Origin of the sequence: Bradyrhizobium agreste, assembly GCF_016031625.1 — a bacterium.
Classification (GTDB): Bacteria; Pseudomonadota; Alphaproteobacteria; order Rhizobiales; family Xanthobacteraceae; genus Bradyrhizobium; species Bradyrhizobium agreste.
Window position 1 is genome coordinate 1 of record NZ_JACCHP010000014.1, and the last position, 112,147, is coordinate 112,147.

Sequence of the window (112,147 nt, forward strand, 5' to 3'; positions counted from 1 at the left end):
ACCCGTGCATGAAAGATCAGGGTACCGGGCCGCGTGCCCGACCGGATACAAGGTGATGCGGTCCTGCCGCATTGTCGTTCACGGCCCAGGCCTCGCATCACGTCCCGCCTGCCAGCGCCGATGCGCATGTTGCGAACGCTCCATTGTGGCGCCGAGCTCGTCGCGGTCAAGGCCGCTAACGCGCCGCCTCCGGCGGTGGCCTGCGGCCAGTCTTGACCGTGCCTCGCCTCGGCGCCCAAGACCGCCGCCAACAAACAATGCTCTCTTGACAACTCACTCCCCATACAAGGATGAGGCTCATCAGCGTCATTGCCCGTTGAAACTGCGCCGCGCATTCCGCCCTCATCCTGGGGAGCCCGCCTCAAGCGGGCGTCTCGAAGGATGGCCGCAGGGAAGAACTCAAAAATGCGATAGCCCTGCCCCGCGGGGAAGGCGTGGCCCGGCACCGACGCCGCCCATAGACCTTCGCAGGCGCAAGTGCTACTCCGCGAATTGACATGAACGATCTCTCGCTGACCATCCTTCCCGAAGCCGCCGGCGACGCCCAGGCGATCGAGCGGCTGCACGAACGCACCTTCGGCCCTGGCCGCTTCGTGCTCAGCGCCTACCGGATCCGCGAGCACGTCGACCATCTGCTCGAACTGTCCTTTACGGCCCGCATCGGCACGCTCCTGGTCGGCTCGGTCAGGCAATTGCCGATCCTGATCGGCGACACGCCGGCGCTGCTGCTCGGGCCGCTCACCGTCGAGCCGCCATTCCGCGGCCGCGGTGTCGGTCGTCTGTTGATGGAGCGCGCGCTGAAGGACGCCAGGGCGAAAGGTCACCGCCTGGTGTTGCTGGTCGGCGACGAGCCCTATTACGGCCGCATCGGCTTCAAGCCGGTCGCCAAGGGCCGCGTCACCATGCCGGGTCCCGTCGATACCGCGCGCATCCTGGTGTTCGAGCTCGTCGACGGCGCCTTCGAGGGCGTGTCGGGTGCGGTCGGCCCCGACTGGAGCAAGGCGCGGAAGTAGAGCTGCGATCCTGTCAATGAGGCCCCCGGCAGCAGCCTCTTACTCCGTCATTGCGAGCCACCGGGTCCGCGCGAAGCGCGGCCCCATGACAGGCTCCGCGAAGCAATCCAGAATCGCTCTGCGCAGGCGGTCTGGATTTGCTTCGTCGCAAGGGCTCCTCGCAATGACGGCGTGTGCCGCCGACTGACCTGAGCCTAGAACTTGAAGTTCGCGAACGCCCGCACGCCGATGCCGGGCATCAAGACCTCGTCCTTGGTGTATGAAACCGAGTTGCGGATCTTCTCATTGAGAAGATTGTTGCCGACCAGGCCGGCATACATCTCCCGCGCGCCGAGCCAGTTTGGGCCGAGCTTGGTCTTGTAGGTGACCTCCGCCTTGAGGAGATTATAGCCGGGCGTGGGCGTCTCGGCGATCTCCGCAACGTTGCTTTGCGGGAAGGCATGCAGCAGATTGATGCGTGCCAGCCAGTTGGAGTCGCGCCAGAACAGGCCGGCACCGATGCGCGCGGGCGGAATCCGGGGAACGTTGGTGCCGTCGGTGAACGTGGCGCGGACGATGTCGAACTGGTTCTCAAAACCCCAGATGCCGCCGTAAAGCGGCCCGACGTCGATCTGGCTCTGGAATTCACCGCCGCGGAAGATCGCGTTTTTCTGCGAGTAGACGGCCTGGTTGAGTTCGGCGTCGGGCGCGCCGCAGGATGCGAAATCTTCATCGCACATGACGCCGGTCAGCCGCCGATAGATGAAGTTGTCGAAGCGGGTGTAGTAAGCGGTGGCCTCGAACCGGAGCGGCCCCGTGGCGCGGCGCAGGCCGACCTCGACCGTCTTGGCGGTCTCGATCGTCAGGTTCGGGTTGCCGATGTCGAAGGTGGCGGTCGCATCGTGCGGGCCGCGGGAGAACAACTCGGCCGGCTTCGGTGCACGCTCGACATATTGCGCGGTGAGGCTGCCGACGAGGTTGTACGGCAGGATCTGGATCAGGCCGACGCTGCCGCTCTTCGGCGTGAAATGCAGATTGCGGGCGATGCTGGTCTGAGGATCGCCATTCGGCAGGAAATCAGCGGGAAAATCGGGCGTCGATCCGCTCAGGTCGACGTGCTCGATGCGGCCGGCAATTTGGGCCTTGGTCGTGTCGGTGAATTTCAGCTCATTGAACACGTAACCCGCTTCGCGCATGTTGCGATTCGGATTCCACAGGCCGTTGAAGAGCGCGCCGGGATCGTCGGGGCTCGGCGCGGTCAGCTCCTGATGTGCGGCCTGAAAACCGAATGCGGTCGTGATCTCGGCGAACCGCGCATTGAATGGCATCAGCTGCGTTTCGACGCGGATCTCCTCTTCCCTGTTGGTGAAGGTCTGCCGCACGCCCAGGGTCGTCAGGTCGGCAGGATCGGCGAGGCCGATTTCGTTGTGGCGGTAGTTGGTGGCACCTGCCCAGAAACGAACAGCGTCGATCGCCGCCGCGTCGGGCCGATACTCGCCCTTCATGGTGATCTTGGTCTGATGCGCATCGATACGGGTCTGGTGATCGGCGCCGTCGATGCCGGGAATATGGTACAGCGAGTCGTTCTGCGTGATCGCAGCGCCGATGAAGCCACCATAGAAGAAGTACGAGCCGCCGATCGAGGCGCCGTCCGATCGCGTTGCCGAGTTCGGTTGACGACTGCCGACCGGCCGCGTGTCGTCGAAGCGGTAGGGGTAACCCGGGATGTAGTAGTCGGAAGTATTGCGGCCATACGCATCGGCGTGGACGGCGAAGTTGTTGCCGCCGCCGTCGAGCAGAACGCCACCTTCGACGCCGCGGTTGACCGAATCGAAAGAGGTGCGTGTTTCGGCCGTCACGCATGGCGACGACCCCGCCGTTGCCAGCGGTGCCTTGGCCGGCAAGCCGTAGCTCTGGAACGGTGAGGCGCCGCACGAAGGCAGCGCATCGGGAATGCGGTTGTTGGTGGCGGCGACGACGCCGCCGATCGAGGTCGAGCCGTAGCGGAGCGCGGCGGGACCGCGGATCACCTCGACCTGATTGGTCGCAAGCGGATCGATCGGCACGAAATGATCCTCGCCGAGATCGGAGGCGCCGCCGGCATTGGTGCCGTTCTCGAGGATGCCGACGCGGTTGACGTCGAGACCTCTGATGATCGGCCGGCTGGACGCGCCGGGCGCAAAGCTCGAACCCGTAATGCCGGGCTTGGAGAACAGGAGATCGCCGAGCTGGGCGCCGCCCTCCCTGCGGATCTCCTCGTTCGGCACCACCGTCACGGTCGCGAACTGGTCGGTCACGATGGGCAGAACGCCTTGCTCGGGTGCGGCGGGCGCCGGAGCTGCAGGCGTGGTTTCAGCCGTCTGTTGGCGGCTGCGCGACGGTGCGCCGCGCGTCACACGGACCGGGCTGCGGGTCGGCACGACGGCCCTGCGCACAATGGGGCTCGGGGCCGTCACGGTGACGGCAGGGATCTCCGTCGACGATGTGTCTTGCGCGAAGGCGGGCGTGGCGGCGGCGCCGAGCAGGAGCAGGCTTGTTCCGCTAAGGCGCTGCGCGCGTCGCAAGCTAAATGACATGGTGCTGATTCCAGTCAGGCCGTCCGCACGATTGTCTGCTGATCGGAGGCGGCCTGCCGTCGCAGTGCGACGGAATTTCGACTTCAATTGCTCCCGAGCGTTTGCCGAGATACGGCGAGCCCAGGCGTGATCAAGCGATTTTGGAAGTCAGGCCTTGGGAGGGGCACGGGGCTGGAACGCCGTGCCCGCTGATTTCAGATGGATGAATTCGGCATCCGTGATGCGGTAGAGCAGCTCGATGGCCCGTGGCAGCAGCAGCACGGGCGGCGTCGCGAACACGATTGTGCTCGCCATCGCGGCGACGGCGCAGATCGCGCAATTGTCGTCGCCCGGATGCTCGCGATGGGGGCTTGAGGGAGATTGCTTCTGGACCGCGGCGCGGTCGATCGCAGCAACGGCGTTGGTACCCTCGGCCTGCTGAAGCGAGGATTGGGCGAGGGGCGCGGCCTGCGCGGACCAGTGGCTGTGGCCGAACGTCAGCGCGAACTGCACCAGCATCGCGAACAACGCGAGCCGGGCACCGTGCCTTATGTTTGACCGATACCACATCATGCGATGAAACACCCACGCGTGGGCGGTATTGCTCTGCCGTCCCCGAAGTTACAGTCGCAGGGGGTCTCGGCCGATGTCAACCATCGCAAGGCCGCCAAGGTTGTTCGACGAAACAATGTGGTATTCCTGCAACTTGGTATGTCGCGCGTCACGCCACTTGCCTGTTCCAACTGGGAAATGGATCAGGGAGATGGCGCCAGGCGTCTGGCATGAAGGCATCAACCAGGCACTCAGCGGCGTCGAGTTCGGCGCGCTCGGCAAGGCGCCGCACCGCTTCGAGGAGATCGTCGCGGAGCGTGCAGCAGATGGAGCCGTTCGACATCTCCACCAGCTTCTCGTCAGTGCGAGAGAGCCCACCATCATACTTCAGGAGCTCGGCATCGATGTTCACCTCGCTCATGTCGTTGACGATGACGGCGATCCCGTCCCGGTTGTTGAGAATGTGATTGAGCAGCGTGGTCTTTCCCGCGAAATCCCGACAGGACGGTGACGGGAGACGGCGGTATCCCCCGTTTTGGGGCTTGGTCATGAACGCTCCGGGACAATGTGGCCAATCGAGGTGTGCTTTGCGCGCGCTTCGGCATCAATTCCCGGTGCAACTGCCTTAGATCTCGGTGTAGTCCCGGATCGTGTGCTCCCCCGACCAGACCTTGTCTGCGTCGTAAATCCGCTCACGACAGTTGGACCTGAAGTCGATGCCGAAGATGACGACGCCCGTGGTCAAAGCCTCGCAAAGGGTAGTTTTGCGGCCGACGGGCAGGTTGGGGGCTTCCGCGATCTGAGCTTTGGTCATGGACCGTCCAGACTTGTAATGTTATAACATTACATTCAGCTACCTGCTACGGACGACGTCGTCAAGCTGGATGTCGATGCGTTGCGACCCAAGCCCATGGACAAAGCTGTAAGCTCATGAGCCGCTCATGGGTCGCCTGGTCGCCGGGGCTTTAACGAGGAGCGCGAGCAATGAGCGCACTTCGAGTTCGTGAAGCGGGTCGCTCTCGCCAGCGGCCGAAAGCAGTCGCTGGCGTGGGATATCGAGCAGCGGCCGCGATAGCCGCCATCCTTTTCGCGAGCGCACCGGCATGGAGCTTCGGTCACGGCTCGTCGACATCTCCGGATTACCTTGCGATGCTTCCGGCGAACGTCCGGAAAACGGTCGTGGCGCGGTGCGGCGGAGCCGCTCATCCCCACCAATACTTTGCGACATATTTCCGCAGTTCGGCGGAAATGCATCTGCATTACGATAGACTTTCCTGCGATGGGCTGCCGAACCCGTACTGCACGGCAAGCGGTTGTCTGCACGAAGTGTACGTGCTGCAGGGAGGCAGGTACCTGCTCTCGCGGAGCTACCTTGACTCGGCGAATGGGAGTTCGCGTTGGTCGGACGTAGCTGCGCCTCGATAAGTCCCGCGGCCGAATCTAGCGTCCCTCGCGCGCCCAGGTCGCGGCGAAGGCGCCGAGCAGCAGCAGAAGACCGATCAGGCCGGAGAAGATCGGCAGCACGCCGACGCCCTTGACCACGCTGGCGTCGCGCATCCGCACGCCCATCCAGCCGTCGCCGTGGAACATGCCGACCGAGCGCACCGGCAGGATGCGCGGCAGCTCGACGCTCGAGCTAGTAGCCACGCGCACGGCATCGCCGCCGGTCGCCTGTGTCAGCGGCTTCAACGTGTCGACCGTGGAGGTCACTTCCGAAAATTCCTTCGGATTGGTCGGGCCGACATTGATCAGCGCCTTCAGCGTGCCGTCGGTGGCCTGCCACAGGCCGAGCTCGTTCGCCGGCAGGCTGGCGCGCCACTCGCCGGGATCGCCGGGCGAGAGCGTCAGATCCTGCGACACGCCCGAGGGCGAGGTCACGCTGACGGGCTGGACGCTGTCCGCCATGGTCTGACGCACCACGATGAGGTTCTTGCCCTGCACCTGGAGGCGCAGCGCCTCTTCGTCGAGATCGGGCTGCTTCATCAGCCAGTGCGACATCCGCCGGAGCAGGTCGAGATGCGGACCGCCGCCCTCATAGCCGCGCGCCCACAGCCAGATGTGGTCGGACAGCAGGAGCGCGACTCGGCCCTCGCCGAAGCGCGACAGGAACAGCAGCGGCTTGCCGTCGACGCCGGTCATCACGGGCGGGTTGACCGCATTGCGGGTATCGACGGTGCGGAAAAACCGGCTCCAGCGCGGCGGCTCGCTGGCGGAGCCTTCCAGCCCGCGCGTGACGGGATGGCGTTTGCCGATGTCGGACAGATGCGCATAGAACGGCTTCTCGGTGACGCCGACGGGTTCGGCCGGCAGCACCGAATCGAGCGGCGTGCGCCAGATGCTGCTGTTCGAGGCATAGTCGGGACCGGCCGAGACCAGTACGGCGCCGCCTGCGCGCACATAACGCGCCATGTTTTCGAAATAAGGAATCGGCAGCACGCCCTGGCGGGCATAGCGATCGAAGATGATCAGCTGGAATTCGTTGATCTTCTGCTGGAACAGCTCGCGGGTCGGAAACGCGATCAGCGACAATTCGTTGATCGGCGTGCCGTCCTGCTTCTCCGGCGGGCGCAGAATGGTGAAATGCACGAGGTCGACGCTGGCGTCGGACTTGAGCAGATTGCGCCAGGTGCGCTCGCCGGAATGCGGCTCGCCCGAGACCAGCAGCACACGCAGCTTGTCGCGCACGCCGTCGATGGCGACGACGGCGCGGTTGTTCACCGGCGTCAATTCGCGCTCGAGCGGCGAGGCCTCGATCTCGACGATGTTCGGCCCGGCATGCTTGATGTCGACGTCGACGCTGGCGGCCTGACCGCTCGACAGCGTGCGCTCGTTGATGACCTCGCCGTCGCGGCGGACCGTGACCTTGGCGCGCTCGCCGGAGACGCCCTGGTCGTCGAGGCGGTAGGAGATGGTCTGGGTCTGTCCGACGATGCCGAAGCGCGGTGCGGCGGTAATCGCGATGCGGCGGTCGCGCTCGTCCTTCTGGCCGGTGACCAGCGCGTGCACCGGCGCCTGGAAGCCGAGCGCGGCGGTGTTCGCGGGAATGTCGTGGACGCGGCCGTCGGTGATCAGGAATGCGCCGGCGACGCGGTCGACCGGGACGTCCGCCAAGGCCGAGGCCAGCGCCCCGAACAATTTGGTGCCGTCGGTCTCGCCGTCGGCCTGTCCGGCCTCGACGACGCGGACCTCGAGGCCCTTGATCTTCTTCAGGCTGTCGACCAGCGCCTCCTGCGCTTGCGCAGCTTCGCGGTTGCGGTTGCCGAAATTCTGGCTCGGGCTCTTGTCGACGACGATTGCGGCGACCGAGGTGAGGGGATCGCGGTCCTCGCGTGTGAAGGAGGGATTGGCGAGCGCCAGCAGGAACAGCGCCAGCGCGGCCACGCGCACCGCGGCGCCGCGCGCACGCGCCAGCAGCAGCAGAAGCGCGATGACGACGATCGCGGCGAGCGCGAGCCACAGCACGATCGCAGGAACAAGCGGTGTGAACGCGATGCCGTAGTTCATGTTCTCGCTCTCTCGGCATCGTCATGGCCGGGCTTGTCCCGGGCATCCACGTTCTTCGTGCCGCGTGGCAAGGCGTGGATGGCCGGGACAAGCCCGGCCATGACGGCTCTCTTTTGGAGAGTATTGAGTTTCAATTCCCGCATCATTGCCCCAGCCGTTCGATCAGCGCCGGAGCGTGCACCTGGTCGGCCTTGTAGTTGCCGGTCAGCGTGTACATCACGATGTTGGCGCCGGCGCGGTAGGCGAATTCGCGCTGGCGGGGGTCGCCGCCGGTCACCGGCAGCATGGCCTGTCCGTCGGGCCGCACCGCCCAGGCGCCGGCGAGATCGTTCGAGGTGATGATGATCGGCGAGACGCCGTCGCCGCCGCGCGCCGGCCGCTGTGCGCTCTCATCATCGTCTTCGCGCGGCAAGGTCTCGACCCAGGTCTGGCCGGCGGTGAAGCGGCCGGGGAAGTCGCGCAGCAGGTAGAAGGTCTTGGTCAGCACGTGCTCGCGCGGCACCGGCTCGAGCTCGGGCACGTCGAGCGAGGACAGGATCTCGCGCAGCGTCTGCATGGCCGGCGTCTGCGCCGCGCCGTTCGCGCCGGGCGGCGCCTCGATCGCGTCGCGGGTGTCGAATAGCACGGTGCCGCCCTGCTTCATGTAGGCGTCGATCTTGTTGATGGCGTCCTGCGGCGGCTTCGGCGCGCCCGGCACGATCGGCCAGTAGATCAGCGGGAAGAAGGCGAGCTCGTCGCGCGCGGGATCGACGCCGACGGGATCGCCGGCCTCGAGCGCCGTGCGCTGGGCCAGGAACAGCGTCAGCCCGTTCATTCCCGCCTTGACGATGGAATCGACATCCGCATTGCCCGTGACGACATAGGCGAGACGGGTCTGCGACACCGACTTCATCGCGAACTCGTCCGTGACGCCGTCGGCGCGCGACGGCGCCGGCGCGAGCGCCGCGAACCCCGCGAGCAGGGCGAGCGCGATCATCGCGGGCGCGGCGCGGCGGCGCAGCAGCGCGGCAATGCCGCCGCCGAGCACCGCAACGATGATGGCGTCGATCAGGAACAGCGCGAGCGCCGTCGACAGCAGCCAGCCGCGCAAATCGCGCGGCTCGGCATTGGTGTAGGTGGCGTGCCGGGCGCGCAGGCTCGCGGTGCTCAGCGCGGCGATGCGGTCGGCGCTGGCAAGCGTGTTCACGGCGAGCGGTCCTTCTGCCGGACCGTAGAAGCCGGGCGGATGATCCGATGTGGCGCGGTCGCGGTAATCCGCAGGCAGCGGCTTTGCAGTCGCCGGCGGCGGACCGAACGCGCCAAATCCGTCGAGGATGTGCAGCGGCGCCACCGTCTCAGCGGTCGCTTCGCCGGCAACGCCGGCGCCGGGCTTGGAGGTGTAGCCGGACATGTCGACCACCCGCCGCAGCATTTCGACGAAGGTGCCCGACATCGGCAGATCCGACCAGCGCATGTCGGCGCTGACGTGGAACAGGCTGACGAGGCCCTTGCCGCGATGCTCGCCGGTGACGAGCGGCGTGCCGTCTTCCAGCGAGGCCCAGCTCTTGGTGGCGAGCACGGCGTCGGGCTCGGCCAGCACCTGCCGGCTCACGGTGACGTCCTTCGGCACCGCGACGCCGGTGAACGGACCATCGGCGGCGAAGGAGGCCAGATGCTGCGGCTTCTCCCAGGTCAGGCTGCCGCCGAGCGTGCGGCCGCCCTTGCGCAGCTTGACCGGCACGAGGTCGTCATCCGCCTGTGCCAGCCGGGGCCCAGCGAACCGCACCAGCACGCCGCCCTGGTCGACCCAGGCATTGAGGCGTTCGCGCAGCTCGGGCGCGATGGTGCCGACGTCGGCAAGGATGATCATCGGCAGCTTCTGGTCCAGGAACTGCGTGATGCCCTGCTGCGGCGAGCCCTTGTCGGCGAGCCTGACGTCGGCGAACGGCCCCAGCGCGCGGGTGAGATAGAAGGTCGGCGCCAGCAGCGGCTGCGCGGTCTCGCTGGTCGCGCCCGAGACGATGCCGATGGCGCGGCGGCGCCAGCGCTTGTCGAGCAGCTGCACCGCGCCGGCGGAGCGCTCGCCGGAGATTTCCAGTCGCGTGATGTCGTTGCGCAGCTCGACCGGCAGCTCGAACGCCGCTTCGGTTTCCTTGTCCTGCGGACCGAACGTATAGCGCGCTTCCCCGATCGGGGACGCCTTCTGGTCCAGCGCGCGCACGGTGCCGACCGCGATTCCGCTGTCGGTGCGCAGCACCTTGACCGTCATCTTCGCTGCGGCGTTCTCGGCGGCGACCAGGGCCAGCGGCGAGGCGGTGCCGCCGTCGAACACGGTCAGGCTGCGATCGCCGATGGTCTTGCCGAGGCCGGCCACGAAGTCCTCGCCGCGGCCGGTGTCGACGCCGTCCGAGAGCCAGGCGATCTCGCAGTCGCCGGTGACTTTGAGGAACCGTTCGACCGCGGCCAGGGTCTCGACGCGGTCGATCGAATAGGGCTTCGGCGCGAGCTGCCGCAGCGCGACGCGCGCCGCACCCGCCGGCATCAGGGTGATGTCGCGGTTCGGCTCGGACAGCGGCACCAGCGCGATGCCGCGGCCATCATTGTCGGCATTGGCGATCAGCTCGTCCGCGGTCCTGATCCTGACGTCCCAGTGCGATGCGGCGCTCCAGCCGTCGTCGAACATGATCATCAGCGGCGCCTTGCTGCCCGCGAGGCCCGTCTGCGGATTCCAGATCGGGCCGGCGGCGGCGAAGATCACCAGCGCGGCGGCGAGCAGGCGGAGCGCGGTCAGCCACCACGGCGTCCGCGAGGGCGTCTCTTCGCGCGGCGTGATGTCGAACAACAGCCGCGTCGGCGGAAACTCGATGCGGCGCGGCCGCGGCGGCATCACGCGCAAGAGCCACCACAGCACGGGCAGGCTGACGAGGCCGATCAGGAGCAGCGGTTGCGTGAAGGCGAGCGGCAATCCCATCATGCGGCCGGCCCCGCCTTGATCGTCGTGGTGCGCGCGCCCGACTTGCTCACCTGCATGCCCGCATGCAGGAACAGCAAGAGCTCGGCGGCGGAGCGGTCGGTCGCGTGCGTCGTGAACAGCCAGTCGAGCTTGTTCGTCTCGGCGCGGATCTGGTCGCGGTGCAACGCGAGCCGCGCGGTGTAATCCTGCACCCAGCTCTCGGCCCGGCCGGCGGTGATCACGCCGAAGCCCTCGGGCTCGACGAACTCGACGCGGCCGGAATAGGGGAACGATTCTTCGGCGGGATCGACGATCTGCACCAGCGTGCCGTGCGCGCCGGAGCTGGAGAGCCCGGCGAGCATCGTCCTGATCTCGGAGATCGGCGACCAGAAATCCGACAGCACGATGATCTCGGCCAGCGCGGCCGGAACGAAGGACGGCGGCAGGCTGAGGCGGTCGGCATCGTCATGCAGCATGGCCTGCGCCATCCTGTCGATGACGCTGCGGCTTGCGGTTGGCGCCATCAGCCCGGGAATGCCGACACGCTCGCCGCCGGCGACGAGCAGCTCGGCCAGTGCGAAGGCGACGATCAGCGTCCGCTCGAGCTTGGACTCGCGCGCGGACTTCGAGGCAAACGCCATCGAGGGCGAGCGGTCCGGCCAGATCCAGACCGTGTGCGCGGCTTCCCATTCGAGCTCACGCACATAGAGATGGTCGTCGCGCGCCGAGCGGCGCCAGTCGACGTTCTGCGACGGTTCGCCCGAGACGAAGCGGCGGTACTGCCAGAAATTTTCGCCCGAGCCGGCGCGGCGCCGTCCATGCAGACCGTGGATGACGTTGGCGGCGATGCGGCGGGCCTCGAGCACCAGGCGTGGCAGCGAAGCGGCGAGCGTGCGGCTTTCGCCATCGGCACGTCGGATCGCCAATATCTCCTTCGCTGCCCGCCCGTTCTCCGCTGCCATCAACCGATCCGTGTCTTCAATTGCCGGATCACGTCCGGAATCGTGCGGCCTTCGGCGCGCGCCTGGAACGTCAGCGCCATGCGGTGCTTCAGCACGGGCTCGGCAAGGTCGAGCACGTCGTCGATCGAGGGCGCCAGGCGCCCGTCGATCAGCGCACGCGCGCGCACCGCCAGCATCAGGGATTGGCTGGCGCGCGGGCCGGGGCCCCAGGCGATGAACTTGCCGGCTTCGCCGGCGTCGGGACCCGGGCGGGCCGAGCGCACCAGCGACAGGATCGCCTCCACCACGGAATCGCCGACCGGCAGGCGCCGGATCAGGCGCTGTGCGGTGATCAGGGCATCGGGCGTCATCGCGCCCTTGGCCAGCGTCTCCTCCGCGCCCGTGGTCTCGAACAGGATGCGGCGCTCGGCGTCGCGGTCGGGATAGTCGACGTCGATCTCCATCAGGAAGCGGTCGAGCTGCGCTTCCGGCAGCGGATAGGTGCCTTCCTGCTCCAGCGGGTTTTGCGTCGCGAGCACGTGGAAGGGTTTCGGCAGATCGTGACGCGCGCCGGCGACGGTGATGTGCTGCTCCTGCATCGCCTGCAACAGCGCCGATTGCGTGCGCGGTGAGGCGCGGTTGATCTCGTCGGCCATCAATAGCTGCGCGAACACGGGACCGGCAATGAAGCGGAAGGCGCGCTTGCCCGCGGTGCTCTCGTCCAGCACTTCGGCACCGAGAATGTCGGAGGGCATCAAATCGGGCGTGAACTGGATGCGCTTGGCGTCGAGGCCGAGCGTGACGCCGAGCGTCTCCACCAGCTTGGTCTTGGCAAGGCCTGGCACGCCGATCAGGAGCGCATGGCCGCCGGAGAGGATGGTGACCAGCGTGTTCTCGATCACGCGATCCTGGCCGAAGATGACGGAGGCGATCGCGTCCTTGGCCGCGCGAACCTGGCTCGACACCTGCTCGGCCGAACGGACGATGCCGTCCTCCAGTTTCTCGACACTCTCCGCCATTCGCTTGCTCCTTCAGCCTGCCACGCGGCTCGCTTGCATCGTGAGCCTGTCACGTCAGGTCATCACGCCAGATGTCATCACGCCAGATCATGGGCCCCATGCTAGACTTGCAGGAAGGCCATGTATTCGTTGAATTAACCTATCCCCACCTTATCGGCTTCGGGTTATGTACGGCATCACGAAGTGGCGACCTCCACACCGGACTTTTCCGGATGGAACCGCGCACCCAAGTACAACGTAGACCTGCACCAATCGTGCCAATGACAAAGTCAGGGCAAACCATGGCGAACCAAGGGCAGAGCGCCGATCGCGGTCTTGAGGGGCTGACTGCCGCCGCCAAAAGCGCTGCCAGTGCCGAAGGCGCAAAAAAGGGCCTGCCGCCGGTGCATCTGTGGAATCCGCCGTTTTGCGGCGATCTCGACATCCGAATCGCCTCCGATGGTACTTGGTTCTACATGGGGACGCCAATCGGGCGTCCCGCCCTGGTCCGGCTGTTTTCGACCATCCTCAAGCGCGAGGGCGACAAGCATTTCCTGGTCACGCCGGTGGAGAAGGTCGGCATCCGCGTCGACGATGCGCCGTTCATGGCGGTCGAGATGCAGACGGACGGCGAGGGCAGCAATCGCGTGCTGCACTTCCGCACCAATGTCGACGATTGGGTCACCTGCGACGCGGCACACCGGCTGCGTTTCGAGCAGGCGGAGGATGGCGGGCTGACGCCCTACTTGCACGTCCGCGCCGATCTCTGGGCCAAGGTCACGCGCGCGCTCTATTACGATCTGGTTGACATGGGCGAGGAGCGGATGGTCGATGGCCTGCCGATGTTCGGTGTCGAGTCGGCCGGCGAATTCTTCGCCATGGCCGATGCGGAGCAGGTGAGGGCCGCGCTTTGAACTTGAACAAGCCTATCCTGAAGAACGGTCCCGTTGTGATCGGCGCGGCGGATTTCTTCGCCCGCTCCAGGGCGCGGCTCGGCTTCGACGTGCCGCCCGGCCTCTACGATCCCAACATCATCCCCGCCTCGGGCGATCCCGGCACCGACAAGATGCTGGAGATCATCGCGCGCGAGCAGCCGGTGCGCCCGGCGGCGGTCCTGATCGCGGTGGTCGATCATCCCGAGCCCACCATCCTCCTGACGCAGCGCTCGGCGCATCTCAACGACCATGCCGGCCAGATCGCCTTTCCCGGCGGCAAGATCGACGCGACCGATGCCTCGCCGCTCGATGCGGCGCTGCGCGAGGCCGAAGAGGAGGTCGGGTTGTCACGCGACTTCGTCGAGCCGCTCGGCTATCTCGATCTCTACGGCACCGCCTTCGGCTTCCGCATCCTGCCGACGGTCGCGAAGGTGAGGCCGGGCTTTTCCCTCAGCATCAACCATTCCGAGGTTGATGATGCGTTCGAGGTGCCGCTATCCTTCCTGATGAATCCGGTGAACCACCAGGTGCACAGCAAGGAATTCCGCGGCACGCCGCGATCCTATTACGCGATGCCGTTCGCGGAACGCTACATCTGGGGTGCGACGGCCGGAATGCTGCGTGTGCTGTATGAGCGGATCTATTCATCATGATCCGGACGGTTCTGACCGAGATCGGAATCTTCCTCATCCCGTTTGCCGTCTATGCGCTGTTCCTGGCCGCCACGCGCTCCGGTCTGTTCGTGCAAACGTCATGGCCGGTCGCGATCGTCGCGCGCCTTGCGCTGGCGGCGATCGTGCTGGTCATCGCCGGGCTGATCGGCCTTGCGCATTTCTCCGGCGCGCCGCCGGATTCGACCTACGTCCCCGCCCATATCGAGCACGGCAAGCTCGTGCCGGGCGTGGAAAAATAGGGGCGGGCCGATGAGCGCGGAGCCTTTACTCGCCGATGCGCCTTGGCTGACCGCAGGCGGGACCGCGCGTGTCCTCGCGCTGCTCGGCACCGATGGCGAGGAGGCGCGGGTGGTCGGCGGCGCCGTGCGCAACGCGCTGCTCGGCCTTGCGCCGGGCGACATCGACATCGCGACCACGGCGCTGCCGGACGAGGTGATGCGGCGTGCCAAGGCTGCCGGCATCAAGAGCGTGCCGACCGGCATCGACCACGGCACCGTCACGCTGGTGATCGACGCCCATCCCTATGAAGTCACGACGCTGCGCGAGGACACCGAGACCTTCGGCCGCAAGGCCAAGGTCGCGTTCGGCCGCGACTGGGTGAAGGATGCCGAGCGGCGCGACTTCACCATGAACGGCCTGTCCGTCGATGCGCGCGGCGTCGTCTACGATTATGTCGGCGGCATCGCCGACGCCAGAGCGCGGCGCGTGCGCTTCATCGGCGATCCCGACCAGCGCATTGCCGAGGATTATCTGCGCATCCTGCGCTTCTTCCGCATTCACGCCGCCTTCGGCGCCGGCGAGCCCGACCGCGACGGCTATCTCGCCTGCATCCGCGGACGTGCGGGCCTGGCGAACCTGTCGGCCGAGCGGGTGCGCATGGAGATGCTCAAGCTGCTGGTCGCCGCGGGTGCAGGCCCGGCTGTGCGGGCGATGGCCGAGGGCGGATTGCTGCAAGCGCTGATCGGCGGCGTCGTCTATACGGGTCCCCTGGACACGATGATCGCGATCGAGCGCGAGCTCGGCCTCAGCCCCAGCAGCACGCGGCGCCTGGCCGCGCTCTCGGTCGCCGTCACCGAAGACGCCAAGCGCGTCGCTGCGCGCTTGCGGCTCTCCAATGCCGAGGCCAAGGCGCTGGATTCGATGGGGCACCGCTGGTGGCGCTTTGCCACCAAGGACGAAGCCAAGGCACGGCGCTTGCTGTACCGGCTCGGGCCTGAGCGCTATCACGATCGCGTGTTGCTGGGCTGGGCACGGAGCGGCGGCGACGTCACCTCGATGGGCTGGCGTGCGCTCGCCGAGCTGCCGCAGCGCTGGAGCGCGCCGAAGTTTCCGCTGAAGGCCGCCGACTTCATCGCCCGCGGTGTCGCCGAAGGACCTGCGCTCGGCCACGTGTTGACGCTCGCCGAGGACGCTTGGCTCGCGGTGGATTTCCCACTAGAGCAAGCCGCACTCGCCGCCATCGCCGATCAAGCCGTCGCCCGCATCAAGCGCGACCAGAAGGATTGACCATCGTCTCAGGCTTCGCCGATATCTCGCTTGTCCAGCTTCTGCTGGTCGCAGCGATGGCGTTGTTTGCTTCGATCATCGGCGGTCTCGCCGGCTACGGCACCGGCGCGCTGATGCCCCTGGTGCTGGTGCCGCTGGTCGGCGCCGAGCCCGTGGTGCCGATCATCGCGATCTCCGCGATGCTGACCAATGCGAGCCGTGCGCTTGCCTATGTCCGTTATGCCGACCGCCGCCGCGCAGCTATCGTGCTGGCCTGCGCCGCGCTGACCACCGCACTCGGCGCCTATGGCTATACCCGCCTCACCAACGCCGGCGCCGCGCTCGTGATCGGCACCATGCTGATCCTGAGCGTGCCGCTGCGCCGCGTGCTCCGCCGCCGCGCAGTGAAGATCGGCGACACCGGCCTTGCCGCCGGCTCGGTCGGCTACGGCGTCCTGGTCGGCGGCACCTCGGGCTCCGGCGTGATCCTGCTCTCGCTGTTGATGGCCGCAGGGCTCGAAGGCGCCGCCGTGATCGCGACCGATGCGATGATCTCGCTCGGCACCGGCCTCATCAAGATCTCGGTATTCGGCCTCGCCGGCGCCGTCACCGCGCAGGTGCTCGCCCTGGCGCTTTTGATCGGCGGCATGGCCGTGCCCGGCGCGTTCCTGGCCAAGGCTTTCGTCGAACGGATGCCGGTGCAGATTCACACGGCGATCCTCGATGCCGCTGTGATCACCGGCGGGCTGCTGATGATCTCGGCGGCGGCGAGGCAGCTGGTCGCGTAGAACCACATTCCGCCCGCGTCGCAGGGTCGTGTTCCCAAACCAGGTCGTGTTATCTCTTCCAGGAGGGGCGTCCATGACCATATGCGGGCTGGAGGTCTTCACCTCAAGGAAACGCAATGAAAGCACCCGCAAATCTCGCCGAGAAGCTTGCAACGTTTACCGATCGCTTCTCCCCGCGCACCGTCGCGACCTATAACGACAACGACATCATGGTGGCCAAGCTCGAGGGGCCATTTCATTGGCACAAGCACGAGGACACGGACGACTTCTTTCTCGTGCTCAGCGGGACGCTCGACATCGAGCTGCGGGATCGCACGGTCACCCTCAACCCCGGCGAGATTTTTGTCGTGCCGAAGGGCGTTGAGCACCGGCCGGTGGCGCATGGGGAAGTGCACATCCTCCTGATCGAGCCGACGGGGACGCCGAATTCGGGAGACAAAGCTACGGCGGCGCCTCGTATCCTCGTCTGATCAACCGCGCCCGTCATCAGGGGAAGCGCTCGGCTCTCGCGAGAATGCACTCCGAGAAGGCCTACTCCTCGTCATCATCTTCGTCTTCGTCGTCCTCGTCATCTTCCTCCACCTGCACGAGCACGGCGAGCGGCAGCGTCTCGCGGAACAGGTCGCCTTCCATGCCCATCCACAGGCACAGCACCTCGTTGTCCTTCACCTCCGCGACGGTCAGCGGCTGACCGCCGGATTTCAGCATCACGACATCGCCGGCCTTCAGATCCATGGATTGTCCTTTCGGATTTGATCGATACGGCCATGACGCTAACAGGCCGTCATGACAGGCCGATCACGCCGGCTGCCGCTGCCGGAAAGTCTCCGCCGGTGTCTTCCGCGGTACGCTTCAGCTGCGCTCGCTCGTGACCGGCTGGTTCGGCAGGCACTGGTTGCTGAAATAGCCGATGGCATCGCGCGCGAACGGAACATGGCAGAAGAAGCCGGTGGGACGGTACCGCACCCTGATGCGGTCCAGCTGCGCCATGGTCAGCGTCATGAACGCGTCCAGCCGGCGGGCCTGATGCTGCAGCCTTTGCTCGTTGCTGTCGCGCGGCTTCTCGAGCTTGCGATCATAGGGGCCGTCGTTGCCGGAGGCCGGAGCCTGCAGCGCATTCGGCCCGCCGCGGAGCACCTCGAAGCAATGGTGCATCACCAGGACGTGGTGCTTGGCGCTCCACCAGTTGATCACCACGACCTTCTGCAACGCATCGATCTCGCCATCCGCCCGCCTGGCACAGAGGTTGACGTAGGATTTGAGCCCATTGGCCGTCGGGTCGTTGCACAATTCGTCGCTGGGTCGTCCCGGATCGGCGCCATTGTAGATCGCGCCTCTGAACTGGGGAAGATTGGCCTCGGAATCGCAATCGAAATTGTACTTGGTGAGCAGCGTAGCCGTCAGGGGATCCTGGTCCAGCGTGTGCTCCGCGGCCGGATCGCGCCCGAGGTCGCTGGGCCAGTCGATGTAGATCTCCGCCTTGCGCGCGAAGATGGCGCCGTTCCGCCGCAGCGACGCGCGCGCCTTCCAATAGTCCGAGAGCGAGTCGAATGTCTTGGAGTCCACCGGGATGAAAGCGGGGCTTGCCTGCGCCTTCAGCGAGCCGAACTGCTCGCGCAGCATGGTCTCCTGCTGGATCTGCACGTCGGCGAAGGCGTCCGAGATCTCGAGGAAGGTGTCGGTCGCCTTCTGCATGTCCGCCTTGGCCTGCTCGCCGACCTTCTGCTCATAGGAATTCAGGTACTGGAAATAACCGCCCAGGAAGCCGGTCAGCAGGGTCACCGCCGTCAGTCCCTTGGTGACCGAGAGGCGGCGGTCCCAGGATTGGATTCTCTGCCAAAAGCCCGGCGCCTCGGTTGCGGACTGCGTGCGCGTTGCCTGGTCCGGAAGGTCCTGCTTCATCGTCGCCTCCAACTCACCACGCCCCGTGGCACCGAGGCTACCGCAATCCCGGATTGCGGCTTGTGAAGCATTTCACTTCAAGTGAGGCAGGCGGGCTGCCGGATGTCGGGCGGCGGCAAGCGCGAGGGGGAGCTTGTCGGGATCATCTCCGATGCGATGCGTTGATCCTTGCGAAACTCATCGCTCGCGCCATTCGGCATTGCCGTCCAGCAGGGAGCGTCAGCCGCGGCGCGAACCGCACTGCTCAGCTCCACAGCCGCGAGCGTCAGAGGACGACGTCGCGGTTGACATTCTTGTAGAGCAGATAGACCGCGTGATTGAGCCCGGTGGGATAGAATTGCTGGGGACAGAACGATCCCATCCAAATGAAATCATCAACCCAGATTTCGTGCCAGCTACCGGCAAGATAGTAGAGGCCTTGCCCCTCCAGCATGAACAATCCGTGCTCCATGATGTGCGTTTCGACCGCCGGGAAGCAGACGCCGGGCTGGAAAAACATCAGGTTCATCTCGAAGTCGAACCTCAGGTCGCCCATTGGCAGCAGGTGCTTGAATCCGCGACCCTGCAAACCGGTATGGTTCGTCATCGGCATGGATTGTTGCTGGCCGATGATTGCCGTTGGCGCGGCAATGCCCTCGGCCTCCTCATAGCGCTTCTTGATGCCGATGACGCGCGCCGGTGCGGTGGGATGACACGACATTGAGAACGACAAACCCGGCGGCACGTAGATAAACGCGCCAGCCGTGAGCTCCACCGCGGGAGCGGCGTCAATCGACACGTCGACATCGCCGGCGACAACATAAAAGAAGTGCTGCAGGTCCAGGCAGATCGGCCGGGCCGTGCCGCCAGCGGGTTCGATTTCCAGCAGATACTGCGCAAACCCCGCACCAAGGGACGGAGCCGCGAGAAAGCGCACACTTGTCGATGTCCACGCCGGAAGCCGGCTCTTCAACACGCCTTCCGGCGGGATGAACGCGAAGTTGCGGCCGACGACGCCGCGATTGTGGCCGATCGCTCCAGGAGGCACAACGCCGGGTTGGCCCGGCAAGTCGGTGGGATGCATCTGATGTCCTCGTTCAATACGCGCGAGCCCGATTCAAAGGAAAGGTCCTAGCGAGAGGCACCGCCTGGCTTCGGAAACATATGGCGGACGCTGGAGCCGGCTTCGCGTTGCAGCCAGTTTCGGACGGTCAGCATCACCGCATCCTTGCGGCGAACCCGCGAATGCAGAAAATACCAGCCTGTCCCTCGCATCAGCGGCGGAAAAGACAGCGGAGCAATCAGCCGGCCGAGGTCGAGCTCCGATGTCACCAGGCTGGGATCGATGAGTGCAAATCCGAGACCGTTCATGGCGGCATGGGCGGGCAATACGCTGCTGGCGAAATGCAGCATGCGCTGCGGTTGTTCGCCGTGCAGTCCGACCATCGCAAACCAGGCGGCCCAATCCTGCGCCGTGTCGTCCGTGGAGATCAGGGTCTCGGTGAGCAAATGGGCCGGTTCGATCAGTCTTCGTTGTGCCGCGAGGTAGGCCGGGCTGCACATCGGTATCAACCGGTCGGCGAACAAGAAGTGGGCATTCAGTCGCGGCCATTCGCCTCGGCCGTGGGCAATCGCAGCGTCGGGAGCGCCTTCGCGCAAAAGGTCCGGCAGATCGGGTTGGGTGAGCAACTTGATGGTCAATTCCGGCTGCTCACGATGGAAGCGGGCGAAGCGGGGCAGCAGCCAGCCGGTGGCGAAGGCCGTTGGCGCGTTCAACGCGAATGTCGCGCGTGGGCGCTCCGACAGCAGCCGGGCCGTTCCGCTTTCGAGCGTATCAAAGGCCTCGGACACGACGGGCAGCCAGGTCCGGCCAAACTCGGTCAGTTCGAGCGATTGCGGGTAGCGATCGAACAACTTGCGGCCGATCTGGGCCTCCAGCGCCTTGACGTGTCGGCTGACTGCTCCCGGCGTCACCGCCAGCTCATCTGCGGCAAGCGCAAAGTTGACGTGACGCGCAGCTGCCTCGAAAGCGCGCACCGCGTTGAGCGGCGGCAGACGGCGGCGGGCCGGAGGCTCGCGTTTCGACGGACGTGACACCGACTGACCTGCCTTTCGCCCGCTTCGGTGCCATTTCGAAGCGGTGTCCATGAGGCTTAGTTTTTATCATGCTCAGCCGCAAAACAAGTGGTTTGCCGAAAAAACGACGGGGACGATAGGCTCATCGGGTCGATGACGCGGCTCATGGAGCTCGCATCATGGCCAACGATGCAAGCCGGGCGGGAGGCAACCGAACACTGATCAGTCTGGTGATCGATGATGCTTCGCTCCAAAGCTGCGGCGAAGTATCTGGCAACAAAAGAGGTCCTCCGTGGGATTGCGTCATTTTGTGCTGTCCGCCGCCCTTTCACTTGTCTGCGCTTCCGCGCCCGCGCATGCCGAGGAGCGCGTGCTGAAGGTCTCGCTGCAGACCGAACTTCAGGTTCTCGATCCGATCATCACGACAATCAATGCGACGCGCGTGTTCGCGTACCTCGTCTTTGACCAGCTCGTGGCGATCGACAGCGAAGGCCACTATAGGCCGCAGATGCTGTCCGGTTGGGAGGTCAGCTCCGACCGCCTGACCTACACCTTCCATCTCCGTGACGGGCTGAAGTTCAGTGACGGTGCGCCCGTGACGTCGGAGGACTGTGTCGCCTCGATCGAACGTTGGGCCAAGCGTGAAGGCTTCGGCGCCCAGCTGATGAATGCCGCGGATCGATTCACGGTGGTCGATTCCAAGACGTTCGAGTTGAAGCTGAAGCGGCCGTTCGCGTTCGTCATCGAGGCACTCGGCAAGCCCGGCCATCAGATACCCGTCATGATGCCGGCACGCTTGGCCCGCCTGGACGCGAACACAGCGGTGCCGGAAGTTGTCGGCTCAGGGCCGTTCATTTTCCTGAAAGATGAATGGCGACCCGGCGTCAAGGCGGTCTTCGCCCGCAACCCGGACTACATTCCGCGTTCCGAGCCGGCAGATGGCCTTGCCGGCGGAAAAGTCGTGAACTTTGACCGCATCGAGCTCTTGAGCATCCCTGATCAGTCGACCCGCGCCGCGGCCCTGCAAAAGGGAGAGGTCGACCTTCTTGAGGTCGTGCCATACGACTACATCGACGTGCTGCGCAAAAATCCCAAGGTGACGATCGGCAAGCAGCCGGCGATCGCCCAGAACATGATCGCAATCAATGTCGAACACACCCACCCGCCCTTCGACAATCCCCTTGTTCGCCGGGCGCTGCAGGCTGTGGTCGAACAGAAGGACGTCATGGCTGGTCTTGGACTGCCGGCCGACATGTACCGCACCTGCTATTCGATCTACATGTGCGGCAACGACGGAAGTTCGGATGCCGGCACGGAGTATTCCCGTGACATCGGGCCGGAGGCCGCCAAGAAGCTCCTGAAAGGGGCCGGCTACAAAGGCGAGCCTGTGGTGTTCCTGCATGCGGGCACATCCGCGATACTCAATCCGGTCGGCTCGGTGCTGGCCGACCAGCTGAAGCAGGCGGGCTTCAACGTCGATTTGCGAACGTCTGATTACGCGACGGTGGCGGCGCGACGCCTAAAGAAGGCGCCTGTGGCGGATGGCGGTTGGAGCGTGACCCCGCTGGTCATGGCTGGCATCGATCTGGTCAATCCGCTCGCGCAGCAGATGGTGTCGCTGAACTGCCTAGAGAACAATCCCGGTTGGTATTGCGATCCCGCGATGAACGAGCTGTTGAAGGCGTATTCCCAAGCGTCGAGTCCTGCCGAGAGCAAGAAATATCGCGACCAGATCCAGGCCGCCTTCCACAACAACGTCAACTACGTTCTGGCCGGACAATTTGCGACGCCGCCGGCCTATCGTTCGGATCTCAAGGGCATGATCCCGTTCAGCTTCCCGGTGTTCTGGAATGTTCGCCGCGAGTAGGGGAAGGCGCGACGGAAGCTGAGGTCCGTCATCCCTGCGGTTTGCTCCGGGAGTAACGGTGAATTGAGACATAGAATTCTCTATCAGCTGACCAGTCCCATGCACCGTATCCTCGGTGCCGAGGAGATCGAGCGGCGCCGCGCCTATTTGTCGGCGGCCGCCGCATCCGATGTCATCATTGACGTCTGGCCGCTCGACGATGGGCCGCCGGCGGTCGAATCCAATGCCGATGCGGCCCAGGTTGTACCCGAGCTTCTCCGTGCTGTTCCGAAATGGATCGCGGAGAGCTACGAGGCCGTCATCATCGGCTGCTTCAGCGATCCCGGCATTGCCGCCGTTCGCGACCTCACCGAGATTCCCGTGATCGGGCCGGGCCGCAGCGCGATGCACCTGGCGGCTCAATTCGGCGAACGCTTCTCGGTCTTGTCGTCGGATCCCACGCCCAAGGGCCTGATCGCGCGCCTTCGTTCTCTTGGGCTCGCCGAGCTCTTCGTCTCCGAACGCATGGTCGGCTGTTCAGTGTTCGACCTCGTCCGAAGGCCGGATGAAGCCTTCAATGGAATCTTGGCAGCGGCGCGCGGCTGTGTCGATGATGGCGCCGACATTCTGGTCATGGGCTGCATGGGAATGGGATTCATGCCGCAGCTGACGGAACGTCTGCAGGATCGCATCGGCGTGCCCGTCGTCAATTCGGTCCTTGCCGGTCTCAAGATCGCTGAAGCCGCCGTCGGTCTGCGTCTTCGCCCTGCCAAGATCTCCGGGGGCAACCGATGACAAGTGCTGCGCTTACCAATGAAGTCGAACAGTTGAAGGCCGTAGCGCTTGCCTATGAGGCGCGGCATCTTCCGATCCCGGACTTTGCGCTTCCGCCCGGTATGCGAATGGCGGTGAACTTCACCCTGGACTTCGACGCCATGCTGGCCCGGCGGCTTGCGAATGAACCGCCGATGCAGCTCACCAAAGGGGAGTTCGGCGGCCGCATCGGGATCTGGCGCCTCCTCGAAATGTATGAAGCGCACGACATCAAGGTCACGATCTTCACGCCGGGCCGCATTTGCGAGCTCTATCCCCAAGCCCTGCGCCGCGCCGCCCGAGCTGGGCACGAAATCGCCGATCATATGTGGGAGCATCACGTTCCCAAGGACAAGGCGCTCGAGGAGGACCATCTGCTCAAGACCATCGCCGCGCTCGAACGCGTCGCGGGTCGCCGTCCCGTCGGAACCCGCAGCGAGCACAGCCCTGAGCTGCTCCGGCGGGAGGGGTTCATCTACAATTCCTCGACCTCCTGCACCTACACGCCGCTCTATCAGGACGACGCGAATGGAATGAACAGGCTGGTGCAGCTGCCGGTGCACTTTGCCATCGATGACGCGATGTATTTCAGCGCGAATTGGGCCGGCAGCAAGACCGCCGCGCAGCGGCTGCTCGATCCGGATGAAGTTTTCGAGATGTGGTGGAGTGCCTTCTGGCACCAGTACAGGCTGGGCGGCTACCTCAATTTTATGCTGCACCCCTTCGTGTCGGGCCGTGCCTCCAGGGTCGACATGCTGGAGCGCCTGATCGTCGAGATGAAGAAGCTTCCAGGCGTGTGGTTCCCGACCTGCGAGGATCTGGCGCGGCACGTGCTCGCCCGGCATCCCGCCTGAAAAATCGACGACAGCCCCGTCAGGACCAGCTCAATGCCGTGGAAGCAGAACTATACGATCTCCGACGAAATCGGGATGAAGGATTCGGACATTCGCTGGCCGGATGGCAAGTGCTGTTGCTTCAGCGTGGTCGTCGATCTCAGTCCTGCCTCGACACCATCGGGGATCACCGCTGCGGACCTCACGCATCCCACTTCGCTGTTCGGCATCACGGTCGGGCTGCAGAACATCATGCGGCTGCTGCGGCGATATGGTCTGCGCGCGACCTTCGTCGTCCCTGCCGTGATGGCGGAGATTTACCCTGACCGCATCAAGTCCATCCGCGACGACGGGCATGAGATCGCCGCGGGAGGTTGGAAACACGAGGATGTCAGCGGGTTGGGTCCGGAACAGGAAAGGGAGCGGATCGCGCGCACGACATCGACGCTCGAACGGATCGTCGGAAGCCGGCCGAAGGGATGGTTTTCCCTGCCCCGGCAGCAGGATGCGTTCGCCGTCGGCAGCGTCAGCGACGCGACAATAGGTCTCCTGATCGATGCCGGCTACGACTACATGGGCAACGGGCTCGCGGACGATGCTCCACACTACTGGGTCGCGGATTTCGTGCAGGCAAAGGCACTGCTGACGCTTCCATACCACTACAGCTGCGACGATCAGTTCTTTCTGATGTTTCCGACGGAGGGCACTGGTCTTGATCGGGTCAATGCGCTCAAGCGAAACTGGCTTCGCGAGTTCGAGGCTCAATATCGACGCGGTCGGTACTTCTCGCTGACGGTTCATCCGAAGGGAAGCGGCTGGGGACATCATGCCGAGGCGCTCGAAGAGGTGCTGGCCTACATCACGAATTTTCCCGGTCTGTGGAATGCCACGGGAGCGGAATGCGCGGATTATTGGTCCGCGACCTATCCCGCGAAAACTCATCTTCGCCTGTCCGCATCGATCTGGCAGGACTACGAGGGCAGCTTGAGCTGACTGCTCAGGACATCGACTACGGGCGTTGCAAGCATTCAACGGGAGCATGATGTCGGACCAAATACAGTCAACCGAGGCAGAATCGATTCTCGACGGCCTGCGTCGCTGGGTCGAGATCGAAACCCCGACCGGTGACATCGACAACATGGCGCGACTGCTCGACGTCGTTGCCAGCGACTTTGCGCAAGTCGGGGCCGGACTGGAGCGAATTCCGGGGACAGACGGGATGGGCGATCATCTGCTGGTTCGGCTGCCCTGGGGGCGCGGGCCAGGCATTCTCTCCGTTGCGCATCTCGACACGGTATGTCCACCGGGGTCAGTCGTCATGCGCCGCGACGGCGACCGCTTTCACGGTCCGGGCATCGCAGACATGAAGGCGGGCGGCTTTCTGGCATTCAAGGCCGCTCAACATATCGCCGGTTTGCTCCACCAGCCCAGCATTCCGCTGACGCTGCTCTATACGTCGGACGAGGAGATCGGTTCTCCGACCTCGCGCCACATCATCGAGCGGCTGGCGCGGGAATCCCGCTACGCCCTGATCGCCGAGCCAGCGCGCAGGGACGAGGTCATCACCTTCCGCAAAGGTCGCGCGAAATACCGTCTCGATGTCGAGGGGCGGGAAGCGCATGCCGGCTCGGCTCACGCGAGCGGTCGCAGCGCCATTTCGGAGCTGGCCCGCCAGGTGGTGGAGCTCGACAAATTAACCGACTATTCGACGGGCACGACGGTCAATGTCGGAGAAGTCGGCGGTGGCACGGCGCCGAATGTCGTCGCGGGCCGCGCCTTCTGCACCGTCGATGTTCGCTTCTCCACCACTGAGGCGGGCCGAACGATCGATGAGACGATCTTGTCCATCGGGCCGATCGGCAGTGACGTCACGGTCACGCCCAGCGGGGAAATCGAAAAGCCGTGCCTCGAACGGACTGCAGGTGGATTGGAGCTGTTCTCGCTCGCGAAATCCATTGCCCGCGAGCAAGATATCGACCTCATCGAAACCTCGAGCGGCGGTGGCAGCGACGGCAATTTCACCTCGGCCGTTGGCACCCCGACCTTGGATGGTCTCGGCGCGATCGGCAATGAGTGGCACTCGCCGAACGAATACGTCGTGGTGTCCGCCCTTCCGCGACGCGCCGAGCTGCTGCGGCGACTGATCACGGAGCTTGGGTCATAGATGATCGCGCCTCTGAACCAGGGGAGGTTGGCTTTGAAATCGCAATCGAAATTGTCGTTGTTGAGCAGCGGATGCCAGGCGGCGGCAGTGTTTCGCGTGGCAGCTGCGACGATGACATAATACCCCTGTTTTGCCCGACGGATCAAACCGGTTTCGTAAAATCCGTAAGCCTTTGATTTTGCACCAGTCGGCTACTGTGCATGGGGTTGTTTTCGCATTCTTTGTTTTGGGGGCTCGATCATGGCCGGTTGGGCAGCAGCTCGCCGAGCGAGCGGATGATGCGGTCGGGCTTGACCGTCGAGCCTTCGGGCAGGCCCTCGCCATGCACGTCCATCCAGATCGCATAGATGCCGAGGCGCTGCGGCGTCACGACTTCCCATTCCAGATTGTCGCCGATCATCCAGGTATCGTTGGCGGTGACGCCGAGCGCCTGCATCGCGTGCAGATAGGCGCGCTCCTCGGGCTTGCCGAAGCCGTGCTCGCCTTCGATCTGGATGTGATCGAAGCGATGCGCCAGCTCGAACCGTTCGACCTTGGCGCGCTGCATGTCGGCGGCGCCGTTGGTGACCAGCGCGAGCTTGATGCCGAGCGCCTTGAACTGGTCGATCGCCTCATGCGCGCCCGGAAAAACGAACATCTCCTCCTCGCGGTAGGCGGTGAAGCGGTCGGCGAGGCGAATGGCGAGGTCGTCGGGCAGGGCGCGGTGGCCTGCGGCCGCGAGCGCGGCGAAGCCGCCCTTCACCGTCAGGTGCCGCGCCTCGGCGAGCTTCATCCGCCACGCGGGTTCCGCATTGGCCCAGAAGTTTCGCGCGAAGGCCAGCACCGCGGTTGCGACCATCGGCGGCGGCAGCGGGGCGAGCTCGTCGGCGAATTCGGCCGTGATTGTGTTCCAGGCGATCTCTGGCCGGCCATAGGCCGACAGGATGGTGTCGTCCATGTCGATCAGCATGGCGCGCGGCAGCAGCGGCAGCACGGCGTTCATGGCCACTTCACCTCCGGCGGCAGCGACGACAGGATCGAGTCCACATTGCCGCCGGTCTTCAGTCCGAAGATGGTGCCGCGGTCGTAGAGCAGGTTGAACTCGACGTAGCGGCCGCGGCGGATCAATTGCTCCTCGCGGTCCGCAGCCGTCCAGGCGCTCGCGAAGTTGCGCCGCACGATCTCGGGATAGACCTTCAGGAAGGCGCGGCCGACGTCCTGGGTGAAGGCGAGGTCGGCGTCCCAGTCGCCGCTGTCGTGCCAGTCGTAGAAGATGCCGCCGATGCCGCGCGCCTCTTTCCGGTGCGGCAGGTAGAAATATTCATCGCACCACTTCTTGTACCTGTCGTAATCGGCAACGCCGCCGGACTGCGCGCAGGCCTCTCTCATCGCGGCGTGGAAGGCGATGCTGTCGGGATCGTCCTGCGTCCGCCTTCGCTCCAGCACCGGCGTCAGGTCGGCGCCGCCGCCGAACCAGGCCTTCGTGGTGACGACGAAGCGCGTGTTCATGTGCACGGCAGGAACGTTCGGATTGCGCATGTGCGCGATCAGCGAGATGCCGGAGGCCCAGAATTTTGGATCTTCCGCCGCGCCGGGGATCTGGGCCCGGAATTCGGGTGCGAACTCGCCGTGCACCGTCGAGCAATGCACGCCGACCTTCTCGAACAGCCGGCCATGCATCATCGACATCACGCCGCCGCCGCCGGCCGCGCCGGAATGGTCGGTGCGCTGCCACGGCGTCCGCTTGAAGCGGCCGGCGTCGCCCGGATAAAGGTTTTGCGGCGCGTCGTCCTCGAGCCGCTCGAAGCTTGCGCAGATGTCGTCGCGCAAGCGCTCGAACCAGGCGCGGGCGCGGGCCTTGCGGGCTTCGATCGTCGTGTCGTCCATCTGCATTCGCGCGTCGCGTCCTATCTGATGCCGAGCGACTTGTGCGTCTGCACGCTGAGCCGCCATTGCGGATGGCGCAGGCAATAGTCGATCGCGCGCGCGGTGTTCTCGATGATGTCGGGCCCGTCCATCGGCTGCAGCGAGAAGCGTTCGAAGGCGAGATCCTCAAATGCTTCAGGCATCGCCAACGCCTGGGGATAGACCAGCTTCAGCTCGTGGCCGCGCCGCAGCACCAGCTCGCTGCCGCCCTTGGGGCTGACACAGATCCAGTCGAGCCCCTCGGGGGCTGCGATCGTGCCGTTGGTCTCGACGCCGATCTCGAAGCCTCGCGCGTGCAGCGCGTCGATCAGCGCGGCGTCGACCTGGAGCAGCGGCTCCCCGCCCGTCAGTACCACGTAGCGATTGGCGGCCGCCGCCGTCCATTGCGCGGCGATGGTGTCGGCGAGTTCCGCAGCCGAGCCGTAGCGCCCGCCGAACGTGCCATCGGTGCCGACGAAATCGGTGTCGCAGAACTTGCAGGTCGCATCCCCGCGGTCGGCCTCGCGGCCGCTCCAGAGGTTGCAGCCGGCAAAGCGGCAGAACACCGACGCGCGCCCGGCATGGGCGCCTTCGCCTTGCAGGGTCAGGAAGATTTCCTTGACCGCGTAACTCAAGCCTCTCTCCTCAATCTGTCACACCTGCGGGTTCCGGACCTGCCGCAGCGCCTCGCCGGCGGCCATGGCCACGCTCATCGCCACATTGAGCGACCGCAGCCCCGCCTTGATCGGGATCACCAGGCGCGCATCGGCGGCCTCGACCACCGCGTCGGTGACGCCGGCGCTCTCGCGCCCGAATAGCAGGATGTCCGAGCTCTGGTAATGAAAATCGCGGTAGTCGGTGGCGGCCTTGGTGGTGAACAGCAGCAGCCGGTGGCCCTGGCCTGCGCGCCAGTCCTCGAATGCCGCCCAGGAGACGTGGCGGGTCAGCCTGACATGGTCGAGGTAATCCATTCCCGCCCGGCGGAACAGGCGGTCGGAGACGGGGAAGCCCGCCGGTTCGATGATATGGGCATCCATACCCAGGCAGGCGCAGAGGCGAAGAATCGTGCCGGTGTTCTGGGGGATGTCAGGCTGGAAAAGCGCGATCTGCATGGGCGGCGGCGAGCTGGCTTGCGGGCGCAAAATGTCTCAATAAAAACATCGCCCGCCCGGGAATTCGTCTATGGCACGCCCCCACGCCGTTAGCGGGCTTGCGCTCGCCCGGCAAGGGTGCCAATAGAACGATTCTGGACTGCTGTTTCACCCGTTTAGAGGTGGACAAGCCAAGTTCTGCCGCCGCGGGGGGCCGCGGGCGCCGGCAGCCTTTCCGGGGACCTCTTGGGCGCCCCTCGGAGCGGTTCCACCGGTAGCGCAAGAAGAAAGGGTTGGAATCGTGACGACAGCGTCTTCGGCGGACCATCCGACACGCCGTGATTTCCTATTCGTTGCAACGGGGGCATTCGCAGCAGTAGGGGGCGCGGCTGCGCTTTGGCCCTTCGTCTCCCAAATGAATCCGGATGCCTCGACCATCGCCGCCGGTGCGCCGATCGAGGTCGATCTCAGCCCGATCGCGGAAGGCCAGGACATCAAGGTGTTCTGGCGCGGCAAGCCGATCTACATCAGCCACCGCACCAAGAAGCAGATCGACGAGGCGCGCGCCGTCAACGTGGCGAGCCTGCCGGATCCGCAGAGCGATGAGGCGAGGGTCAAGTCCGGCCACGAGCAGTGGCTGGTCGTGATCGGCATCTGCACCCATCTCGGCTGTATCCCGATCGCTCATGAAGGCAGCTACGACGGCTTCTTCTGCCCCTGCCATGGTTCGCAGTACGATTCGTCCGGCCGCATCCGCCAGGGGCCCGCGCCCGCGAACCTGCCGGTCCCGCCGTACCAGTTCGTTTCCGACACCAAAATCCAGATCGGCTGAGCCTCGGACCTTCGTCCGAAGCTTCGCGCCGTCGCGTCGTACTATTTCCTCAGGATCGCATCATGAGCGGACCATCCGACTACCAGCCGAGCAATCCGGCCCTGCAATGGATCGAGCGGCGCCTGCCGATCTTTGGTCTCATCCACTCCTCCTTCGTCGCCTATCCCACCCCGCGCAACCTGAACTATTGGTGGACCTTCGGCGCCATCCTCTCCTTCATGCTGGGGGTGCAGATCCTGACCGGCGTGATTCTGGCGATGCACTACACGCCGAATGCCGATCTCGCCTTCAAGTCGGTCGAGCTGATCGTCCGTGACGTGAACTACGGCTGGCTGCTGCGCAACATGCACGCGGTCGGCGCCTCGATGTTCTTCGTCGCCGTCTACGTCCATATGTTCCGCGGCCTTTATTACGGGTCGTACAAGGAGCCGCGCGAGGTGTTGTGGATCCTCGGCGTCATCATCTACCTCCTGATGATGGCGACCGGCTTCATGGGCTACGTGCTGCCGTGGGGCCAGATGAGCTTCTGGGGCGCGACCGTCATCACCAATTTGTTCTCCGCCATTCCCTATGTCGGCGAGAGCATCGTCACGCTGCTGTGGGGTGGTTACTCGGTCGGCAACCCGACGCTGAACCGCTTCTTCTCGCTGCACTACCTCTTGCCGTTCGTCATCGCGGGCGTCGTCGTGCTCCACGTCTGGGCCCTGCACGTCGCCGGTCAGAACAATCCTGACGGCGTCGAGCCGAAGACGGAAAAGGACACGGTGCCGTTCACGCCGCATGCGACCATCAAGGACATGTTCGGCGTCGCCTGCTTCATGCTGCTGTACGCCTGGTTCATCTTCTACATGCCGAATTATCTCGGCGACGCCGACAACTACATTCCGGCGAACCCGGGCGTGACGCCGCCGCACATCGTGCCGGAATGGTATTACCTGCCGTTCTACGCGATCCTGCGCTCGATCCCGAACAAGCTCGCGGGGGTCATCGCGATGTTCGGGGCGATCATCATCCTTGCCTTCCTGCCCTGGCTCGACAGCGCCAGGACCAAATCGTCGAAGTACCGTCCGCTCGCCAAGCAGTTCTTCTGGATCTTCGTCGTGGTCTGCATCCTGCTCGGCTATCTCGGCGCGCAGCCGCCGGAAGGCATTTACGTCATTGCCGGCCGGGTCCTGACGGTCTGCTACTTCGCCTACTTCCTGATCGTGCTGCCGCTGCTCGCGCGCATCGAGAAGCCGCGGCCGGTGCCGAACTCGATCTCGGATGCGGTGCTGGCCAAGACCGGCAGCCGGTCGACGCCGATGGTCTCGACCGCGATCGCGCTGGCGCTCGCCGGTTCGTTGTTCGCGGGCTCGATCGACAGCGCGAAGGCATCGGAAGGCAGCGACACGCCGCCGGCCAACAAATGGTCGTTCTCGGGGCCTTTCGGTAAGTTCGATCGCGGCGCGCTGCAGCGCGGCCTGAAGGTCTACAAGGAGGTCTGCGCCAACTGCCATGGCTTGTCCTACGTCGCCTTCCGCAACCTCGCCGAGGCCGGCGGGCCCGGCTATTCGGTGGCGCAAGCCGCTGCGTTTGCGTCGGAGTACAAGGTCAAGGACGGTCCGAACGATGCCGGAGACATGTTCGAGCGGCCGGGCCGGCCGGCGGATTATTTCCCCTCGCCGTTCCCGAACGAGCAGGCCGCGCGTGCCGCGAACGGCGGTGCGGCGCCGCCCGACCTGTCCCTGATCACCAAGGCGCGCTCCTATAAGCGCGGCTTCCCCTGGTTCGTCTTCGACTTCTTCACCCAGTACCAGGAGCAGGGGCCGGACTACGTCGCTGCGGTGCTTCAGGGCTATGAAGAGAAGGCGCCGGAGGGCGTCACCATCCCGGAGGGCTCGTACTACAACAAGTACTTCCCGGGCCACGCTATCAAGATGCCGAAGCCGCTCAGCGACGGCCAGGTGACCTTTGACGACGGCGCGCCGGCCACGGTGGCGCAGTACGCCAAGGACGTCACCACCTTCCTGATGTGGACCGCCGAACCGCACATGGAAGCGCGCAAGCGCCTCGGCTTCCAGGTGTTCGTGTTCCTGATCATCTTCGCGGGCCTGATGTACTTCACCAAGAAGAAGGTCTGGGCCGACTCGCACTGAACGGCGAAAGACGGCAAATGAAAAAGCCCCCGCAAGGGGGCTTTTTTGTTGCTCTCGTGTCCCGGACGCGCGAAGCGCGAGCCGGGACCCAGAATGCTCCTGGCTGAGCCCCGGATCAGCAGCGCATCACGCCGCAAGTGGCGGCGCGCTGCGCAGCATCCGGGGCACGAGAGCGTGTTGCTTGGGGCGATTGCCTATCGCGCTCCCACCCGCCAGAATACCGTCAACCGCTCCCCCAAGAACGCATCGGAGGACCACCATGGGAACCAGCATCACCTTCAAGCGTCCGGACGGCAAGGACGCCTCGGGCTATCTTGCCAATGCCGCGCGCGGCAACGCGCCGGGCGTCGTCGTGATCCAGGAATGGTGGGGCCTGTCGGACCAGATCAAGGGCCTATGCGACCGCTTCGCGCTGGCCGGCTTCGACGCGCTGGCGCCCGATCTCTACAAGGGCAAGGTGGTGCCGTATCACGACACGGACAGCGCCAACAAGGAGATGAACTCACTCGACTTCATGGACGCCACCACGCAGACCGTACGCGGCGCCGCGCAATATCTGTCGCGCAACGGCGCCAAGGTCGGGCTCACCGGCTTCTGCCTCGGTGGCGCCGTGACCATCATCGGCGCGACCAAGATCCCGGAGCTCGCCGCCGGCGTCGTGTTCTACGGCATCCCGCCCGAGCAGGCGGCCAAGCCCGCCGACGTCAAGATCCCGCTCCAGGCCCATTTCGCCAACAAGGACGATTGGTGCACGCCGGAGTTGGTGGGCGGCTTCGAGAAGGCGATGAAGGCCGCCGGCAAGTCGCTGGAGCTGTTCCGCTATGACGCCGAGCACGCCTTCGTCAACGAGCAGCGCCAAGCCGTGCACGACCGCGAAGCCGCCGAGCTTGCTTGGGGCCGGGCAACGGAGTTTTTCAGGAAGCATCTGGGGTAGGAGCCATCGGCGGAATCCGTGAGAGCGGCTTTTCGCCAGGGTGCAGACCACCTATACTGCTTGCGTTCCGCTATTGTGCCCTGTGGAACGGAGCTGGAGCCATCATGGCCGAGTCAGACCCGCAAGAAGATGTCGCCAAGGTCGCAAGCCATACCTTGGCGCATCTGCGTTCGCTGGACAGGAAAATGGACCTGGTGCTGGAAACCCAGGGGCGCCATCCCGAGCGTTTGGGGCGTCTGGAGCGCGACGTCGCCGAGGTGCGCAGGGATCTGACCGAAATCAAGGGTGATATCGCACTCTTGGAAAACAAGACTCTGACCGCACAGACAGAAATTCTGTCTCTCTTGCATCGTATCGAGCAGTCAACGGTCCCGGCGATAGATCAGTTCGAGGATATGCCGCCCAGCCAGTAGGACGGCCGCCACCCTTGACGCCGTCCCCCGGCCATGGTGAGTATCCGCCCATGAGCACCGCCGTCCGCCCAGCCCGTCTTTGGTGGCGCACCTCCTAAAGAGGTGGCCGGTGCGATTTCATTTCCCAAAATCGTCGAAGGTCGCCACGCAGTGCGGCGGCCTGATCGTTTGTCCTGTGTGGCGTTCCCTCGACAAGTTTCGTAAGAGGACGACATGAACAGGACAGTCTTTGCCCTTCCGGCCAGAAGTGCGTACGCCACCCGCGCGGGTCTGGCGATCACGCGCGTGGCCGAGCAATTCACCGGCGGCGCCAACCGGCTCGACGATCTCGTGAGCCTGCTTGACCGCCGCCGCGGCGTGGTGCTGTCCTCCGGCACGACCGTGCCCGGCCGCTACGAGAGCTTCGACCTCGGCTTTTCCGATCCGCCGCTCAAGCTCGAGACCGCGGGCGTCAATTTCAAGCTGGAAGCGCTGAACGCACGCGGAGAGGTGCTGATCGCCTTCCTCGGTGACGTCCTGCGCGAACCCTGCGTCGTCATCTCCGAGAAGACCGCAACGCGCCTTGCCGGCCACATCATCCGCGGCGATGCCCCGGTCGAGGAGGACCAGCGCACCCGGCGCGCCAGCGTGATGTCGCTGGTGCGGGAAATCGTTGGCGCCTTCTCCGCCGGCGACGACGGCCTGCTCGGCCTGTTCGGCGCCTTTGCCTATGATCTCGTCTTCCAGATCGAGGATCTCGTGCAGAAGCGCCCGCGCGAGGCCGACCAGCGCGACATCGTGCTCTACGTGCCCGACCGTCTGCTCGCCTACGACCGCGCCACCGGGCGCGGCGTGGTGCTCTCCTACGACTTCGCCTGGAAGGGCAAATCGACCGAAGGCCTGCCGCGCGAGACCGCCGACAGCCCCTATCTGAAGACGCCGCGTCAGGGCTTTGCCGATCACGCGCCGGGCGAATATCAGGCCACGGTCGAGACAGCGCGCGCCGCGTTTGCCCGCGGCGATCTGTTCGAGGCCGTGCCCGGCCAGCTTTTCGCCGAGCCCTGCGACCGCTCGCCGGCCGAAGTGTTTCAGCGCCTCTGCGTCATCAACCCGTCGCCCTATGGTGCGCTGATGAACCTCGGCGAGGGCGAATTCCTGGTTTCGGCTTCGCCCGAAATGTTCGTGCGCTCGGACGGCCGCCGCGTCGAGACTTGCCCGATCTCGGGCACGATTGCGCGCGGCCTTGATGCGATCGGCGATGCCGAGCAGATCCGCCAGCTCCTGAACTCGGAGAAGGACGAGTTCGAGCTCAACATGTGCACCGACGTCGACCGCAACGACAAGGCGCGCGTCTGCGTGCCCGGTACCATCAAGGTGCTGGCGCGCCGCCAGATCGAGACGTACTCAAAGCTGTTCCACACCGTCGATCACGTCGAGGGCATGTTGCGCCCCGGCTTTGACGCGCTCGACGCCTTCCTCACCCATGCCTGGGCGGTCACCGTCACCGGTGCGCCAAAGCTGTGGGCGATGCAGTTCGTCGAGGACCACGAGCGCTCGCCGCGGCGCTGGTATGCCGGTGCGATCGGCGCGGTGAATTTCGACGGCAGCATCAATACCGGCCTCACCATCCGCACTATCCGCATGAAGGATGGCCTCGCCGAAGTCCGCGTCGGCGCCACCTGCCTGTTCGATTCAGACCCCGCCGCAGAAGACCGCGAGTGTCAGGTCAAGGCCGCCGCGCTGTTCCAGGCGCTGCGCGGCGACCCGCCGAAGCCGCTCTCGACCTTCGCGCCCGATGCCACCGGCTCGGGCAAGCAGGTGCTGCTGATCGACCATGACGACAGCTTCGTGCACATGCTGGCCGACTATTTCCGTCAGGTCGGCGCCAGCGTCACCGTGGTCCGCTATGTGCATGCGCTCGACATGCTCAAGCAGAAGAGGTGGGACTTGCTGGTGCTGTCGCCGGGCCCCGGGCGCCCTGAGGATTTCGGGATCAGGAAGACGATTGATGCGGCACTGGAGAATAAGCTCCCGGTGTTCGGCGTCTGCCTCGGCGTGCAGGCGATCGGCGAATATTTCGGCGGCGAGCTCGGCCAGCTCACCCATCCCGCGCACGGCCGGCCCTCGCGGGTCCAGGTGCGCGGCGGCCGCCTGATGCGCAACCTGCCGAACGAGATCGTCATCGGACGCTATCACTCGCTCTTCGTCGAGCGCGACAGCATGCCGGAGGTGCTCAGCGTCACCGCCAGCACCGAGGACGGCGTCGCCATGGCGCTGGAGCATAAGACCCTGCCGGTCGCCGGCGTGCAATTCCACCCGGAATCGCTGATGTCGCTGGGCGGCGAGGTGGGGCTACGTATTGTCGAAAATGCGTTCCGGCTGGATGCGGGGACGATTTGAGTGCATGTTTTATGATCGTCATTCCGGGGCGATGCGCAGCATCGAACCCGGAATCTCGAGATTCCGGATTCGGCTCTTCGAGCCGCTCCGGAATGACAGCTAACATGGGATACAAATGACCTTTGACCACGACATCAAGGCGAGCGTCCGCACCATCCCGGACTATCCGAAGCCCGGGATCATGTTCCGCGACATCACGACCTTGCTCGCGGACGCGCGCGCCTTCCGCCGCGCGGTGGACGAGCTCGTCAATCCCTGGGCCGGCAACAAGATCGACAAGGTCGCCGGCATGGAGGCGCGCGGGTTCATCATCGGCGGCGCGGTGGCGCATCAGCTCTCGGCCGGCTTCGTGCCGATCCGCAAGAAGGGCAAGCTGCCGCACACGACGGTGCGCATCGCCTACTCGCTCGAATACGGCATCGACGAGATGGAGATGCATGTCGACGCGATCCAGCCCGGCGAGCGCGTGATCCTGGTCGACGACCTCATCGCCACCGGCGGCACCGCGGAAGGCGCGGTGAAGCTCTTGCGCCAGATCGGCGCCAACGTGGTCGCCGCCTGCTTCATCATCGACCTGCCCGAGCTCGGCGGCGCCGCCAAGCTGCGCGCCATGGACGTGCCGGTGCGCACGCTGATGTCGTTCGAGGGGCACTGAGCGTCCTGGTCGTTTCGCCTACGACCGTTGCAGGATCAGGCTGAGCTCCAGCTCCCGGAACGCGATGTAATTGCGCCGTGTCCATTGGTGCAGCTCGGTCGAGGAATCCTTCTCCTGGCGCAGATAGCCGGTGAAGGAGAAGTTGAGCCGGTCGATATAGGTCTTCAGGAAACCGGGCAGCGCGGGCAGGCGGAACAGCCGGCCGCCTCCCATCGCAGGCGGCAGCTCGCCGCGGACGACATATTCGTTGTCCACCGTGACCAGGTTCATCCGCGGGATCTGCCCGCGCAGCATCTCGTGGGCGCGCGCCGAGACGCGGTCGATGTCGGCGACGAACAGGATCATGGGCGCCACGTGCCGACGCGCCGCCTCCTTCAACAGGCCGATCTCGTCGGTCATCTTGAAGAACTCGTCGAAAGCGTGGAAGCCGAGGTCGATCACCTTGGCAAGCCCGTCATCGACGATGACGCGGTCCATCAGCTGCATCTTGCCGTAGGTGTCGATCACGTCGGCGGTCTCGGTCACCCTCGGCAGGTAATCGAGCAGCGACGGCTCCTTCAGGTTGACGTCGAAGGCCGCGACGTTGCCGTTCTTGAGCAGCAGGAATTCGGCGAGCAGCCGCGCCAGCAGGGTCTTGCCGACCTGCGGGCGGGGCGAGCAGATGATGTAGACGGGCGTTGCGGGCATCACGAACTATTATCTGAGCGAACTCGCCGCCCAATCCAGCCGTATCAACCCTGCTTGCGCAACTATTTTTCGCTGCTGCGGGCCGCGGACTTCGAGCCGACGATATCGGTCAGCCGGATCCGGTCGAACTCGCTCCAGACGTTCGCGAGCCAGTGCCGGACATAACCGCGCAGCACGAATGAATAATTCGCGGCATCGTCGTTGATGCCCTTGTTGGCGACGAACTTCAGGAACGGGACGGATGAGACCTCGACCTGCTCATAGGCCATTTCGTTGAGCTTGGGGATGGTCAGCTCGGTGGCGTCCTTGATGCGATGGAAATACGAATTGTAGGTCGACTGGTCCCACTGGAAGAACTGGGTGTCGTTGATGAAGTTCTTCACCAGGAAATATTTCGCGCCATTCATGAAGCCCGCAGTCTCGGCGATCTCCTCCAGCGAGGCGATCGAGGGTCCGAGGATGTGGAACACGGCAAAGGTGATCTGGCCGGCCTTGGCGGCATCGAGGAAGCCGATGTCGCGGAGCGACGCCAGCGCCGGCGAGAGCAGGCCGGCGCGGACGTCGATCACGGTCACCGACGGGCTCACGGCATTGAGCGTGTCGAAGATCTTCATCTGGTCGGCCGTGGTCGTCATGTCGACGATCTCGGTGATGTCGGGGTGGAAGCGCTTCAGGGTTCCGCGCGGCGATTCCGTATCGAACGCACGCGTCGGCACGTTGTTGGCGGAAAAATAATCGAGCAAGGTACGCGACACCGTGGTCTTGCCGACCCCGCCCTTGTCCGCGCCCACTACAACCACTGCCGGCTTTGCCATTGCTGTCCCCTAACGCGCGCCCCCGATCGCGAGGTCGCAATCGGCCGGGCCCCAAATCGATGTCCCAAGAAGGTCCCAAGTCTGCTGTTGGGCGCGAACATGGCAGAAACAAGGGAGAATTCAATTCCTCGGCATGTCGTTACGGCAATTTCCGAGGTTTTTCCCAATTGCGGCGAAACCTGCCGCGCAGGGCGGGAAGTAGGGGCTTAATGCCGGCCCCAGGGACCCATCGAATTCCCCATGGGATTGCCCGCGGGGTTGCTGCCTGTTCCGGAGGGGCTGGCCGTGGGCACGGGCGGCGGGTTGGCCGATCCGTCGGCGTCATCCCGCGGGCCATGGCGCAGCGGCGGCGAGGCGTCCGGCCGGTCGGCTTGGGCCCCGGGCTCGTCCGTCTCCTCCGTGGGCGTCGGCAGGGGACCGGGGTCGTGACCGCCGGCAAACTTGATCAGCGCGTCGACCCGGGACTGCACCGAGGGGTGGGTTGCGAACAAATCGGCAAAGCCCTCGCGCGGATTATCGACACAGAGCTCCATCACGGCCGAGGTCGCGCCCGGCAGCTCGCCGCGGCCCTCGATCTTGCGCAGCGCCGAGATCATGGCGTCGGGGTCTTTCGTCAGCTCGACCGAGCCGGCGTCGGCGAGGTATTCGCGTGACCGCGACAGCGCGAGCTTGACCACCTGCGACAGCAGCCAGGCCAGCACGATCAGAACGATCGCGATGATGATCACGATGACTGCGCCGCCGCCGGAGCTCTTGCTGTCGCTCGATGACGAGGACGATCGCGACGACGAGGAGGAGCCTGAGCTGGGGCTCCAGTCAAAGCTCGTGAACAGGCGGAAGAACAACTCGCCGAAGAAGCCGACCACGCCGGCGATGATGACGGCGACCACCATGAGCTGCACGTCGCCGTTCTTGATGTGGGTCAGCTCGTGCCCCAGCACCGCCTCGATCTCCTTGTCATCAAGCGCATCGAGGAGGCCGGTGGTCACGGTGATGGAATATTGCCGCGGATTGAGGCCGGTCGCGAACGCATTCAGCGCCGGGCTCTCCATGATCTTCAGCTTCGGCATGGTGATGCCGCGCGAGATGCAGAGGTTTTCGAGCAGATTGTAGAGCCGCGGCTCCTCCTGCCGGGTGACGCCGTGGCCACCGGTGACGGCATCGATCATCGACTGGTGGAAGAAATAGGCGATCACGATCCAGACCGCCGCCACAACGGTTGCGAAGGGCGCGGCCTTGAGCAGGTCAGCGAAGGCGCGGCTCAGATAATAGGCGACCGTGCCATTGTCGTCGATGAAGACTTCGGCGACCAGTGCGCCGGCAAAGACCAGCACGTAGACCAGCATGAACAGGCCGGCGAGCAGCAGCATCGAACGAAACTTGTTCGAGGCAATATGCGTGTAGAGACCATACGCGGCCATGGCTGCTTCCTAACCACCGTCATTCCGGGCCAAGCCGGAGGCCTGAACCCGGAATCCAGAGATTGGTGATCTGGATGAGTTTCCGGGTTCGATGCTGCGCATCGCCCCGGAATGACGGCATCTGTTGCGCACACTCAAATCAGAACTTCACCTGCGGCGTCGCTTCGACCTCGGTGCGGCTGGTGCCGAGATCGAAGAAGTCCTTCCTGGTGAAGCCGAACATGCCGGCGAACAGAGCGGCGGGCATCTGCTGGATGCCGGTGTTGTATTCCTGGACCGCGTTGTTGAAGAAGCGGCGGCTGGCGGCGATTTTGTTCTCGAGATCCGACAGCTCGCTCGCGAGCTGCTGGAAATTGGCATTGGCCTTGAGGTCGGGATAGGCTTCCGACAGCGCGATCAGCCGGCCGAGCGCGCCGGAGAGCTGGGTCTCGGCCGCGGACACCTGCGCCGGGCCCTGCGCCGACATCGCCGAATTGCGCGCCTTGATCACGTCGTCGAGCGTACCGCGCTCATGCGAGGCATAGCCCTTCACGGTCTCGACCAGGTTCGGGACCAGGTCGTGGCGCTGCTTGAGCTGCACGTCGATGTCGGCAAAGGCCTGGCCGACGCGCTGGCTCAGCGCCACCAGACGGTTGTAGGCACTGAACGCCAGGAACACGAGAACGACGATGACGCCGAGAACGATCCAGCCGGTCGACATGGAGGACTCCTGAAGGGGGAAGAAGACGGGCTCTAGGGTAGACCAAATTGGCGCGAAGCGAGAGCCCGGCGCGCAAGGGAGGTAAGACTTGGTCGAGTGCGGAGACGCCTGAGTTCAAGGCTGGCAGAGCCAGCAAGATTAACTTTCGGACATGACGGCATCGCCCCAGCGCCAGCGCCGCGCGCTGGCATAGGCCGCCTTGTCCCGGCGCGGGACTTTTGCCGGCGTGACCCCAGCCTCGGTGCAAAGCTTGACCGTGATCTCGGCCTTGCCGACGTCCGGCGGCGCCAGCACGCGCGCGGCGCGGCTCGCCGGCGGGGTACGGATCATGGCCACGTAGATGAAGCGCTCGTCCTCGAACGGCACCTCGGCGCCCTTGATCTGCCGGTGCGCCTGCGAGCGGGGCAGGCGCTGGCTGAAGTGGCACCAGTCGGGCGCGATGAGTGGGCACGGCCTTTCGTGCGGGCAAGGCGCAGCGACGAAGGCGCCAGCTGCGATCAGTTGCTGCCGCACGGCGAGGATGCGGGCATAGCCGGCGGGCGTGCCGGGCTCGATCACCACCAGCGCGTGGCGCGCCTTGCCCCACATCGCTTCGGTCAGCTTGCGCTGATCATGCTCGCCGAGCTCGCCGATGACGTAGCTCGCAACGACGAGATCGGCTGGCGAGACTTCAGTGAGGTTGCCGCTGGCATCGCCGGGCAGATAGCGGCACTCCGCGAGACGCGTACTGTCGCGTGCCAGTTCGAGCGCGAGCCGGCTGAGCGTGGAATTGGAATCGAGCAGGGTAAAATCCCGCAGCGAGGGAAACGCCTCAGCGGCAGCCCAGCTTGCAGTGCCCGGGCCGGCGCCGACGTCGAGCACCGTGTCAGGCGTGAGGCCAGGTGCGATTTCCATCAGCGCATTGAGACTGGCCGCCACCGCCGCGTAGGTCGCGGGCATGCGCGCCAGCGCATAAGCGAGCGCATCGGCTTCCGACTTGATCGTGCCGGAGCCGCCGCCGGCGCGATAGGTGGTCGAGATCTTCTGGGAGCGCTGGGCCGCGTCGGTGCGGGAGAAGCCCTGCAGCTTGCCGTCGAGAGCGGCTTTCAGCTCGGCGGGGAGGATGGGGGAGATCATGTTTGCCCACCGTCATTCCGGGGCGCGCGTAGCGAGAACCCGGAAGTTCGAGATTGTAGCGCGAGATTCCGGGTTCTCGCTACGCGAGCCCCGGAATGACACGCAAGCGATCTCACGCCACGTTCTGGTCGAGAATGTCCACTGCCTCTTGCAGGCTCACCGACACCAGCTGCGAGACACCGCGCTCGGCCATGGTGACGCCGAACAGCCGGTTCATCCGCGCCATGGTGATCGGATTGTGCGTGATGATGATGAAGCGCGTGTCGGTCGAGCCGGTCATCTCGTGCAGGAGGTTGCAGTAGCGTTCGACGTTGTGGTCGTCGAGCGGCGCGTCGACTTCGTCCAGCACGCAGATCGGCGAGGGGTTGGTCAAGAACACCGCGAAGATCAGCGCCATCGCGGTCAGCGCCTGCTCGCCGCCCGAGAGCAGCGACAGCGTCTGCGGCTTCTTGCCCGGCGGCTTGGCGATGATTTCGAGGCCGGCCTCCAGCGGGTCGTCGCTCTCGATCAGGTGCAGCGCGGCCTCGCCGCCGCCGAACAGCTCGACGAACAGGCGCTTGAAGTGATTGTTGACGACTTCGAACGAGGTCAGCAGCCGTTCGCGGGCTTCCTTGTTGAGGCTCTGGATGCCCTGGCGCAGCCGCTTGATGGCTTCGACCAGGTCGTCGCGCTCGGTGACGAGGCCGGTGTGCTGGGTCTCGACCTCGCGCAGCTCTTCCTCGGCGCGCAGATTGACTGCGCCGAGGCGCTCGCGGTCGCGGCGCATCTTTTCGAGATCTTCCTCGATCTCGTGCAGCGGCGGCAGCTCGGCGCCGGGCTCGATCTCGGCAAGGCCGGCGACCGCCTGCGGCTCGACCTCGAGCATGTCGCGGATCTCGCGCTCGATGTCCTCGAGCCGGCGGCGGGCGCCTTCCATGCGCTCCTCGGCGCGGGCGGTGGCCTCGCGGGCACTCGACAAGGCTTCGAGCGTCAGCTTGGCGACACGGTCGGTCTCGGCCATCGCGGTTTCTGCGGTGGCGAGCGCGTCGGCGGCCATGCGGCGGTCGTTCTCGGCGTATTCGATCTCGGTGATCAGCGCGCTGCGCTTCTCGGCGAACACGGCCGGGGCATTTTCGAGCTCGCTGCGCTCGATCGTGAGCTCGGCGATACGGGCCTGGATTGTGTCGATGTGGGAGGCCGCGCTCTCCTTGCGGTTCTGCCACTCGGTGCGCTCGGCGAGGATCGCCTGCACGCGGCGGTCGGCGAGCTCGGCTTCGCGTGCCAGCGCCTGCGCCTCGGCGCGGACCTGGGCAGCCATGCGGCGGTGGCCCTCGATGTCGCTGCGGACGGCGGCGAGCTGGGTTTCGGTGTCCTCGCTCGACGGCAGCTCGCCGATGCCGGCCTGAGCGTATTCGTAAGCGGCCTCGGCCTCGGCGCGGTCGGCGGCGAGCCGGCTGTGCGCTTCCGATAGCGTCGCCTTGCGTGCGGCGTGGCGGCTGATCTCGCGCTCGGCATTGGCATGGCGCTCGCGCGCGACGTTCAGCTCGCGCTGGGCGGCGCGCCAGGCTTCGCGGCTGGCGCCTTCGGTGCTCGCCGCCATCTGTAGCTCGGACTCGGCGTTCTCCAGCGCCTGGCGCTTGATCTGCGCGTCGATGCGGGCCTGCTCCAGCTCGTTCTCGATGTCGACGAGGCGGGCGCGCTCGGCGAGGCGCCGCGCCGCACCGGTCGGGGCATGCGCCGCGGCAACAAAACCGTCCCAGCGCCAGACGTCGCCTTCGGGGGAGACCAGGCGCTGGCCGGTCTTGAGCTGCGAGACCAGCTCGGCGCCGCGCTCGCGCGGCACCACGCCGATCTGGGCGAGGCGGCGCGCCAGCTCGGCCGGCGCCTGCACATGGCTCGCGAGCGGAACGGCGCCCTCGGGCAGCTCCGGATCGCCCTCGGTATGGCCGACATTGGTCCAGCGCATTGGCGCCGACGGGTCGATCGGCGCATCGAGATCGTCGCCGAGCGCCGCGCCGATCGCCTTCTCAAAGCCCTTGTCGACGGTGATGCCGTCGATGATCGGCGGCCACAGGTTCTTGGTCTCGCCGTTGACGATCTTGGAGATCGTGCGCGCCTCGGTCTCGAGCCGCTGCACCCGCTTGTCGGCCTCGACCAGCGGCGCGCGCGAGGATTCCAAGGTCTGGCGTGCCGCGATATGCGCCGCTTCGCTCGCCTGGGCCGCAGCTTCGGACGCCGCCAGCGTCTGCTCCGCGGTCTCGACCAGCGCGGTCAGCTCGTCGAGATCGCCGAAGCCGCCGGTCTCGGCGGCAAGCTTCTGCTCTTCCGCCGCGACGTTCGCGATCTCCTGGTCGAGCCGGGCGAGCTTGTCGCGATGGGTGCGGACGTTGGCCTCGAGCTGGTTGCGCTTGGCGGTGAGGTCGGCGAGCGCGGTGGTGAGCTCGGCGAAGCGCTGCTCGGTTTCGGTCAGCACCGCCTCGACCTCAGCGACGCGCTCGTCGACGCCGGAGCGCTTCTCAACGCGCGACTTGATCTCTTCCTTCAGCTCGGCATCTTCCGCATCGAGCCGCTGCAGCGCGACGTCAGCGTCCATGGTCTGCTGCTGGGCGCGTGAGATGTCGCCCTCGAACTGGGCGAGGCGGCGCTCGAGCTCGGCGAAGCGCTCCTTGGCGCGCTCTTCCTCGCGGTCGAGCTGCTCGCGGGCATTGGTCAGTCGCTGCAGGCCGGCCGCGGCGCGCGCTTCGGCATCGCGCAGCGCCGGCATCTCGGCGGCGCGGATCGCCTGGATGCGGGCGGCCTCGGCCTGGTGCTGGGTGCGGTCGGCCATCTCGCGCACGGCGAGGTCATGGGTCTGGCCGGATTCATTGACGTCGGCATGGGCGCCGATCCAGCGCAGATGGAACAGCGTGGCTTCGGCCTTGCGGACCTTGGCCGCGACCTCGCGGTAGCGCACGGCCTGGCGGGCCTGCTTCTTCAGGCCTTCCATCTGGCCGGAGAGCTGGCCGATCACGTCCTCGACGCGGGTGAGGTTGGTTTCGGCCGCCTTCAGCCGCAGCTCTGCCTCGTGGCGGCGGGCATGCAGGCCGGCAACGCCCGCGGCATCTTCCAGCACGCGGCGGCGCTGCTCGGGCTTGGCCTGGATGATCTCGCCGATCTTGCCCTGGTGGACGAGGGCCGGCGAGCGCGCGCCGGTGGCGGCGTCCGCGAACAGGATCTGCACGTCGCGCGCGCGCACGTCGCGGCCGTTGATGCGGTAGACCGAGCCCGCTTCGCGCTCGATGCGCCGGGAGATTTCGAGGATCTGGCTGTCGTTCATCGCCGCCGGCGCGGTGCGATCGGCATTGTCGATCGTCATCGTCACTTCGGCGTGGTTGCGCGCGGGACGGTTGCCGGAGCCGGCGAAGATCACCGCATCCATGTCGGCGGCGCGCAAGCTCTTGTAGGAGGTCTCGCCCATCGCCCAGCGCAGCGCCTCGACGAGATTGGACTTGCCGCAGCCGTTGGGGCCGACCACGCCGGTCAGGCCGGGCTCGATGACGAAGTCCGTGGGCTCAACGAAGGACTTGAAGCCGTGAAGTCGCAGGCGGGTGATTTTCATAAGCACGCATCTCTGTTGGCAGGCGCCGAATCCCCCTGCCGGGACAATACCATGGAAGGCAATGTCGCTGTCTGGGTGAGTCGCGCGAGGCGGCTCATGCGGCTGGACAATGGCCGTGGTGCGCCGCAAGGGCAACCGGCGAAAGCCGCTTTTCCCAAGGGATTTATGCCGGGAAAGATACGGCTTTCGAGATGCGAATCAGGATCTTGACGAGCGAATCAGCTCTTCAGGAGCGGGTTGATCTTCTTGGCGAACTCCTCGAACGAGGCTTCGCCCTTGATCTTCTCGCCATTGATGAAGAAGGTCGGCGTCGAATCCACCTTGAGCACGTCGCTGGCATATTTCTGGTCGGCGGCGATCTTGTCGAGCAGCGCCTGGTCCTTCAGGCAGGCCTCGACCTGCTGCTGGGTGAGGCCAGCCTGTTTGCCGATCCGCGTCAGCGTCTCGGTGGTGTTCTTCATCACCCAATCGTTCTGCTGGCGGAACAGCATGTCGGTGACCGCGAAGTATTTCGGCGCGTCGTCCTTGGCGATGCAGCGCGACAGCATCGAACCGGCGGCGGCTTTGATGTCGAGCGGGAATTCGCGGAAGATGTAACGCACCTTGCCGGTGTCGATGTATTCCTTCTTGATCTTGGGGAACACCTGCTCGTTGAAGGCGGCGCAGTGCGGGCAGGTCATCGAGGCGTATTCGGTGATGGTGACGGCGGCATCGTTGGGGCCGAGCGCCATGTCGGGCAGCGACACAGGCTTCGCCACATCGGCGGCCGACTGGGCCTTTGCTTCAGGGATCATGGCCTCCGAGATGAACCGCAGCGGCGAGAGCCCGGCGAACGCGGCAAGCCCGGTCAGCGACAGCATCGTGGTGAAGGCGCGGCGGGTGATGATCAAGGTCGGCTCCCGGGATTGGCAAGGTTCGCCCGAGGTTCCCCTTCGGACGGCCTGTCGCTAGCTTGAAACGTCGTTTGAGGCAATGGCGGCGCTACGGACAAGTCCAGTTTGGCCGCGGAATAAGGCTCAATTTCGCTTGATGGCGGCCCCGAGGCGCGCCAGCGCCGTCTTCAGTTCTTCATCGTCGATGTCGGTCAGGTTCTCCGCCACCTTGGCGACGGCCTTGGGGTCGGGTGGGCCGGGCCGCTTCCGGGCCTGCGGCCGGGACAGCGGTGCCTGGCGGAAGGCGAGCTTGCCGACCGCGCTCCAGCCGAAGAAGCGGTTGACCCGTTCCAGGATCACGTCGGCCGAGTGCTGGATCTCCAGTGCCATCGGCCCCTCGACTCGCAGCACCAGCGTTGCCGGCTCCTGCGGCTGCCCCTCGACCGGCCGCGGCCATTGCATCTTGAGCGGCTCGGCATGGGCCGCGATCTCCGGCCCCGCGATCTGCGCCCACCGCGTCACCAGCTCGCGCGCCGCAAAGCCCTGCTTGGCATAGGCCTCGGCAAAGACGTCGTCGAGCAGGATCCCGAGCGGTTTGGCGCTGACGGGGCCGGGCTTGAAGATGGGTCCGGATTTGGACATGGGCCGCCCGTTATGCCGCGGCGCGAGGCCGGATGGCCTTGAGGTCGCGATCGATCTCGCGTCGCCGCTGCATCAGATCATAGTCCATCTGCAGACCCAGAAAAAAGCCCTCCGACAGACCGAAATAGCGGGCGAGCCGCAGGTCAGTGTCGGCGGTGATGTCGCGCTTGCCGAGGACGATCTCGTTGATCCGCCGCGGCGGGACGTGAACGGCGCGCGCCAGCGCGTTCTGGCTGAGCTCCATCGGCTTCAAGAACTCTTCGAGCAGGATTTCGCCGGGATGGGGATTGCGGAGGAACCCGTTCCTAGTGGTAGTCGACGATTTCGACATCTCTCGGTCCTCCTTCATCCCACACAAAACAGATGCGCCACTGATCGTTGATCCGGATCGAGTGCTGACCTTCGCGGTCGGCTCTCAGGGCTTCCAGCCGGTTGCCCGGAGGGACCCTGAGATCGGCCAATATCCGTGCCTGATTCAACAAGCGCAGCTTTCGCAAAGCCACATTCTGAATGTCAGGCGGCAGTTTTCGACTTCGCCGGCCGGACCAGATCAACTCGGTCTCGAGGTCGGCGAAGCTCTGGATCATGCCTGTTTATAACGCAATGCGTTATAGCACGCAACGGCTCCTCGCGCTGGCCACAGGCGGAATCCTCCTCTAGTAAAGGCGCATGCCCTCCACGACTGCGCGCAAGAAGGAGCAGAGCACGTCGTCTGACCGTCCGCTCGCGCTCCTGCAATGGTACGACCGCCACCGCCGCCGGCTGCCCTGGCGCGCGGCGCCCGGCGAGGCGTCCGATCCTTATCGCGTGTGGCTCTCCGAGATCATGCTCCAGCAGACCACGGTGAAAGCGGTCGGCCCCTATTTCGAAAAATTCGTCGCGCGCTGGCCGGATGTCACTGCGCTGGGGCGGGCTTCGCTGGATGCCGTGCTGCGGATGTGGGCGGGGCTCGGCTATTATTCGCGCGCACGCAACCTCCATGCCTGCGCGGTCGCGGTGATGCGCGAGCATGGCGGCGTGTTTCCGGATACCGAGGAGGGGCTGCGCGCGCTGCCGGGGATCGGGCCCTACACGGCGGCGGCGATTGCGGCAATCGCGTTCGACCGCCGCACCATGCCGGTCGACGGCAATATCGAGCGCGTGGTGTCGCGGCTGTTTGCGGTCGAGGAGGAGCTGCCGCAAGCCAAGCCGCTGATCCAGCAACTCGCCGCGACGCTGCTGGCGGATTCCCGCGCCGGCGACAGTGCGCAGGCGCTGATGGATCTCGGCGCCTCGATCTGCACCCCGAAGAAGCCGGCCTGCTCGCTGTGTCCGCTGAACGAGGATTGCACGGCGGGCGCACAAGGGACCCAGGAGACGTTCCCGCGCAAGGCGCCGAAGAAGAGCGGGACGCTCAGACGCGGCGCCGCCTTCGTGGTCACGCGTGGCGACGAGCTGCTCGTCCAATCGAGGCCCGAAAAGGGGCTGCTCGGCGGCATGACGGAGGTGCCGGGCTCGGACTGGCTCGCCGGCCAGGACGATGCAACGGCGAAGCAGCAGGCGCCGCAGCTGAAGGGGTTGTCGCGCTGGCAGCGCAAGGTGGGCGTCGTCACCCACGTCTTCACGCATTTCCCGCTCGAGCTGGTGGTCTACACCGCGAAGGTGAAGGTGCGCACCCGCGCCCCCGAGGGCATGCGCTGGGTGCCGATCGCAACCCTGGCCGACGAAGCGCTGCCGAACGTCATGCGCAAGGTCATCGCGCACGGATTGGGCCTTTAGGATCCACCCTGCTGACAACAGGCTGTCAGCAGACCTGCGCTAATAGGGCGCAAAGGAGATCTCGCATGGTCAAGACCGCGCTCGATAACTTCCGCCGGCCGCCCTGCGCCGAGCTATTGGGCTGGCGTTTGCTCGATGCCCGCCCGCAGGAGGGCTGGATCAAGCTCGGCTTCGACGGCAAGCCGGAATTCTGCAACCCCGCAGGCTTCATCCAGGGCGGCATGCTCTCGGCCATGCTCGACGACACCATGGGTCCCGCGGTGCTGGTGATGAGCGAGGGCCGGCTCTACACCACCACGATCAGCATGACTGTGAATTTTCTCAGCCCTGCAAAACCGGGACCGATCACCGGTGAAGCCAAGGTGACACAGCTCGGCAAGACCATCGCCTTCGTCGAAGCCAAGCTGATGGCGGAGGACGGCACGGTGCTGGCGACGGCAAGCGCGAGCGAGCGGCTGCTGGAGGCGGCGAGGGTGGTGAAGTGAAGCGGGTCCGCCCGAGCCGCGCACTCCTTCTTCCTTCTCCCCTTGCGGGAGAAGGTGGCATAGGGCAGCTCGCTTCGAAGCCTCACGCCGTCGCGCGCGCGTCCTTGCTCACGATCGGCGGCTTCGCATTCAGCGCCTCGACCTGGAATCCCGCGACACGCTTGTAGTTGGCGGCGATGTCCTCCAGCTCCTGCTGCGACAGCACGTCGGTGACGACCTTGTATCCGTTCGGCGCGCGCTCCTCGACCAGCTGCATCACCTGCTCGGGGCCGTTCTTGCGGTTGAGCAGGACGAGATCGGTGGTCGCGGGCCGCCGCTCGGCCTCATAGGCGAGCAGCGCCGCGGTCGTCGGACCGTGCGCGAGAATCTCGCGGGTGATGACGCGAGCATCGAGGATCGCCTGCGAGGCGCCGTTCGAGCCGATCGGGTACATCGGATGCGCGGCATCGCCCATCAGCGTGACCTTGCCGAAGGTCCATTGCAATACCGGATCGCGGTCCACCAGCGGATATTCGTAGGCGTGCGGGCAGTTCCTGATCAGGGCGGGCACGTCGAGCCAGTCGAACCTCCAGCTTTCGAACCAGGGCAGGAACTCTTCCAGCCGCGCGGTGCGGTTATAGTCCTCGCGCCGCCACTGATAGGTCGGCGGCATGTGGCGCTCCGCGACGATGAGATGGTTGCCGTTTGCGTCCGGTTGTTTCGAGATCGGATAGCAGACGAATTTCAGGATCTCGTGACCGGCCATGATCATGGTGCGGCCGGTGAGGAAGGCTTTTGCCGGCGTGACGCCGCGCCAGAGGATGCGGCCGTTCCAGATCGGCGGGCCTTCGTTCGGATAGAGCTTCTCTCGCGCGGCGGAATGGATGCCGTCGGCGGCGATCAGGATCGCACCCTCGTATGTGCCGGCGGCCTTGCCGGTCGCCCTGTCGACGAAGTCGGCGCGCACGCCGCCCGCCGTCTCGGTCCAGCCGGTCAGATGATGGCTGGTGAGGATGTTGTCGTGACCGAGCCGTTCGAGCGCGGTGTCGAGCAGGATCTGCTGCAGGGTGCCGCGATGGATCGAGAATTGCGGCCATTTGTAACCGGCCTCCAGGCCGCGCGGCTCGCTCCAGATCGGCTTGCCGTGCTTGGAGAAATAGGCGAGCTCGCGCGTCCGCACGCCGCTGGCGTCCAGCTTGTCCAGCAGGCCGAGCTCGATCAGCTCGCGCACCGCATGCGGCAGCACGTTGATGCCGACGCCGAGCGGCTTCAGTTCCGCCACGCTCTCGAACACTTTCACGGGAACGCCGATTCCGTGCAGGCTGAGCGCAAGCGTGAGCCCGCCGATGCCGCCTCCGGCGATGAGTACCGTCATGAGAAAACCCCTCCGATGGGAGGCGTCTTGGCACAGCCGGGCGGATGTGGGCAACTGCGAAGAGGATGTCGTGCTATGGACGGCGGGGCCGACAGCCGTTAACTTTCAGCTTTCCCATGAGGTCCGACATGCTCAAGCTCTACTACGCCACCGGCACCTGCGCGCTCGCCACCTACATCACCCTGGAAGAAGCCGGCGCCGACTACACGGCCGAACGGCTGAGCTTCAAGGACAACCAGCAGAACAGCCCGGACTATCTCGCCATCAACCCGAAGGGCCGGGTGCCGGCGCTGGTCACCGACCGCGGCGTCCTGACCGAGACGCCGGCGATGCTGGCTTACCTCGCGCAAACCTTCCCCAAGACGAAGCTGGCGCCGCTCGACGATCCCTTCGACTTCGCCCAGGTGCAGTCGTTCAACTCCTATCTCTGCTCGACCGTGCACATCAACCACGCCCACAAGATGCGCGGCGCGCGCTGGGCGACGGAGGAGAGCTCGTTCGCCGACATGAAGGCGATGGTGCCGAAGACCATGGCCGCCTGCTTCAAGCTGATCGAGCAGAAGATGTTCAGGGGACCGTGGGTGATGGGCGATCAGTACACGATCTGCGATCCCTATCTCTACACGCTCTCGACCTGGCTCGAAGGCGACAGCGTCGACATCAATGCGACGCCGAAGATTGCCGATCACTTCAAGCGCATGTCCGATCGCCCCGCGGTGAGCAAGGTGATGGCGGCGCAGAAGGCGTAAGCGCGCCGGCCACATATTCCACTGTCGTCCCGGGCAAGCGTCAGCGCAGACCCGGGACCCATAACCACAGGGACAAGTTGTGGCGCGAGCCGATAACCACGAGTCTTCGCCAAATCACCTCCCGTGGTTATGGGTCCTGGATCGGCGCGCGCTTGGGGCGCGCTTGTCCGGGACGACATCGAATTTGTTGAAGCTGCGTCCTAACCGGCCTTCCACCTCTCCAATTCTCGCCCCGTCTCCAGCATCAGCCGCCGCAGCCAGATCGAGCCGGGGTCCATCTGCGCGCGGGTCGGATGGAACATGAACTGCTCGTCGATCCCTGGATCAAGCGGCGGCGTCACCGCGACGAGGCCGAGCTGCTCCGACAGCGCGGCGATCAGCCGGCGCGGCACGAAGGCGACCAGATCGGTGCGCGCGGCGACGTGCAAGGCTTCGAGATAGCCCGGCACGACCAGCGAGATATGTCGCTCGATGCCTTTGCTGCGTAGCCAGGTGTCGATGAGATCCTCGGCGTTACCGCGGATGATCACGCCGACATGGCGGGCGGCCAGGAAGGTCTCGCGCCGCTTCAGCTTCGCTGCAAGGGGATGGCCGCGCCGCACCGCCAGCGCGTCGCTGTCGGTATAGAGCAGCTGGCGGTGAAAGCCCTTGAAGGCATTGCCGATCGAGATCACGAGGTCGATGGTGCGGGCGAACTCGGCGTGGAAGATCGCAGGCCCCCGCCACGGCACCACGTCGATGCGGACATTGGGGGCAAGCCGCGTCACCTTCGCCATCAACGTCGGCATCAACAGCTCGACCGCGAGATCCGGCATCATCAGGCGGAATTGCCGCTCGCTGCGCGCGGCATCGAAGTCGTCAGGCACGAACAGCCCGCGCACCTGGTCGAGCGCTTGCGCCAGCGGCGTGCGCAGGGCCTGGGCCCGCGGCGTCAGCTCCATCCGTGCGCCGGTGCGCACCAGCAGCGGGTCACTGAAGATGTCGCGCAAGCGTTGCAACGCGTGGCTCGTTGCCGGCTGTGACAGGCCGATCCTCATGGCCGCGCGGCTGACATTGGCCTCGCGCAGCAGCGCATCGAGTGCGGTCAACAGGTTGAGGTCGAGCGAATTCAAATTCATGAGGTGAATAGATATCATATTTCATATCGATTTGAAGAATGCTGTCGGCCGGGCGATGATCTCCGCGTTGTCACCACAAGGAGATGCCGCCATGAACGCGAGCGCCAACAAGAAACTGCTGCAGGATATCTTTGCCGCGGCCGCCAATCCCGATCCGGCCGCGCGCGACCGCGCCCTGTTCACGGCGAGTCTCGCCGACGACGCCAAATGGGTCGTCACCGGGCAATATTCCTGGTCGCGCACCTTCTCGGGCAAGGAGGCGATCCTCGGCGAACTGCACGGCTATGTGCGCACGCGCCTGCGCGACCGCACGCGTACCATCGCCCATCGCTTCATTGCCGATGGCGACATCGTCGTTGTGGAAGCCAAGGGCGACAACGTCACGCTCGAGGGCGCACGCTACGACAACGATTATTGCCTGGTGTTTCGGCTCGCCGACGGGAAGATCAAGGAGATCAGGGAATATTGCGACTCCGTCCTGACGGAGAAGGCGCTCGGCCCGTTTCCGCAGGCTCCCGCGAGGGCGGCGGGCTAACGGCTTTGAGCACGATCTGGTCTGCCGGCTGGCGCCCTTCGCTTCGATCTGCGAGGGGCGCATCGGTCTGGCGCAAGCTGGCGGAGATCATTCGGCTGCGGCGAGAGCACGCGCGGATCCATTGCCAGCTCGCCGCCATGAGCGAGCGGGAGCTTCTGGACTTCGGAATGACGCGGGCGGAAATTGAGCATGAGCTGAAGAAGCCTCTCCGATGGAAGTAGAGCAATGAAGTAGAGCAATAAGGGATGCAGCCTCGGACCACCGGCGTCGGCGCCATGCATCGGTCTGCATGGTCCGGCGGATTCGCATGCGGCTTTGCATAGCTGCCGACAAAATCAGCAGATTTGGTGCGGGCCGAGACCGGGCGCGCGAGGAATTTGAAGGTTCAATTAAGAAGTGTCCCCCATTGTGTCGCGGTGCAGCGTAGGCCGCCAGGGCGCGGCGTGCGGCTGCCGGAGTGGCCGTGACGATCGCCGGAGTTGTTCGGTCCCTCGAATTCACATGCATCTGGGTGGACAGTGGGAATGTCGAAATTTCGTTTGCGGATCAGGGGACGCCTGTACGCAGGCTTCATGGCCCTGGTGGCGGTCGGTCTCGTGATGGCGGTGGTTGCCGTCTGGAATTTGCGGGACGTGCAGGATCAGGTCGCAAGACAATCCGCCCTCTCGGACAGCACGGCGCGGGTGCTGGAAATATCGGCCCATCTGCAGGCGATTCAGCGGGCCAATTTGCGCTACGTCTACGACGCCAACGAGTCCGCCATGAAGGAGGCGCAGGAGCGGGAGACCGCGGCGACCGAGCTGCTCCGGGTCGGCGCGCAGGGGACGTTGTCCGAGGAGCGGCGCGCGCTCTACAACGGCCTGATCGACGACATCGCCAAAATGCGACGCCTGCGTGACAATCTCGGCGACGCCGTCAACGAGACGAGAACGGGCAAGGCGACGCTGCTGCCGAGCGGCGAGGAGCTGGCCACCAAGACGGGCAAGCTCGTCGACGTGGCGCGCGCCGCCGTCGATGAAGATACCGCATCCCTCGTCGCCGATCTCGAATCCCGCATTCTGCTCGTGCGAATCGCAAACTGGCGTTTTCTGGCGCTGCGCGATACGCAGGGACCTGCGACCTTCAGGGCGAGCGTCGACCGGGCCGCACAACGGCTCGCCGCGCTCGAAAAGAGCCCGCAGGCGACGGAGCTGCGAGCGGCACTCGCGCCGGTGAAGACTTCGCTCGCCCTCTACAAGTCGGCGTTCGAGGCGACGTCGGCCGCGATGCTTCAGGCCGACGAGATCTACCACAAGAACCTCGCGCCCCTCATCGTCGACAGCATCGGCAAGCTCAAGACCGCGGAAACGACCCTGAAGAAGGACTACCGGGACTCGCGGAACAATGCCGAAGCCGTGCTTGCGGGAACGACGACCGTTCAGGAGATCGCGGGCATCCTCGCCGTCCTGTTCGGCGGCATCGTTGCGTTCCTGATCGCGCGCAGCATCGTCGGTCCGCTGACCTCGATGACGCAGGCGATGGGGCGGCTTGCCGGCGGCAATCTCGAGATCGAGATTCCCGGCCGCCGCAGAGCCGACGAGATCGGCGACATGGCCAAGGCGATCCAGGTGTTCAAGGACAACATGATCGAAGCCGAGCGCATGCGCGCCGAGCAGGCCGCGCTCGAGGCGCGGCAGGCCGAGAACCGCAAGGAAGATATGGCGAGGCTCGCCGATCAATTCGAGCAGGCGGTCGGCGAGATCGTCAACACGGTGTCATCGGCATCGAGCGAGCTCGAAGCCTCCGCAGGCACGTTGACCACGACGGCCGCGCGCGCCCAGGATCTGTCGACGGAAGTCGCCAGCGCCTCGCAGGAGGCCTCGGCCAATGTGCAGGCGGTCGCCTCGGCGACGGAGGAGCTCTCCTCGTCGGTCTCCGAGATCGCCCGCCAAGTGCAGGAATCCGCCCGCATCGCCAGCGAGGCCGTCGGTCAGGCGAGCCGGACCAACGAGCGCGTCGGCGCGCTCTCCAAGGCCGCCGCGCGGATCGGTGACGTGGTCGAGCTGATCAGCACCATTGCCGGCCAGACCAATCTGTTGGCGCTGAACGCCACGATCGAGGCGGCGCGTGCGGGCGAAGCCGGCCGCGGCTTTGCGGTGGTCGCAACCGAGGTGAAGGCGCTTGCCGAGCAGACGGCCAGGGCCACCGGCGAGATCGCCCAGCAGGTCTCCGGCATCCAGGCCGCGACCGAGGAGTCGGTCGGCTCTATCCGGGAGATCAGCGGCACCATCGAGCGGCTGTCGGAGATCTCGTCGACGGTCGCCGCGGCCGTGGAGCAGCAGGGCGCGGCGACGCAGGAAATTTCCCGCAACGTTCAGCAGGCGGCCCAGGGCACGCAGCTCGTCTCGTCCAACATCGGCGACGTGCAGCGCGGCGCCTCCGAGACCGGCTCGGCCTCCTCGCAGGTGTTGTCGGCAGCGCGCTCGCTCTCGGCCGACAGCAACCGGTTGAAGCAGGAAGTCGCCAAGTTCCTGAGCTCGGTCCACGCCGCCTGAAGTCTCAAACGCAAGAGGCCACGCGCATGCGCGTGGCCTCGGCGCGGCGCGATCAGGCCACCTTGGTCGTCATGTGCCCGAACATGTGGCGGCGCGCTTCGTCGTCCATCTCGGCCTTGAATGTGAACTTGTCCTTCAGGGCGAGGGCGCGTGCTGCCGCCGGGCGTGCCGAGATCTCGTCGACCAGCCGTTTCACGTTCGGGTATCGCGCAAAGGCGTCGTCGCCGAGCTTGAACGGCACCATCCGCGCCCAGCCCCACAGCGCCATGTCGACGATCGAATAGCTGTCGCCGACCATGTAGCGGCGGTCCTTCAGGTGAGCGTCGAGAACCTTGTAGTGGCGGTCGGTCTCGTACTGATAGCGGTTGTGGGCGTAGTCGTGATTCTGGTCCTTCGGTGCGAAATGCTTGAAGTGCACGGCCTGGCCCGAAAATGGCCCGAGGCCGCTCGCGACGAACATCAGCCACGACAGCAATTCGCCGCGGTTGGAGGGGAGGAATTTGCCGGTCTTCTCGGCGAGATAGAGCAGGATGGCGTTCGAATCGAACACGATGGTGCCGCCATCGTCGATCGCCGGCACTTTGCCGTTCGGATTGATCTTGAGGAATTCCGGCGTGAACTGCTCGCCCGTGCGGGTGTCGATCTTCACCGGCTCGAAAGGCAGGCCGGATTCTTCGAGATAGAGCGCGACCTTGGTCGGGTTCGGTGATCCATTGAAATAGAACTTGAGCATCAAGCATCTCCCAGTGTTGATGGCCGCGCGCGGACGCGGCGTCGTTGGGCGGGCCTTGTCTTGCCTGAACCTCGTGAGAGAGCAACCGGCGAGTTTGCGGGGCGGTATCTGCGCTCTGCGCAGATCAGCCGGCGTAACAAAGGCCGATCGCCGCCGTAAGGACCATCGCCGCGCCGACCACTTCCAGCCGCAGGCCGAGCCGCGCTGCGAGATGCATGTCGGAGGCGCGCGCCGCGCGCTCCGAACCGCGCGCATAGCCGTGAACGATGACGTCGTGGTTGAAGTTGTCGTGCGCCTCGTTGCTGCTGGCGAGCCCGACGCAGATCACGAGCACGCCGAACAGCGCCAGGCCGAAGAATCCGAGCAGCGCGATCAGGAACATCGGAAACATGCCGACCAGGAAGATCGGCAGCAGCGGCACCAGCAGCAATGTCTCGGACTGTCGTCGCATGGGAGCCGGCCCGTCAGGACGGAGGCTGATCGCATGAGTCTAGTCCCGGCTGGCGAGGCTTTCAACTCACGCCCCTGTCATTCCGGGGCGCGCCTCTTGGCGCGAGCCCGGAATTCATTGGCGGCATGGGACGTGGCTCGATGGATCCCGGGTTCTCGCGGAGCCTGTCATCGGGCCGCGCTGCGCGCGGACCCGGTGGCGAACCCCGGAATGACGGAGGAGGACGCCTACTCCGCCGCCATGCCGGCGCGGATCTCGGCGCGCAGCTCGTCGATCAGCTTGAGCCCCTTCTTGGTCTCGACGTGCCAGAAGGTCCAGCCGTTGCAGGCCTGCGCGCCTTGCGCCACCGCGCCGATGCGGTGGATCGAGCCGACCTTGTCGCCGAGCATGATGGCGCCGTCGGCGCGCACCAGCGCCCCTAACTTCTTCTTGGCGTCGAACAGCTTGGTGCCGGGCATGATCATGCCGCGCTCGATCAGTTCGGAGAACGCGACGCGCGGTGCCTCGCGCGCGGTCATGAACGGGGCAAGGCTCTCTTCCGGCAACGGCTCGACCTCGGCGATGCGCGCCTCGGCGGCCTTGGCGTAGGTCTTGTCGCGTTCGAAGCCGATATAGGAGCGGCCGAGGCGCTTGGCGACCGCGCCGGTCGTGCCGGTGCCGTTGAACGGGTCGATCACGAGATCGCCGGGCTTGGATGACGACAGCAGCACGCGCGCCAGCAGGCCTTCCGGCTTCTGCGTCGGATGCACTTTCTTGCCGTCGGCGCCCTTGAGGCGCTCCTCGCCCGTGCAGAGCGGGATCAGCCAGTCGGACCGCGCCTGCACGTCCTCGTTGGCCGCCTTCAGGGCCTCGTAGTTGAAGGTGTAGCCCTTGGCTTTTTCGTCGCGCGCGGCCCAGATCATCGTTTCGTGCGCGTTGGTGAAGCGGCGGCCGCGGAAATTCGGCATCGGATTGGTCTTGCGCCAGACGATGTCGTTCAGCAGCCAGAAGCCGAGGTCCTGCATGATGGCGCCGACGCGGAAGATGTTGTGATAGGAGCCGATCACCCAGATCGTCGCCGACGGCTTCATGGCGCGGCGCGCGGCGAGCAGCCAGGCACGGGTGAAATCGTCGTAGGCGGCAAACGAATCGAACTTGTCCCAGTCGTCGTTGACGGCATCGACATGGGATTCGTCGGGACGCTTGAGATCGCCCTTGAGCTGCAGATTGTAGGGCGGGTCGGCGAACACCAGGTCGACACTGCCTGCCTGGAGCTTCGACATCTCGGCGACGCAATCGCCGACGATGATGCGATGCGACGGGGACTCAAAATTTGTGCGGGGCGCCCTTGCAGACGCCCCGCGACGCGACTCTACCATGACTCAAGAACTCTGACTCAGGCGACGCTGTCGGCGACGCGGGACCAAACAACCGACTGGTCGTTACATTGAAGGGGCAAAGTAAAAATCGACTTAACCCGCCGCTTTCGTGAGCACGCCTCGCATCATAGTTCGCGCACAAATTGTTGCGCGCATTCGCCTTGTTTTGCAGTGTATTTCGCGCTTGCGCCGCTCGCAGGATCGATCGTGGCGGGAAAAAGGCTGTAAATTTCTCTCGGAAAAAACTGCTCGGCCCTCGGAAAAATTTGCTGGCATCGACAGGCTGTCGCACTAGGCAATTTTTGCCGGCCACGATATTGATAAAAGCAACGGAAATTTTACGTATGTGGCGCGTTGAGCTTTCGCGTTTCTGTGCGCCGTCGAAACTTGAATCAGGGACCCCAGAGGAAAGGCCGCCATGCGCTACGATGACTTCCGCCGCAGCGACGACATCGAGGATCGTCGCGATGAAGGTGGTGGCTTTGGCGGTGGGGGAGGCGGGTTCGGCCTGCCGATGGGCGGCGGCGGCCTCGGCATCGGCACCATCATCATCCTCGGCCTGGTCGGCTACGCCTTCGGCATCGATCCCCGCATCCTGATCGGCGGCGCCGAGATCCTCACCGGCGGCGGCCATGCGCCGAGCTACCAGACCGATCGCCAGGCGTCCTCCGGCAAGCGCGGCGCGCCGACCGACGAGATGGGCAGCATGATCTCCGGCATCCTCGGCGAGATCGACGATCGCTGGAGCGAGATCTTCCAGGCCAACGGCCAGACCTATACCGGCCCGAAGATCGTGCTGTTCCGCAACGCCACCAATGGCGGTCGCTGCGGCATGGCGCAGTCGGCCATGGGGCCGTTCTATTGTCCGCCCGACCGGACCATCTTCCTCGACACCGCCTTCTTCCGCGAAGTCGAGACTCGCTTCCGCGGCTGTTCCGGCAAGTCGGCGTGCAATTTCACCACGGCCTACATCATCGCGCACGAGGCCGGCCATCACATCCAGAACCTGCTCGGCATCATTCCGCGCGTGACGCGGCTGCAGCAGCAGGTCGGCTCGAAGGCCGAGGCCAATGCGCTCCAGGTGAAGGTGGAGTTGCAGGCCGACTGTTTCTCCGGCGTCTGGGTCAACCGGGAGGCGAAGAAGCGTCCGAACTTCCTCGAGCCCGGCGACATCGATGCCGCGCTGACCACGGCGAGCGCGATCGGCGACGACACGCTGCAGCGCCAGGCCACGGGCCGCGTCGTGCCTGACTCTTTCACCCACGGCTCGGCGGCGCAACGCAAGCAATGGTTCATGACCGGCTACCAGCAGGGCACGGTCCAGGCCTGCAACACGTTCGGCGCGGGGGCGTTGTAGTTATCCGTCATCCTGAGGTGCTCGCCTCTTGGCGAGCCTCGAAGGATGACGAGTGGCCCATCCTTCGAGGCTCGCCCTGCGGTGCGCTTGCACCGCACGGCGCGCACCTCAGGATGACGGCGGTGATTGAGGAAGCAGGAGTGAAGTTGTGGCCTCCATCGACGAATCCAAACAATTCATCCCGCTCAACATCGCGGTGCTCACGGTGTCCGACACGCGCGCGCTCGCCGACGACAAGTCCGGCCAGACTCTCGCCGATCGTCTCCTAGCTGCGGGCCATCATCTCGCCGCGCGCGAGATCGTCACCGACGATGTCGAGGCGATCCGCGCCGTGATCCGCCGCTGGATCGCCGACAGCGGCGTCGACGTCGTCATCACCACGGGCGGCACCGGCTTCACCGGACGCGACGTCACGCCGGAGGCGATCGAGCCGCTGTTCGAGAAGCGCATGGACGGCTTCTCGATCGCATTCCATATGCTGAGCCACGCCAAGATCGGGACGTCGACGATCCAGAGCCGCGCCACCGCGGGCGTGGCTGGTGCGACCTACATCTTCTGCCTGCCCGGCTCGCCTGGCGCCTGCCGCGACGGCTGGGACGGCATCCTCGCGGCCCAGCTCGACTACCGCACGCGCCCCTGCAACTTCGTCGAGATCATGCCGCGGCTGGACGAGCATCTGCGCAGGCCAAAGGCGCAGGGCGCGACAGTGTAGCGCGCTGCGGATGATGCTTAGCTGAGCGAGGCACGGATTACCCTCCCCTGGAGGGCCCTCCAGGGGAGGGTAAGGTCACGGCGCGCGTTGTTGAATTAAGACAGTCAGAGATCCAGTTCCCACGTCTCGCCGACCAGGTCGGCACCGAAGCTGTGATGCTTCTCTTCCTTCACCAGCTTGAATCCCGCACTCTTGTAGATCCCGCGTGCGGCGACCAGGATGCTCTGCGTCCACAGCGTCATCTTGCTGTAGCCGCGCTCGCGGGCGCCCTGGATGCATTGCTGCACGAGTGCGCGGCCGACGCCGAGGCCGCGTGCTTTCTTCTCCACCTGCAACAGGCGGAGTTTTGCGATCTCGTCCGTGGCCTTGACGAGGAACACGGAGCCGACCGGCTCGCCACCGACCTCCGCGATCCAGCAGTGCTCGCGCGCGGCGTCGTAGTTCCTGATGAACTGCGCGCAGATCTCGGCGACCAGCGCCTCGTAGCCGATGTCCCAACCGTAGTCGGCGGCATAAGCGGCAGCCTGCCGGGAGACGACCCAGCCCATGTCGCCGACGCGATGGCTGCGCAGGATGAAAGCCGCGGGCGGGCCTTTGCGTTGCTCCAGCACGGCCTCGATGGTCGCCATGGCCTGCGTGAGCCGGGTCGCATCGCCGGGCGAAAGCTGAGCCAGCATCGCGGCGACCTCGTTTTGCGAGCTCTGGTTCAGCTTGGCGAAAGCCTGCCGGCCCTTGGCGGTCAGGCTGAGCAGGTATTGCCTGCGGTCCGCGGGCAGCGGCTTTCGCGTGATCAGCCCCTTCTCGTCGAAGCTCTGGACGATGCGGCTGAGATAGCCGGGATCAAGACCAAGCTCGTTTCCGATCTCTTTTGCCGCAAGGTCGTCGCGATGGGCGAGCTCGTAGAGCACCCGCGCCTCGCTGAGCGAGAACGGGCTCTTGCCAAGGTGCTGGTCGAGCACACCGAGCTTGCGGGTGTAGAAGCGGTTGAAGGCACGGACCGCTGCGACATGGTCGTCGGCGGCCTGTTCGGCCATTGGGCCTGATGGCGAAGCTTTCGGTAGCATGGGGCACCTCGATATTTGCCATTGTCAATTAATTGATTGACGTTGGCAAGTATCTCGGCGCTTCAGCCCACCATCACGATCCGGCTGCGCAGCATGGTCCGGGACGACCGCCCGAGCCGCCGGAGCAGCCGCGCCTCGGAATGCCGGGCGTGGGGCGGGTAGCCGCCGATCCGGTCGTAATGATCGCGCGCGATCAGCAGCCCTTGATCGCCGAGCGGACCGACGAGCTTGCGCGCCACCGCCCAGAGGACGTCCCGCACTGCGGTATTTGCGTAAGGCGAGCGGGCATAGCGGAACACCGCCGCACGATCGCGGCCGCTGGTGGCGACGGCCTGGATGAACTGGGTGGTTTCCTCGATCCAGCCGGTTTCCAGCACCGCGCCCGCAGGCAGGAACATCAGCCATGGCGATCGGGCCTGGCGCGCTCCGGCAGCGAGCGCAGCGCCTTGCGAATGCCCCTCAAAGCCGATGAAACGGCAGCCTGCGACGTCGGCAACACGCTCGATAACGCCGTTGCGCGTGCCGTCGACCAGCAGCACTTCCCGGATCACGCCGGCGGCGGCGCCGGGCACCAGCGCGGCGAGGGTTGCGACCGCCGTCTGCTCGACACCATCGGTCGGAATGATGACGCTCAGCATGATTGAGGCTTCAGGGTCCGCACTTCGGGAGAAGCGTAGCGTTGCATGATGTTGTCATAGACCTGTCGCGCTGCCGAGTGCAACTTTCGGACGGCGCTTCGGCGTGCGATGGTAAACTGCGGCCAGTTCATCGCAGCCAAATGTGTCCGGCGCGGGCTGGTCATATTGCCGAATGTTTCGGCACAAGCTGATCCTGACCGTATTAACCCGGATGCGTGATCTCGCTGCAGGGAGAGACCTTGTATGAACGCCGATCAACTCGCCGTTGGCACGGCGCCAAAATCGCCGAAGCAGGAGGCCGCGCCGACCTTGCGAATCCGGGCGCTGATGCTGGGCGAGCGCATCAATGCGTCTGGCCTCGAGATCGGCACGCTGGTGTCCTCGACGCCGGCCGCCTTCCGCGTTCATGCCGGCCTTGCCGTGATCTTTCGCTACGGCGTCGTCGTGCTGATCGGGCTGTTGCCGTCCGAGGAGAAGGTCCTCGTCGACAACCTGAAGTCACGCGTGACCGGGGAGCTCAGCCCATACGAGGAGGAGATCGCGCAGGCGCAGCTCTGCAACGAAGAAGCTGCCGAGACGATCCAGCCGGGCGGGCCGATCTGCCTCGCCAGATTCTCCGACGACCGGCTGCTGCTGGTCGCCGATGCGCTCGCCAAGAGCACATCGCTGGCGCGCGACGAGCGCCGCGTCGCCGCGGTGTTCGACGTCATCGAGCCGTTTGCACGTGAGCTCGCCGAGCACGGCCGCACGCCGCGCCGGCGCAAGGGCATTCTGCAATTGATCGGCAACGCACTGCTGGTGCAGCAGCGCGTCGCCGGCCGCGTCGCGGTCGCGGAGAAGCCGGACGTGCTCTGGGAGAAGCCCGAGCTCGACCGGCTCTATTCCCGTCTCGAGGACGAGTACGAGCTGAAGGAGCGCCTCGACACGCTCGAGCGCAAGCTCGCCGCGGTGTCGGAGACCGCCAACGCGCTGACCGACATCATCGACACCGAGCGCTCGCTGCGCCTGGAGATTGCGGTCGTGGTGCTGATCGTGATCGAGGTCGCGATCGGGTGTTTTCAGATCCTGAGCGGCACTCACTGAGATGCGGCGGCGCGTCTGCCCTGTCGGCTGGATTGGGCCCGCCACGCCGCGATCTCGGCAAGCTCGGCTTCGGGCCGTGTCCGGATCGTCTCGCAGCGTCCGAGATAGAGCTCTCCCGCGTCGCCCTCGATGGTGATCCACTCGCCTTCGGCAAGCGCGAGATTGCCGAGCTGGGCCTGCTTTGCGGCAGGATCGATCTTCAAGTCACGGCAGCCGACCACGCAGGGCTTGCCCATCTGCCGCGCCACCAGGGCCGCATGCGAGGTGCGCGCGCCGACCGACGTGACGATGCCGGCGGCGAGCGCGAAGCCCGCGACGTCGGCGGTGCTGGTATCGGGACGCAGCAGGATGACCGGCTCGCCCGCCGCCGAAAGGCGCTGGGCGCTTTCGGACGAGAACGCCGCCCGTCCGATGCCGATGCCGCCGCAAGCGCCAATGCCTATCGTCGCGGCCTTGCCGGCGGACACCAGTCTGGTTTCGGCGAGCGAGGCGAGATCGATCTCTGCCAGCCGCTTCAATGCCTCGTCTTTCGAGATCAGGCCTTCATGCACGAGGTCGATCGCGATTCTGACGGCGGCCCGCGGCGTGCGCTTGGCGGTGCGGGTCTGGAGGATCCAGAGCCTGCCGTTCTCGACCGTGAACTCGACGTCCTGGACATCGGCGAATGCGTGCTCGAGCCGCTTCAGGGCATCGCCAAGCTCCGATTCGAGCTTCGGCAGCTCGCGGGCGATCGCTTCAGTCGTGTCCGGCGCGCGTCGTCCGGAAACGACGTCTTCGCCCTGCGCATCGAGCACGAGGTCGATCATGGGGCGCGGCGCGCCGGTCGAAGGATCGCACGAGAAGGCCACGCCGGCGCCGGAGGCAAGTCCGCCATTGCCGAACACCATCGCCTGCACGGTGACGGCGGTGCCCTCGAGCGCTTCGAGGTGCTGGAGGCTTCGATAGGTCATCGCACGCTCGCTCATCCAGGAGCGATAGACCGCCTGGGCTGCCGCCTCCAACTGCGCGAAGGCGTCCTCCAGCAGGCCATCGGCGCCATCCTCGATCAGCGCCTGCTCGCGGCTGGCGAGCCGCTCGAGCGCTTCGCTGTCGAGCTCGCGGTCGCTGCCGGCGTGTTCCGTTGCGACGAGCTCCGCGATGCACGCCGCAAAGGCGGCTTGGTCGAGCTCGAGCACGGTCTCGCCGAAGCTTTCCAGGAAACGGCGCCGGCAATCCCAGGCGAGCCGCGGCCGGCCGGTCGCACGGATCAGGCCGTGCACGGCATCTTGGGTGCAGCCGACATCGAGAACGGTGTCGAGCATGCCCGGCATCGATCGCGCCGCGCCCGAGCGCACCGAGACCAGCAGCGGCTGGCGCCGGTCCCCGAAGCGCTTTCCGGTGGCGCTCTCCAGGAACGAGATCCCTTCTTTCAAGCCATCGCGCAGGTGTCGCGTGGCATGCGCATGGCCGGCGATGATTTCGGCGCAGAGCTGGACCGGCAGCACGAAGGCAGGCGGCACCGGCAAGCCCAGCGCCGCCATGCGGGCGAGATTGGCGGCCTTGGCGCCGATCTCTTCGGCGGGCCGCAATTCGTCGGCGTCAGTGCCGATACGCACGATATGCATGGCGATGTCCTCAAGCTGCGAGATCGATCATGATGTGACGGCGGAGCAGATGTCCGAACGCGGCGAAGCGGTCGGTGGCGCGTTCGACGGCGCGGGCGAGCTCGATCACCGACAGGGAGGTCGCGACGTCGAAGCCGCCGCAGAAGACCAGTGCGGTGGTCGCGCGTTCGCGGCTGTCGGCGGCGTGTTCGGCGTCAATCAAGCGGGTCACGGCAGAGAGTGCGTCTTCTGAATCGGCGCGCCGTCCTTCCGGCACGTCGATCGCGGCGGCGACGCCGCTCGCGGCCACTTCGGTCGCGGTCTCGGCCACGGCGCAAAGCTCGGCCAGCGCTGCCAGCAAGGAGGGATCGGTCATGTCCGGCATCAGCGAGGCGATGAAGGCGGCCTGCTCCAGCTCGTCGATCGCTTCCTCGGCGCGGTCGATCAATTGGCCGATCAGCGGGCGGGCATTGAGGCGGTCGACCTCGTTGCGGCTCTCGATTGCGATCTTGTCCGCCTTCTGCTCGATCACGCCGCAGCGTTGTGTCAGCAGCTTGCCGTCGGCGGGCTGACCCGCCCGCAACGCGGCGATATGGCGCGAGATGGAAGCGACGAGATCGTGGGCAAGACCGATCTGACGCAGCACGGCTGCGAGCAGTGCCCCGTCGACACGGTCGAGGTGCCGCATCAGGTCGGCTTCGATCTGGTCGCGCACCGTCCTCACCGAGCGGCCCGCAAGCAGTGCCTCGGTGGAGGCGCGCAGGGATGCCTTCAGGAAGTCGATGGCGGCGTTGCGGCCGAGCGCCTGGTCGAGGCGCTCGCCGAAGCCGATCCGCGTCGGAGCGGCATTCCGGACGGCAGAGCCCAGCAGATCATTGCCGCCGAGCTCGAGGAAGCCGCGATGGCCGATCCGCTGACGCGCCGCCCATTCCAGGATGTGGGCCGCGTCGTCCTTGGCGACCCAGGTCCTGAGCAGCTTGCGCGCCTTGTTCCAGTCGATCAGAAACACCAGTGCGGCCCCGAGTGCCGCGAGGAATTCGTTGCGATCGGCGGCGTGGTCGCCCTGATATTGCCCGGTGACGAGATAGAAGGAATTGTCCTCGCCGAGGCCGGCTGCGGTGTGACGATCGAGCCCGCTCCAGGTCGCCTCGAAGGCGTCGAACAGCGAGATGAAGAACTTCGCCCGCGCCAGATGCACATCGGTGTAGGTGACGGTGACCGCGTTCTTCTTCACCGCGATCACAACGACATGGGCATCGGTGGTGCCGATATCGTTCTGGATCAGCAGCCGGCCGCCGGCGCGTGTGGCCATGGTGTCGAGGCCGGGATGATTGAACTTCAGGCCCCGCGTCGCGTTCAGGCCCTTCATGAAGGCCGCGACGGCTGGCCGGTCCTCGCTGTGCAGGCCGAAGACATGGGCGCCATCGAGCGCTTCTTCCGAGCAGCTCGCAGCAAGCCTGTTCAGCTGCTTGTGCAGATCCATGACGAGGCGATGCAGGCTGTCGCCGCCTGCGTCGGCGACGCCGGTCAGGCGCGCGATGCGGGACAGCTCGATCTCGCCGGCGGCATCGAGCAGGCCGGCGGCGCGGATGGCGTCGAGCCGCGCCTGCGCCCGCTCGCCTTCGTTTCCCGCACCGGCGCCGACGGCCCGCACCATGGTCGCTGCATCGTCGGCAATCTCCTGCATCAGCTTCGCAAGATCGGGCGCCGCGAGCCGGCCCTGTCCGATCGGATGCGCGCCGCCGATCAGCGCCGCGATTCCGGCGGGAGCGATGCCTGCAGTCTGGCTTTCGACGCCGAGGTCATTGGCGGGCCGGCTGGGCTCCTGCGCGTGCTGGGCGGCCGCCTGCAACGCGCTCATCCGCACCTTGATGCGGTCGTTGGCGGCGAGCCCTTCCGCCACCAGCGCGGGCAGCAGGATACTGCCTTGTCCGAGCTCTTCGATGATCTGAGTTTTCATGATCTGTCCGCAACCGGGATTGATGCCGTTCTCTATGCCGCGAAGACGCGGCGGCAGCATTGCGGCAGATCATTCATAAAAATGTCACGTGATGTGGCGTCCGCGGATCAGAGCAGCGCAATGGCGCGCGATCATGATTTCTTCGTTGGTGGGAATGACGAACACCGCGATGATGCTGTCGTCGCTGTTGATACGCTCGCGTGCGGCATCGTTGCTTGCGGCATCGATGCGCACGCCCATCCAGGCGAGCCGCTCGCCGATCGCGCCGCGGATCTCGCTCGCATGTTCGCCGATGCCGCCGGTGAAGATCAGGCAGTCCAGGCCGCCGAGCGTGGTCGCCATCATCGCGACCTGCTGCGCCGCACGGAAGGTGAAGAGGTCGACCGCCTCACGCGCCGCGGCCTCGCGGCTTGCGAGCAGCGTGCGCATGTCCGCAGAGATGCCGGAGACGCCGAAGAGACCTGACTCGTGATAGAGCAGGTGCTGGACCTCCTCGACCGACATGTTCTCGTGCTGTTGCAGATAGAGCAGCACGCCCGGGTCGATCGCGCCGCAACGCGTGCCCATCACGAGGCCGTCGAGCGGCGTCAGCCCCATCGTGGTGTCGATGCTGCGACCATCGCGCAAGGCGCAGAGGCTGGCGCCATTGCCGAGATGCGCGATGATGGTGCGCTTGGCGACGAGCTGCGGCGCGATCTCGGCCAGGCGTCCCGCGACATATTCGAACGAGAGGCCGTGAAAGCCGTAGCGCCTGATCCCTCGCGCCTCGAAGCGCCCAGGAAGCGCGAAGCGGCTCGCCGGCGGCGCGAGGCCGTGGTGGAAGGCGGTGTCGAAACACGCGATCTGCGTCAGCCCGGGCCGGATCGCCGCCAGCGTGCGCACCGGCGCGAGGCAGCGCGGTTGGTGCAGCGGTGCGAGCGGCGTCAACGCCTCCAGCTTCGCAATGATGTCGTCGGTCAGGACCACCGGGCCTGAATGATCCGACCCGCCGTGGACGATGCGGTGGCCGGCGGCCCGCAGGCTGCGTCCACCGAACCGGTCCTCGATGAAGGCGAGCACGTCGGCGAACAGATGGCCGCCGGCTGCCTCCGGCGCCTGCTTGCTTGTCTCGAACAGGTCTTCGCCCGCGGGGGCCTTCACCACCAGCCGGGGCTTGGCCTCGTGCTCGTCCAGCAGGCCCTTGCAGAGCAGGACAGGTTCGGCCGCCGCGACATCGAACAGGCCGAACTTGATGCTCGACGATCCCGAGTTGAGGACGAGGACCGTGTCCGACATCGCTAGTCGCCGGCCTCAGCCGGCGTGTTGCCGCCGGCGCTGTTCTGCCAGACCCAGTCACGAATCTCAGGCATGTCCTCACCATGCTCGCGGACATAACGGGAGTGTTCGATCAGTCTGTCGCGGAATTGCTGCTTCACCTGCGCGGCCCTGGTCGCGAGGCCCGGCACGCGTTCGATCGCCTCGATCGCGAGATGGTAACGGTCGAGCTCGTTGAGCACGACCATGTCGAACGGCGTCGTCGTGGTGCCCTCCTCGGCAAAGCCGCGCACATGCATGCCGTCATGGTTGGTGCGGTTATAGGTCAGCCGGTGAATGAGATAGGGATAGCCGTGATAGGCGAAGATGACAGGCTTGTCGCGCGTGAACAGGCTGTCGAAGTCGCGATCGGACAGGCCGTGCGGATGCTGCTCCCTCGGCTGCAGCGTCATGAGGTCGACCACGTTGACGACGCGGATCTTCAAGTCCGGCAGCGCCTTGCGCAGGAGGTCGACGGCGGCGAGCGTCTCCAGCGTCGGCACGTCGCCGGCGCAGGCCATGACGACGTCGGGCTCGCCCTTTCCATCCTCCGTTCCCGCCCAGGTCCAGATGCCGATGCCGGCATCGCAATGCGTCGCGGCCTCCTGCATCGACAGCCATTGCGGCGCGGGCTGCTTGCCGGCCACGATCACGTTGATGCGGTTGTAGGTGCGCAAGGCATGATCGGCGATCCACAGCAGGGTGTTGGCATCCGGGGGGAAGTAGATGCGGACGATGTCGGCCTTCTTGTTGGCAACGAGATCGACGAAACCGGGGTCCTGATGGCTGAAGCCGTTATGGTCCTGGCGCCAGACATGCGAGGTCAGGAGATAATTGAGCGAGGCGATCGGGCGCCGCCACGATAGCTCCCGCGTCACCTTCAGCCATTTCGCATGCTGGTTGAACATGGAATCCACGATGTGGATGAAGGCCTCGTAGCAGGAGAAGAATCCGTGCCTGCCGGTGAGCAGATAGCCCTCCAGCCAGCCCTGGCAGAGATGCTCGCTCAGCACCTCCATGACGCGGCCGTCCTGGGCGAGGTGCACGTCGTAAGGCTCGGTCGGCTCCATCCAGACGCGTTCGGTGGCTTCGAACACGGCGTCGAGCCGGTTCGATGCCGTCTCGTCCGGACCCATGATGCGGAAATTGCGCGCTTCCGCGTTCAGGCGAACGACGTCGCGCAGGAATTTGCCGAGCTCGCGCGTCGCTTCCGCCACGACCTCGCCGGGCCGCGGCACCTCGATCGCGAAGCTGCGGTAGTCCGGCAGCTTCAGCTCCTTCTTCAACAGGCCGCCATTGGCATGTGGATTGGCGCCCATGCGCCTGACGCCTTCGGGCGCGAGCGCCTGAAGCTCGGCAATCAGCGCGCCGTTGCCGTCGAACAGCTTTTCCGGCTCGTAGCTGCGCATCCAGTCTTCGAGCACCTTGAGATGCGCCGGGTTCTCGCGGCAGCCTGCGACCGGCACCTGATGGGCCCGCCAAAAGCCCTCGACCTTCTTGCCGTCGACCTCCTTCGGGCCGGTCCAGCCCTTCGGGCTGCGCAGCACGATCATCGGCCAGCGCGGCCGCTCGACGCTTGTGCGGCCACCGCGGGCATGTTGCTGGATCGAGCGGATGCTGGCGAATGCAACGTCGAGCGCATCCGCCATGGCCTGGTGCATCAATTTGGGATCGTCGCCCGTGACGAACAGCGGCTCGTGACCGAACCCGCGGAAGAGGTCGCGGATCTCCGCGTCCTGCATCCGCCCGAGCACGGTGGGGCCCGCGATCTTGTAGCCGTTGAGATGCAGGATCGGCAGCACCGCGCCGTCATGGGCGGGGTTCAGGAACTTGTTGGAGTGCCAGGACGCAGCGAGCGGCCCGGTCTCGGCCTCGCCGTCCCCGACCACGCAGGCGACGACCAAACGCGGATTGTCGAATGCGGCGCCATAGGCGTGCACCAGCGCATAGCCGAGCTCGCCGCCCTCGTGGATCGAGCCCGGCGTTTCCGGCGCGGCGTGGCTGGGGATGCCGCCGGGGAAGGAGAACTGCCGAAACAGCTTGCGCAATCCGTCCGCATCGCGCGCGATATCGGGATAGATCTCGCTGTAGCTGCCTTCGAGATACGTGTTGGCGACCATGCCCGGGCCGCCATGGCCGGGACCGCAGACATAGATCACGCTGACATCGAGCGCGCGGATGACGCGGTTGAGATGGGCATAGATGAAGTTCAGGCCCGGCGTCGTGCCCCAATGACCCAGCAGACGCGGCTTGATGTGCTCGGGCCGCAGCGGCTCGCGCAGCAGCGGATTGTCGAGCAGGTAGATTTGCCCGACCGAGAGGTAGTTGGCGGCGCGCCAATAGCGATCGAGCAGATCGAGGTCGCTGCCCGCTTTGGCCGTTTTTTGTTGGATTGTCATGTTCCTGCCGACCTTCACTTCGCGATTCGTCACCAACCCGGTTCCGGGGCGATCGATCCGTCGGGCATGAAACGGAATGGTCGTGACGGCCGTGTTGCGTGAGGTCAAAGGCGAGCGCGCGCAGTTTGGGCAGCTCTACTGTGCATGGGGTTGTTTTCACGTTTTTCGTTTGTGTTCTTGATTTGTTCCTGTGCCGTGTTATCTTGGCTGCATGAGTCCAGCATCCTCTCATGCTCTCAAGCACCCGCCGGTCACGGCGCCCTCCGAGCCGGCGGGTGCGCCTTCAGATTTCCCCGAGCTTGGCGTCGCCATCGACCGCGCGCGCAGGCGAGGGCGGGGCGCACAATCCAATGCCAGCGGCCGCTACGAGGCCGAGGCGCGCGTCGCTTTCGATGACGGCTGGCAGAGCCTGGACGAGCTGCCGCCGTTCAAGACGAGTGTCGCCGTCGACACCTCGCGCAAGGTGATCACCCGCAACGATTCCCCCGACATCGGCTTCGACCGCTCGATCAATCCGTATCGCGGCTGCGAGCACGGCTGCGTCTATTGCTTCGCGCGCCCGACCCACGCCTATCTCGGCCTGTCGCCGGGGCTCGACTTCGAAGCGAAGCTGTTCGCCAAGCCGGACGCGCCTTTGCTGCTCGAGAAGGAGCTTGCGGCCCCCGGCTACGAGCCGCGGATGATCGCGATCGGCACCAACACCGATCCCTACCAGCCGATCGAGCGCGAGCGCAAAATCATGCGCGGCATTTTGGAAGTGCTGGAGCGCACCTCGCATCCCGTCGGCATCGTCACCAAGTCGGCGCTGGTCGTGCGCGACATCGACATTCTCCAGCGGATGGCCAAGCGCAACCTCGCCAAGGTCGCGATCTCGGTCACCTCGCTCGATCCGAAGCTGGCGCGCACCATGGAGCCGCGGGCCTCGACGCCGCCGAAGCGGCTCGAGGCGCTGAAGCGGCTCTCGGAGGCCGGCATTCCCACCACTGTGATGGTCGCGCCCGTGATCCCCGCGCTGAACGATTCCGAGATCGAGCGCATCCTGGATGCCGCCGCCCATGCCGGCGTCAAGGAAGCCGCCTATGTGCTGCTGCGGCTGCCGCTGGAGGTTCGCGATCTCTTCCGCGAATGGCTGATGGCGAATTATCCGGACCGCTATCGCCACGTCTTTACCCTGATCCGCGACATGCGGGGTGGGCGCGATTACGACGCCAAATGGGGCGAGCGGATGAAGGGCACCGGACCGATGGCCTGGACCATCGGCCGCCGCTTCGAGATCGCCTGTGACAGGCTCGGTCTCAACAAGCGGCGGTCCAAGCTGACGACAGACCACTTTGTCCGGCCCAAGCGGAACGGCGATCAGCTCAGCCTGTTCTGATTGGCGGCGGGCAGGGGCGGCCTGAATAACGGGAATATCCTGGGTTCCCGGTTGCGCTGGCGGAGCCCCCTGGCGCACGATCCCGGTCATGATTCGGGACAAGTCCGCCAAGACCTCAGCCAAAGACGCGCCCAAAAAACAGGCCGCGAACAAGGCTGCGCCTGACAAAGCGGCCAATGCGCCCGTGGGAAAGACGTCTGCAGCCAAGACGTCTGCAACCAAGACGTCCGAGGTCACGGCGGCGAAGGTTGCTGCAGGCAAGAAAGACATCATCGCCGTTGCTCCCCCCAGCTTCCGCCGCGAGCGCGCGCTGATCAAGCGCGGCGTCTGGCCGGTCGCAGGCTGCGACGAGGCCGGCCGCGGTCCGCTGGCAGGTCCCGTGGTGGCCGCCGCGGTGATTCTCGATCCCGACCGCATTCCGCGCGGCATCGACGATTCCAAGCGCCTGACCGCCGAGGAGCGCGAAAAGCTGTTCGACAAGATCTGCGCCACTGCGCAGGTCTCGGTCGCCGTCGCCTCGCCGGCGCGAATCGACCGCGACAACATCCTGCGCGCCTCGCTGTGGGCGTTGAAGCGGGCCGTGGTGGCCCTGCCCGAGGCGCCCAGGCACGTCTTCGTCGACGGCCGCGACCGGCTCGACACCGCATGCGATTGCGAGGCGGTGATCGGCGGCGACGGTATCGTGCTGTCGATCGCTGCGGCCTCCATCGTCGCCAAGGTCACCCGCGACCGGCTGATGTGCGCGCTGGCGCAGGACTGCCCCGGCTACGGCTTCGAGCAGCACAAGGGCTACGCAGTCCCTGAGCATCTCGACGCGCTCGATCGCCTCGGGCCCTCCATCCACCACCGCAGCTTCTTCGCCCCCGTCGCCGCCGCCCGCGCCAAGCACATGCCCTGGACCGTCGAGCCGGTGCAGGACTTGTTCTCGGTGACCGAGGTCGAGGTGCAGGTGGAGGAGGCCATCGGAATCGATGCCTCCGCGAATCTCTAGCCGATCCCTCTCCAGCCTTCGCATCCGTCATGGCCGGGCTTGACCCGGCCATCCACGTCTCACCCGCGACACGAAGAACGTGGATGCCCGGGGCCTTCGCCTCGCCGAAGCGGCTTCGGCCGCGCAGGCGGGACAAGCCCGGGCATGACGAGCAAACCGTCGTTGCCACGACGTGCAGTGCCCTTTATCAAAACAGACGTGAGCGAATAGGGCCGGCTGGACGAGTTGGCTGCACCTTCGGACGTTGCATGCGGTTTACCTCCCTGGTCATCGAGCTCATTCGCGCCCGGCCGCGGCTGATCGTGTGGATTGCGGTGTTGCTCCAGGCCGCGATGTGGCTGTTCGTGGCGCTGGCGTTCTACCGCAGCCCGCCCGGCAATCTCGCGACCCTTCTGGCCTTCGGCAGGGAATACCAGGTCGGTACCGATCTCGGCCCGCCGCTCGCGGTCTGGCTCGCCGACATCGCCTATCGCGCCGCCGGCGGCCACATGCTCGGCGTCTATGTGCTCGCCGAGCTCTGCGAGATCGCGACCTTCATCGCGCTGTATCATCTCTCGCGTGCCGTCGTCGGCTCGCAGCAGGCGGTGCTCGCCGTCCTCCTGAGCATGACGGTGCTGGCCTTCTCCTCCTCGGCGCTGGACTTCGGCCCGCTGATCCTGGCGCGGCCGCTCTGGGCGCTCTTGCTGCTGCACTCCTGGCAGATCATCGGCCAGCGCCGCGGCAATGCCTGGTTCGGCTGGTCGATCGAAGCCGGCCTCCTGCTGCTGACAACGCCCGCCGCGATCTTCCTGCTGCTGCTGATCGTCGTCTTCGCGGTCTCGACCGCCGGCGGCCGCCGGACGTTGCGCGGGCTCGATCCGTTGTTCGCGCTGATCGTCGTCGCGGTGCTGGCGCTGCCCTATGCGGTCTGGCTGGAGCGTGCCGAGACGTTGACGTTGCCGGCCTTGCCGCAGACCGCCGAGCTCAGCGCCCGCGCGCTGCATGCGGCCTGGCTGCTCGGTGGGCTCGTGCTCGGGGCGGCTGCGATCCCGGCGCTGACCTTTCTCAACACCGGAATGTTCGCCGGCAAGGGCGAGGAGCCGCCGATCATCTACCGGCCGCCGGTCGAGCCGCTCGCGCGCAACTTCGTCTATTTCTTCGCATTCGCCCTGCCGCTCGGCGCGGTGCTGATCTCCGGCCTGCTCGGGCTCGATTCGGTCGTCGGCGGCCCCGGTGCCGTGCTGATCATGTCGGGGCTTGCCGTGGTCGTCGCGGCCGGCGATCTCATTGCGATGCGCCGCGCGCGCATGCTGCGCATGGTCTGGGCCGCCGCCGTTGCCGCGCCGGCCGCCGGCGTGGTGCTCGCCGTCCTGTTCCTGCCCTGGACGGGCGCCAACGAGATTGCGACCTCGATGCCGGCGCGCGCGATCTCGGACTTCTTCGACGAGAGCTTCGCCCGCCGCACCAACCATCGCCTGCGGGCCGTCGCCGGCGAGACCCAGCTCGCCAGCCTGATCGCGCTGCATTCCGGTCGGCCGCATCTGTTCATCGATGCCGAGCCTGCGCGTACGCCATGGATGAACCAGACCAAGTTCAGCGAGACCGGCGGCGTCGTGGTCTGGCGCGCCTCCGACACTGCCGGCACGCCGCCGCCGGAGATCCTCAAGCGCTTCCCCGGCATCGTGCCGGAAGTCCCGCGCGCCTTCGAATGGCTGGTGACCGGCCGCCAGCAGCTCTTGCGCATCGGCTGGGCCATCGTGCGGCCGAAGGGGGCGTAGGTCAGTGTCATTCCGGGGCGCGGCGAAGCCGCGAGCCCGGAATCCATTCATCTGGTAACTCTGCCGCTCGATGGATTCCGGGCTCTCGCTTCGCGAGCCCCGGAATGACGGCGTGAGTGTGGTTACACGACGCCTTGCGCCAGCACCTTCGCGATCGCCCGCAGATCCTGCCAAGCCAGCCGCTTGTAGGCCGGTGAGCGCAACAGATAGGCCGGGTGAAACGTCGGCAGCGCGCGGATCACCCGCTGGCCGGTGTCGTAGTCGAACCAGCGCCCGCGCGTGCGCATGATGCCTTCGCGCGTTCCCAGCAGCGTCTGTGTCGAGGGATTGCCGAGCGTCACCAGCACGTCCGGGTTCACCAGCTCGATCTGGCGCTGGATGAAGGGCAGGCAGATTTGCGTCTCCTGCGGCGTGGGCGTGCGGTTGCCGGGCGGCCGCCAGGGAATGACGTTGGCGATGTAGGCGGTGGTGCGGTTGAGGCCGATGGCCCCTAACATCAGATCGAGCAGCTTGCCGCTGCGCCCGACGAAGGGCAGTCCCTCGATGTCCTCGTCGCGGCCGGGTGCCTCGCCGACGAACATGATGCGCGCCTGCGGGTTGCCGTCGGCGAACACCAGCCGCGTCGCGGTGTGCTTCAACGCGCAGCCCTCGAAATTCTGCATCAGCTCGCGCAGCCCCTCCAGGGTCGGCGCGGTGCGCGCGGCCTCGCGCGCCGAGGCGATGGCGACATCCGGTGCAGGCGCCGCTTCGCCGCGCATGACCGCGGGCGCGGCGACGGGGCGCGGCGCCTCCGCGGGCGGAGCCCCGCGCGGGCTAGGTGGCGGCGCATCGATTTCCGCCAGGCGGTCTATCGGCTCCTCCGCAAGCGCGCAGTCGACACCGGCCTCCAGGTAGAAGGCGAGCAGCTCTCGGACGGTGGGTGCGGGTTCGGGGATCATGGGAAAGTCTGACTTTTATATCTATATCACCTAAGGAGGCCTTGCATCCGGGCGGAACGCGATTCCGAGGTTGTCCTACCCGGAAAAATCGGAAACAAGGGGGCGCAATCGACCAAGGACCGTCTCAAGGGCTGAGATCAGATGAGCACCGAAGAACTTCCCCCGCGCGAATCCATGGAATTCGACGTCGTCATCGTCGGCGCCGGCCCCTCGGGTCTGTCGGCCGCGATCCGGCTGAAGCAGCTCAACGCCGATCTCAACGTCGTCGTGGTGGAGAAAGGCTCCGAGGTCGGCGCGCACATCCTCTCCGGCGCCGTGATCGATCCCGCGGGCCTCGACAAGCTGATCCCGGATTGGCGCGAGGATGCCGATTGTCCCCTGAAGACGCAGGTGAAGGACGACCGCTTCTACTGGATGACGGCTGGCGGTGCGATCAAGCTGCCGAACTTCATGATGCCGCCGCTGATGGACAATCATCATTGCTACATCGGCTCGCTCGGCAATGTCTGCCGTTGGCTGGCGCGCAAGGCCGAGGCTCTCGGGGTCGAGATCTATCCGGGCTTCGCCGCGGCCGAGGTGCTTTATGACGAGGAAGGCAGGGTCAAGGGCATCGCCACCGGCGACATGGGCATCGGCCGTGACGGCAAGCCGAAGGATTCATTCACCCGCGGGATGGAATTGCTGGGCAAGTATACGTTGTTCGCCGAAGGTGCCCGCGGCAGCCTGACCAAGCAACTCATCAACAAGTTCGCACTTGATGCCAAGGCCGAGCCGCCCAAGTTCGGTATCGGCCTCAAGGAAGTCTGGCAGATCGATCCCGCCAAGCACCAGAAGGGCCTGATCCAGCATTCGTTCGGCTGGCCGCTCGACACGAAGACCGGCGGCGGCTCGTTCCTCTATCATTATGACGACAATCTCGTCGCCGTCGGCTTCGTCGTGCATCTGAACTACGACGATCCCTATCTATCCCCGTTCGACGAATTCCAGCGCTTCAAGACCCATCCCTCGATCCGCGCCACCTTCGAAGGCGCCAAGCGGCTCGCTTACGGCGCACGCGCGATCACCGAGGGCGGCTATCAGTCGGTGCCGAAGCTGAGCTTCCCCGGGGGCGCGCTGATCGGCTGCGCGGCCGGCTTCGTCAACGTGCCGCGCATCAAGGGCGTGCACAATGCGATGGGCACCGGCATGCTCGCCGCCGAGCACGTCGCAGCCGCGATTGCCGCCGATCGCGCCAATGACGAACTCGTCGAATACGAGAATGCCTGGCGCACGTCGTCGGTCGGCAAGGATTTGTTCCTGGTCCGCAACGTCAAGCCGCTGTGGTCCAAGTTCGGCACCGTGCTCGGCGTCGCGCTGGGCGGCTTCGACATGTGGTGCAACACGCTGTTCGGCGCTTCGCTGTTCGGCACCCAGTCGCATCTCAAGCATGATCGCGCCACGCTCGACCCGGCCAAGAGCCACGCGCCCAGAAGCTACCCGAAGCCGGACGGCAAGATCACGTTCGACAAGCTGTCCTCGGTGTTTTTGTCGAACACCAATCACGAGGAGGACCAGCCGATCCATCTGAAGGTCACCGACATGAACCTCCAGAAGACGTCCGAGCACGACGTCTATGCCGGCCCCTCGAACCGCTATTGCCCGGCCGGTGTCTACGAATGGATCGAGGAGAGCTCCGGTCCGCGCTTCCAGATCAACGCCCAGAACTGCGTCCACTGCAAGACCTGCGACGTGAAGGATCCCAACGGCAACATCACCTGGGTTCCTCCGGAGGGTGGCGGCGGCCCGAACTACGAGGCGATGTGAGGGCGCATCGCAGGGGTGAAAAGGCGCACGTTCCCGTGAGGACCAGGCTGCGGCGACCCGCCGCGGCCACGATAAGGCCATAGTAGCGGCGTCTTGGGCTCTCTTGGCGGATTCATTCGGCCGGTTTGGGCGGCGGAGGGGGATCTTCCCGGTCCGAATCCTTGCGGCGAAGCGCCAAAAGCGGCATTGTCGGCCCGACGGTTCCGGGTCCGGATGTCACCGGCTGCGTTCGCGCGCGACCCGGCCTTTTGCTGCAAACCCAGGCACCACCCAACTCAAGGCGAGCCCTGATGTTTTCAAATCGTTTCAACCGCTGGACTGCTGCCGCCATCGCCCTCATGGGCACCGCGATTGCGACGGTCCCCGGCACGGTCCTGGCGCAGACGCCGGATCATCCGGAGAACACGGCGGCGCAGTTTCCGACGCGAAACGATCTGAAGTCGCTCACCGGCGCCGGCAGCTATCTCGCCGCCCGCCACGCCAGCGTCGAGCGCGACGCGGCCTCGGCCGCCGCATTCTACCGTTCGGCGCTCCGCACCGATCCCAAGAACAACGAGCTGCTCGACCGTGCCTTCATCTCGTCGGTAGCCGACGGCGACATCGACGAGGCAGTCAAGCTCGCCGAGCGCATCCTCACTATCGACAAGACCAATCGCGTCGCGCGTCTCGTGGTCGGCGTGCACGATCTCAAGCTGAAGAAGTACGCGGCCGCGCAGACCAACATCAACCAGTCGATCCGCGGTCCGATCACCGATCTCGTCGCCACGCTGCTGTCGGGCTGGGCCGCCTATGGTGCGGGCGATGCCAAGGGCGGTGTCGCCGCCATCGACAAGCTGGCGGGTCCGGAATGGTATCCGCTGTTCAAGGACCTCCACACCGGCATGATCCTGGAGCTCTCCGGCAAGGAGAAGGACGCCGGCACCCGCTTCGAGCGCGCCTACAAGCTCGACGATTCCATGCTGCGCGTGACCGAGGCCTATGCGCGCTGGCTGTCGCGCAACAAGGATTCCGCCGCGGCCACCAATGTCTACCAGGCCTTCGACAAGAAGCTCGCACGCCATCCACTGATCCAGGAAGGCCTGCGCGAGACCAAGGCCGGCAAGAAGATGCCGCCGCTGGTCGATTCCGCGCAAGGAGGCGCCGCCGAGGCGCTCTACGGCATCGGCGCGACGCTGACCCGCCGCGGCGGCGAGGATCTGGCCCTGGTCTATCTCCAGCTCTCGCTCTACTTGCAGCCGAGCCATCCCCTGGCGCTGCTCTCGCTCGCCGATCTCTATGAATCGGTGAAGCGTCCGCAGATGGCGATCAAGGTCTATGAGCGCGTGCCCGCGGCCTCGCCGCTCAAGCGCAACGCGCAGATTCAGCTCGCGATCGACCTTGATTCCGCCGACCGCACCGACGAGGCGATCAAGATCCTCAAGGGCGTTACCTCGGAGGATGCCAAGGACCTCGAAGCCATCATGGCGCTTGGCAATATCGAGCGCGGCCGCAAGCGGTTCGGCGATTGTGGCGCGACCTATTCGAAAGGCATCGACGTGCTGCCGCCCGGCAACGACAAGGCCAACAGCGTCTGGTACTATTATCGCGGCATCTGCGAGGAGCGCTCCAAGCAATGGGCCAAGGCCGAGGCCGACATGAAGAAGGCGCTGGAGCTGCAGCCCGACCAGCCGCACGTCCTCAACTATCTCGGCTATTCCTGGATCGACCAGGGCGTCAATCTCGACGAAGGCATGAAGATGATCAAGCGAGCCGTCGAGCAGCGTCCCGACGACGGCTACATCGTCGATTCCCTCGGCTGGGCCTATTACCGCATCGGCAATTACGAGGAGGCGGTGAAGAACCTCGAGCGCGCGATCGACCTCAAGCCCGAGGATCCCACCATCAACGATCACCTCGGCGACGCCTATTGGCGCGTCGGCCGCACGCTGGAGGCAAAATTCCAGTGGTCGCATGCGCGCGATCTCAAGCCCGAGCCGGAGGAGCTGCCGAAGATCGAGGCCAAGATCGCTGGCGGTCTCACCGAGGACAATTCGAATTCTTCTGCGGCGCAGGCCGAGAAGAAGAAGGACGACGGCAAGGGCGGCTAAGCTAGGCGCATGATCCGGAAAAGTGTGTAGCGGCTTTCCGATCAGATCATGCGCAAACAAGTGAGTCTTTTGGGGGCTGATCGCCAATGTCGGCGTTGATTGAAGAGGGGCGGGCGAAGGTCAATTTGAGCCTTCGCGTCGTCGGCCGTCGCGCCGACGGCTATCATGATCTCGAAAGCGTGGTCGCGTTTGCCGATTGTGCCGACCGGCTCACGCTGGAGCCGGGCGGCGAGCTGAAGCTGACCACGACCGGGCCGCTGGCTGCCGCCTGCGGCGATACTGCCGACAATCTCGTGCTCAAGGCCGCCAGGCTACTTGCCGAGGCTGTCCCTGGCCTGAAGCTGGGCGCCTTCGCACTCGACAAGGTGCTCCCCGTTGCCGCCGGCATCGGTGGCGGCTCGGCGGATGCCGCGGCCGCGTTGCGGCTCCTGGCGCGTCTCAACGACCTGTCGCTTGATGATCCCCGCATTCAGAAGGTCGCGCTCGCGACCGGCGCCGACGTGCCGGTGTGCCTCCTCTCGCGCGCCTGCGACATGACCGGCGTCGGCGAGCAGCTGCTGCCGCTCGCGCTGCCGAGCATGCCTTGCGTCATGGTCAATCCGCGCGTGCCGGTCGCGACCAAGGACGTGTTCCAGGCGCTGGGCCTGCGCAACGGCGAGCTCCTGGTCGGCGTCACCGACGTCATCCGCGCTCCGGCCTGGCCGGAGGAGGGCGCCTCCATTTCCGATTGGGTCGAGGTGCTCGAAACAGTTGCCAACGACCTCGAGGCGCCCGCGCTGCGGATCGAGCCTGTGATCGGCGAGGTGCTGGACGCCTTGCGCGATTCGGTCGGCGTCAAGCTCGCCCGCATGTCCGGCTCGGGCGCGACGTGCTTTGCGATCTACGGCGCGCCTGCTGAGGCACATGCCGCGGCCGAGAAGATCCGCCACGATCACCCCGGCTGGTGGGTGCATGCGGGCACGTTGAGTTAGCCGCTTCTGCTCTCATCAAGCCCCAGAAACCGCCGGATCTCACCCAACACCTCCTGCGGCTTGTCGTGCTGCAGCCAGTGTCCCGCCCCGGCGATGGTCTCGACGCGCGCATTCTGGAAGTACCGCTCCAGGCCCGCGGCCCTGGCGCCCGCCAGAAAGCTTTCGCCGGCATTGAGCAGCAGCGTCGGACACGTGATGCGCGACCACAGCTCGATGTGATCGTCGGGCCAGAGCCGGTGCGGCGCAGCGGCGCGCTGGTACGGATCGAACTTCCAGCTATAGCTGCCGTCCTCGTTCCGCCGCGCGCCATGCGTGGCGAGATGCAGTGCGAGGTCGCGGGCGAGACGTTTGTTGTGAAGCATCATCTGCGCGGCCGCGTCTTCGATCGTCGCATAGCGACGCGGGGTGCGGTCGTGCAGTCTGTCGAGCTGATGGACCCATTTGCCGATGCGCTCATGCGCTGGCGGCTTCGGTGTATCGGGCAACATGGTCACGCCGTCGAGGACGACGAGCCTCGTGACCTGTTCGGGGAATGCGCCCGAAAAGATCAGACTCACCATGCCGCCCATGGAATGGCCGATCAGAGTGACCTGAGGCGTGGCGATGGTGCGAACCAGCTGCGCGAGATCGTAGACATATTCGGTGAGTGCGTAGCTGCCGCCTTTGGTCCAGTCGGAATCGCCGTGACCCCGCAGGTCGGGCGCGACGACGCGAAAATGCGATTGCAACGAGCGAGCGATCTGATCCCAGCTGCGGCAATGATCGCGACCGCCATGCACCAGGATGGCGACGGGTGCACCCTCGTTGCCCCAGTCGGCGTAGTGCAGCCGCAGGCCGTGCGATTCATAGAAGCGGCTTTGCGGGGCGCTAGCCATTTGCCGGACGCTGCGCCAAAGCGAGTGAGAGGCCGAGGCCCGCGATGAAAACGCCGGAACCCTGCGTGAGGCGACGCATCAGAAGCGGCCGTCCGGTCAGCTGCGCGCGCGTCGCCGAGGCCATCAGCACCACCACGACATCGGCGAGCGTGTTCAGGGCCACCGAGATCGCACCCAGCAGGATGAATTGCAGCGTCGGGCTCGAACCCGTGGGATCGAGAAACTGCGGAATGAAGGCGAGAAAGAACGCCGCGGTCTTCGGATTGAGAGCCTCGACCAGCACGCCGTCCCGGAACGCGCGCTTGTCGCCGATGGGCTCGCTCCCGAGCGACAGGTCACTGCCGGCGCTGCGAAAGGTCTTGATGCCGAGCCAGACCAGATAGAGCGCGCCGACAAACTTGACCGCAGCGAACAGTTCGGCGCTCGCAAGGATGATGGCGGAGATGCCGAGGCTGCCGGCGACGACATGAACCAGCCCGCCCAGCGCCGTGCCCGCGGTCGAGGCAAAGCCGCTGCCACGCCCCTCCGACAAAGTTCGTGCCGTGACATAGAAAATGCCGGGGCCGGGAATGGCGGCAATGAGGAGAGCTGCGGCCAGGAACAGCCCAAAATTCGTTGCGATCATCCCGTTTTCGTAGCGGAGCGAGCGGCGATTGCAAGGCCTCTCGTTCAGTCCATCCGACGGAAGATCACGCTGGCATTCACCCCGCCGAAGCCGAAGCCGTTGGAGATCGCATGCTGCATAGGCATCGGCCGCGCGGTGCCCGCGACGATGTCGATACCATCAGCGCCCGCATCGGGGTTTTCGAGATTGAGCGTGGGCGGCGCGATCTGGTCGCGCAGAGCGAGCACGGTGAAGATCGCCTCCAGCCCGCCGGCGGCGCCGAGCAGGTGGCCCGTGGCCGATTTGGTCGCACTCACGGCAATGCCGCGGTTGCGGCCGAACAGCGCGGCGATCGCGCCAAGCTCGCTTTCGTCGCCGGCTGGTGTCGACGTTGCATGCGCGTTCAGGTGCTGCAAATCCACCGGCGTCAGCTTGGCCTGCCGAAGCGCGATCTCCATCGCGCGGCGGGCACCGTCGCCATCGGGCGGGCCCGACGTCATGTGATAGGCGTCCGCGGTCGTGCCGTAGCCGATGATCTCGGCGATCGGCGTTGCACCGCGGGCCTGCGCATGCTCCAGTGCCTCGATCACCAGGATGCCGGCGCCTTCGCCCATGACGAAACCGTCGCGGTTGCGATCGAACGGACGCGAGGCGCGCGCGGGCTCGTCGTTGAAGCCGCTCGACAGGGCACGCGCCGCCGCAAAGCCACCCAGGCTGACGATGTCGATGCAGGCTTCCGCGCCGCCGCAGATCGCAACATCTGCTTCGCCCGCGCGGATCATGCGCGTGGCATCGCCGATCGCCTGCACGCCGGCGGCGCAGGCCGTGACCGGCGTGCCAAGTGCGCCCTTGTAGCCGTATTTGATCGAGACGTGACCGGCGGCGAGATTGGCGAGGAACGAGGGGATCGTGAACGGCGACAGCCGGCGCGCGCCGCGTTGCGCGGTGATGCGCACCGCCTCCGCCATGGCCGGAAAGCCGCCGACCCCGGAAGCGATGATCGTCGCTGTGCGCTCGAGCGCGCTCGCCTCCTGCGGTGTCCATTTGGCCTGCGCGACAGCCTCTGCCGTGGCAAGCAGTGCGAACAGGATGAAGCGGTCCATCTTGCGTTGATCCTTCGGCGCGGCAGCCTGCGCCGGGTCGAAGCCGCCTTCGGCATCATCGGCCTTGTCGGGCACGAGACCTGCGATGCGCGCCGGCAGCGCCTCTGCCCATTCCGGCAACGGGCGCAGTCCGCTTTGCCCGGCCAGCAGCCGCCGCCACGTCAGTTCGACGCCGCAGCCAAGCGGCGACACCGCGCCCATTCCCGTCACGACGATACGACGCATGTCAGTCTCCAGCCGGCGCGACGGCCGGGTTCATGGCCTTGAGCGAAGCGAGCCGTGCGCGCATGCCGCGGCTGGCGCGGGGACCTGCGACGACGACCGCATTGGCGAGCGTGATCGGTCGCTTGTCGGCGGCATCGACCACGATCGGATCGAGCGGGCGGACGTCGCCCCGGTTCGCCAGCAGGATGGATTCGCCCTTCGGCGCGAGATGCTTGTTGCCCCAGGCGAGCAGCGTGGCGATCACGGGGAAGAAATCCCGAGCCTTGTCCGTCAGCACATATTCGTAGCGCGGCGGGCGCTCCTGATAGCGGCGGCGCACGAACATGCCGCTCTCGGTGAGATGCGCAAGCCGCCGCGACAGGATGTTCGGCGCAATGCCGAGGCTTTGCGAGAACTCGTCGAACTTCGTCGCACCCTGAAACGCATCGCGGAGGATCAGGATGCTCCACCATTCGCCGACCGTCTCCACGGCGCGACCGACCGGGCATTCCAGGATGGAAGGGGACTTGGGCTGCATGGCGGGGAAGGTAGATTAGTAACTTGCAAAATGCAAGTGACTGGGAGGTGTCCCGGACGCAGCGCAGCGCTTCTTCAGCGGTGCGCTGCAGAGCCGGGGCCCATGTTTCCGAGAGTCGTGCGCCGCGTGGGTCCCGGCTCTGCGCCGAAACGCTAAGGGGCGTTGCAGCGCGTCCGGGACACGAGAGTGAGTACGCTGCACCAGACTGCGTCATTGCGCGCGCCCATCCATCTCCGTCACCCTGAGGCGCTCGCCTCTTCGGCGAGCCTCGAAGGGCGACGGTCCCGCTGCAGCTCGGCCGCGCATCCTTCGAGGCTCCCCATGGGACGCGTTGCGTCCCATGTCTCGCGCCTCAGGATGTCGGAGTTGATAGTAGAAGCGGAAAGAGCGTCAGGCGTCTAATGCGACCTTGCCAAGCAAAACGCCACGACCTGCTCCAGTGCGCTCTTCATCGGCGAGGGCGGGAACAAAGCCAGCGCATCCACGGCCATAGCGCCGTAGTGCTGGGCGCGGCTCAGCGTGTCCTCCAGCGCGCGGTGCTTGTTCATCAGGCCGATGGCGTGATCGAGATCGGAATCGCCGATCTCGCCGCGCTCGAGCGCGCGGATCCAGAAGGCGCGCTCGGTGTCGTTGCCGCGGCGGAAGGCGAGCACGACGGGCAGCGTGATCTTGCCTTCGCGGAAATCGTCGCCGGTGTTCTTGCCGAGCTTGGCGCTCTTGCCGCCGTAGTCGAGCACGTCGTCGACGAGCTGGAAGGCGATGCCGAGATTCATGCCGACCGAGCGGCAGGCGGTCTGCTCCGCCTTCGGGCGGTTGGCGATCACGGGGCCGACCTCGCAGGCGGCCGCGAACAGCTCGGCGGTCTTGCCGCGGATCACGGCGAGATATTCGTCCTCGGTGGTCGCGGTGTTCTTGGCGGCGGCGAGCTGCATCACCTCGCCCTCGGCGATGGTGGCGGCGGCCGCGGAGAGGATGTCGAGCGCGCGCAGCGAGCCGACCTCGACCATCATGCGGAAGGCCTGGCCGAGCAGGAAGTCGCCGACCAGCACGCTCGCCTCGTTGCCCCAGAGCATGCGCGCCGACAGCTTGCCGCGGCGCATCTCGCTCTCGTCGACGACGTCGTCGTGCAGGAGCGTCGCGGTGTGCATGAACTCGACGCTGGCGGCGAGCTTGATATGGCCGTCGCCGGTGTAGCCGGCGAGGTTGGCCATGGCGAGCGTCAGCATGGGGCGCAGCCGCTTGCCCCCGGAGGAGATCAGGTGGTTCGCCACTTCCGGGATCATGGTCACGTCGGAGCCAGTCCGCGACAGGATCGTGGCATTGACGCGCTCCATGTCGGGGGCGACAAGGGCAACCAGCTCTTCGATCGACGCGCCGGGGGTTTCGAAAGGTACGATGACGGCCACGCCGGTCTCCAATATTTGCCCCAGAAGGGCTATTCTGATGGAAAGACAATAGAAACTGGCGGCGGACGCGGCAAGTCCTCGGAACCATTGACATTTGCCGTACCCCCTTTCAGGCAGGAGACCTCCGTTTTGCGTGAACTGGTTCGGACCAACGATATGGTGCTGGTGTCAGCGATCGGCGCGCTGCTCGACGGTGCCAACATCCATCATCTGGTGCTGGACCAGAACATGAGCATCATCGAGGGTTCTCTCGGCATCCTGCCGCGGCGGATCCTGGTTCATGAGGACGACGCCGACGAGGCCAGGGCGCTCCTCACCGAGGCAGGCCTCAGCCACGAACTGCGCGGCGATGATTGAGGCCGCGGATATTACCGAGGACGCGTTTCTCGGCGGGCAATTGCGCTTGATGCAGAAGCGGTCAGGCCACCGCGCCGGGCACGACGCCGTCCTGCTCGCAGCGGCGACCGACGCTAAGTCGGGGGATCGCGTGGTCGACCTTGGTGCCGGCATCGGCACGGCGGGGCTTGCGCTGGCGCGGCGCGTCGCGGGGATCAGGCTCAGCCTGGTCGAGATCGATCCGGAACTGGCGCAGCTCGCGCGGGCCAACGCCGCAGCGAACGCCATCGCCGCCGAGGCCATCGTGCTCGACGTCACCGCCGACGCGCAGGCGTTTGCAGCAAACGGACTCCTGCCCGACAGTGCCGACGCCGTCTTGATGAACCCGCCCTTCAACGATCCCGCACGCCATCGCGGCTCACCGGATCAGGCGCGCCACATCGCGCATGTGGCGAGGGAGGAGACGCTGCATGCGTGGGTGCATGCGGCCCGCCGTATTCTCCGATCGAGCGGCGTGCTGACTCTGATCTGGCGCGCGGACGGAATCGGCGACGTGATGGCAGCGCTGTCACGCGGTTTCGGCAGTCTCGCGATCCTGCCGGTTCATGGCGAAGCGGGAAAGCCCGCGATTCGCGTGCTGGTGCGCGCAGTCAAAGGCGGGCGGGCACCGACGCGATTGCTGCCGGGCCTCATGCTTAACGACGAGTCAAACGTGCCTAAAAAAGGGGTGAGAGATATTCTGGAGGGGAGGGCGGCGTTGCCGCTGGGGGAGCCGTGACGGCTTACTGCGGAAGCGATTCCGTCTGCTGCTCTTGCGGGGACGTAAAGCGAATCGCCGTGAAAAGCGCACCGATCAGCAGCAACAGCAGATAGATCTTCATGGCGTTTCCTTCCGCTGCCTATTGCAGCTTCCCAACGGGGATTCTGCAAAACACGTTCCAGGCACTTTCAATGACACTCGCGTGATAAGAAATGGTTAATCAGAGGTAAGGCGATGGCCAAACAATTGAACGATCGTGAGAGTTCCGGCCTGGCCGACAAGCTCATGCAATATCTGCCGGCGCGCTTTCGTCCCGGAACGGCGGTCGTGCCGGTGGTGCGGCTGTCCGGTGTGATCGGGGCGGTGACGCCGCTGCGTCCGGGCCTGACGCTTGCCGGCGTCGCGCGGGTGCTGGAACGCGCGTTTTCCTATCGGCACGCCAAGGCGGTGGCGCTGGTGATCAACTCGCCCGGCGGCTCGCCGGTGCAGTCGCGCCAGATCTACTTGCGCATCAAGCAGCTCGCCGCGGAGAAGAAGCTGCCCGTGCTCGTGTTCGTCGAGGACGTCGCGGCCTCCGGCGGCTACATGATCGCCTGCGCGGGCGACGAGATCATCTGCGATCCCTCCTCGATCCTCGGCTCGATCGGGGTCGTCGGCGGCAGTTTCGGTTTTCAGGAGGCGATCAGGCGGCTCGGCATCGAGCGGCGCCTCTACACCTCAGGCGAGCACAAGGCGATGCTCGACCCGTTCCTTCCGGAAAACCCTGATGACGTCATGAGGCTGAAGGCGATCCAGCGCGAGATCCACCAGATCTTCATTTCGCTGGTCAAGGAGAGTCGCGGCGCCCGGCTAAAGGGAGCCGACGACGCGCTGTTCACGGGTGAATACTGGGCGGGGGATAGCGCGATCGCGCTGGGGCTCGCCGACAGCATCGGCGATCTCCGCTCAACTCTTCGTGCCCGCTATGGCGAGAAGGTTCTCACCCCCGTGATCGCCCAGCCGACCGGGCTGCTCTCCGGCCTTTTGGGCCGGAAATCGCCCGGGGCGGGGCAGCTTTCGGCCCTGGAATCAATGGCCGGCCTGCCGGACGAGCTGATCTCGGCGGTCGAGACGCGGGCGATTTGGGCGAAATTCGGGTTCTAGGGCTTGCGCTCCCGCGCCATTTCGTCCGGGCGACACCGATTGCGGTGCAGGTCCATCTGCGCAAGAATGTTCGCGGGGGCTGAGCATGAGACGAGGATCGACAGATGCCGCCGTTCGTCGCTTTCGCGGGCGTCCTGGGCGGGCTTGCCGTGGTCCGCTGGGCCTACAAGACCGCTGTCAGGATCAACCAGGAGCTGGAGGAGATGCGCCTGTCGCGCGTCACTGAGGCCGCCCGGATGGGGGATATCCAGACGCTGAAGCGTGACCCTGTGACCGGAGCTTACCGGCCGGGCTAGGCACCCCTCCACGCGCTCGTCATTCCGGGGCTCGCGAAGCGAGAACCCGGAATCCATCGAACCAGGGAGTCAGCGGCGCATTGGATTCCGGGTTCGCCCTTCGGGCGCCCCGGAATGACGGCCATTTGCGACCCCCTTCGCCTTGATTCCCATCCCCGCCGTCGATACGGTCCCGCGCGATTCAAACCCCCCGCGAGAGCCTGATCTGACGATGGACGCCTCATTGCCCGCCCATATGCGCCCGGAACGCTCGTTCCAGGGCTTCATCCTCGCGCTCCAGCGGTTCTGGGCCGAGCAGGGCTGCGTGATCCTGCAGCCCTACGACATGGAGATGGGCGCGGGCACCTTCCATCCGGCGACCACGCTGCGCGCGCTCGGGCCAAAGCCCTGGAATGCCGCCTATGTGCAGCCCTCGCGCCGGCCCAAGGACGGCCGTTACGGCGAGAACCCGAATCGGATGCAGCACTATTACCAGTTCCAGGTGATCATGAAGCCGTCGCCGCCGAACCTTCAGGAGCTGTACCTGAAGTCGCTCGCGGCGATCGGCATCGATTCCGCCGTGCACGACATCCGCTTTGTCGAGGACGATTGGGAGAGCCCGACCCTGGGCGCCTGGGGCCTCGGTTGGGAGTGCTGGTGCGACGGCATGGAAGTCAGCCAGTTCACCTATTTCCAGCAGGTCGCGGGCTTCGAATGTGCGCCGGTCGCGGGCGAGCTCACCTATGGGCTCGAGCGCCTTGCGATGTATGTGCAGGGCGTCGACCGCGTCTACGACCTCAACTTCAACGGCCGCGAGGGCGAGGCCAAGGTCACCTATGGCGACGTGTTCCTGCAGGCCGAGCAGGAATATTCGCGGCACAATTTCGAACATGCCGACACCGCGATGCTGTTCGAGCAGTTCAAGATGGCAGAAGCCGCGTGCCGCAAATATCTCGACGCCGGCTGGCGCGAAGGCAATCGCAAAGAGCATCTGATGGCGCTGCCCGCCTATGACCAGTGCATCAAGGCGAGCCACGTCTTCAACCTGCTCGACGCCCGCGGCGTGATCTCGGTGACCGAGCGGCAGAGTTACATTCTGCGCGTGCGTGAGCTGGCAAAAGCCTGCGGCGAGGCTTGGATCCACACTGAAGCGGGCGGAGCGGCCTGATGCCCGATCTTTTGCTTGAACTGTTCTCGGAAGAAATCCCAGCGCGCATGCAGGCGAAGGCGGCCGATGATCTGCGCCGCATGGTCACCGACAAGCTGGTTGCCGAAGGCCTGGTCTACGAGGGCGCAAAAGCCTTCGCGACGCCGCGGCGCCTTGCACTCACCGTGCACGGCATCCCTGCGCGCCAGCCTGATCTGAAGACCGAGCGCCGCGGCCCGAAGGTCGGCGCGCCAGATGCGGCCGTGCAGGGCTTCCTCAAGGCGACCGGATTGAAGTCGCTGGAGGAAGCAAAAATCCAGCGCGATCCCAAGGGTGATTTCTACATCGGCTTGATCGAGAAGCCTGGCCGCGACGCGATCGACGTGCTCGCGGAAATCCTGCCGGTCATCATCCGCACCTTCCCCTGGCCGAAATCGATGCGCTGGGGCGCGCGCTCCGGCAAGCCCGGCTCGCTGAACTGGGTGCGTCCGCTGCATGCGATCACCGCGACCTTCGGCCTCGAGACCGAACAGCCCGATGTCGTGAAGTTCGAGGTCGATGGCATCGAGGCGGGCCAGACCACTTACGGCCATCGCTTCCTCGCGCCCGCGCCGATCCAAGTGCGTCGCTTCGAGGACTACGAAGCCAAGCTTCTTGCCGCGAAAGTCGTGCTCGACCCCGAGCGCCGCAAGGACGCGATCCTCTCCGACGCCAAGCAGCTCGCCTTCGCGCAAGGTTTTGAGCTGGTCGAGGACCAGAACCTGCTCGACGAGGTCGCCGGTCTCGTCGAATGGCCAATCGTGCTGATGGGCTCGTTCGAGCCGGAGTTCCTGAAGACTCCCGACGAAGTCATCCGCGCCACCATCCGCAACAACCAGAAGTGTTTTGTGGTGCGCGACCCCAGGACGGGCAAGCTCGCCAACAAGTTCATCCTGGTCGCCAATATCGAGGCGACCGATGGTGGTGCGACCATCATCGCCGGCAACGAGCGCGTCATCCGCGCGCGGCTGTCGGATGCGAAGTTCTTCTACGAGACGGACCTCAAGACCAAGCTCGAGGACCGGCTGGCGAAGTTCGAGCAGATCGTGTTCCACGAGAAACTGGGAACGCAGGCGGAGCGCATCAAGCGCATCGAGCGCCTCGCCGCAGAGATCGCCCCGCTGGTCGGCGCCGACGTTGGCAAGGCCACGCGCGCGGCGCATCTCGCCAAGGCGGATTTGCTGACCGAAGTCGTCGGCGAATTCCCGGAAGTGCAGGGCCTGATGGGCAAGTACTATGCGCTGGCGCAAGGCGAGGACGCCTCCGTCGCCGCGGCCTGCGAGGAGCACTACAAGCCGCAAGGGCCTGCCGATCGTGTGCCGACCGATCCGGTCAGTGTTGCCGTGGCGCTCGCGGACAAGATCGATACGCTCGTTGGATTCTGGGCGATTGACGAAAAGCCAACGGGATCGAAGGACCCGTATGCGCTGCGCCGTGCGGCGTTGGGTGTGATCCGGGTCGTGCTCGACAATCAAATTAAGATCAGTTTGCGAGAAGTCGCTAGGGAGCATCTGGAGCGCTCATACGGGAAGCAATATTTGGAAGTTGCCGAGAAGCTCGACGATCTGATGGTCTTCTTCGAAGACCGTCTTAAGGTCCAGTTGCGCGATCAGAGGGCACGTTACGATCTTGTTGACGCAGTGCTCAACTCCGGGTCGTTGGTACAAGGGCATCCTCTGGTCGTGATCGTCCGGCGCGTCGAGGCGCTGGGCAAGTTCCTCGACTCTGACGACGGCAAAAACCTACTTGCCGGCACCAAGCGCGCCAGCAACATCCTCTCGATCGAGGAGAAAAAGGACAAGCGCTTGTATCATGGCGCACCAAATGCTGCGCTTTACAATCTTGACGAGGAGAAGGCGCTGGCCGAGGCGATCGACGAGGTGCAGGTTGAAGCCAGTGCCGCCGTCGCAAAGGAAGACTTCGCCGCTGCGATGAGCGCGATGGCAAAGCTGCGTCCGCCGGTCGATGCGTTCTTCGACAAGGTCCGCGTCAACGACGACGATCCGAAGGTGCGCGAGAACCGCCTGAAGCTCCTCAACGAAATCCGCAGCGCCACGCGCGCGGTGGCCGATTTCTCGAAGATCCAGGATTGAGGCGCGGCCGCGCAACAAGCACCACCGTCATTCCGGGGCGCGCCACCTGGCGCGAGCCCGGAATCCATTTCTCCTCATGACGCGCGGCACGATGGATTCCGGGTTCGCGCTTTCGCGCGCCCCGGAATGACAGAACAAAAAAGCCCCGCCCGGCGGGGGGAGGACCGGGCGGGGCCTGATGTCCGATTTAACACTGCTCGCGCCAGCCTGATGTGACGCGCCGGACATCGAATGCAGTGGCAGCGTTCTTAGTCCAGCACCTCGACGATGCGGCGCGAGCGCGGCTCGACCAGCACGGTCTCGCCGTTCACGACGGTGTAGCGATAGGTCGTGGCGCCGAAACGTTGCGGCACGTCATAATAGGTAATGCCTGCCTCGGGTAAGGTCGTGCCGACCACCACGCGATCCGGAATGCGGAAGGCTGGCACGCGTTGTTCGATGACATATTCGCGAAAAGCCGGCCGCTGTTCGACGGCAATGGTCGGCGCGCCGTCGACGATGGCGGGCGCGCGTCCGATCGTGACATCGCTTTGCGCCTGCGCCGCAAGGGGCGCGCCAGTCGCGGCCGCAAGCGCTGCGAGAGCAAAAATCCTGTTCCGCATGGACAACTCCTTCGACGTGATTCTTCGGCCCAATGCGTTGCCCGCCGCCAATGTTCCGGGAAAAGGCCTGCCGTAACAGCGGCAATTTCGGGCAGTTTTCGTGAGGCCGGGAACTCGCAGCAGGTCTTGCGCATCTCTACTCCCGGAACCCAGCCGGTTATGATCCGCGCGCGATTCGCCTCACCTCACAGAAAGATAATTCATGCACATCACCGTCGCCCACATTTCGCCGATCCTGTCGTTGATTGCGGGCGTGCTCATCCTGATCATGCCGCGGCTTCTCAACCTCATCGTCGCGATCTTCCTCATCGTCAACGGCGCGATCGGGCTCGGGCTCCTGAAGTGGCTCCGCTTCTAGGCGTTCACTTTTCGGAACAGTCCGTCTTGCGCGGGCCCGCCCAAAATGGTGTAAGGCCCGCGATTTCCCATTCCTCTCGCAGGTTGTGTGCAAGCTATGGCCAAAGCCGCCTCGAAGCCCAAGAAAATCCCGGCGAAAATCCCAGCGAAATCAAAGCCCTCCGCCGCAGCAAAGGCAGCGCCGCCAGCCCGCAAGGCACTGGCCAAGAGCGCGCCGAAGCCGGTCGCCAAACCCACTGCAAAGCCAGCGGCAAAGGCCGTGACCAAGGCGGCTCCGCCGAAGGTCGCCGCGAAGCCCGCGCCGAAGAAGGCTGCGCCCGCCAAGACGGCGCCGGCGGCGGCCAAGGCCGGCAAATGGGTGTACACGTTCGGTGACGGCAAGGCCGAGGGCCGGACGGAAATGCGCGACCTGCTCGGCGGCAAGGGCGCCAACCTCGCCGAGATGGCCAATCTCGGCCTGCCGGTGCCTCCCGGCTTCACCATCCCGACCTCGGTCTGCACCTATTTCTACGAGCACGACAAGACCTACCCGAAGGAACTGAAGCCGCAGGTTGAGAAGGCGCTCGACTATGTCGGCAAGTTGACCGGTAAGGTGTTTGGCGACACCAGGAACCCGCTGCTCGTCTCGGTGCGCTCCGGCGCGCGCGCCTCGATGCCGGGCATGATGGACACCGTGCTCAATCTCGGCCTCAACGACCAGACCGTGGAAGCGCTGGCCCAGCTGTCGGGCGACCGCCGCTTCGCCTATGACAGCTATCGCCGCTTCATCACGATGTATTCCGACGTGGTGCTCGACTTCGAGCATCATCACTTCGAGGAGATCCTCGACACCTTCAAGGACAGCCAGGGCTACACGCTCGACACCGATCTGTCGGCCGAGGATTGGGTCGAGCTGGTCGGCAAGTACAAGGACGCGGTCGCACGCGAGACCGGCAAGGAGTTTCCGCAGGATCCGCACGACCAGCTCTGGGGCGCGATCGGCGCGGTGTTCTCATCCTGGATGAACACGCGCGCGGTGACCTACCGCAAGCTGCACGACATTCCGGAGTCCTGGGGCACCGCGGTCAACGTGCAGGCCATGGTGTTCGGCAATATGGGCGAGACCTCGGCCACCGGCGTTGCTTTCACCCGCAATCCTTCGACCGGCGAGAGCAAGCTTTACGGCGAGTTCCTGATCAACGCGCAAGGCGAGGATGTGGTCGCGGGCATCCGCACGCCGCAGGACATCACCGAGGAGGCGCGGAAGGAGTCCGGCTCCGACAAGGCGTCGATGGAATCCGCGATGCCGGAGGCGTTCAAGGAGCTGACGCGCATCTACACGCTGCTTGAGAAGCACTACCGCGACATGCAGGACATGGAGTTCACGGTCGAGCAGGGCAAGCTCTGGATGCTCCAGACCCGCAGCGGCAAGCGCACCGCCAAGGCGGCGCTGCGCATCGCGGTCGAGCTCGCCAATGAAGGCCTGATCTCGAAGAAGGAAGCGGTGACGCGGATCGATCCGGCTTCGCTCGATCAGCTGCTGCATCCGACCATCGATCCCAACGCCAAGCGCGATGTGATCGCGACCGGCCTGCCGGCGTCGCCCGGTGCGGCCTCCGGCGAGATCGTGTTCTCCTCGGACGAGGCAGCCAAGCTTCAGGGCGACGGTCGTAAAGTGATCCTGGTCCGCATCGAGACCAGCCCGGAAGACATCCACGGCATGCACGCCGCCGAAGGCATCCTGACCACCCGCGGCGGCATGACCTCGCACGCGGCGGTGGTCGCGCGCGGCATGGGCAAGCCCTGCGTCTCCGGCTGCGGCACCATCCGTGTCGATTACGGCCGCGGCACCATGAGCATCGGCTCGCGCACCTTCAAGACCGGCGACGTCATCACCATCGACGGCTCGCTCGGCCAGGTGCTCGCCGGCCGCATGCCGATGATCGAGCCGGAGCTGTCCGGCGAGTTCGGCACGCTGATGAACTGGGCCGACCAGGTCCGCAAGATCGGCGTCCGCGTCAACGGCGATACGCCGGACGACGCGCGCACCGCGATCAAGTTCGGCGCCGAAGGCATCGGCCTCTGCCGCACCGAGCACATGTTCTTCGAGGAGACGCGCATCCGCACGGTGCGCGAGATGATCCTCTCCGAGGACGAGCAGTCGCGCCGCGCCGCGCTGGCCAAGCTGCTACCGATGCAGCGTGCCGACTTCGTCGAGCTGTTCGAGATCATGAAGGGCCTGCCCGTCACGATCCGCTTGCTCGACCCGCCGCTGCACGAGTTCCTGCCGCATACCCATGCCGAGGTCGAGGAAGTGGCGCGCGCCATGAACACCGACCCGCGGCGCCTCGCCGACCGCGCCCGCGAGCTCTCGGAGTTCAACCCGATGCTCGGCTTCCGCGGCTGCCGCATCGCGATCGCCTATCCCGAGATCGCCGAGATGCAGGCCCGCGCGATCTTCGAGGCGGCTGTCGAGGCGCAGAAGCGCACCGGCAAGGCCGTCGGCCTCGAGGTGATGGTGCCGCTGATCGCGACCAAGGCCGAGCTCGATCTCGTCAAGGCGCGGATCGATGCCACCGCACAGGCCGTGATGCGCGAGACCAACACCAAGCTCGCCTATCAGGTCGGCACCATGATCGAGCTGCCGCGCGCCTGCCTGCTCGCGGGCGAGATCGCGCAGTCGGCCGAGTTCTTCTCGTTCGGCACCAACGACCTGACGCAGACGACCTACGGCATCAGCCGCGACGACGCGGCGAGCTTCCTCGGTCCCTACGTCGCGAAGGGCATCCTCTCGGTCGATCCCTTCATCTCGCTCGATCAGGAAGGCGTCGGCGAGCTGGTCAAGATCGGCGTCGCGCGCGGCCGCAAGACCCGCACTTCGCTCAAGGTCGGCATCTGCGGCGAGCACGGCGGCGATCCCGCCTCCGTCGCCTTCTGCCACCATATCGGTCTCGACTACGTCTCCTGCTCGCCCTACCGCGTGCCGATCGCGCGACTTGCAGCGGCGCAGGCCGCGCTCGGCAAGGCGATCGCGAGCCAGGCGTAAGCCGAAGCACAGATACGGAGTTTGAAAGAGGCGGGGTCCGGCCCCGCCTCTTTTATTTCAGCTCTTCGCAATACGGGCTGGGGCGCGCAGCGCCGCTCACATCATCCCGGTCTCGTCCTCCTCGGCCTGCCCGATCAGCGCCGCGCTCGCCACCGCCTCGCGGCGGGGCACGACGAACATCATCACGCAGGCGCAAAGGATCGAGATCGCGAGCACCGCTGAGGTCAGCGGCAGCGTCGTTGCGGAGTGGCCGCCGAGATAGGCGCCGAACTGCGACATCAGTGCGCCAATGCCTTGCTGCAGGAAGCCCATCGCTCCCGAGGCGGTGCCGGCCGCTTCGGGACGGATGCTGATGGCGCCTGCGGCGGAATTCGCCATCACGAAGGCGTTGCCGGCCATCACGATCATCTGGGTGCCGAACAGCCAGGCGGGCGCCTCGTTCCAGCCGGCGAAGCTCCAGAGCAGGTTCGCAAGACTGCCGCAGAGCTGCAGGGCGAGCCCGAACCAGATCAGCTTCTCCAGCGAATGGCGCGGCGCAAAGCGCACGCAGAGCAGATTGCCGACCAGAAACGCAAAGCCCGTGGTCGCGAACCAGGCGCCGTATTCGGCGCTGCTGCGGCCCATCTGCGTCACCACGATGTAGGGCCCGCCGCCGGCAAAGGTGAAGATGATCTGGGACGCGAGCACCTGGCACATCACATAGCCGACGAAGGCGCGATTGCGGATCAGCATGCCGAGATCGCCGCGAAAGCCGCTGCCGGCGGCACGGCTGCGGCGGGTCTCAGGCAGCGCCAAGGCGATCCCGACGGCAACGACGATGGCCGCGACGGTGATGGCGTAGAAGATCGCGCGCCAGCCCAACGCGGTCTCGATCAGGCCGCCGGTGAGCGGCGAGACCATCTGCCCGATCATCAGCGCCGCGACCACGAGGCTGATCATCGAGGCGACGCGGTCGCGCTCGTAGATGTCGCGGATGATGGCCCGGCTGATCACCATGCCGGATGCGCCGCCGAGCGCCTGGAAGAAGCGTGCGGCGATCAATTGCGGCAGGGTCTCGGCAAAAATGCAGGCGCCGCTGGCAACCACCATAAGCGCCAGTCCCCCCAGCAGCACCGGACGGCGGCCGAACCGGTCAGACAGCGGACCCATGATCAGCTGCGACAGCGCGATGCCGACCATGTAGAGCGACACCGTCATCTGCGCCACCGAGATGTCGCTGCCGAACGTCGTCGCCAGCACGGGCAGCGCCGGAACCAGGATGTAGAGCGAGATCGGCGCGACCCCGGTCATCACGACCAGCAGCAGCAACACCAGACGAGACGTCGCGATGTTGCTGGCCATTTCCGGCGGCTTGCTGATCATGCCGTGCATCGCCGGACACTAGCTGCATCGCGTCACGAGCGAATACGCTCATTTCGGCATACGGCTATGCGCGAGGCGTCAAGCCGTCTTTTGACGGATCTAGAGCTTCAGCTCCGCCGTGGCCTGATCGAGCCAGGCCTTCGTCGCCTCGTCCAGCGCCGGCCGCACGTCGTTCCTGACGCGCGCATGATAGGCGTTCAGCCAATCGAGCTCGTCGCGGCTCAGCATCGCGACATCGATCAGGCGGCGGTCGATCGGCGCCAAGGTCAGCGTCTCGAACGCGTTCATCGGCTTCTCGGCGCCCTTGATCTCGGCGGCGACGACCAGCTCGAGATTCTCGATGCGGATGCCGAAGCCGTCGGTCTTGTAATAGCCGGGCTCGTTGGACAGGATCATGCCGCGCTTCAGCGGCGTGGTGCCGAGCTTCGAAATGCGCGCCGGCCCCTCATGCACCGAGAGATAGCTGCCGACGCCGTGGCCGGTGCCGTGCTCGAAATCGAGCCCGGCGGCCCAGAGATATTGCCGCGCCAGCGTGTCGAGTTGCGCGCCCGTGGTGCCGTCCGGAAAGACGGCGCGCGCGATCGCGATGTGGCCGCGCAGAACGCGGGTGAAGCGGTCACGCATCTCATCCGTCGGCTTGCCCACCGCCATGGTGCGCGTGACGTCGGTGGTGCCGTCTTCATATTGCGCGCCGGAATCGATCAACAGGAGATCGCCGGGCGCGATCCGCCGGTTGCTCTTGCGGCTGACGCGGTAATGCACGATGGCGCCGTTCGGGCCGGTGCCGGAGATGGTCGGGAACGAGACGTCCTTGAGCGCGCCGGTGTCGCGGCGGAAGGTTTCCAGCGCCTCGACCGCGTCGATCTCGGTGAGCTTGCCGCTTGGCGCTTCGCGATCGATCCATGCGAGGAAGCGCGCCAGCGCCACGGCGTCGCGCACGTGAGCCGTCTTGGTGCCCTTGATCTCGGTCGCGTTCTTGACCGCCTTGAGCAGTGCAACCGGATCGCTGCCGCGCACCGGCTTGCCGCCGGCGGCCGTGATCAGCCGGCTGAGTGCGTCGGCCGCGGTGGCGTTGTCGAGCGCGATCGATCCACCAGTCTTGGCCAGCGCCATCAGCGTCGGCGCCATGGCGTCGGGTTCGCGCACGTCGGCGGACTGCTCGAGATGGTCGCGTGTGAGGTTGGAGAGCTTGCGGTGGTCGATGAAGATGGTGGGACGGCCGTCCTTCGGCACCAGCGCGTAGGACAGCGGCAGCGGCGTATGGGCGACGTCGGCGCCGCGGATGTTGAAGGTCCAGGCCACGGCGTGGCTGTCCGACAGCACCAGCGCATCGGTGCCGAGCTTGGCGATCTCGGCCCTGATCTGCGTCAGTTTCTCCGCTTCAGTGAGACCGGCATGCTGGAGGCTGTGCACCGCGACCGGGGCGAGCGGCGGCTGTGGCCGGTCCTGCCAGACTGCATCGATCGGATTGCTGTCGACGGCGACCAACTCGGCGCCGGCCTTGGCGCAGGCTGCGGACAGCCGCTCGGCTGCCGAAAAAGTGTGCAGCCAAGGATCAAATCCGAGGCGGTCGCCGGCCTTCAGATGCGCCGCCACCCAGCTCTCCGGCGGCGGGTCGATCAGCGCTTCCACCGCCCACGCCTTGACGTCGACCTGCTTGGCCGCTTGCAGCGTGTAGCGCCCGTCGACGAACAGCGCAGCCTCATGCGGCAGAACCACGGCTAGTCCCGCCGAGCCGGTAAAGCCGGTCAGCCAGGCGAGCCGCTCTTCCGATGGCGGCACGTATTCGTTCTGCTGCTGATCGGCACGTGGCACGACGAAGCCGGTCAACTTGCGACGGGCAAGCTCTTCGCGAAGTGCGGCCAGTCGTGCCGCCAACGCGACGCCGGCCTCCGGCTCCTCGAATGTCTGGAAGTGCGCTTCGAACATGGTGGATCACTTTAGGATCATGGGGATCAGTCCGCAATCTAGACGCATTTGCGTCGCATCTGGCATGGACTGTGCTTGAATAGTTCCATTCGAATTGAGTGAAGTAAAGGATGCGGCAGTTGCGCTTCGTCCGGATAACAGGGAAATTCGAGCAGGTGGTTCATCTCAACGGCGAGGGGACACACGATGCCAGCGTTCACCTTTGAGAAGATTTCGCCGCCGGCGCGCCGCGCCCCGACGGCGGCAGTACCGAAGAAGCCGCGCGGCCTCATCAGCCAGATGATCGACCGTTTCGCCGAGCGCCGCGCCAGGCGCGCTTTGCAGGGGCAGGGCGCGTCACGCCGCGATGAGAAGCCGAGGGAATAATGCGGCGCGGGTTGGCATTTCACCTCTCCCCGCTTGCGGGGAGAGGTCGGACCGCATCGCAGATGCGATCCGGGTGAGGGGGTACAGGTCTCTCGACGATCTCGCGTGTGGAGAGAGGCCCCTCACCCCAACCCTCTCCCCGTAAGAACGGGGCGAGGGAGCGCACCGCCACCTTGGACGCGCTTTACCTCACCTTCCGCAACAACAAGCTGCTCCATCCCTCGATGCGCAGATGCTTCACCGGCACGAGGCCGCGGGCACGGTAGGCGGCGATCACGGCGGGCGCCTGGTGCGTCAAGAGGCCGGAGAGGATGACGCGAGCGCCAGGCGCAAGGTGCCGCACCATCGGGCTCGCCAATTGCCGCAACGGATTGGCAAGGATATTTGCGAGCACCAGGTCGAACGGGCCTCTACGCGCAAAATCCGGCGCGGCAAAGCCGGTCGCGCGGATGACCCGCACATGATTGCCAACTTCGTTCAGCGTGGCGTTCTCAGCCGCCACCCGTACCGATGGCGGATCGATGTCGGAGGCCAGCACCGCGCGATGCAGCACCTTCGCCGCCGCGATCGCCAGCACGCCTGTGCCGGTGCCGAGATCGAGCAGATTCCTAGGGCGGGAACTCTTCAGGACATGGTCAAGCAGAAGTAAACAGCCGCGCGTCGTGCCATGGTGACCGGTGCCGAAGGCGAGCGCCGCCTCGATCTCGATGGCGAGCTTGTTCGGCGCCACACGGTCACGATCGTGGCTGCCGTGCACGACGAAGCGGCCCGCCGGCACCGGGACGAGATCTTCGAGGCTGGCCTTGACCCAGTCCTTGGCTTCGACGGTGTCGAAGACGAGCGTCGCCGCGATCTCATTTCCTGCTGAAGTTGCAACGAGTTCGCGCAGCCATGCCTGATCCGGCGCATCGGCGAAATGCAGCGTGACGTCCCATCGTCCGTCAGGCCGTTCGAAGGCGGCAACTGCCGCGTCGCCGTCGAAAAACACCTCGGTGAGCACGTCGACGACGCGCTTGGCGTCGACTTCGCTGCCGATCGAGAAGCTGGCGCGATGGGTGGGGGAAAGCTGCATCAGGGGTCCGTTCAGTGCAATTTTTGGAACTTTTGGTGCCAAGTTTCCCGACAAGTTAAGGTTCACGCGTTAACGCGCCTGTAGCGTGTGCCACGTATATTTTCGGATGCATAAGCCAACCAACGCATCTTGGAATTGAACGGAGGCGAGCCTTGAAGCGCATGATTCAAAAGTTCTGGTCGGACGAGTCCGGTGCAACCGCGATCGAATACGGCCTGATCGCCGCGGGTATCGCCCTGGCGATCATCACCGTGGTGAACGGCCTCGGCACCACCATGAACGAGAAGTTCACGTCGATTAGCACCTCCTTGAAGTAATTTCCGCCGGCTTCTCCCAGCGGGGGCTATTTTCTTCAAAGGCTATTCCTGATCACCGCCCGCTGGGGATTCCCCCGGCGGGCGGGGTCGTTTTTGCCGCCCGACTTCACAGCTTATCCCCCGGCTTGTCCCGTCCCTGTCTACCACTTTTCCCGTGATCGCCCCGCCGATTGTCCACCGGCTTTCCCCAGGATCGCTACCGGCCCTCTCGCCGAAGCATCCCCGGCCGGTCACAGACCTTTCGACAGCCTGTCCACAGCCAATCCACAGCCCTATCCACGGCTTCCGAACAGCGAGCGGTGGTCCCGCAGGATCGCTTGCGCGGCGTTATGGCCGGGCGCGCCGGTGACGCCGCCGCCGGGATGGGCGCCGGAGCCGCAATGGTAGAGGCCTCTCAGCGGCCCGCGATAATCGGCGTGGCCCAGCATCGGCCGCGCCGAGAACAGCTGGTTCAACGTCAGCGCGCCGTGGAAGATGTCGCCGCCGAGCAGCCCGAACTGCCGCTCGAGATCGAGCGGAGACAGGATCTGCCGGCCGAGCACGCTCGCCGCAAAACCCGGGGCGTACTTGTCCACCGTCGCGATCATGAGATCGGCGACCTCCTCGCGATGGTCGTCCCAGGACCTGCCATCGGGAAGGCTTGGTGCGACATGCTGGCAGAACAGGCTCGCGACATGCTTGCCGGCCGGAGCCAGCGTGTCGTCGAGCGTTGAGGGGATCAGCATTTCCACCACGGGCTCGCGGCTCCACCCTTGCGCGCGCGCGTCGAGCCAGGCGCGGTCCATATAGCCGAGGCTCGGCGCCAGGATGATGCCCGAGGTGAGGTGATCGCCCTCGCCTGGTAGCGCCGTGAAGGAGGGCAGGCGGTCCAGCGCCACGTTCATGCGGAATGTGCCGGAGCCGTTCTTCCAGTGCCGGATGCGGGCGAGGAAGTCCGCAGGCAGCGCGTCGGCCGCGATCAGGCGCGTGTAGAGCAGCTTCGGATTGACGTTGGCCGCGACATATTTCGCGCGGATGGCAGAGCCGTTCTCCAGCACGACGCCGACGGCGCGATCGCGCTCGACGATGACCTCGCGGACGCCGGCATCCGTGTCGATCACGACGCCGCGCTCGCGTGCCGCGCGTGCCATGGCCTGCGTGATCGCGCCCATGCCGCCGATGGCGTGGCCCCAGACGCCCTTCTTGCCGTTCACCTCGCCGAACGCGTGATGCAGCATCACGTAGGCGGAGCCGGCGGCGTAGGGGCTGGCATAGTTGCCGACGATGGCATCGAAGCCGAACAGCGCCTTGACCAGATCGTGCTCGAACCGTTCGTCCAGCATCTCGCCGGCCGAGCGGGTGAACAGATCGAGCAGGCTGCGGCTCTGTTCCAGCGTCAGGCCGCGCAGAATGTTGGCGCTCTGCAAAGCGTTCACGGCCTCGCGGATCGCATTGGGGCCGAAACCGTCGAGCAGGTTCGGCGGCGCGCGCAGCACGAATCGCCTGAGCACGTCAGCAATGTCTTCCAGCTCGCGCGCGAAGCCGTCGAGGGCTTCCGCATCATGCGCGCTGAGCCGCGCCACCGAGGCTTTCGTCCGCCCCTCGCCGGTGAGAAGATAGCTGCCATCCGGCGCGGGCAGAAAATTCTGCGCGCGCCGCTCGACAATGCGCAGGCCCTGCTCGGCGAGCTTGAGGTCACGGATCACCTGCGGATTGAGCAGGCTCACGGTGTAGGCGGCGACCGAATTCCTGAATCCGGGATGAAACTCCTCCGTCACCGCGGCACCGCCGACCACCTTGCGCCGCTCGATCACGCGCACGCGCAGACCCGCCATCGCGAGATAGGTCGCGCAGGTGAGGCCGTTGTGGCCCGCGCCGATGATGATGACGTCGGTTTCGGTCATGATGTCCCAGGCGTCATTCCGGAGCGATGCGCAGCATCGAATCCGGAATCTCGAGGTTCCGGGTTCGCCTCTTCGAGGCGCCCCGGAACGACATCTGTATATCAGGCATTTCTTGCTGCAACATCACGCCACGCTTTATTGCCCGTTCAGGCGCCCTGTGCTCCATTGCGCGCGGTCCGGCGCCCGCCGGGGTTTGAGCCGGAGCTTCCATGGATTCGATCGTGCAACCCGCCGCCACGGAGCAGCCGTCGTCGTCGCGCAACCGGCTGCTGCTGACGGTCTACACCGCTGCGATCTTCGTCAGCGCGCTGCTGCTGTTCTCGGTGCAGCCGCTGTTCACCAAGATGGTGTTGCCGCGGCTCGGCGGCTCGCCGGCGGTGTGGTCGGTGGCCATGGTGTTCTTCCAGTCGCTGCTGCTGGCCGGCTATGCCTATGCGCATTTGTTGATGCAGGCGCGGGGCCGGATCGTCCCCGTTGCGGTGCATCTGGTGCTGCTGGTCGCCGCCTTCGCCACGCTGCCGCTCGGCATCGCCTCCGCCTACGGCGAGCCGCCGGCCTCGGGCTACGCGCTCTGGCTGCTTGGCCTCTTCGCGGTCTCGATCGGGCTGCCGTTCTTCGCGCTGGCCGCCAATAATCCGCTGCTGCAGGCCTGGTTCGTCCGCACCGGCCATCCGGCCGCGCACGATCCCTATTTCCTCTATGCCTCCTCGAATATCGGCAGCTTCCTCGCACTGCTGTCCTATCCGTTCCTGCTGGAGCCGATGTTCACGCTGCAGATGCAGAACCGGTTCTGGACCGGCCTCTATGGCCTGTTGATTCTTCTCATCGGCACCTGCGGCGTGCTGTTGTTGCGTTCGCCGAAGCTGGCGCTGACCGACGCGCGGGTGGATGACGTGAATGCGCCCGCGCCCGGCCTCTTGACGCGGCTGCGCTGGATCTTCCTCGCCGCCGTGCCCTCGGGCCTGCTCATCGCCGTCACCGCGCACATCTCGACCGACGTCGCGGCGGCGCCGCTTTTGTGGGTGCTGCCGCTGTCGCTGTACCTCTTGACCTGGGTGGTCGTATTCCAGTCGCGGCCGCTGCTGCCGCACAAATGGATGCTGATGCTCCAGCCGGTCGCCATCGCGGGCATCGTCGTTCTGCTGGCCTTCGGCGGCGAGCAGAACCTGCTGCTGACGCTCGGCGGGCATCAACTCTGCTTCTTCGTCATCGCCATGGCCTGCCACGGCGAACTGGCGCGGACGCGGCCTGCTGCCAAATACCTCACCGGCTTCTATGTGGCGCTATCGTTCGGCGGCATGGTCGGTGGCTTGTTCGCGGGGCTCGTTGCGCCCTTCACCTTTTCGTGGATCGCCGAATATCCGATCCTGATCGCGCTTGCCGCGCTGTGCCGTCCGTCCGCGAACGAGCGGCTGGCCGCCGTCGTCAAATGGTACTGGCTGGCGCTCGCCGCACTCGCGGTGGCGCTCATCGCGCCGTCATACACGACCGGCGGCATGTCGAGCTGGTTCGAGGATCATCGCGTCTGGGTCGCCGGTGCCGTCGGCGTGCTCGCCGCGCTGCTCGCGCTGATCCTCAATGCCGGGCGCTGGAAGATCTTTGCCACCGTCGCGCTGGCGCTGGCATTGATCCGCCTTTATCCCGCAGACGAGGGCCGCGTCACGACCGTGCGCAGCTTCTTCGGCGTGCACAAGATCGTGGAGACGCCGGGCGGCTATTTCCATGTGCTGATGCACGGCACCACCATTCACGGCGCCGAGCGCTTCCGCAACAATGACGGCACGCCTGTAACCGGCCGGCCCGAGCCGATCACCTATTATCACAAGGACGGCGGCATCGGTCAGGCCGTCAGCGCGATCCGCGAGCGCAAGGGCGCGCCGCTGAAGGTCGCCGCGATCGGCGTCGGCTCCGGCACGCTCGCCTGCGCCGCCGAACCGGGGGAGGACTGGACCTTTTTCGAGATCGACCAGTCCATGGTCGACGCAGCGCGTGACCCCAGGAATTTCCGCTACATCTCGAGCTGCATGCCGGACATGAAGCCCGTCATCGGCGATGCGCGCCTCACCTTCGCCAAGGAACCCGACGGCGCCTATGATCTCATCATCGTCGATGCCTATTCGTCTGATGCGATCCCGATCCATCTTGCCACCGAAGAGGCGATGAAGATCTACAAGGACAAGCTCGCGCCGCACGGTTCCGTGGTGATGCACGTCTCGAACCGGCATCTGGATCTCGAAACCGTGGTCGTCGGCATCGCGGACGCCAACGATCTCAAGAGCTGGGTCTTCAACGAGGATTCCGGGCGCGATGGTGACTACATCTTCTCGACCGACGTCGTCATCTCCGCGCGCGAGGAGGCCGATGTCGGCAGGCTCGCGTCCTCCAAGCAGTGGGAGCAGACCGAAGCCGACGACAGGGTGCGGGTCTGGACCGACGATTATTCTAACATCCTGGGCGCGCTGTATCGGCGTTGGAAGGACGGGGAGTAGGGCCCTCTTCGTAGCCCGGATGGAGCGAAGCGCAATCCGGGGCCGCTCCATGCGTGGGTTCTGTCCCGGATTTCGCTGCGCTCCATCCGGGCTACGAGATTAAGGCATCACCGGCGTTCCCGCCGGCAGCGCAATCCCCTTCTCGCCGGCGACCTGCCGCAGCAGGTCCGGCCGATCCGAGATGATGCCGTCGACGCCGATCTCGATCATCCGCGCCATGTCCTCGCGCTTGTTCACCGTCCAGACCACGACGCGCAGCCCGAGAGCGTGAGCCTCGGTCACGAGCGCCGCGGTGACGTCGCCGAAATAGGGCGACCAGATCGCGCCGCCCGCAGCCTTGATCGTCCGCGGCAGCGAGCCGCCGTGATCGGCCGGGCTGAACCCCGCCGTCCAGTTCGTCGCCTTGTCGAGCGCAACCGTCGGAGCCGAGCCGCGCTGCAGCGTCAGGTACACGGTTGGAATCTTCGGCGCCTGCTGCTGGACCAGCAGCAGGGTCCGCCAGTCGAACGACTGGATCATGACGCGATCGGAGAATCCCTCGGTCTCGATCACCCCGAGCAGCTTCGCGACGAAGGCCTGCGGATCAAGCGTCTCATCCGGATGGTTCGGATCGATCTTGGTCTCGATGTTGAAGCGCACCTGTGTGTTGCCGGACTTGCGCACCAGCGCGAACAGCTCGGGCAGGGTGGGAATGCGCGTCCCCGGCAGCGCATGCTGGTCGGGGAATTGTCGCGAGTAGGCGCTGTCGGGGCGGATCCGGCCGACGTCATAGGTCCTGACCTCGTCGAGCCGCAGCTTGACGAAAGGCGTGCCGGGCGGAGCGACGTAGGCCCCATCGGGCCGCCGTGCGAGATCGGGATTGAGTCCGCGCTCATGCGAGACGATGACCTGGCCGTCGGCGGTGACGCCGACGTCGAGCTCCAGCGTGTCCACGCCCATCGTCAGCGAATGGGCGAAGGCGGGCAGGGTGTTTTCCGGCAGCAGCGCCCGCCCGCCGCGATGCGCCTCGAGGTCGAAGGCCAAATCAGATCCCATGGCTTGTCCGGCAGTGAGAAGCGAGAGCAGCACCGGGATTGTCGTGGCACGTGATGGCATGGTGCCTCGAAGATCCAAGGCGGTTGATGGTCGCAGCGTCAGTTCTGATAGTAATAGCCGCGCGGCTGATAAACCTGACGAGGCTGCTGCTGATAATAGTAGCCCTGCTGGCCATAGCCTTGGTCGTAGGTTGGCTGCGGCAGTTGCTGATAGGCCTGCGTGCCATAGGGACGCGTGATCGAGCGCGGCGCCGGATAGCGCGCGCCGGTGTCGCTGCCGTCGGCCGGATAAATGTAATTGTCGTCCTGCGGCATGTAGCGGCGGGCGGGCTGCTGCGGCGTCAGGTTCACGGGATCACCCGTGGTGGCGTACTGCTCCTCGGCCGGCTGTTGCGGGGCGCGGGCCAGTGCTGTGTTGTTACGGCCGCGCGGATTGCGCGCCAGCGCCACCTGTGCCGAACCGGTCAGCGTCACCGTGGTGTTGAGCACGCCCTGCTGCTGCACCAGCGCATAGAGCGTCGAGGCGTTCTGGCGCGACAGGCGCACGCAGCCATGGGATGCCGGCGAGCCGAGCCGGCCGACCGAGTCCGTGCCGTGGATGGCGTGCCCGATCTTGGTGAAGAAGATCGCGTGCGGCATCGGTGCATCGTCGAATTCCTTGGAATAATGATCCTCTTCCATGCGGAAGGCGCGGAAGGCGCCGTTCGGGGTCTCGCGCGAGGGGATGCCGGTCGACACCGGCCAGTGGTAGCGCGCGACACCGTCGACGGCGACGGTCATCTGCTGATTGTCCTTGTCGACAGTGATCTCGACCTTGGCCTGCGCGGTGCCCGCGCTCAAAATCATCAGGGATATGAAAGCAATCAAAAACGAACGCATCTGACTTCTGGCCTCCGGTCTGTACATATTCGCGCCGCGGCTCTCCGTCCCCCGGCGTGCATTATGCCTTTAGCTCGGCGTTGGTTCCAGCGGCCTGCCTGTCCATCGTTAACGTGATGCCGGGCGTAAGCAAGGCCGCTTTGTGCCGCGCCGGCTGGCGGCGCTGACATTTTCGCGAGCGCCGCGCGGTCAGTTCTTGAGCCGGTAACCCGTCCGAAAAATCCACCAGATCACGACCAGGCAGATCACCAGGAACGCCACCGTCATGCCGATGCTGACGGACACGCTGACGTCGGCGATCTCGTAAAAGCTCCAACGGAAGCCGGAGATCAGGTAGACGACCGGGTTGAGCAGCGCGACCGTGCGCCAGGCGGGCGGCAGCATGTCGATGGAATAGAAGCTGCCGCCGAGGAAGGTGAGCGGCGTCACCACCAGCATCGGAATCATCTGCAGCTTCTCGAAGCCATCGGCCCAGATGCCGATGATGAAGCCGAACAGGCTGAACGTCACCGCCGTCAGCACCAGGAAGGCCAGCATCCAGACCGGATGGTGGATGTGAAGGGGCACGAACAGGCCGGCGGTCGCCAGGATGATCAGGCCGAGGATGATCGACTTGGTCGCGGCGGCGCCGACATAGCCGAGCACGATCTCGAAATAGGAGATCGGCGCCGACAGGATCTCGTAGATCGTGCCGCTGAATTTCGGGAAGTAGATGCCGAACGAGGCGTTGGCGATGCTCTGCGTCAGCACCGAGAGCATGATCAGGCCCGGGACGATGAAGGTGCCGTAGCTGACGCCCTCGACCTGGTTGATGCGCGAGCCGATGGCGGCGCCGAACACCACGAAATAGAGCGAGGTCGAGACCACCGGCGAGACGATGCTTTGCAGCAGCGTCCGCCAGGTGCGCGCCATTTCGAACAGGTAGATGGCGCGGATGGCGCGGTGGTTCATGACGTCCTCACGAGGTCGACGAAGATGTCCTCGAGCGATGATTGCGTGGTGTCGAGGTCGTTGAAGCGGACGCCGGCAGTGCGGAGGTCGCCGAGCAGGCTGGTGATGCCGGTACGCTCGCCCTGGGTGTCGTAATCGTAGACCAGCGTCGCGCCGTCATCGCAGAGCTCAAGCTCGTAATGCGCGAGGCTTTCCGGCAACGACGAGACCTTGTTCTGCAGGTGCAGCGTCAGCCGCTTCTTACCGAGCTTCTGCATCAAGGTCGTCTTGTCCTCGACCAGCACGATCTCGCCCTTGTTGATGACGCCGATGCGGTCGGCCATCTCCTCGGCTTCCTCGATGTAATGCGTGGTGAGGATGATGGTGACGCCGGACTGCTGAAGTCCGCGCACCACCTCCCACATGCCCTTGCGCAGCTCGACGTCGACGCCGGCGGTCGGCTCGTCCAGGAACAGGATCTGCGGCTCGTGCGAGAGCGCTTTGGCAATCATCACGCGTCGCTTCATGCCGCCGGAGAGCGTGATGATCTTGTTGTCCTTCTTGTCCCACAGCGAGAGGTCCTTCAGCACCTTCTCGATGTGATCGGGGTTCTTCGGCTTGCCGAACAGGCCGCGTGAGAAGCTCACGGTCGCCCACACGCTCTCGAAGGCGTCGGTGTGCAATTCCTGCGGCACCAGGCCGATCAGCGAGCGTGCCTTGCGGTAGGAGGTCTGGATGTCCTCGCCGCCGACCAAGACGCGGCCCTGGCTCGGATTGGCGATGCCGCAGATGATCGAGATCAGCGTGGTCTTGCCGGCGCCGTTGGGGCCGAGCAACGCAAAAATCTCGCCGCGCTTGATGTCGAGATTGACGTTCTTGAGCGCCTTGAAGCCGGACCCATAGGTCTTCGACAGATTGGCGACGGAGATGATGGAAGACATGATGGCCGCAAGGCTGAGGAGCAAAGGCTGGGGAAGGGGCCGGACCATCCAGGAGGCAGGTCGGCGGAGCCCTGAAATAGGAACGCCATTGTCTCTCCGCAATTCCCCGGAGAAAAATGGCCTCAAAACGGCCGCTTCAATGGCATGTTCCGGGCAAGTGTTGCGCGATGGTCACGGCTTGCTGCTAAGATTGGTGGTCACGCGGCTCTTTGTTGCGTCTGCGAGCGCGCCGTGGCTACGATTCCGGCCAATCGCGAAGCGTTTTGCCTCCAGGGAAAAGATCGATGAGACCGAACGGCCGTCACACCGCCGGCGCCAGCCAATTGTTCGCCCTCCGCGCGTGGGCGATGGGCCTGCTCCTGCTGTCAGCTGTTGCCATCAGCCCGACCACCGCCAAGGCCGCGCCGAGCCAGGCTGCGGCGGCGACCACGCATGTCTATCTGCTCCGCGGCGTGCTCAACATCTTCTCGCTCGGCCTCGACACGATCGGCGCCCGCCTCCAGGCCCAGGGCATCCCGGTGACCGTCGCCAATTTCGTATCCTGGTCCTCGCTCGCCGATGAAGCGGCGGCTGCCTACAAGGCCGGTCGGCTCAAGACCATCATCCTGGTCGGCCACTCCTCCGGCGCGACGGCGCTGCCCGACATGATCGCCAAGCTCAACCAGCTCGGCGTGCCCGTGAAGCTCGCGATCGGCCTGGACTCCGTGTTCAAGACCAAGCTCTCGACCGGCGCGGAACGCTACATCAATATCTATATCGGCGACGGTCCCGGCGAGCCGGTGCGGGCCGCGGCCGGCTTCCGCGGCAAGCTCGACAATGTCGACGTCCGCGGCACCGGCGTCGGCCACATCTCGATCGACAAGAACGAGGCGATCCAGCGCCGCGTCATCGCCGAGATCGACGCCGCCATCATGCGCTCGCGCGCCCCGGCTGCTCCCGTCGCCGAACCCGGCGCACCGCGGCCCGCGCGTGCGGCTGCGGCCGCTGCGCCGGCAAGGAACTAGTCAAGGAACTAGTCCGGAACGGCCACGCTTCGGCGCCGCAAAATCTGCCAATTCCGCGGTCATGAAGGACCGCAAGGGGAGGCGCCGCCTCCGGTGGTAGGACTTCTGGACGGATGGTTGATCCAAGGCGCCTGATCGTGCTGGCAGCAATCGTGCTGCTCGCCCTCGGCACGGGCACGGCCGCTGCTTCGCCGCCCAAGTCCAAGACCGTTGCGGCGGTCCCCGCCGCGCCGCCGCCTCCGCCGTTCGAGCCGTTGCCGCCGCCGAAGGTCTACCTGTTTCGCGGCGCCATGGGTCCGATCTTCTCGACCGGCATGGATCGCCTGGGCGAGAAGCTGACGCAGGCCGGCTTCTCGGCCGACGTCTACGAATTCACCCTGTGCCGGCTGATCGGCAACCGTGCCATCGCCAGCTACAAGGAGAAGGCCGCGCCGATCGTGCTGATCGGCCATTCCATGGGCGGGCTGTGCTCGATCGTCATCTCCGAGATGGCGGCCAAGGAGAACATCCCGATCAGCCTCGTCATCGCCATCGACCCCGCGCACGCGACCGGCGATGTCCCCCTCAACGTCGAGCGCTTCATCAACATCTTCCTGTCCGACAGCGTGCTCGGCGGCGGCGACGTCGTGACCGTCCCCGGCTTTCGCGGCCATTACGCCAGCTATGACCTCAAGGAAAACGCGCGCGTCACCCACATCAACATCGAGAAGTCCGACGATATCCACCGTCAGATCGTCGAGATGGTGACGCAGCTGCCGCGCATTCCGCCGCAGACGCAGGCCGATGCCGTACCGCTGCGCTATCTCGTGCCGGCAGATACGCTGGTCGAATTGTGGGACAGCGGCGTGCGGGTGCCGGTGCGCCGCGGCGACACCATGGAGAGCATCGCCGCAGCCAACCGCGTGCCGCTGTGGACGCTGGCGCAGAGCAACTCGCTGCCCGAGAACGCGCAGCTGACGCCGGGCCAGACCATCATCGTCCCCCGCCATCTGATGCCGCCCGAGCCGGCCGCCGCGATGGCCACGCCGCCCGCCGCATCGGCAGCGGGTGGACGAAAATAAAGGTCCTTTCGCCGAGAACGCAGCGCTTGTCGAGTGGGCGGTCGTTCCGCAAACTCGTCATGCCCGGGCTTGTCCCGGGCATCCACGTTCTTGGTACGAGACGAAAGATCGTGGATGGCCGGGACAAGCCCGGCCATGACGTACAGCCGTGATCAAACATTCGCCCCGTGGATCGCGTCGATCACGGCGTCCGTGACCTCCTTGGTGGTCGCCTTGCCGCCGACATCCGGCGTCAGCACGCCGGCCGCACAGACGCGCTCGACGGCGGCCATCAGCCTCGAGGCGGCCTCCTTCTCGCCGAGATGTTCGAGCATCTGCGCGCCGGTCCAGAACGTCGCGACCGGGTTGGCGATGCCCTTGCCGGTGATGTCGAAGGCCGAGCCGTGGATCGGCTCGAACATCGAGGGGAAGCGCCGCTGCGGATCGATGTTGCCGGTCGGCGCGACGCCGAGGCTTCCCGCCAGCGCGCCGGCGAGATCTGAGAGGATGTCGGCGTGGAGGTTGGTCGCGACGATGGTGTCGAGGCTCTTCGGATGCAGCGTCATGCGCACCGTCATGGCATCGACCAGCATCTTGTCCCAGGTCACGTCAGGGAATTCGCCGGCGACCTCGGCCGCGATCTCGTCCCACATCACCATGCCGTGGCGCTGCGCGTTCGACTTGGTCACGACGGTCAGCAGCTTGCGCGGGCGCGACTGCGCGAGCTGGAACGCATAGCGCATGATCCGCGTGACGCCGACGCGGGTGAAGACGGCGACTTCGGTGCCGACTTCTTCCGGCAGGCCCTTGTGGGCGCGGCCGCCCATGCCGGCATATTCGCCTTCCGAATTCTCGCGCACGATCACCCAGTCGAGATCGCCGACGCCGACATTGCGCAGCGGCGAGGCGACGCCCGGCAGGATCTTGGTTGGCCGCACATTGGCGTATTGATCAAAACCCTGGCAGATCGGCAGCCGCAGGCCCCACAGCGTGATGTGGTCGGGCACGTCAGGGGCGCCGACCGCGCCGAAATAGATCGCGTCGAACTTCTTGAGCTCGCTGAGGCCGTCCGCCGGCATCATCACGCCGTGCTTCTTGTAATAGTCCGAGCCCCAGTCGAAGGTCTTGACGTTGAAGGCGAGATCGCCGCTGCGCTTAGCCAGCGCCTCCAGCACGCGGATACCGGCCGAGATCACCTCGGGGCCGATGCCGTCGGCGGGAATGGCTGCGATCGAATGGGTGCGCATGGAAAGGGCTCCGTCGGAGTAAATCGGCGAATTGCGTCGGTAGGACAAGGTCCGGCCCGCCGCGCGTCCCAGGACCTGGTCAACCGGACCAATTCAGGCTGGCTTATACAGAAAACGATGCGGTATGACATCGGTCCAGCGAGAAAGTAGGGTGCGATGACTGAACGGAATGCGTCGAGCGAATTGCGGGTGGCCATTGCCGGGCTGGGCGCGATCGGCACCAAGATCGCGACCGCGCTCGACCAGGGCACCGAGGGCCTGTCGCTCGCGGCCGTGGCCGTGCGAGCTCCCGCCAAGCATCAAGCCTTCATCAACAGCTTGCGCCGCCCGCCGGAAATCCTGCCGCTCGACCAGCTCGGCGATGCCGCCGACATCGTGGTCGAATGTGCGCCGAGCAGCCAGCTGCGTGCGATCGTCGAGCCGGCGGTGAAGCGCGGCAAGGCCGTCGTCGTGGTCAGCGTCGGCGGCTTGCTCGACAATTTCGATCTTGTCGATCTCGCCCGCGCCAATGGTGGCCGCATCCTCGTGCCGACCGGCGCCCTGATCGGCCTCGATGCCGTCAACGCCGCCGCAATCGGCACCATCCATTCGGTGAAGATGGTGACGCGCAAGCCGATCGACGGCTTGAAGGGTGCGCCGTTCATCGTCCAGAACAACATCGACATCGACAATCTGCGCGAACCGCTCAAGCTGTTCGAGGGCAGCGCGCGCGAAGCCGCAAAGGGCTTTCCGGCCAACGTCAACGTCGCCGTTGCCTTGTCACTGGCGGGCATCGGGCCCGATCGCACCGAGATACAGGTTTGGGCCGACCCGACGGTGACGCGCAACGTTCACCGCATCGAGGTCGAAGCGGATTCGGCGCGGTTCTCGATGGGCATCGAGAACATCCCGTCCGAGAATCCCAAGACCGGTCTGATCACGGCGCTGTCGGTGATCGCCCTCTTGCGCAAGCAGCGCGCCGCGTTGTGCGTGGGGACGTGATGAATTGAGATTCGATTAGCTCCGCCGACGGTGCGCTCCCCCGCGTGCGGGGGAGGGCTGGGGAGAGGGTGTCTCCGCGACGGGAATCCCCAAGAGGAGAAAGCCCTCACCCGGCGCTTCGCGCCGACCTCTCCCGCAAGCGGGAGAGGTGTGACCGCGCCCGCGGCGCCACCTCGACAAATTTCGTTTTACGCCCCCGTCACGCGCCAGATCACGTTGCCGACGTCATCGGCCATCAGCAGCGACGTCTTGTCCGGGCCGATCGTGACGCCGACCGGGCGGCCGTAGGATTCCTTCTCGTCCGGCGACAGGAAGCCCGACAGGATGTCGCGCGAGGGGCCGGAGGGCTTGCCGTTCGCAAACGGAATGAACACCAGCTTGTAGCCGGACAGCGTGCTGCGATTCCATGAGCCGTGCTGGCCGATCACCATGCCGTCGCCGAAGCCGGGCAGGGTGCCTGCGGGCATCCAGCACAGGCCGAGCGAAGCGGTGTGACCGCCGAGCGCATAGTCCGGTTGGATCGCTTTGGCGACCATCGCCGGATCCTGCGGCACGCGGTCGTCCACCGTCTTGCCCCAGTAGCAATAGGGCCAGCCATAGAAGCCGCCGTCGCGCACGGAGGTGAGATAGTCAGGCGGCGTCTCGTCGCCGAGGCCGTCGCGCTCGTTGACGACGGTCCAGAGCACGCCGGTCGTCGGCTCCCAGGCAAGGCCCACGGGATTGCGCAGGCCGGTCGCAAAGATGCGATGCGTGCCGGCAACGAGATCGAGCTCGTAGACCGCGGCGCGGCCTTCCTCGACCTCCACGCCCATCTCGGCGATGTTGCTGAGCGAGCCGACGCCGGCATAGAGCTTCTTGCCGTCGGGACTGGCGAGCAGGCTGCGCGTCCAGTGGCCGGCTGGCTTGAACGTCGTGAGCCGCTTGCCCGGCGCGGTAATGCGATCGGTATCGGCAACGT

The 112,147-nt window shown here is 65.6% G+C and carries 99 protein-coding genes and 1 pseudogene (1 of these 100 cut by a window edge); 46 read left to right on the plus strand and 54 right to left on the minus strand.

Annotated features, from left to right (window positions below; genetic code table 11):
• Positions 1-497: 497 nt before the first annotated feature.
• The gene (locus HZZ13_RS21045) at positions 498-1,013 is read left to right on the plus strand and encodes a GNAT family N-acetyltransferase (protein ID WP_197961453.1); all 516 of its coding nucleotides are present in this window, start codon (positions 498-500) and stop codon (positions 1,011-1,013) included.
• A 194-nt stretch (positions 1,014-1,207) separates the two neighbouring features.
• On the opposite strand, the gene HZZ13_RS21050 is transcribed toward HZZ13_RS21045, so the two are convergent.
• The 8 genes and pseudogenes from HZZ13_RS21050 to HZZ13_RS21085 all read right to left on the minus strand — a co-directional run bounded on the left by HZZ13_RS21050 (position 1,208) and on the right by HZZ13_RS21085 (position 12,495).
• Positions 1,208-3,568, minus strand: a complete 2,361-nt coding sequence (locus tag HZZ13_RS21050; RefSeq protein ID WP_197961454.1) for a TonB-dependent receptor — start codon at positions 3,566-3,568, stop codon at positions 1,208-1,210.
• A 147-nt stretch (positions 3,569-3,715) separates the two neighbouring features.
• Entirely contained in the window at positions 3,716-4,120 is a 405-nt protein-coding gene (locus HZZ13_RS21055; protein ID WP_197961455.1) for a DUF2946 domain-containing protein, read from the minus strand.
• Between the two features lie 238 nt (positions 4,121-4,358).
• Positions 4,359-4,626: pseudogene (locus HZZ13_RS21060) on the minus strand (CobW family GTP-binding protein); the annotation flags it as partial.
• 98 nt (positions 4,627-4,724) lie between these two features.
• The gene (locus tag HZZ13_RS21065) at positions 4,725-4,913 is read right to left on the minus strand and encodes a hypothetical protein (RefSeq protein ID WP_197961456.1); all 189 of its coding nucleotides are present in this window, start codon (positions 4,911-4,913) and stop codon (positions 4,725-4,727) included.
• A 626-nt stretch (positions 4,914-5,539) separates the two neighbouring features.
• Positions 5,540-7,603: a hypothetical protein gene (locus HZZ13_RS21070; protein WP_197961457.1), complete on the minus strand. Its 2,064-nt coding sequence runs from the start codon at positions 7,601-7,603 to the stop codon at positions 5,540-5,542.
• Between the two features lie 142 nt (positions 7,604-7,745).
• Entirely contained in the window at positions 7,746-10,556 is a 2,811-nt protein-coding gene (locus HZZ13_RS21075) for a DUF4159 domain-containing protein (RefSeq protein ID WP_197961458.1), read from the minus strand.
• Positions 10,553-11,497 carry a DUF58 domain-containing protein gene (locus HZZ13_RS21080; RefSeq protein WP_197961459.1) on the minus strand — a complete coding sequence of 315 codons (945 nt, stop codon included), beginning with the start codon at positions 11,495-11,497 and terminating at the stop codon, positions 10,553-10,555. The genes HZZ13_RS21075 and HZZ13_RS21080 overlap by 4 nt, the downstream gene beginning before the upstream one ends.
• Positions 11,497-12,495, minus strand: a complete 999-nt coding sequence (locus HZZ13_RS21085) for an AAA family ATPase (RefSeq protein WP_197949333.1) — start codon at positions 12,493-12,495, stop codon at positions 11,497-11,499. The genes HZZ13_RS21080 and HZZ13_RS21085 overlap by 1 nt, the downstream gene beginning before the upstream one ends.
• Positions 12,496-12,776: 281 nt before the next feature.
• Here HZZ13_RS21085 and HZZ13_RS21090 point away from each other — a divergent pair, with 281 nt between their 5' ends.
• The 6 genes from HZZ13_RS21090 to HZZ13_RS21115 all read left to right on the plus strand — a co-directional run bounded on the left by HZZ13_RS21090 (position 12,777) and on the right by HZZ13_RS21115 (position 16,826).
• Positions 12,777-13,388: a DUF1285 domain-containing protein gene (locus HZZ13_RS21090; protein ID WP_197961460.1), complete on the plus strand. Its 612-nt coding sequence runs from the start codon at positions 12,777-12,779 to the stop codon at positions 13,386-13,388.
• Between the two features lie 2 nt (positions 13,389-13,390).
• The gene (locus tag HZZ13_RS21095) at positions 13,391-14,062 is read left to right on the plus strand and encodes a CoA pyrophosphatase (RefSeq protein WP_197961461.1); all 672 of its coding nucleotides are present in this window, start codon (positions 13,391-13,393) and stop codon (positions 14,060-14,062) included.
• Positions 14,059-14,322, plus strand: coding sequence for a DUF6111 family protein (locus HZZ13_RS21100; RefSeq protein ID WP_197961462.1), 264 nt, complete (start codon positions 14,059-14,061; stop codon positions 14,320-14,322). Before HZZ13_RS21095 ends, HZZ13_RS21100 begins: the two co-directional genes overlap by 4 nt.
• A 10-nt stretch (positions 14,323-14,332) precedes the next feature.
• Entirely contained in the window at positions 14,333-15,589 is a 1,257-nt protein-coding gene (locus HZZ13_RS21105; RefSeq protein WP_197961463.1) for a CCA tRNA nucleotidyltransferase, read from the plus strand.
• The gene (locus tag HZZ13_RS21110) at positions 15,586-16,356 is read left to right on the plus strand and encodes a sulfite exporter TauE/SafE family protein (protein WP_197961464.1); all 771 of its coding nucleotides are present in this window, start codon (positions 15,586-15,588) and stop codon (positions 16,354-16,356) included. The genes HZZ13_RS21105 and HZZ13_RS21110 overlap by 4 nt, the downstream gene beginning before the upstream one ends.
• Before the next feature lie 116 nt (positions 16,357-16,472).
• Positions 16,473-16,826, plus strand: a complete 354-nt coding sequence (locus tag HZZ13_RS21115; protein WP_197961465.1) for a cupin domain-containing protein — start codon at positions 16,473-16,475, stop codon at positions 16,824-16,826.
• A gap of 61 nt (positions 16,827-16,887) precedes the next feature.
• On the opposite strand, the gene HZZ13_RS21120 is transcribed toward HZZ13_RS21115, so the two are convergent.
• The 4 genes from HZZ13_RS21120 to HZZ13_RS21135 form a co-directional block, all read right to left on the minus strand.
• Positions 16,888-17,091, minus strand: coding sequence for a YodC family protein (locus HZZ13_RS21120; RefSeq protein WP_172785906.1), 204 nt, complete (start codon positions 17,089-17,091; stop codon positions 16,888-16,890).
• Between the two features lie 117 nt (positions 17,092-17,208).
• Complete coding sequence (locus tag HZZ13_RS21125; protein ID WP_197961466.1) at positions 17,209-18,258, minus strand: hypothetical protein; 1,050 nt, start codon at positions 18,256-18,258, stop codon at positions 17,209-17,211.
• Positions 18,259-18,523: 265 nt separating this feature from the next.
• A complete protein-coding gene (gene allE, locus HZZ13_RS21130; protein WP_197961467.1) occupies positions 18,524-19,321 on the minus strand; it encodes a (S)-ureidoglycine aminohydrolase in 798 nt (265 codons plus the stop codon).
• 47 nt (positions 19,322-19,368) lie between these two features.
• Positions 19,369-20,274, minus strand: a complete 906-nt coding sequence (locus tag HZZ13_RS21135) for a LysR substrate-binding domain-containing protein (RefSeq protein WP_197961468.1) — start codon at positions 20,272-20,274, stop codon at positions 19,369-19,371.
• Positions 20,275-20,605: 331 nt separating this feature from the next.
• Between HZZ13_RS21135 and HZZ13_RS21140 the strand changes: the two genes are divergently transcribed.
• From HZZ13_RS21140 to HZZ13_RS21160, 5 genes are all read left to right on the plus strand, one after another.
• Positions 20,606-22,180: an ABC transporter substrate-binding protein gene (locus HZZ13_RS21140; protein WP_197961469.1), complete on the plus strand. Its 1,575-nt coding sequence runs from the start codon at positions 20,606-20,608 to the stop codon at positions 22,178-22,180.
• Between the two features lie 63 nt (positions 22,181-22,243).
• Positions 22,244-22,954, plus strand: a complete 711-nt coding sequence (locus HZZ13_RS21145) for an aspartate/glutamate racemase family protein (RefSeq protein WP_197961470.1) — start codon at positions 22,244-22,246, stop codon at positions 22,952-22,954.
• On the plus strand, positions 22,951-23,826 hold the full coding sequence (locus HZZ13_RS21150) for a polysaccharide deacetylase family protein (protein WP_197961471.1): 876 nt from the start codon (positions 22,951-22,953) through the stop codon (positions 23,824-23,826). The genes HZZ13_RS21145 and HZZ13_RS21150 overlap by 4 nt, the downstream gene beginning before the upstream one ends.
• Positions 23,827-23,952: 126 nt before the next feature.
• A complete protein-coding gene (locus HZZ13_RS21155) occupies positions 23,953-24,798 on the plus strand; it encodes a polysaccharide deacetylase family protein (protein WP_197961472.1) in 846 nt (281 codons plus the stop codon).
• Positions 24,799-24,844: 46 nt separating this feature from the next.
• Positions 24,845-25,969 carry a M20 family metallopeptidase gene (locus HZZ13_RS21160; protein ID WP_197961473.1) on the plus strand — a complete coding sequence of 375 codons (1,125 nt, stop codon included), beginning with the start codon at positions 24,845-24,847 and terminating at the stop codon, positions 25,967-25,969.
• Between the two features lie 238 nt (positions 25,970-26,207).
• Here the strand turns inward: HZZ13_RS21160 and HZZ13_RS21165 are convergent, their stop codons facing one another.
• The 4 genes from HZZ13_RS21165 to HZZ13_RS21180 are packed head-to-tail and all read right to left on the minus strand — an operon-like array spanning position 26,208 to position 28,965.
• Positions 26,208-26,951, minus strand: a complete 744-nt coding sequence (locus HZZ13_RS21165) for an HAD family hydrolase (RefSeq protein ID WP_197961474.1) — start codon at positions 26,949-26,951, stop codon at positions 26,208-26,210.
• Positions 26,948-27,841 carry an oxygen-dependent coproporphyrinogen oxidase gene (gene hemF, locus HZZ13_RS21170; RefSeq protein ID WP_376707066.1) on the minus strand — a complete coding sequence of 298 codons (894 nt, stop codon included), beginning with the start codon at positions 27,839-27,841 and terminating at the stop codon, positions 26,948-26,950. The genes HZZ13_RS21165 and hemF overlap by 4 nt, the downstream gene beginning before the upstream one ends.
• A 14-nt stretch (positions 27,842-27,855) precedes the next feature.
• Complete coding sequence (queE, locus tag HZZ13_RS21175; RefSeq protein ID WP_197961475.1) at positions 27,856-28,488, minus strand: 7-carboxy-7-deazaguanine synthase; 633 nt, start codon at positions 28,486-28,488, stop codon at positions 27,856-27,858.
• A gap of 18 nt (positions 28,489-28,506) precedes the next feature.
• Complete coding sequence (locus HZZ13_RS21180; RefSeq protein ID WP_197961476.1) at positions 28,507-28,965, minus strand: tRNA (cytidine(34)-2'-O)-methyltransferase; 459 nt, start codon at positions 28,963-28,965, stop codon at positions 28,507-28,509.
• Between the two features lie 280 nt (positions 28,966-29,245).
• Between HZZ13_RS21180 and petA the strand changes: the two genes are divergently transcribed.
• From petA to HZZ13_RS21210, 6 genes are all read left to right on the plus strand, one after another.
• Positions 29,246-29,776: a ubiquinol-cytochrome c reductase iron-sulfur subunit gene (gene petA / locus HZZ13_RS21185; protein ID WP_197961477.1), complete on the plus strand. Its 531-nt coding sequence runs from the start codon at positions 29,246-29,248 to the stop codon at positions 29,774-29,776.
• A 62-nt stretch (positions 29,777-29,838) separates the two neighbouring features.
• Positions 29,839-31,911, plus strand: a complete 2,073-nt coding sequence (gene fbcH, locus HZZ13_RS21190) for a cytochrome b/c1 (RefSeq protein ID WP_197961478.1) — start codon at positions 29,839-29,841, stop codon at positions 31,909-31,911.
• 259 nt (positions 31,912-32,170) lie between these two features.
• Positions 32,171-32,845 (plus strand): dienelactone hydrolase family protein, encoded by a 675-nt coding sequence (locus tag HZZ13_RS21195; protein WP_197949347.1) that lies wholly within the window; start codon positions 32,171-32,173, stop codon positions 32,843-32,845.
• A 104-nt stretch (positions 32,846-32,949) separates the two neighbouring features.
• Positions 32,950-33,258 (plus strand): hypothetical protein, encoded by a 309-nt coding sequence (locus tag HZZ13_RS21200; protein WP_197961479.1) that lies wholly within the window; start codon positions 32,950-32,952, stop codon positions 33,256-33,258.
• Positions 33,259-33,471: 213 nt separating this feature from the next.
• A complete protein-coding gene (locus HZZ13_RS21205; protein WP_197961480.1) occupies positions 33,472-35,637 on the plus strand; it encodes an anthranilate synthase component I in 2,166 nt (721 codons plus the stop codon).
• A 115-nt stretch (positions 35,638-35,752) separates the two neighbouring features.
• Complete coding sequence (locus HZZ13_RS21210) at positions 35,753-36,292, plus strand: adenine phosphoribosyltransferase (protein ID WP_036037177.1); 540 nt, start codon at positions 35,753-35,755, stop codon at positions 36,290-36,292.
• 18 nt (positions 36,293-36,310) lie between these two features.
• Here the strand turns inward: HZZ13_RS21210 and HZZ13_RS21215 are convergent, their stop codons facing one another.
• The 10 genes from HZZ13_RS21215 to HZZ13_RS21260 form a co-directional block, all read right to left on the minus strand.
• Positions 36,311-36,979, minus strand: a complete 669-nt coding sequence (locus HZZ13_RS21215) for a P-loop NTPase family protein (RefSeq protein ID WP_197961481.1) — start codon at positions 36,977-36,979, stop codon at positions 36,311-36,313.
• A gap of 62 nt (positions 36,980-37,041) precedes the next feature.
• Positions 37,042-37,794 (minus strand): P-loop NTPase family protein, encoded by a 753-nt coding sequence (locus HZZ13_RS21220; RefSeq protein WP_197961482.1) that lies wholly within the window; start codon positions 37,792-37,794, stop codon positions 37,042-37,044.
• Positions 37,795-38,000: 206 nt separating this feature from the next.
• Complete coding sequence (locus HZZ13_RS21225; protein ID WP_197961483.1) at positions 38,001-39,215, minus strand: M48 family metallopeptidase; 1,215 nt, start codon at positions 39,213-39,215, stop codon at positions 38,001-38,003.
• Positions 39,216-39,354: 139 nt separating this feature from the next.
• Positions 39,355-39,915 (minus strand): LemA family protein, encoded by a 561-nt coding sequence (locus HZZ13_RS21230; protein ID WP_197961484.1) that lies wholly within the window; start codon positions 39,913-39,915, stop codon positions 39,355-39,357.
• 138 nt (positions 39,916-40,053) lie between these two features.
• On the minus strand, positions 40,054-41,031 hold the full coding sequence (locus HZZ13_RS21235; RefSeq protein ID WP_197961485.1) for a small ribosomal subunit Rsm22 family protein: 978 nt from the start codon (positions 41,029-41,031) through the stop codon (positions 40,054-40,056).
• 112 nt (positions 41,032-41,143) lie between these two features.
• Entirely contained in the window at positions 41,144-44,608 is a 3,465-nt protein-coding gene (gene smc, locus HZZ13_RS21240) for a chromosome segregation protein SMC (RefSeq protein ID WP_197961486.1), read from the minus strand.
• 218 nt (positions 44,609-44,826) lie between these two features.
• The gene (locus HZZ13_RS21245; RefSeq protein WP_197961487.1) at positions 44,827-45,498 is read right to left on the minus strand and encodes a DsbA family protein; all 672 of its coding nucleotides are present in this window, start codon (positions 45,496-45,498) and stop codon (positions 44,827-44,829) included.
• A 126-nt stretch (positions 45,499-45,624) separates the two neighbouring features.
• Entirely contained in the window at positions 45,625-46,122 is a 498-nt protein-coding gene (locus tag HZZ13_RS21250) for a DUF721 domain-containing protein (protein ID WP_197961488.1), read from the minus strand.
• A gap of 10 nt (positions 46,123-46,132) precedes the next feature.
• The gene (locus tag HZZ13_RS21255; protein WP_036024868.1) at positions 46,133-46,453 is read right to left on the minus strand and encodes a HigA family addiction module antitoxin; all 321 of its coding nucleotides are present in this window, start codon (positions 46,451-46,453) and stop codon (positions 46,133-46,135) included.
• A complete protein-coding gene (locus tag HZZ13_RS21260) occupies positions 46,428-46,709 on the minus strand; it encodes a type II toxin-antitoxin system RelE/ParE family toxin (RefSeq protein ID WP_197961489.1) in 282 nt (93 codons plus the stop codon). The genes HZZ13_RS21255 and HZZ13_RS21260 overlap by 26 nt, the downstream gene beginning before the upstream one ends.
• Positions 46,710-46,791: 82 nt before the next feature.
• Between HZZ13_RS21260 and mutY the strand changes: the two genes are divergently transcribed.
• Positions 46,792-47,880 carry an A/G-specific adenine glycosylase gene (gene mutY, locus HZZ13_RS21265; protein ID WP_197961490.1) on the plus strand — a complete coding sequence of 363 codons (1,089 nt, stop codon included), beginning with the start codon at positions 46,792-46,794 and terminating at the stop codon, positions 47,878-47,880.
• Between the two features lie 65 nt (positions 47,881-47,945).
• Positions 47,946-48,365: a PaaI family thioesterase gene (locus tag HZZ13_RS21270; RefSeq protein ID WP_197961491.1), complete on the plus strand. Its 420-nt coding sequence runs from the start codon at positions 47,946-47,948 to the stop codon at positions 48,363-48,365.
• A gap of 82 nt (positions 48,366-48,447) precedes the next feature.
• On the opposite strand, the gene HZZ13_RS21275 is transcribed toward HZZ13_RS21270, so the two are convergent.
• Positions 48,448-49,719 (minus strand): flavin-dependent oxidoreductase, encoded by a 1,272-nt coding sequence (locus tag HZZ13_RS21275; RefSeq protein WP_197961492.1) that lies wholly within the window; start codon positions 49,717-49,719, stop codon positions 48,448-48,450.
• 128 nt (positions 49,720-49,847) lie between these two features.
• Here HZZ13_RS21275 and HZZ13_RS21280 point away from each other — a divergent pair, with 128 nt between their 5' ends.
• Positions 49,848-50,468, plus strand: a complete 621-nt coding sequence (locus HZZ13_RS21280; RefSeq protein ID WP_197961493.1) for a glutathione S-transferase family protein — start codon at positions 49,848-49,850, stop codon at positions 50,466-50,468.
• Positions 50,469-50,668: 200 nt separating this feature from the next.
• Here the strand turns inward: HZZ13_RS21280 and HZZ13_RS21285 are convergent, their stop codons facing one another.
• On the minus strand, positions 50,669-51,586 hold the full coding sequence (locus tag HZZ13_RS21285) for a LysR family transcriptional regulator (protein ID WP_197961494.1): 918 nt from the start codon (positions 51,584-51,586) through the stop codon (positions 50,669-50,671).
• Positions 51,587-51,677: 91 nt separating this feature from the next.
• Between HZZ13_RS21285 and HZZ13_RS21290 the strand changes: the two genes are divergently transcribed.
• Together HZZ13_RS21290 and HZZ13_RS21295 are read left to right on the plus strand one after the other, a co-directional pair.
• Complete coding sequence (locus HZZ13_RS21290) at positions 51,678-52,121, plus strand: nuclear transport factor 2 family protein (RefSeq protein WP_197961495.1); 444 nt, start codon at positions 51,678-51,680, stop codon at positions 52,119-52,121.
• 524 nt (positions 52,122-52,645) lie between these two features.
• The gene (locus tag HZZ13_RS21295) at positions 52,646-54,655 is read left to right on the plus strand and encodes a HAMP domain-containing methyl-accepting chemotaxis protein (protein WP_197961496.1); all 2,010 of its coding nucleotides are present in this window, start codon (positions 52,646-52,648) and stop codon (positions 54,653-54,655) included.
• 52 nt (positions 54,656-54,707) lie between these two features.
• Here HZZ13_RS21295 and HZZ13_RS21300 read toward each other — a convergent pair whose 3' ends face one another.
• From HZZ13_RS21300 to HZZ13_RS21310, 3 genes are all read right to left on the minus strand, one after another.
• On the minus strand, positions 54,708-55,388 hold the full coding sequence (locus tag HZZ13_RS21300; protein WP_197961497.1) for a glutathione S-transferase family protein: 681 nt from the start codon (positions 55,386-55,388) through the stop codon (positions 54,708-54,710).
• A gap of 124 nt (positions 55,389-55,512) precedes the next feature.
• A complete protein-coding gene (locus HZZ13_RS21305) occupies positions 55,513-55,839 on the minus strand; it encodes a hypothetical protein (RefSeq protein ID WP_197961498.1) in 327 nt (108 codons plus the stop codon).
• A 227-nt stretch (positions 55,840-56,066) separates the two neighbouring features.
• Positions 56,067-57,197 (minus strand): site-specific DNA-methyltransferase, encoded by a 1,131-nt coding sequence (locus HZZ13_RS21310; RefSeq protein ID WP_197961499.1) that lies wholly within the window; start codon positions 57,195-57,197, stop codon positions 56,067-56,069.
• A 418-nt stretch (positions 57,198-57,615) separates the two neighbouring features.
• Here HZZ13_RS21310 and ypfJ point away from each other — a divergent pair, with 418 nt between their 5' ends.
• Positions 57,616-58,554 (plus strand): KPN_02809 family neutral zinc metallopeptidase, encoded by a 939-nt coding sequence (ypfJ, locus tag HZZ13_RS21315; RefSeq protein ID WP_197961500.1) that lies wholly within the window; start codon positions 57,616-57,618, stop codon positions 58,552-58,554.
• 148 nt (positions 58,555-58,702) lie between these two features.
• A complete protein-coding gene (moaB, locus tag HZZ13_RS21320) occupies positions 58,703-59,266 on the plus strand; it encodes a molybdenum cofactor biosynthesis protein B (protein WP_197961501.1) in 564 nt (187 codons plus the stop codon).
• A 104-nt stretch (positions 59,267-59,370) separates the two neighbouring features.
• Here the strand turns inward: moaB and HZZ13_RS21325 are convergent, their stop codons facing one another.
• Together HZZ13_RS21325 and HZZ13_RS21330 are read right to left on the minus strand one after the other, a co-directional pair.
• Positions 59,371-60,300, minus strand: a complete 930-nt coding sequence (locus HZZ13_RS21325; protein ID WP_197961502.1) for a bifunctional helix-turn-helix transcriptional regulator/GNAT family N-acetyltransferase — start codon at positions 60,298-60,300, stop codon at positions 59,371-59,373.
• Positions 60,301-60,392: 92 nt separating this feature from the next.
• Positions 60,393-60,968 (minus strand): glycosyltransferase family protein, encoded by a 576-nt coding sequence (locus HZZ13_RS21330; RefSeq protein WP_197961503.1) that lies wholly within the window; start codon positions 60,966-60,968, stop codon positions 60,393-60,395.
• Positions 60,969-61,211: 243 nt separating this feature from the next.
• Between HZZ13_RS21330 and HZZ13_RS21335 the strand changes: the two genes are divergently transcribed.
• Positions 61,212-62,051: an RMD1 family protein gene (locus HZZ13_RS21335; RefSeq protein ID WP_197961504.1), complete on the plus strand. Its 840-nt coding sequence runs from the start codon at positions 61,212-61,214 to the stop codon at positions 62,049-62,051.
• On the opposite strand, the gene HZZ13_RS21340 is transcribed toward HZZ13_RS21335, so the two are convergent.
• The 4 genes from HZZ13_RS21340 to HZZ13_RS21355 all read right to left on the minus strand — a co-directional run bounded on the left by HZZ13_RS21340 (position 62,045) and on the right by HZZ13_RS21355 (position 69,286).
• The gene (locus HZZ13_RS21340) at positions 62,045-63,655 is read right to left on the minus strand and encodes a PEP/pyruvate-binding domain-containing protein (RefSeq protein ID WP_197961505.1); all 1,611 of its coding nucleotides are present in this window, start codon (positions 63,653-63,655) and stop codon (positions 62,045-62,047) included. The genes HZZ13_RS21335 and HZZ13_RS21340 overlap by 7 nt on opposite strands.
• A gap of 10 nt (positions 63,656-63,665) precedes the next feature.
• A complete protein-coding gene (locus HZZ13_RS21345) occupies positions 63,666-65,594 on the minus strand; it encodes a hypothetical protein (RefSeq protein ID WP_197961506.1) in 1,929 nt (642 codons plus the stop codon).
• Positions 65,595-65,678: 84 nt separating this feature from the next.
• Positions 65,679-66,869 (minus strand): acetate/propionate family kinase, encoded by a 1,191-nt coding sequence (locus HZZ13_RS21350; RefSeq protein ID WP_197961507.1) that lies wholly within the window; start codon positions 66,867-66,869, stop codon positions 65,679-65,681.
• A 2-nt stretch (positions 66,870-66,871) separates the two neighbouring features.
• Positions 66,872-69,286 (minus strand): phosphoketolase family protein, encoded by a 2,415-nt coding sequence (locus HZZ13_RS21355; protein ID WP_197961508.1) that lies wholly within the window; start codon positions 69,284-69,286, stop codon positions 66,872-66,874.
• 211 nt (positions 69,287-69,497) lie between these two features.
• On the opposite strand from HZZ13_RS21355, the gene HZZ13_RS21360 reads away from it, so the two are divergent.
• From HZZ13_RS21360 to HZZ13_RS21370, 3 genes are all read left to right on the plus strand, one after another.
• A complete protein-coding gene (locus HZZ13_RS21360) occupies positions 69,498-70,661 on the plus strand; it encodes a PA0069 family radical SAM protein (protein WP_197961509.1) in 1,164 nt (387 codons plus the stop codon).
• Between the two features lie 88 nt (positions 70,662-70,749).
• Positions 70,750-71,652 carry a ribonuclease HII gene (gene rnhB / locus HZZ13_RS21365; RefSeq protein ID WP_197961510.1) on the plus strand — a complete coding sequence of 301 codons (903 nt, stop codon included), beginning with the start codon at positions 70,750-70,752 and terminating at the stop codon, positions 71,650-71,652.
• A 248-nt stretch (positions 71,653-71,900) separates the two neighbouring features.
• Positions 71,901-73,409 (plus strand): glycosyltransferase family 39 protein, encoded by a 1,509-nt coding sequence (locus HZZ13_RS21370; RefSeq protein WP_197961511.1) that lies wholly within the window; start codon positions 71,901-71,903, stop codon positions 73,407-73,409.
• A 122-nt stretch (positions 73,410-73,531) separates the two neighbouring features.
• On the opposite strand, the gene HZZ13_RS21375 is transcribed toward HZZ13_RS21370, so the two are convergent.
• Positions 73,532-74,347, minus strand: a complete 816-nt coding sequence (locus HZZ13_RS21375; RefSeq protein WP_197961512.1) for a uracil-DNA glycosylase — start codon at positions 74,345-74,347, stop codon at positions 73,532-73,534.
• Positions 74,348-74,488: 141 nt separating this feature from the next.
• Between HZZ13_RS21375 and HZZ13_RS21380 the strand changes: the two genes are divergently transcribed.
• The 3 genes from HZZ13_RS21380 to HZZ13_RS21390 all read left to right on the plus strand — a co-directional run bounded on the left by HZZ13_RS21380 (position 74,489) and on the right by HZZ13_RS21390 (position 79,208).
• Positions 74,489-76,150, plus strand: coding sequence for an electron transfer flavoprotein-ubiquinone oxidoreductase (locus HZZ13_RS21380; protein WP_197961513.1), 1,662 nt, complete (start codon positions 74,489-74,491; stop codon positions 76,148-76,150).
• 290 nt (positions 76,151-76,440) lie between these two features.
• The gene (locus HZZ13_RS21385) at positions 76,441-78,237 is read left to right on the plus strand and encodes a tetratricopeptide repeat protein (protein WP_197961514.1); all 1,797 of its coding nucleotides are present in this window, start codon (positions 76,441-76,443) and stop codon (positions 78,235-78,237) included.
• A gap of 86 nt (positions 78,238-78,323) precedes the next feature.
• On the plus strand, positions 78,324-79,208 hold the full coding sequence (locus HZZ13_RS21390; protein WP_197961515.1) for a 4-(cytidine 5'-diphospho)-2-C-methyl-D-erythritol kinase: 885 nt from the start codon (positions 78,324-78,326) through the stop codon (positions 79,206-79,208).
• Here the strand turns inward: HZZ13_RS21390 and HZZ13_RS21395 are convergent.
• From HZZ13_RS21395 to HZZ13_RS21415, 5 genes are all read right to left on the minus strand, one after another.
• The gene (locus HZZ13_RS21395) at positions 79,205-80,083 is read right to left on the minus strand and encodes an alpha/beta fold hydrolase (RefSeq protein ID WP_197961516.1); all 879 of its coding nucleotides are present in this window, start codon (positions 80,081-80,083) and stop codon (positions 79,205-79,207) included. The genes HZZ13_RS21390 and HZZ13_RS21395 overlap by 4 nt on opposite strands.
• A complete protein-coding gene (locus HZZ13_RS21400) occupies positions 80,076-80,708 on the minus strand; it encodes a LysE family translocator (RefSeq protein WP_197961517.1) in 633 nt (210 codons plus the stop codon). The genes HZZ13_RS21395 and HZZ13_RS21400 overlap by 8 nt, the downstream gene beginning before the upstream one ends.
• A 44-nt stretch (positions 80,709-80,752) precedes the next feature.
• Positions 80,753-82,015, minus strand: coding sequence for a beta-ketoacyl-ACP synthase II (gene fabF, locus HZZ13_RS21405; RefSeq protein ID WP_197961518.1), 1,263 nt, complete (start codon positions 82,013-82,015; stop codon positions 80,753-80,755).
• Between the two features lies 1 nt (position 82,016).
• On the minus strand, positions 82,017-82,532 hold the full coding sequence (locus HZZ13_RS21410; RefSeq protein ID WP_197961519.1) for a winged helix-turn-helix transcriptional regulator: 516 nt from the start codon (positions 82,530-82,532) through the stop codon (positions 82,017-82,019).
• A 398-nt stretch (positions 82,533-82,930) separates the two neighbouring features.
• The gene (locus HZZ13_RS21415) at positions 82,931-83,938 is read right to left on the minus strand and encodes a polyprenyl synthetase family protein (protein ID WP_080135719.1); all 1,008 of its coding nucleotides are present in this window, start codon (positions 83,936-83,938) and stop codon (positions 82,931-82,933) included.
• A gap of 129 nt (positions 83,939-84,067) precedes the next feature.
• On the opposite strand from HZZ13_RS21415, the gene HZZ13_RS21420 reads away from it, so the two are divergent.
• From HZZ13_RS21420 to glyS, 6 genes are all read left to right on the plus strand, one after another.
• A complete protein-coding gene (locus tag HZZ13_RS21420; protein WP_197961520.1) occupies positions 84,068-84,295 on the plus strand; it encodes a putative signal transducing protein in 228 nt (75 codons plus the stop codon).
• Positions 84,288-85,052, plus strand: a complete 765-nt coding sequence (locus tag HZZ13_RS21425; protein WP_197961521.1) for a tRNA1(Val) (adenine(37)-N6)-methyltransferase — start codon at positions 84,288-84,290, stop codon at positions 85,050-85,052. The genes HZZ13_RS21420 and HZZ13_RS21425 overlap by 8 nt, the downstream gene beginning before the upstream one ends.
• Before the next feature lie 216 nt (positions 85,053-85,268).
• Positions 85,269-86,177: a S49 family peptidase gene (locus tag HZZ13_RS21430; protein ID WP_197961522.1), complete on the plus strand. Its 909-nt coding sequence runs from the start codon at positions 85,269-85,271 to the stop codon at positions 86,175-86,177.
• 104 nt (positions 86,178-86,281) lie between these two features.
• Positions 86,282-86,473 (plus strand): hypothetical protein, encoded by a 192-nt coding sequence (locus HZZ13_RS21435; protein WP_061878481.1) that lies wholly within the window; start codon positions 86,282-86,284, stop codon positions 86,471-86,473.
• A gap of 211 nt (positions 86,474-86,684) precedes the next feature.
• Positions 86,685-87,620 carry a glycine--tRNA ligase subunit alpha gene (locus tag HZZ13_RS21440; protein ID WP_197961523.1) on the plus strand — a complete coding sequence of 312 codons (936 nt, stop codon included), beginning with the start codon at positions 86,685-86,687 and terminating at the stop codon, positions 87,618-87,620.
• Positions 87,620-89,731 carry a glycine--tRNA ligase subunit beta gene (gene glyS / locus HZZ13_RS21445; protein WP_197961524.1) on the plus strand — a complete coding sequence of 704 codons (2,112 nt, stop codon included), beginning with the start codon at positions 87,620-87,622 and terminating at the stop codon, positions 89,729-89,731. Before HZZ13_RS21440 ends, glyS begins: the two co-directional genes overlap by 1 nt.
• A gap of 248 nt (positions 89,732-89,979) precedes the next feature.
• Here the strand turns inward: glyS and HZZ13_RS21450 are convergent, their stop codons facing one another.
• Positions 89,980-90,333 carry a DUF1236 domain-containing protein gene (locus tag HZZ13_RS21450; RefSeq protein WP_197961525.1) on the minus strand — a complete coding sequence of 118 codons (354 nt, stop codon included), beginning with the start codon at positions 90,331-90,333 and terminating at the stop codon, positions 89,980-89,982.
• Between the two features lie 202 nt (positions 90,334-90,535).
• On the opposite strand from HZZ13_RS21450, the gene HZZ13_RS21455 reads away from it, so the two are divergent.
• Together HZZ13_RS21455 and ppdK are read left to right on the plus strand one after the other, a co-directional pair.
• Positions 90,536-90,691: a DUF3096 domain-containing protein gene (locus HZZ13_RS21455; RefSeq protein WP_008562090.1), complete on the plus strand. Its 156-nt coding sequence runs from the start codon at positions 90,536-90,538 to the stop codon at positions 90,689-90,691.
• Between the two features lie 96 nt (positions 90,692-90,787).
• The gene (gene ppdK, locus HZZ13_RS21460; protein WP_197961526.1) at positions 90,788-93,715 is read left to right on the plus strand and encodes a pyruvate, phosphate dikinase; all 2,928 of its coding nucleotides are present in this window, start codon (positions 90,788-90,790) and stop codon (positions 93,713-93,715) included.
• 96 nt (positions 93,716-93,811) lie between these two features.
• Here the strand turns inward: ppdK and HZZ13_RS21465 are convergent, their stop codons facing one another.
• Both HZZ13_RS21465 and HZZ13_RS21470 read right to left on the minus strand, forming a co-directional pair.
• Positions 93,812-95,086: a multidrug effflux MFS transporter gene (locus tag HZZ13_RS21465; protein WP_197961527.1), complete on the minus strand. Its 1,275-nt coding sequence runs from the start codon at positions 95,084-95,086 to the stop codon at positions 93,812-93,814.
• Between the two features lie 90 nt (positions 95,087-95,176).
• Positions 95,177-97,006: an aminopeptidase P family protein gene (locus tag HZZ13_RS21470; RefSeq protein WP_197961528.1), complete on the minus strand. Its 1,830-nt coding sequence runs from the start codon at positions 97,004-97,006 to the stop codon at positions 95,177-95,179.
• Between the two features lie 186 nt (positions 97,007-97,192).
• On the opposite strand from HZZ13_RS21470, the gene HZZ13_RS21475 reads away from it, so the two are divergent.
• A complete protein-coding gene (locus HZZ13_RS21475; RefSeq protein WP_197961529.1) occupies positions 97,193-97,372 on the plus strand; it encodes a hypothetical protein in 180 nt (59 codons plus the stop codon).
• A gap of 184 nt (positions 97,373-97,556) precedes the next feature.
• Here the strand turns inward: HZZ13_RS21475 and HZZ13_RS21480 are convergent, their stop codons facing one another.
• Positions 97,557-98,444, minus strand: coding sequence for a 50S ribosomal protein L11 methyltransferase (locus HZZ13_RS21480; protein ID WP_197961530.1), 888 nt, complete (start codon positions 98,442-98,444; stop codon positions 97,557-97,559).
• Between the two features lie 161 nt (positions 98,445-98,605).
• Between HZZ13_RS21480 and HZZ13_RS21485 the strand changes: the two genes are divergently transcribed.
• Positions 98,606-98,761 carry a Flp family type IVb pilin gene (locus HZZ13_RS21485; protein WP_085968950.1) on the plus strand — a complete coding sequence of 52 codons (156 nt, stop codon included), beginning with the start codon at positions 98,606-98,608 and terminating at the stop codon, positions 98,759-98,761.
• Positions 98,762-99,033: 272 nt separating this feature from the next.
• Here HZZ13_RS21485 and HZZ13_RS21490 read toward each other — a convergent pair whose 3' ends face one another.
• A complete protein-coding gene (locus HZZ13_RS21490) occupies positions 99,034-100,644 on the minus strand; it encodes a phytoene desaturase family protein (protein ID WP_197961531.1) in 1,611 nt (536 codons plus the stop codon).
• Positions 100,645-100,853: 209 nt separating this feature from the next.
• Here HZZ13_RS21490 and HZZ13_RS21495 point away from each other — a divergent pair, with 209 nt between their 5' ends.
• Positions 100,854-103,133, plus strand: a complete 2,280-nt coding sequence (locus HZZ13_RS21495) for a fused MFS/spermidine synthase (protein WP_197961532.1) — start codon at positions 100,854-100,856, stop codon at positions 103,131-103,133.
• 99 nt (positions 103,134-103,232) lie between these two features.
• Here HZZ13_RS21495 and HZZ13_RS21500 read toward each other — a convergent pair whose 3' ends face one another.
• From HZZ13_RS21500 to HZZ13_RS21515, 4 genes are all read right to left on the minus strand, one after another.
• Positions 103,233-104,168 (minus strand): glycerophosphodiester phosphodiesterase, encoded by a 936-nt coding sequence (locus HZZ13_RS21500; RefSeq protein WP_246504513.1) that lies wholly within the window; start codon positions 104,166-104,168, stop codon positions 103,233-103,235.
• A 98-nt stretch (positions 104,169-104,266) separates the two neighbouring features.
• The gene (locus tag HZZ13_RS21505; RefSeq protein WP_376707068.1) at positions 104,267-105,046 is read right to left on the minus strand and encodes a L,D-transpeptidase; all 780 of its coding nucleotides are present in this window, start codon (positions 105,044-105,046) and stop codon (positions 104,267-104,269) included.
• 189 nt (positions 105,047-105,235) lie between these two features.
• The gene (locus HZZ13_RS21510) at positions 105,236-105,997 is read right to left on the minus strand and encodes an ABC transporter permease (RefSeq protein ID WP_197961535.1); all 762 of its coding nucleotides are present in this window, start codon (positions 105,995-105,997) and stop codon (positions 105,236-105,238) included.
• Positions 105,994-106,917 carry an ABC transporter ATP-binding protein gene (locus HZZ13_RS21515; protein WP_197961536.1) on the minus strand — a complete coding sequence of 308 codons (924 nt, stop codon included), beginning with the start codon at positions 106,915-106,917 and terminating at the stop codon, positions 105,994-105,996. The genes HZZ13_RS21510 and HZZ13_RS21515 overlap by 4 nt, the downstream gene beginning before the upstream one ends.
• Before the next feature lie 284 nt (positions 106,918-107,201).
• Here HZZ13_RS21515 and HZZ13_RS21520 point away from each other — a divergent pair, with 284 nt between their 5' ends.
• Complete coding sequence (locus tag HZZ13_RS21520) at positions 107,202-107,921, plus strand: hypothetical protein (protein WP_197961537.1); 720 nt, start codon at positions 107,202-107,204, stop codon at positions 107,919-107,921.
• A 113-nt stretch (positions 107,922-108,034) separates the two neighbouring features.
• Positions 108,035-108,982, plus strand: a complete 948-nt coding sequence (locus tag HZZ13_RS21525) for a LysM peptidoglycan-binding domain-containing protein (RefSeq protein WP_197961538.1) — start codon at positions 108,035-108,037, stop codon at positions 108,980-108,982.
• A 152-nt stretch (positions 108,983-109,134) separates the two neighbouring features.
• Here HZZ13_RS21525 and HZZ13_RS21530 read toward each other — a convergent pair whose 3' ends face one another.
• Entirely contained in the window at positions 109,135-110,208 is a 1,074-nt protein-coding gene (locus HZZ13_RS21530; RefSeq protein ID WP_197961539.1) for a tartrate dehydrogenase, read from the minus strand.
• A 156-nt stretch (positions 110,209-110,364) separates the two neighbouring features.
• Between HZZ13_RS21530 and HZZ13_RS21535 the strand changes: the two genes are divergently transcribed.
• Complete coding sequence (locus HZZ13_RS21535) at positions 110,365-111,189, plus strand: aspartate dehydrogenase (RefSeq protein WP_197961540.1); 825 nt, start codon at positions 110,365-110,367, stop codon at positions 111,187-111,189.
• A gap of 188 nt (positions 111,190-111,377) precedes the next feature.
• On the opposite strand, the gene HZZ13_RS21540 is transcribed toward HZZ13_RS21535, so the two are convergent.
• Positions 111,378-112,147: the 3' portion of a PQQ-dependent sugar dehydrogenase gene (locus HZZ13_RS21540; RefSeq protein ID WP_197961541.1), read on the minus strand. The gene runs 535 nt beyond the window's last position; 770 of the gene's 1,305 nt are visible here — the last part of the coding sequence; its start codon lies off the right edge, out of view; its stop codon occupies positions 111,378-111,380.

What these genes read in the sequence shown, in the direction of transcription:
- HZZ13_RS21450 (WP_197961525.1), bottom strand. Translation starts at nt 90,333, where the DNA reads ATGCGGAACAGGATTTTTGCTCTCGCAGCGCTTGCGGCCGCGACTGGC.
- HZZ13_RS21355 (WP_197961508.1), bottom strand. Translation starts at nt 69,286, where the DNA reads ATGACAATCCAACAAAAAACGGCCAAAGCGGGCAGCGACCTCGATCTG.
- HZZ13_RS21050 (WP_197961454.1), bottom strand. Translation starts at nt 3,568, where the DNA reads ATGTCATTTAGCTTGCGACGCGCGCAGCGCCTTAGCGGAACAAGCCTG.
- HZZ13_RS21380 (WP_197961513.1), top strand. Translation starts at nt 74,489, where the DNA reads ATGAGCACCGAAGAACTTCCCCCGCGCGAATCCATGGAATTCGACGTC.
- HZZ13_RS21345 (WP_197961506.1), bottom strand. Translation starts at nt 65,594, where the DNA reads ATGAAAACTCAGATCATCGAAGAGCTCGGACAAGGCAGTATCCTGCTG.
- HZZ13_RS21325 (WP_197961502.1), bottom strand. Translation starts at nt 60,300, where the DNA reads ATGGCCGAACAGGCCGCCGACGACCATGTCGCAGCGGTCCGTGCCTTC.
- HZZ13_RS21085 (WP_197949333.1), bottom strand. Translation starts at nt 12,495, where the DNA reads ATGGCGGAGAGTGTCGAGAAACTGGAGGACGGCATCGTCCGTTCGGCC.
- HZZ13_RS21225 (WP_197961483.1), bottom strand. Translation starts at nt 39,215, where the DNA reads ATGGCCGCGTATGGTCTCTACACGCATATTGCCTCGAACAAGTTTCGT.
- HZZ13_RS21230 (WP_197961484.1), bottom strand. Translation starts at nt 39,915, where the DNA reads ATGTCGACCGGCTGGATCGTTCTCGGCGTCATCGTCGTTCTCGTGTTC.
- HZZ13_RS21165 (WP_197961474.1), bottom strand. Translation starts at nt 26,951, where the DNA reads ATGAACGCCGTGCTGCCGCTGCTGCCGCGCGCCATGCTGATCGACATG.
- HZZ13_RS21390 (WP_197961515.1), top strand. Translation starts at nt 78,324, where the DNA reads ATGTCGGCGTTGATTGAAGAGGGGCGGGCGAAGGTCAATTTGAGCCTT.
- HZZ13_RS21505 (WP_376707068.1), bottom strand. Translation starts at nt 105,046, where the DNA reads ATGCGTTCGTTTTTGATTGCTTTCATATCCCTGATGATTTTGAGCGCG.
- HZZ13_RS21375 (WP_197961512.1), bottom strand. Translation starts at nt 74,347, where the DNA reads ATGATCCCCGAACCCGCACCCACCGTCCGAGAGCTGCTCGCCTTCTAC.
- HZZ13_RS21215 (WP_197961481.1), bottom strand. Translation starts at nt 36,979, where the DNA reads ATGCCCGCAACGCCCGTCTACATCATCTGCTCGCCCCGCCCGCAGGTC.
- HZZ13_RS21195 (WP_197949347.1), top strand. Translation starts at nt 32,171, where the DNA reads ATGGGAACCAGCATCACCTTCAAGCGTCCGGACGGCAAGGACGCCTCG.
- glyS (WP_197961524.1), top strand. Translation starts at nt 87,620, where the DNA reads ATGCCCGATCTTTTGCTTGAACTGTTCTCGGAAGAAATCCCAGCGCGC.
- HZZ13_RS21065 (WP_197961456.1), bottom strand. Translation starts at nt 4,913, where the DNA reads ATGACCAAAGCTCAGATCGCGGAAGCCCCCAACCTGCCCGTCGGCCGC.
- HZZ13_RS21290 (WP_197961495.1), top strand. Translation starts at nt 51,678, where the DNA reads ATGAACGCGAGCGCCAACAAGAAACTGCTGCAGGATATCTTTGCCGCG.
- HZZ13_RS21480 (WP_197961530.1), bottom strand. Translation starts at nt 98,444, where the DNA reads ATGCAGCTTTCCCCCACCCATCGCGCCAGCTTCTCGATCGGCAGCGAA.
- HZZ13_RS21075 (WP_197961458.1), bottom strand. Translation starts at nt 10,556, where the DNA reads ATGATGGGATTGCCGCTCGCCTTCACGCAACCGCTGCTCCTGATCGGC.
- HZZ13_RS21100 (WP_197961462.1), top strand. Translation starts at nt 14,059, where the DNA reads ATGATCCGGACGGTTCTGACCGAGATCGGAATCTTCCTCATCCCGTTT.
- HZZ13_RS21495 (WP_197961532.1), top strand. Translation starts at nt 100,854, where the DNA reads ATGGATTCGATCGTGCAACCCGCCGCCACGGAGCAGCCGTCGTCGTCG.
- HZZ13_RS21530 (WP_197961539.1), bottom strand. Translation starts at nt 110,208, where the DNA reads ATGCGCACCCATTCGATCGCAGCCATTCCCGCCGACGGCATCGGCCCC.
- HZZ13_RS21255 (WP_036024868.1), bottom strand. Translation starts at nt 46,453, where the DNA reads ATGTCGAAATCGTCGACTACCACTAGGAACGGGTTCCTCCGCAATCCC.
- fbcH (WP_197961478.1), top strand. Translation starts at nt 29,839, where the DNA reads ATGAGCGGACCATCCGACTACCAGCCGAGCAATCCGGCCCTGCAATGG.
- HZZ13_RS21525 (WP_197961538.1), top strand. Translation starts at nt 108,035, where the DNA reads ATGGTTGATCCAAGGCGCCTGATCGTGCTGGCAGCAATCGTGCTGCTC.
- HZZ13_RS21280 (WP_197961493.1), top strand. Translation starts at nt 49,848, where the DNA reads ATGCTCAAGCTCTACTACGCCACCGGCACCTGCGCGCTCGCCACCTAC.
- HZZ13_RS21125 (WP_197961466.1), bottom strand. Translation starts at nt 18,258, where the DNA reads ATGAAGCAGGACCTTCCGGACCAGGCAACGCGCACGCAGTCCGCAACC.
- HZZ13_RS21400 (WP_197961517.1), bottom strand. Translation starts at nt 80,708, where the DNA reads ATGATCGCAACGAATTTTGGGCTGTTCCTGGCCGCAGCTCTCCTCATT.
- HZZ13_RS21470 (WP_197961528.1), bottom strand. Translation starts at nt 97,006, where the DNA reads ATGTTCGAAGCGCACTTCCAGACATTCGAGGAGCCGGAGGCCGGCGTC.
- HZZ13_RS21395 (WP_197961516.1), bottom strand. Translation starts at nt 80,083, where the DNA reads ATGGCTAGCGCCCCGCAAAGCCGCTTCTATGAATCGCACGGCCTGCGG.
- HZZ13_RS21270 (WP_197961491.1), top strand. Translation starts at nt 47,946, where the DNA reads ATGGTCAAGACCGCGCTCGATAACTTCCGCCGGCCGCCCTGCGCCGAG.
- mutY (WP_197961490.1), top strand. Translation starts at nt 46,792, where the DNA reads ATGCCCTCCACGACTGCGCGCAAGAAGGAGCAGAGCACGTCGTCTGAC.
- HZZ13_RS21260 (WP_197961489.1), bottom strand. Translation starts at nt 46,709, where the DNA reads ATGATCCAGAGCTTCGCCGACCTCGAGACCGAGTTGATCTGGTCCGGC.
- HZZ13_RS21335 (WP_197961504.1), top strand. Translation starts at nt 61,212, where the DNA reads ATGAACGCCGATCAACTCGCCGTTGGCACGGCGCCAAAATCGCCGAAG.
- HZZ13_RS21115 (WP_197961465.1), top strand. Translation starts at nt 16,473, where the DNA reads ATGAAAGCACCCGCAAATCTCGCCGAGAAGCTTGCAACGTTTACCGAT.
- ppdK (WP_197961526.1), top strand. Translation starts at nt 90,788, where the DNA reads ATGGCCAAAGCCGCCTCGAAGCCCAAGAAAATCCCGGCGAAAATCCCA.
- HZZ13_RS21295 (WP_197961496.1), top strand. Translation starts at nt 52,646, where the DNA reads ATGTCGAAATTTCGTTTGCGGATCAGGGGACGCCTGTACGCAGGCTTC.
- allE (WP_197961467.1), bottom strand. Translation starts at nt 19,321, where the DNA reads ATGCATCCCACCGACTTGCCGGGCCAACCCGGCGTTGTGCCTCCTGGA.
- HZZ13_RS21275 (WP_197961492.1), bottom strand. Translation starts at nt 49,719, where the DNA reads ATGACGGTACTCATCGCCGGAGGCGGCATCGGCGGGCTCACGCTTGCG.
- HZZ13_RS21455 (WP_008562090.1), top strand. Translation starts at nt 90,536, where the DNA reads ATGCACATCACCGTCGCCCACATTTCGCCGATCCTGTCGTTGATTGCG.
- HZZ13_RS21210 (WP_036037177.1), top strand. Translation starts at nt 35,753, where the DNA reads ATGACCTTTGACCACGACATCAAGGCGAGCGTCCGCACCATCCCGGAC.
- smc (WP_197961486.1), bottom strand. Translation starts at nt 44,608, where the DNA reads ATGAAAATCACCCGCCTGCGACTTCACGGCTTCAAGTCCTTCGTTGAG.
- HZZ13_RS21370 (WP_197961511.1), top strand. Translation starts at nt 71,901, where the DNA reads ATGCGGTTTACCTCCCTGGTCATCGAGCTCATTCGCGCCCGGCCGCGG.
- HZZ13_RS21410 (WP_197961519.1), bottom strand. Translation starts at nt 82,532, where the DNA reads ATGCAGCCCAAGTCCCCTTCCATCCTGGAATGCCCGGTCGGTCGCGCC.
- HZZ13_RS21360 (WP_197961509.1), top strand. Translation starts at nt 69,498, where the DNA reads ATGAGTCCAGCATCCTCTCATGCTCTCAAGCACCCGCCGGTCACGGCG.
- HZZ13_RS21055 (WP_197961455.1), bottom strand. Translation starts at nt 4,120, where the DNA reads ATGATGTGGTATCGGTCAAACATAAGGCACGGTGCCCGGCTCGCGTTG.
- HZZ13_RS21440 (WP_197961523.1), top strand. Translation starts at nt 86,685, where the DNA reads ATGGACGCCTCATTGCCCGCCCATATGCGCCCGGAACGCTCGTTCCAG.
- HZZ13_RS21490 (WP_197961531.1), bottom strand. Translation starts at nt 100,644, where the DNA reads ATGACCGAAACCGACGTCATCATCATCGGCGCGGGCCACAACGGCCTC.
- HZZ13_RS21435 (WP_061878481.1), top strand. Translation starts at nt 86,282, where the DNA reads ATGCCGCCGTTCGTCGCTTTCGCGGGCGTCCTGGGCGGGCTTGCCGTG.
- HZZ13_RS21350 (WP_197961507.1), bottom strand. Translation starts at nt 66,869, where the DNA reads ATGTCGGACACGGTCCTCGTCCTCAACTCGGGATCGTCGAGCATCAAG.
- rnhB (WP_197961510.1), top strand. Translation starts at nt 70,750, where the DNA reads ATGATTCGGGACAAGTCCGCCAAGACCTCAGCCAAAGACGCGCCCAAA.
- HZZ13_RS21500 (WP_246504513.1), bottom strand. Translation starts at nt 104,168, where the DNA reads ATGGGATCTGATTTGGCCTTCGACCTCGAGGCGCATCGCGGCGGGCGG.
- HZZ13_RS21340 (WP_197961505.1), bottom strand. Translation starts at nt 63,655, where the DNA reads ATGCATATCGTGCGTATCGGCACTGACGCCGACGAATTGCGGCCCGCC.
- HZZ13_RS21070 (WP_197961457.1), bottom strand. Translation starts at nt 7,603, where the DNA reads ATGAACTACGGCATCGCGTTCACACCGCTTGTTCCTGCGATCGTGCTG.
- HZZ13_RS21220 (WP_197961482.1), bottom strand. Translation starts at nt 37,794, where the DNA reads ATGGCAAAGCCGGCAGTGGTTGTAGTGGGCGCGGACAAGGGCGGGGTC.
- HZZ13_RS21300 (WP_197961497.1), bottom strand. Translation starts at nt 55,388, where the DNA reads ATGCTCAAGTTCTATTTCAATGGATCACCGAACCCGACCAAGGTCGCG.
- HZZ13_RS21475 (WP_197961529.1), top strand. Translation starts at nt 97,193, where the DNA reads ATGCCAGCGTTCACCTTTGAGAAGATTTCGCCGCCGGCGCGCCGCGCC.
- HZZ13_RS21090 (WP_197961460.1), top strand. Translation starts at nt 12,777, where the DNA reads ATGGCGAACCAAGGGCAGAGCGCCGATCGCGGTCTTGAGGGGCTGACT.
- HZZ13_RS21120 (WP_172785906.1), bottom strand. Translation starts at nt 17,091, where the DNA reads ATGGATCTGAAGGCCGGCGATGTCGTGATGCTGAAATCCGGCGGTCAG.
- HZZ13_RS21510 (WP_197961535.1), bottom strand. Translation starts at nt 105,997, where the DNA reads ATGAACCACCGCGCCATCCGCGCCATCTACCTGTTCGAAATGGCGCGC.
- HZZ13_RS21180 (WP_197961476.1), bottom strand. Translation starts at nt 28,965, where the DNA reads ATGCAGATCGCGCTTTTCCAGCCTGACATCCCCCAGAACACCGGCACG.
- HZZ13_RS21150 (WP_197961471.1), top strand. Translation starts at nt 22,951, where the DNA reads ATGACAAGTGCTGCGCTTACCAATGAAGTCGAACAGTTGAAGGCCGTA.
- HZZ13_RS21535 (WP_197961540.1), top strand. Translation starts at nt 110,365, where the DNA reads ATGACTGAACGGAATGCGTCGAGCGAATTGCGGGTGGCCATTGCCGGG.
- HZZ13_RS21160 (WP_197961473.1), top strand. Translation starts at nt 24,845, where the DNA reads ATGATGTCGGACCAAATACAGTCAACCGAGGCAGAATCGATTCTCGAC.
- HZZ13_RS21485 (WP_085968950.1), top strand. Translation starts at nt 98,606, where the DNA reads ATGATTCAAAAGTTCTGGTCGGACGAGTCCGGTGCAACCGCGATCGAA.
- fabF (WP_197961518.1), bottom strand. Translation starts at nt 82,015, where the DNA reads ATGCGTCGTATCGTCGTGACGGGAATGGGCGCGGTGTCGCCGCTTGGC.
- HZZ13_RS21285 (WP_197961494.1), bottom strand. Translation starts at nt 51,586, where the DNA reads ATGAATTTGAATTCGCTCGACCTCAACCTGTTGACCGCACTCGATGCG.
- hemF (WP_376707066.1), bottom strand. Translation starts at nt 27,841, where the DNA reads ATGCAGATGGACGACACGACGATCGAAGCCCGCAAGGCCCGCGCCCGC.
- HZZ13_RS21305 (WP_197961498.1), bottom strand. Translation starts at nt 55,839, where the DNA reads ATGCGACGACAGTCCGAGACATTGCTGCTGGTGCCGCTGCTGCCGATC.
- HZZ13_RS21430 (WP_197961522.1), top strand. Translation starts at nt 85,269, where the DNA reads ATGGCCAAACAATTGAACGATCGTGAGAGTTCCGGCCTGGCCGACAAG.
- HZZ13_RS21200 (WP_197961479.1), top strand. Translation starts at nt 32,950, where the DNA reads ATGGCCGAGTCAGACCCGCAAGAAGATGTCGCCAAGGTCGCAAGCCAT.
- HZZ13_RS21515 (WP_197961536.1), bottom strand. Translation starts at nt 106,917, where the DNA reads ATGTCTTCCATCATCTCCGTCGCCAATCTGTCGAAGACCTATGGGTCC.
- HZZ13_RS21385 (WP_197961514.1), top strand. Translation starts at nt 76,441, where the DNA reads ATGTTTTCAAATCGTTTCAACCGCTGGACTGCTGCCGCCATCGCCCTC.
- HZZ13_RS21105 (WP_197961463.1), top strand. Translation starts at nt 14,333, where the DNA reads ATGAGCGCGGAGCCTTTACTCGCCGATGCGCCTTGGCTGACCGCAGGC.
- HZZ13_RS21205 (WP_197961480.1), top strand. Translation starts at nt 33,472, where the DNA reads ATGAACAGGACAGTCTTTGCCCTTCCGGCCAGAAGTGCGTACGCCACC.
- ypfJ (WP_197961500.1), top strand. Translation starts at nt 57,616, where the DNA reads ATGCGCTACGATGACTTCCGCCGCAGCGACGACATCGAGGATCGTCGC.
- HZZ13_RS21235 (WP_197961485.1), bottom strand. Translation starts at nt 41,031, where the DNA reads ATGATCTCCCCCATCCTCCCCGCCGAGCTGAAAGCCGCTCTCGACGGC.
- HZZ13_RS21520 (WP_197961537.1), top strand. Translation starts at nt 107,202, where the DNA reads ATGAGACCGAACGGCCGTCACACCGCCGGCGCCAGCCAATTGTTCGCC.
- HZZ13_RS21425 (WP_197961521.1), top strand. Translation starts at nt 84,288, where the DNA reads ATGATTGAGGCCGCGGATATTACCGAGGACGCGTTTCTCGGCGGGCAA.
- HZZ13_RS21465 (WP_197961527.1), bottom strand. Translation starts at nt 95,086, where the DNA reads ATGCACGGCATGATCAGCAAGCCGCCGGAAATGGCCAGCAACATCGCG.
- HZZ13_RS21250 (WP_197961488.1), bottom strand. Translation starts at nt 46,122, where the DNA reads ATGTCCAAATCCGGACCCATCTTCAAGCCCGGCCCCGTCAGCGCCAAA.
- HZZ13_RS21310 (WP_197961499.1), bottom strand. Translation starts at nt 57,197, where the DNA reads ATGGTAGAGTCGCGTCGCGGGGCGTCTGCAAGGGCGCCCCGCACAAAT.
- HZZ13_RS21080 (WP_197961459.1), bottom strand. Translation starts at nt 11,497, where the DNA reads ATGGCAGCGGAGAACGGGCGGGCAGCGAAGGAGATATTGGCGATCCGA.
- HZZ13_RS21330 (WP_197961503.1), bottom strand. Translation starts at nt 60,968, where the DNA reads ATGCTGAGCGTCATCATTCCGACCGATGGTGTCGAGCAGACGGCGGTC.
- HZZ13_RS21045 (WP_197961453.1), top strand. Translation starts at nt 498, where the DNA reads ATGAACGATCTCTCGCTGACCATCCTTCCCGAAGCCGCCGGCGACGCC.